Source organism: Stenotrophomonas sp. YJH_SMC_8 (assembly GCF_059371315.1).
Map to the genome: position 1 here is coordinate 57,672 of NZ_JCAFUL010000004.1, position 111,753 is coordinate 169,424.

The 111,753-nt window shown below is 66.7% G+C and carries 103 protein-coding genes (1 of these 103 cut by a window edge); 35 read left to right on the forward strand and 68 right to left on the reverse strand.

The genetic code is table 11. The annotated features are described in order from the left end of the window. The 4 genes from AC5P88_RS05910 to AC5P88_RS05925 form a co-directional block, all read right to left on the reverse strand. Nucleotides 1-760, reverse strand: partial view of a carboxy terminal-processing peptidase gene (locus tag AC5P88_RS05910; protein ID WP_495224573.1) — the beginning only. The gene continues 1,418 nt to the left of window position 1, outside the view; only the first 760 of its 2,178 coding nucleotides appear in the window; its start codon is at nt 758-760; the stop codon falls past the left edge of the window. 273 nt (nt 761-1,033) lie between these two features. Then, nucleotides 1,034-2,044 (reverse strand): lipoyl synthase, encoded by a 1,011-nt coding sequence (lipA, locus tag AC5P88_RS05915; RefSeq protein ID WP_106550175.1) that lies wholly within the window; start codon nt 2,042-2,044, stop codon nt 1,034-1,036. A gap of 18 nt (nt 2,045-2,062) precedes the next feature. Next, a complete protein-coding gene (lipB, locus tag AC5P88_RS05920) occupies nt 2,063-2,773 on the reverse strand; it encodes a lipoyl(octanoyl) transferase LipB (RefSeq protein WP_099551096.1) in 711 nt (236 codons plus the stop codon). Then, nucleotides 2,761-3,039, reverse strand: a complete 279-nt coding sequence (locus AC5P88_RS05925) for a YbeD family protein (RefSeq protein ID WP_005411067.1) — start codon at nt 3,037-3,039, stop codon at nt 2,761-2,763. Before AC5P88_RS05925 ends, lipB begins: the two co-directional genes overlap by 13 nt. A 302-nt stretch (nt 3,040-3,341) precedes the next feature. On the opposite strand from AC5P88_RS05925, the gene AC5P88_RS05930 reads away from it, so the two are divergent. Beyond that, nucleotides 3,342-4,415 carry a lipid A deacylase LpxR family protein gene (locus AC5P88_RS05930; RefSeq protein WP_495224574.1) on the forward strand — a complete coding sequence of 358 codons (1,074 nt, stop codon included), beginning with the start codon at nt 3,342-3,344 and terminating at the stop codon, nt 4,413-4,415. Nucleotides 4,416-4,586: 171 nt separating this feature from the next. Next, nucleotides 4,587-5,819: a trypsin-like serine peptidase gene (locus tag AC5P88_RS05935; protein WP_495224575.1), complete on the forward strand. Its 1,233-nt coding sequence runs from the start codon at nt 4,587-4,589 to the stop codon at nt 5,817-5,819. Nucleotides 5,820-5,918: 99 nt separating this feature from the next. On the opposite strand, the gene AC5P88_RS05940 is transcribed toward AC5P88_RS05935, so the two are convergent. The 9 genes from AC5P88_RS05940 to AC5P88_RS05980 form a co-directional block, all read right to left on the reverse strand. Further along, the gene (locus tag AC5P88_RS05940) at nt 5,919-7,136 is read right to left on the reverse strand and encodes a D-alanyl-D-alanine carboxypeptidase family protein (RefSeq protein ID WP_495224576.1); all 1,218 of its coding nucleotides are present in this window, start codon (nt 7,134-7,136) and stop codon (nt 5,919-5,921) included. A 100-nt stretch (nt 7,137-7,236) separates the two neighbouring features. After that, a complete protein-coding gene (locus tag AC5P88_RS05945) occupies nt 7,237-8,505 on the reverse strand; it encodes a septal ring lytic transglycosylase RlpA family protein (protein WP_495224577.1) in 1,269 nt (422 codons plus the stop codon). Next, a complete protein-coding gene (gene mltB / locus AC5P88_RS05950; RefSeq protein ID WP_495224578.1) occupies nt 8,502-9,647 on the reverse strand; it encodes a lytic murein transglycosylase B in 1,146 nt (381 codons plus the stop codon). The genes AC5P88_RS05945 and mltB overlap by 4 nt, the downstream gene beginning before the upstream one ends. Before the next feature lie 551 nt (nt 9,648-10,198). Then, nucleotides 10,199-11,293: a rod shape-determining protein RodA gene (gene rodA, locus AC5P88_RS05955; protein WP_495224579.1), complete on the reverse strand. Its 1,095-nt coding sequence runs from the start codon at nt 11,291-11,293 to the stop codon at nt 10,199-10,201. Nucleotides 11,294-11,449: 156 nt separating this feature from the next. Then, complete coding sequence (gene rodA, locus AC5P88_RS05960; protein ID WP_495224580.1) at nt 11,450-12,562, reverse strand: rod shape-determining protein RodA; 1,113 nt, start codon at nt 12,560-12,562, stop codon at nt 11,450-11,452. Further along, on the reverse strand, nt 12,559-14,634 hold the full coding sequence (mrdA, locus tag AC5P88_RS05965) for a penicillin-binding protein 2 (RefSeq protein ID WP_495224581.1): 2,076 nt from the start codon (nt 14,632-14,634) through the stop codon (nt 12,559-12,561). Before mrdA ends, rodA (AC5P88_RS05960) begins: the two co-directional genes overlap by 4 nt. A gap of 3 nt (nt 14,635-14,637) precedes the next feature. Continuing rightward, complete coding sequence (gene mreD / locus AC5P88_RS05970; protein WP_005411075.1) at nt 14,638-15,123, reverse strand: rod shape-determining protein MreD; 486 nt, start codon at nt 15,121-15,123, stop codon at nt 14,638-14,640. After that, nucleotides 15,120-16,235: a rod shape-determining protein MreC gene (gene mreC, locus AC5P88_RS05975; RefSeq protein WP_099473944.1), complete on the reverse strand. Its 1,116-nt coding sequence runs from the start codon at nt 16,233-16,235 to the stop codon at nt 15,120-15,122. The genes mreD and mreC overlap by 4 nt, the downstream gene beginning before the upstream one ends. 121 nt (nt 16,236-16,356) lie before the next feature. Then, the gene (locus tag AC5P88_RS05980) at nt 16,357-17,403 is read right to left on the reverse strand and encodes a rod shape-determining protein (protein WP_005411077.1); all 1,047 of its coding nucleotides are present in this window, start codon (nt 17,401-17,403) and stop codon (nt 16,357-16,359) included. Nucleotides 17,404-17,686: 283 nt separating this feature from the next. Here AC5P88_RS05980 and AC5P88_RS05985 point away from each other — a divergent pair, with 283 nt between their 5' ends. Next, nucleotides 17,687-18,625, forward strand: a complete 939-nt coding sequence (locus tag AC5P88_RS05985; RefSeq protein ID WP_019660686.1) for a carbohydrate kinase family protein — start codon at nt 17,687-17,689, stop codon at nt 18,623-18,625. A gap of 187 nt (nt 18,626-18,812) precedes the next feature. Here AC5P88_RS05985 and AC5P88_RS05990 read toward each other — a convergent pair whose 3' ends face one another. The 7 genes from AC5P88_RS05990 to ubiE all read right to left on the reverse strand — a co-directional run bounded on the left by AC5P88_RS05990 (nt 18,813) and on the right by ubiE (nt 25,763). Then, nucleotides 18,813-19,409 (reverse strand): HAD family hydrolase, encoded by a 597-nt coding sequence (locus AC5P88_RS05990; protein ID WP_258179548.1) that lies wholly within the window; start codon nt 19,407-19,409, stop codon nt 18,813-18,815. A gap of 2 nt (nt 19,410-19,411) precedes the next feature. Beyond that, nucleotides 19,412-20,080 carry a hypothetical protein gene (locus tag AC5P88_RS05995; protein WP_495224583.1) on the reverse strand — a complete coding sequence of 223 codons (669 nt, stop codon included), beginning with the start codon at nt 20,078-20,080 and terminating at the stop codon, nt 19,412-19,414. Beyond that, nucleotides 20,080-20,811, reverse strand: coding sequence for a hypothetical protein (locus tag AC5P88_RS06000; protein WP_106550471.1), 732 nt, complete (start codon nt 20,809-20,811; stop codon nt 20,080-20,082). The genes AC5P88_RS05995 and AC5P88_RS06000 overlap by 1 nt, the downstream gene beginning before the upstream one ends. 86 nt (nt 20,812-20,897) lie before the next feature. After that, nucleotides 20,898-21,611 (reverse strand): hypothetical protein, encoded by a 714-nt coding sequence (locus AC5P88_RS06005; protein ID WP_495224584.1) that lies wholly within the window; start codon nt 21,609-21,611, stop codon nt 20,898-20,900. 41 nt (nt 21,612-21,652) lie between these two features. Further along, nucleotides 21,653-22,525, reverse strand: coding sequence for a hypothetical protein (locus tag AC5P88_RS06010; protein ID WP_495224585.1), 873 nt, complete (start codon nt 22,523-22,525; stop codon nt 21,653-21,655). Nucleotides 22,526-22,800: 275 nt separating this feature from the next. Next, nucleotides 22,801-24,729 (reverse strand): M1 family metallopeptidase, encoded by a 1,929-nt coding sequence (locus tag AC5P88_RS06015; RefSeq protein WP_106550472.1) that lies wholly within the window; start codon nt 24,727-24,729, stop codon nt 22,801-22,803. Between the two features lie 272 nt (nt 24,730-25,001). Further along, complete coding sequence (gene ubiE / locus AC5P88_RS06020) at nt 25,002-25,763, reverse strand: bifunctional demethylmenaquinone methyltransferase/2-methoxy-6-polyprenyl-1,4-benzoquinol methylase UbiE (protein ID WP_006471026.1); 762 nt, start codon at nt 25,761-25,763, stop codon at nt 25,002-25,004. 80 nt (nt 25,764-25,843) lie between these two features. Between ubiE and AC5P88_RS06025 the strand changes: the two genes are divergently transcribed. The 5 genes from AC5P88_RS06025 to AC5P88_RS06045 all read left to right on the forward strand — a co-directional run bounded on the left by AC5P88_RS06025 (nt 25,844) and on the right by AC5P88_RS06045 (nt 28,216). Next, nucleotides 25,844-26,296 (forward strand): nucleoside deaminase, encoded by a 453-nt coding sequence (locus tag AC5P88_RS06025; protein WP_049399252.1) that lies wholly within the window; start codon nt 25,844-25,846, stop codon nt 26,294-26,296. 198 nt (nt 26,297-26,494) lie between these two features. Continuing rightward, nucleotides 26,495-26,755, forward strand: coding sequence for a hypothetical protein (locus AC5P88_RS06030; RefSeq protein ID WP_478446354.1), 261 nt, complete (start codon nt 26,495-26,497; stop codon nt 26,753-26,755). Nucleotides 26,756-26,830: 75 nt separating this feature from the next. Next, the gene (locus AC5P88_RS06035) at nt 26,831-27,166 is read left to right on the forward strand and encodes a hypothetical protein (RefSeq protein WP_106550474.1); all 336 of its coding nucleotides are present in this window, start codon (nt 26,831-26,833) and stop codon (nt 27,164-27,166) included. Between the two features lie 67 nt (nt 27,167-27,233). Then, entirely contained in the window at nt 27,234-27,656 is a 423-nt protein-coding gene (locus AC5P88_RS06040; protein ID WP_495224587.1) for a low affinity iron permease family protein, read from the forward strand. Nucleotides 27,657-27,763: 107 nt separating this feature from the next. Next, the gene (locus AC5P88_RS06045; RefSeq protein WP_080354734.1) at nt 27,764-28,216 is read left to right on the forward strand and encodes an REP-associated tyrosine transposase; all 453 of its coding nucleotides are present in this window, start codon (nt 27,764-27,766) and stop codon (nt 28,214-28,216) included. Nucleotides 28,217-28,325: 109 nt separating this feature from the next. Here the strand turns inward: AC5P88_RS06045 and smeF are convergent, their stop codons facing one another. The 3 genes from smeF to smeD all read right to left on the reverse strand — a co-directional run bounded on the left by smeF (nt 28,326) and on the right by smeD (nt 34,128). Beyond that, on the reverse strand, nt 28,326-29,711 hold the full coding sequence (gene smeF, locus AC5P88_RS06050; protein WP_495224588.1) for a multidrug efflux RND transporter outer membrane subunit SmeF: 1,386 nt from the start codon (nt 29,709-29,711) through the stop codon (nt 28,326-28,328). A 97-nt stretch (nt 29,712-29,808) separates the two neighbouring features. Next, nucleotides 29,809-32,931 carry a multidrug efflux RND transporter permease subunit SmeE gene (gene smeE, locus AC5P88_RS06055; protein WP_495224589.1) on the reverse strand — a complete coding sequence of 1,041 codons (3,123 nt, stop codon included), beginning with the start codon at nt 32,929-32,931 and terminating at the stop codon, nt 29,809-29,811. A gap of 12 nt (nt 32,932-32,943) precedes the next feature. Then, nucleotides 32,944-34,128: a multidrug efflux RND transporter periplasmic adaptor subunit SmeD gene (smeD, locus tag AC5P88_RS06060; protein ID WP_495224590.1), complete on the reverse strand. Its 1,185-nt coding sequence runs from the start codon at nt 34,126-34,128 to the stop codon at nt 32,944-32,946. Between the two features lie 224 nt (nt 34,129-34,352). Here smeD and smeT point away from each other — a divergent pair, with 224 nt between their 5' ends. Both smeT and AC5P88_RS06070 read left to right on the forward strand, forming a co-directional pair. After that, a complete protein-coding gene (gene smeT / locus AC5P88_RS06065) occupies nt 34,353-35,012 on the forward strand; it encodes an efflux transporter SmeDEF transcriptional repressor SmeT (RefSeq protein ID WP_286074218.1) in 660 nt (219 codons plus the stop codon). A 60-nt stretch (nt 35,013-35,072) separates the two neighbouring features. After that, entirely contained in the window at nt 35,073-36,059 is a 987-nt protein-coding gene (locus AC5P88_RS06070; protein WP_495224700.1) for a Gfo/Idh/MocA family protein, read from the forward strand. A gap of 126 nt (nt 36,060-36,185) precedes the next feature. Here AC5P88_RS06070 and hslU read toward each other — a convergent pair whose 3' ends face one another. The 8 genes from hslU to AC5P88_RS06110 all read right to left on the reverse strand — a co-directional run bounded on the left by hslU (nt 36,186) and on the right by AC5P88_RS06110 (nt 43,781). Continuing rightward, nucleotides 36,186-37,559, reverse strand: coding sequence for an ATP-dependent protease ATPase subunit HslU (gene hslU / locus AC5P88_RS06075; RefSeq protein ID WP_087924230.1), 1,374 nt, complete (start codon nt 37,557-37,559; stop codon nt 36,186-36,188). Nucleotides 37,560-37,619: 60 nt separating this feature from the next. Further along, nucleotides 37,620-38,171: an ATP-dependent protease subunit HslV gene (gene hslV / locus AC5P88_RS06080; RefSeq protein WP_005411093.1), complete on the reverse strand. Its 552-nt coding sequence runs from the start codon at nt 38,169-38,171 to the stop codon at nt 37,620-37,622. 182 nt (nt 38,172-38,353) lie between these two features. Next, on the reverse strand, nt 38,354-39,226 hold the full coding sequence (gene xerC, locus AC5P88_RS06085) for a tyrosine recombinase XerC (RefSeq protein ID WP_106550481.1): 873 nt from the start codon (nt 39,224-39,226) through the stop codon (nt 38,354-38,356). Nucleotides 39,227-39,242: 16 nt separating this feature from the next. Then, nucleotides 39,243-39,917 carry a DUF484 family protein gene (locus AC5P88_RS06090; protein ID WP_106550482.1) on the reverse strand — a complete coding sequence of 225 codons (675 nt, stop codon included), beginning with the start codon at nt 39,915-39,917 and terminating at the stop codon, nt 39,243-39,245. Further along, a complete protein-coding gene (gene dapF / locus AC5P88_RS06095) occupies nt 39,914-40,765 on the reverse strand; it encodes a diaminopimelate epimerase (protein ID WP_106550483.1) in 852 nt (283 codons plus the stop codon). The genes AC5P88_RS06090 and dapF overlap by 4 nt, the downstream gene beginning before the upstream one ends. Beyond that, nucleotides 40,758-41,030: an LPS translocon maturation chaperone LptM gene (gene lptM / locus AC5P88_RS06100; RefSeq protein ID WP_106550484.1), complete on the reverse strand. Its 273-nt coding sequence runs from the start codon at nt 41,028-41,030 to the stop codon at nt 40,758-40,760. The genes dapF and lptM overlap by 8 nt, the downstream gene beginning before the upstream one ends. A gap of 159 nt (nt 41,031-41,189) precedes the next feature. Further along, on the reverse strand, nt 41,190-41,615 hold the full coding sequence (locus AC5P88_RS06105) for a YbaN family protein (RefSeq protein ID WP_106550485.1): 426 nt from the start codon (nt 41,613-41,615) through the stop codon (nt 41,190-41,192). A gap of 54 nt (nt 41,616-41,669) precedes the next feature. Then, nucleotides 41,670-43,781 (reverse strand): S9 family peptidase, encoded by a 2,112-nt coding sequence (locus AC5P88_RS06110; RefSeq protein WP_495224592.1) that lies wholly within the window; start codon nt 43,779-43,781, stop codon nt 41,670-41,672. A 191-nt stretch (nt 43,782-43,972) separates the two neighbouring features. Between AC5P88_RS06110 and AC5P88_RS06115 the strand changes: the two genes are divergently transcribed. Beyond that, on the forward strand, nt 43,973-45,157 hold the full coding sequence (locus AC5P88_RS06115) for a pyridoxal phosphate-dependent aminotransferase (protein WP_495224593.1): 1,185 nt from the start codon (nt 43,973-43,975) through the stop codon (nt 45,155-45,157). 108 nt (nt 45,158-45,265) lie between these two features. On the opposite strand, the gene AC5P88_RS06120 is transcribed toward AC5P88_RS06115, so the two are convergent. Together AC5P88_RS06120 and AC5P88_RS06125 are read right to left on the reverse strand one after the other, a co-directional pair. Continuing rightward, nucleotides 45,266-47,362: a prolyl oligopeptidase family serine peptidase gene (locus AC5P88_RS06120; RefSeq protein WP_111111646.1), complete on the reverse strand. Its 2,097-nt coding sequence runs from the start codon at nt 47,360-47,362 to the stop codon at nt 45,266-45,268. Nucleotides 47,363-47,431: 69 nt separating this feature from the next. Then, nucleotides 47,432-47,761: a hypothetical protein gene (locus AC5P88_RS06125; RefSeq protein WP_111193861.1), complete on the reverse strand. Its 330-nt coding sequence runs from the start codon at nt 47,759-47,761 to the stop codon at nt 47,432-47,434. A 127-nt stretch (nt 47,762-47,888) separates the two neighbouring features. Here AC5P88_RS06125 and AC5P88_RS06130 point away from each other — a divergent pair, with 127 nt between their 5' ends. Further along, a complete protein-coding gene (locus tag AC5P88_RS06130) occupies nt 47,889-48,491 on the forward strand; it encodes a lipocalin family protein (RefSeq protein ID WP_049411005.1) in 603 nt (200 codons plus the stop codon). A gap of 85 nt (nt 48,492-48,576) precedes the next feature. On the opposite strand, the gene AC5P88_RS06135 is transcribed toward AC5P88_RS06130, so the two are convergent. The 3 genes from AC5P88_RS06135 to AC5P88_RS06145 all read right to left on the reverse strand — a co-directional run bounded on the left by AC5P88_RS06135 (nt 48,577) and on the right by AC5P88_RS06145 (nt 51,377). Next, complete coding sequence (locus AC5P88_RS06135) at nt 48,577-49,266, reverse strand: methionine ABC transporter permease (protein ID WP_010481370.1); 690 nt, start codon at nt 49,264-49,266, stop codon at nt 48,577-48,579. Next, on the reverse strand, nt 49,263-50,270 hold the full coding sequence (locus tag AC5P88_RS06140) for a methionine ABC transporter ATP-binding protein (RefSeq protein ID WP_106550490.1): 1,008 nt from the start codon (nt 50,268-50,270) through the stop codon (nt 49,263-49,265). The genes AC5P88_RS06135 and AC5P88_RS06140 overlap by 4 nt, the downstream gene beginning before the upstream one ends. Nucleotides 50,271-50,480: 210 nt before the next feature. Further along, the gene (locus AC5P88_RS06145; RefSeq protein WP_008268196.1) at nt 50,481-51,377 is read right to left on the reverse strand and encodes a DMT family transporter; all 897 of its coding nucleotides are present in this window, start codon (nt 51,375-51,377) and stop codon (nt 50,481-50,483) included. A gap of 155 nt (nt 51,378-51,532) precedes the next feature. Between AC5P88_RS06145 and AC5P88_RS06150 the strand changes: the two genes are divergently transcribed. Beyond that, complete coding sequence (locus AC5P88_RS06150) at nt 51,533-52,015, forward strand: YajQ family cyclic di-GMP-binding protein (protein WP_006471121.1); 483 nt, start codon at nt 51,533-51,535, stop codon at nt 52,013-52,015. Between the two features lie 75 nt (nt 52,016-52,090). On the opposite strand, the gene AC5P88_RS06155 is transcribed toward AC5P88_RS06150, so the two are convergent. The 3 genes from AC5P88_RS06155 to AC5P88_RS06165 all read right to left on the reverse strand — a co-directional run bounded on the left by AC5P88_RS06155 (nt 52,091) and on the right by AC5P88_RS06165 (nt 55,963). Beyond that, nucleotides 52,091-53,188, reverse strand: a complete 1,098-nt coding sequence (locus AC5P88_RS06155; protein WP_111193859.1) for a helix-turn-helix domain-containing protein — start codon at nt 53,186-53,188, stop codon at nt 52,091-52,093. A 164-nt stretch (nt 53,189-53,352) separates the two neighbouring features. Continuing rightward, nucleotides 53,353-54,480 (reverse strand): NAD(P)-dependent alcohol dehydrogenase, encoded by a 1,128-nt coding sequence (locus AC5P88_RS06160; RefSeq protein WP_111193858.1) that lies wholly within the window; start codon nt 54,478-54,480, stop codon nt 53,353-53,355. Between the two features lie 16 nt (nt 54,481-54,496). Further along, on the reverse strand, nt 54,497-55,963 hold the full coding sequence (locus tag AC5P88_RS06165) for a benzaldehyde dehydrogenase (RefSeq protein WP_111193857.1): 1,467 nt from the start codon (nt 55,961-55,963) through the stop codon (nt 54,497-54,499). A 193-nt stretch (nt 55,964-56,156) separates the two neighbouring features. Between AC5P88_RS06165 and AC5P88_RS06170 the strand changes: the two genes are divergently transcribed. Both AC5P88_RS06170 and AC5P88_RS06175 read left to right on the forward strand, forming a co-directional pair. Next, nucleotides 56,157-56,723, forward strand: a complete 567-nt coding sequence (locus AC5P88_RS06170; RefSeq protein WP_049429265.1) for a DUF1415 domain-containing protein — start codon at nt 56,157-56,159, stop codon at nt 56,721-56,723. Next, nucleotides 56,720-57,523, forward strand: coding sequence for an SDR family oxidoreductase (locus tag AC5P88_RS06175; RefSeq protein ID WP_111193856.1), 804 nt, complete (start codon nt 56,720-56,722; stop codon nt 57,521-57,523). Before AC5P88_RS06170 ends, AC5P88_RS06175 begins: the two co-directional genes overlap by 4 nt. A gap of 157 nt (nt 57,524-57,680) precedes the next feature. Here the strand turns inward: AC5P88_RS06175 and AC5P88_RS06180 are convergent, their stop codons facing one another. Further along, complete coding sequence (locus tag AC5P88_RS06180) at nt 57,681-59,711, reverse strand: M3 family metallopeptidase (protein ID WP_111193855.1); 2,031 nt, start codon at nt 59,709-59,711, stop codon at nt 57,681-57,683. Between the two features lie 170 nt (nt 59,712-59,881). Here AC5P88_RS06180 and AC5P88_RS06185 point away from each other — a divergent pair, with 170 nt between their 5' ends. Continuing rightward, complete coding sequence (locus tag AC5P88_RS06185; protein WP_111193854.1) at nt 59,882-60,286, forward strand: hypothetical protein; 405 nt, start codon at nt 59,882-59,884, stop codon at nt 60,284-60,286. Nucleotides 60,287-60,388: 102 nt separating this feature from the next. Here AC5P88_RS06185 and AC5P88_RS06190 read toward each other — a convergent pair whose 3' ends face one another. After that, a complete protein-coding gene (locus AC5P88_RS06190) occupies nt 60,389-61,501 on the reverse strand; it encodes a PLP-dependent cysteine synthase family protein (protein ID WP_111113592.1) in 1,113 nt (370 codons plus the stop codon). 125 nt (nt 61,502-61,626) lie between these two features. Between AC5P88_RS06190 and gloA the strand changes: the two genes are divergently transcribed. Beyond that, nucleotides 61,627-62,145 carry a lactoylglutathione lyase gene (gene gloA, locus AC5P88_RS06195; RefSeq protein WP_495224595.1) on the forward strand — a complete coding sequence of 173 codons (519 nt, stop codon included), beginning with the start codon at nt 61,627-61,629 and terminating at the stop codon, nt 62,143-62,145. Between the two features lie 124 nt (nt 62,146-62,269). Beyond that, a complete protein-coding gene (locus tag AC5P88_RS06200; protein WP_106550945.1) occupies nt 62,270-62,698 on the forward strand; it encodes a VOC family protein in 429 nt (142 codons plus the stop codon). Nucleotides 62,699-62,765: 67 nt separating this feature from the next. On the opposite strand, the gene AC5P88_RS06205 is transcribed toward AC5P88_RS06200, so the two are convergent. Beyond that, on the reverse strand, nt 62,766-63,197 hold the full coding sequence (locus AC5P88_RS06205; RefSeq protein WP_005411115.1) for a CBS domain-containing protein: 432 nt from the start codon (nt 63,195-63,197) through the stop codon (nt 62,766-62,768). Between the two features lie 447 nt (nt 63,198-63,644). Beyond that, nucleotides 63,645-65,483 (reverse strand): glutamine--fructose-6-phosphate transaminase (isomerizing), encoded by a 1,839-nt coding sequence (gene glmS, locus AC5P88_RS06210; RefSeq protein WP_495224596.1) that lies wholly within the window; start codon nt 65,481-65,483, stop codon nt 63,645-63,647. 203 nt (nt 65,484-65,686) lie between these two features. Between glmS and AC5P88_RS06215 the strand changes: the two genes are divergently transcribed. From AC5P88_RS06215 to AC5P88_RS06245, 7 genes are all read left to right on the forward strand, one after another. Next, entirely contained in the window at nt 65,687-66,964 is a 1,278-nt protein-coding gene (locus AC5P88_RS06215; RefSeq protein WP_099551134.1) for an efflux RND transporter periplasmic adaptor subunit, read from the forward strand. A 35-nt stretch (nt 66,965-66,999) separates the two neighbouring features. Continuing rightward, nucleotides 67,000-67,725: an ABC transporter ATP-binding protein gene (locus AC5P88_RS06220; RefSeq protein WP_111113587.1), complete on the forward strand. Its 726-nt coding sequence runs from the start codon at nt 67,000-67,002 to the stop codon at nt 67,723-67,725. Between the two features lie 10 nt (nt 67,726-67,735). After that, on the forward strand, nt 67,736-69,034 hold the full coding sequence (locus tag AC5P88_RS06225; protein WP_005414537.1) for an ABC transporter permease: 1,299 nt from the start codon (nt 67,736-67,738) through the stop codon (nt 69,032-69,034). A gap of 20 nt (nt 69,035-69,054) precedes the next feature. Continuing rightward, a complete protein-coding gene (locus tag AC5P88_RS06230) occupies nt 69,055-70,272 on the forward strand; it encodes an ABC transporter permease (RefSeq protein ID WP_106550947.1) in 1,218 nt (405 codons plus the stop codon). Between the two features lie 16 nt (nt 70,273-70,288). Beyond that, nucleotides 70,289-70,666 (forward strand): PDZ domain-containing protein, encoded by a 378-nt coding sequence (locus AC5P88_RS06235; RefSeq protein WP_181358241.1) that lies wholly within the window; start codon nt 70,289-70,291, stop codon nt 70,664-70,666. 123 nt (nt 70,667-70,789) lie between these two features. Beyond that, on the forward strand, nt 70,790-72,136 hold the full coding sequence (locus AC5P88_RS06240; RefSeq protein ID WP_106550953.1) for a sigma-54-dependent transcriptional regulator: 1,347 nt from the start codon (nt 70,790-70,792) through the stop codon (nt 72,134-72,136). Beyond that, complete coding sequence (locus tag AC5P88_RS06245) at nt 72,133-73,485, forward strand: sensor histidine kinase (RefSeq protein WP_099554693.1); 1,353 nt, start codon at nt 72,133-72,135, stop codon at nt 73,483-73,485. The genes AC5P88_RS06240 and AC5P88_RS06245 overlap by 4 nt, the downstream gene beginning before the upstream one ends. Before the next feature lie 143 nt (nt 73,486-73,628). Here the strand turns inward: AC5P88_RS06245 and AC5P88_RS06250 are convergent, their stop codons facing one another. Next, the gene (locus tag AC5P88_RS06250; protein ID WP_495224598.1) at nt 73,629-74,162 is read right to left on the reverse strand and encodes a GNAT family N-acetyltransferase; all 534 of its coding nucleotides are present in this window, start codon (nt 74,160-74,162) and stop codon (nt 73,629-73,631) included. Then, entirely contained in the window at nt 74,131-75,498 is a 1,368-nt protein-coding gene (glmU, locus tag AC5P88_RS06255; RefSeq protein WP_495224599.1) for a bifunctional UDP-N-acetylglucosamine diphosphorylase/glucosamine-1-phosphate N-acetyltransferase GlmU, read from the reverse strand. Before glmU ends, AC5P88_RS06250 begins: the two co-directional genes overlap by 32 nt. An 83-nt stretch (nt 75,499-75,581) precedes the next feature. Here glmU and AC5P88_RS06260 point away from each other — a divergent pair, with 83 nt between their 5' ends. Continuing rightward, entirely contained in the window at nt 75,582-75,965 is a 384-nt protein-coding gene (locus AC5P88_RS06260) for a GtrA family protein (RefSeq protein WP_106550951.1), read from the forward strand. A 230-nt stretch (nt 75,966-76,195) separates the two neighbouring features. On the opposite strand, the gene AC5P88_RS06265 is transcribed toward AC5P88_RS06260, so the two are convergent. The 9 genes from AC5P88_RS06265 to AC5P88_RS06305 form a co-directional block, all read right to left on the reverse strand. Further along, complete coding sequence (locus tag AC5P88_RS06265; RefSeq protein WP_005411127.1) at nt 76,196-76,618, reverse strand: F0F1 ATP synthase subunit epsilon; 423 nt, start codon at nt 76,616-76,618, stop codon at nt 76,196-76,198. Between the two features lie 113 nt (nt 76,619-76,731). After that, nucleotides 76,732-78,138, reverse strand: coding sequence for a F0F1 ATP synthase subunit beta (gene atpD / locus AC5P88_RS06270; protein WP_106551344.1), 1,407 nt, complete (start codon nt 78,136-78,138; stop codon nt 76,732-76,734). Between the two features lie 38 nt (nt 78,139-78,176). After that, complete coding sequence (gene atpG, locus AC5P88_RS06275; protein ID WP_006471334.1) at nt 78,177-79,040, reverse strand: F0F1 ATP synthase subunit gamma; 864 nt, start codon at nt 79,038-79,040, stop codon at nt 78,177-78,179. 97 nt (nt 79,041-79,137) lie between these two features. Beyond that, complete coding sequence (gene atpA, locus AC5P88_RS06280; protein ID WP_106551345.1) at nt 79,138-80,685, reverse strand: F0F1 ATP synthase subunit alpha; 1,548 nt, start codon at nt 80,683-80,685, stop codon at nt 79,138-79,140. A 44-nt stretch (nt 80,686-80,729) separates the two neighbouring features. Beyond that, nucleotides 80,730-81,257 carry a F0F1 ATP synthase subunit delta gene (locus AC5P88_RS06285; protein WP_005411131.1) on the reverse strand — a complete coding sequence of 176 codons (528 nt, stop codon included), beginning with the start codon at nt 81,255-81,257 and terminating at the stop codon, nt 80,730-80,732. A 2-nt stretch (nt 81,258-81,259) separates the two neighbouring features. Continuing rightward, nucleotides 81,260-81,730: a F0F1 ATP synthase subunit B gene (locus AC5P88_RS06290; protein ID WP_005419512.1), complete on the reverse strand. Its 471-nt coding sequence runs from the start codon at nt 81,728-81,730 to the stop codon at nt 81,260-81,262. 106 nt (nt 81,731-81,836) lie between these two features. Then, a complete protein-coding gene (atpE, locus tag AC5P88_RS06295; protein ID WP_005411133.1) occupies nt 81,837-82,142 on the reverse strand; it encodes a F0F1 ATP synthase subunit C in 306 nt (101 codons plus the stop codon). Between the two features lie 73 nt (nt 82,143-82,215). Further along, nucleotides 82,216-83,016 (reverse strand): F0F1 ATP synthase subunit A, encoded by an 801-nt coding sequence (atpB, locus tag AC5P88_RS06300; RefSeq protein WP_010481316.1) that lies wholly within the window; start codon nt 83,014-83,016, stop codon nt 82,216-82,218. A gap of 31 nt (nt 83,017-83,047) precedes the next feature. Then, nucleotides 83,048-83,413, reverse strand: coding sequence for a hypothetical protein (locus AC5P88_RS06305; protein ID WP_006394654.1), 366 nt, complete (start codon nt 83,411-83,413; stop codon nt 83,048-83,050). A gap of 459 nt (nt 83,414-83,872) precedes the next feature. On the opposite strand from AC5P88_RS06305, the gene AC5P88_RS06310 reads away from it, so the two are divergent. Continuing rightward, nucleotides 83,873-84,691 (forward strand): hypothetical protein, encoded by an 819-nt coding sequence (locus AC5P88_RS06310; protein WP_106551346.1) that lies wholly within the window; start codon nt 83,873-83,875, stop codon nt 84,689-84,691. A 353-nt stretch (nt 84,692-85,044) separates the two neighbouring features. Here the strand turns inward: AC5P88_RS06310 and lpdA are convergent, their stop codons facing one another. The 3 genes from lpdA to AC5P88_RS06325 form a co-directional block, all read right to left on the reverse strand. Further along, nucleotides 85,045-86,853, reverse strand: a complete 1,809-nt coding sequence (lpdA, locus tag AC5P88_RS06315) for a dihydrolipoyl dehydrogenase (RefSeq protein ID WP_106551395.1) — start codon at nt 86,851-86,853, stop codon at nt 85,045-85,047. Nucleotides 86,854-86,960: 107 nt separating this feature from the next. Beyond that, on the reverse strand, nt 86,961-88,649 hold the full coding sequence (gene aceF, locus AC5P88_RS06320; protein ID WP_495224600.1) for a dihydrolipoyllysine-residue acetyltransferase: 1,689 nt from the start codon (nt 88,647-88,649) through the stop codon (nt 86,961-86,963). 167 nt (nt 88,650-88,816) lie between these two features. Continuing rightward, nucleotides 88,817-89,332, reverse strand: a complete 516-nt coding sequence (locus AC5P88_RS06325) for a DNA-deoxyinosine glycosylase (RefSeq protein WP_106551397.1) — start codon at nt 89,330-89,332, stop codon at nt 88,817-88,819. Between the two features lie 186 nt (nt 89,333-89,518). Here AC5P88_RS06325 and AC5P88_RS06330 point away from each other — a divergent pair, with 186 nt between their 5' ends. The 3 genes from AC5P88_RS06330 to glpK all read left to right on the forward strand — a co-directional run bounded on the left by AC5P88_RS06330 (nt 89,519) and on the right by glpK (nt 93,419). Next, nucleotides 89,519-90,154, forward strand: coding sequence for an OmpW/AlkL family protein (locus tag AC5P88_RS06330; protein WP_005411140.1), 636 nt, complete (start codon nt 89,519-89,521; stop codon nt 90,152-90,154). Nucleotides 90,155-90,344: 190 nt separating this feature from the next. Beyond that, a complete protein-coding gene (gene glpD / locus AC5P88_RS06335) occupies nt 90,345-91,826 on the forward strand; it encodes a glycerol-3-phosphate dehydrogenase (protein WP_495224601.1) in 1,482 nt (493 codons plus the stop codon). A 93-nt stretch (nt 91,827-91,919) separates the two neighbouring features. Continuing rightward, on the forward strand, nt 91,920-93,419 hold the full coding sequence (glpK, locus tag AC5P88_RS06340) for a glycerol kinase GlpK (protein WP_495224602.1): 1,500 nt from the start codon (nt 91,920-91,922) through the stop codon (nt 93,417-93,419). A 189-nt stretch (nt 93,420-93,608) separates the two neighbouring features. Here glpK and AC5P88_RS06345 read toward each other — a convergent pair whose 3' ends face one another. Both AC5P88_RS06345 and AC5P88_RS06350 read right to left on the reverse strand, forming a co-directional pair. Then, nucleotides 93,609-94,403: a MetQ/NlpA family ABC transporter substrate-binding protein gene (locus AC5P88_RS06345; RefSeq protein WP_049429097.1), complete on the reverse strand. Its 795-nt coding sequence runs from the start codon at nt 94,401-94,403 to the stop codon at nt 93,609-93,611. 26 nt (nt 94,404-94,429) lie between these two features. After that, nucleotides 94,430-95,401: a helix-turn-helix transcriptional regulator gene (locus tag AC5P88_RS06350; RefSeq protein ID WP_005411144.1), complete on the reverse strand. Its 972-nt coding sequence runs from the start codon at nt 95,399-95,401 to the stop codon at nt 94,430-94,432. An 81-nt stretch (nt 95,402-95,482) separates the two neighbouring features. Here AC5P88_RS06350 and AC5P88_RS06355 point away from each other — a divergent pair, with 81 nt between their 5' ends. Together AC5P88_RS06355 and AC5P88_RS06360 are read left to right on the forward strand one after the other, a co-directional pair. Further along, nucleotides 95,483-96,085 (forward strand): LolA-like protein, encoded by a 603-nt coding sequence (locus AC5P88_RS06355; protein WP_106551382.1) that lies wholly within the window; start codon nt 95,483-95,485, stop codon nt 96,083-96,085. A gap of 106 nt (nt 96,086-96,191) precedes the next feature. Beyond that, a complete protein-coding gene (locus AC5P88_RS06360) occupies nt 96,192-96,968 on the forward strand; it encodes a DUF481 domain-containing protein (RefSeq protein WP_046987542.1) in 777 nt (258 codons plus the stop codon). Nucleotides 96,969-97,083: 115 nt separating this feature from the next. Here the strand turns inward: AC5P88_RS06360 and hemC are convergent, their stop codons facing one another. From hemC to mdoH, 5 genes are all read right to left on the reverse strand, one after another. Further along, the gene (gene hemC, locus AC5P88_RS06365) at nt 97,084-97,995 is read right to left on the reverse strand and encodes a hydroxymethylbilane synthase (protein WP_495224603.1); all 912 of its coding nucleotides are present in this window, start codon (nt 97,993-97,995) and stop codon (nt 97,084-97,086) included. A 593-nt stretch (nt 97,996-98,588) separates the two neighbouring features. Next, on the reverse strand, nt 98,589-99,320 hold the full coding sequence (locus tag AC5P88_RS06370) for a LytR/AlgR family response regulator transcription factor (RefSeq protein WP_495224604.1): 732 nt from the start codon (nt 99,318-99,320) through the stop codon (nt 98,589-98,591). A 10-nt stretch (nt 99,321-99,330) separates the two neighbouring features. Next, complete coding sequence (locus tag AC5P88_RS06375) at nt 99,331-100,374, reverse strand: sensor histidine kinase (protein ID WP_495224605.1); 1,044 nt, start codon at nt 100,372-100,374, stop codon at nt 99,331-99,333. A 3-nt stretch (nt 100,375-100,377) separates the two neighbouring features. Then, nucleotides 100,378-101,037: an alpha/beta hydrolase gene (locus AC5P88_RS06380; RefSeq protein WP_495224606.1), complete on the reverse strand. Its 660-nt coding sequence runs from the start codon at nt 101,035-101,037 to the stop codon at nt 100,378-100,380. Between the two features lie 50 nt (nt 101,038-101,087). Then, nucleotides 101,088-103,013 carry a glucans biosynthesis glucosyltransferase MdoH gene (gene mdoH, locus AC5P88_RS06385; protein ID WP_495224607.1) on the reverse strand — a complete coding sequence of 642 codons (1,926 nt, stop codon included), beginning with the start codon at nt 103,011-103,013 and terminating at the stop codon, nt 101,088-101,090. A 494-nt stretch (nt 103,014-103,507) separates the two neighbouring features. On the opposite strand from mdoH, the gene AC5P88_RS06390 reads away from it, so the two are divergent. Next, nucleotides 103,508-105,553 carry a TonB-dependent receptor domain-containing protein gene (locus tag AC5P88_RS06390; RefSeq protein ID WP_495224608.1) on the forward strand — a complete coding sequence of 682 codons (2,046 nt, stop codon included), beginning with the start codon at nt 103,508-103,510 and terminating at the stop codon, nt 105,551-105,553. Nucleotides 105,554-105,613: 60 nt separating this feature from the next. On the opposite strand, the gene AC5P88_RS06395 is transcribed toward AC5P88_RS06390, so the two are convergent. Then, on the reverse strand, nt 105,614-105,787 hold the full coding sequence (locus AC5P88_RS06395; RefSeq protein ID WP_005411154.1) for a hypothetical protein: 174 nt from the start codon (nt 105,785-105,787) through the stop codon (nt 105,614-105,616). Nucleotides 105,788-106,003: 216 nt separating this feature from the next. Here AC5P88_RS06395 and AC5P88_RS06400 point away from each other — a divergent pair, with 216 nt between their 5' ends. Further along, nucleotides 106,004-106,390 (forward strand): DUF2628 domain-containing protein, encoded by a 387-nt coding sequence (locus AC5P88_RS06400; protein ID WP_495224609.1) that lies wholly within the window; start codon nt 106,004-106,006, stop codon nt 106,388-106,390. A 96-nt stretch (nt 106,391-106,486) separates the two neighbouring features. On the opposite strand, the gene AC5P88_RS06405 is transcribed toward AC5P88_RS06400, so the two are convergent. The 3 genes from AC5P88_RS06405 to AC5P88_RS06415 form a co-directional block, all read right to left on the reverse strand. Continuing rightward, nucleotides 106,487-109,018, reverse strand: a complete 2,532-nt coding sequence (locus AC5P88_RS06405; RefSeq protein ID WP_495224610.1) for a methyl-accepting chemotaxis protein — start codon at nt 109,016-109,018, stop codon at nt 106,487-106,489. A 209-nt stretch (nt 109,019-109,227) separates the two neighbouring features. Then, nucleotides 109,228-110,121: an NAD-dependent epimerase/dehydratase family protein gene (locus tag AC5P88_RS06410; RefSeq protein ID WP_111113069.1), complete on the reverse strand. Its 894-nt coding sequence runs from the start codon at nt 110,119-110,121 to the stop codon at nt 109,228-109,230. 98 nt (nt 110,122-110,219) lie between these two features. Beyond that, nucleotides 110,220-111,131, reverse strand: coding sequence for a S41 family peptidase (locus AC5P88_RS06415; RefSeq protein ID WP_111204596.1), 912 nt, complete (start codon nt 111,129-111,131; stop codon nt 110,220-110,222). A gap of 49 nt (nt 111,132-111,180) precedes the next feature. Here AC5P88_RS06415 and AC5P88_RS06420 point away from each other — a divergent pair, with 49 nt between their 5' ends. Beyond that, complete coding sequence (locus AC5P88_RS06420; RefSeq protein WP_049429458.1) at nt 111,181-111,645, forward strand: MarR family winged helix-turn-helix transcriptional regulator; 465 nt, start codon at nt 111,181-111,183, stop codon at nt 111,643-111,645. Nucleotides 111,646-111,753: the final 108 nt, after the last annotated feature.

Consider the following 111,753-nt stretch of genomic DNA (forward strand, 5'->3'; position numbering starts at 1 on the left):
CCTGGCGTTGCAGCTGTGCACCAATGCCTTCCAACGACAGCGACATCGCCTGGTTGAAGTTCTCGGCGGTGCGCGGGGTGAAGTAATCGGTGTGCGGATCGACCGCGCTGGTGTACGAATTCATGAAGAACTGGAAGACGTCCTCGCCCTTCAGTTCATTGACCGACTTTTCCAGCGTGGCGTATCGCTTGTCCAGCGTCTTGCGGATGTCATCCGGCTTCTTGCCGGCCAGCTTCAGGCGCAGCCAATCGTTCTTCACCGACTTGCGCCACAGCTCGTCCAGTTCGGCGCTGCTGGCCGCCCACGGCACCTTCTTGCGGTCGTACTCGAAGCGCTCGTCGGTGGTGAAGTCCGGCTCCTGCTTGAGCAGCTTGCGCGCATAGGCCACGCGCTCGCCGACGCGCTGCTTGTAGACGGCGAACACCTGGAACGCCGGCTCCAGCTCGCCGCCACGGATGGCCGAGGAAATGTTGGCCTCGAACGGCGCGAAGCGCGCCAGGTCGGCCTGGGTGAAGTACTGCTTGCCGCCGTCCAGCGTCTCCAGGTAGCGCTTGAACACGTCCTTGGAGGTGGCCTCGTCCAACGCGCGCGGGCGGTAGGCGTAGCGGCTGTCTGACAGCAGGCCGTACACCAGCTTGGAGGTGGTCACCTGATCGGCGGTTGCCGCGGCGGGCAATGCCGGCGAGTCGGCCTTGGCCGCCAACGCCAGCGGCGCGACCAGCGCCAGGGCCATCAGGAATGCGGGGGCTTTGAATTTCATTGACGTGCTCGAAGGCGCCTTGCCAAGGGGGAGACTGCGTGGTGTTCAGACACCACGACAGTGCCGAAAGTTGCCGGGTTTGTCACCCGCCCACATCCGGTGGAAAACCAGCCTAGCGGGGCCGGTGTAGCAAATTGTGAATGCATGTAGAGCCGAGCCCATGCCCGGCTGGCCGGCGGCAAGCAGCGAGGTGTGCGGACCAAGGTTCGCACCCACCGGTAGCGCCGGGCGATGCCCGGCCAAGGTGTGCGGACCAACGGTCCGCACCTACCTTCAGGAAACGCCGGCGCCCTTGGCCTGTACGTCGGCGTGGTACGACGAGCGCACCATCGGGCCGGAGGCCACGTGGCTGAAGCCCAGCTCGTAGCCGTAGTCTTCCAGCGCCTTGTAGTCTTCCGGGGTCCAGTACTTCAGCACCGGGTGGTGGTGCGCGGTCGGCTGCAGGTACTGGCCGATGGTGATCATGTCCACGTCATGCGCTCGCAGGTCGCGCATGGTGGCCTTGATCTGTTCGAAGTCTTCGCCCAGGCCCAGCATGATGCCGCTCTTGGTCGGCACCTCCGGGTGCTGCGCCTTGAAGTTCTTCAGCAGGTTCAGCGACCACTGGTAGTCCGCACCCGGGCGCACGTTGCGGTACAGGTCCGGTACGGTTTCGATGTTGTGGTTGAACACGTCCGGCGGGTTCTGCGCCAGGATCTCCAGCGCGCGCTCCATGCGGCCCTTGCCACGGAAGTCCGGGGTCAGCACCTCGATGCGGGTGCCCGGCGACTTCTCGCGGATGGCGGTGATGCAGTCGACGAAGTGCTGGGCACCACCGTCGCGCAGGTCATCGCGGTCGACGCTGGTCACCACCACGTACTTCAGGCCCATGTCGGCCACGGTCTGGCCGAGGCTGGCCGGTTCGTTGGCATCCGGCGGCTTCGGGCGGCCGTGGGCCACGTCGCAGAACGAGCAGCGGCGGGTGCAGACCTCGCCCAGGATCATGAAGGTGGCGGTGCCGTGGCCGAAGCACTCGTGGATGTTCGGGCAGCTGGCTTCCTCGCACACGGTCACCAGGCGGTTCTCGCGCAGCTTGGCCTTCAGGTTCTGCACGGCATTGCCCGAAGGAATGCGCACGCGGATCCAGGACGGCTTGCGCAGCACCGGCGCGTCGGCGAACTGCACCGGCGAGCGGTTGATCTTGTCACCGCCCAGCTGCTTGACCCCGGCCTGCAACGGCGCGGCGGACGGGGAGTCGCCCTGCACGATCTGCAGGGGAATGGAACGGGCGGTGGTTTCAGTCATGGCAGTTCCGGGGAGCGGTCAGGCGGCCGCAGAAAGATCGGGCAGTTCGGGGGTGTGCTGCAGCAGCAGGCCGAACTGGCGGGCCAGGTGGTCCAGCAGCACCGGCTTGACGGCCTCCATCCCGGAGGGGCCACCCAAGTCTACCACCGAGGTCACCTGCAACCCCTGGTAGCCACAGGGATTGATGCGGTGGAAGGGTTCCAGGTCCATGGCCACGTTGAAGGCCAGGCCATGGAAGGTGCAGCCGCGACGCACGCGGATGCCAAGTGCAGCGATCTTGGCGCCACCGACATAGACGCCCGGAGCACCCTCGCGGCGTTCGGCGCCGATGTTCCACTCGCCCAGCGTATCGATGATGGCCTGTTCGATGCGGCACACGTAGTCGCGCACGCCGATGCCCAGCCGCGGCAGGCGCAGCAACGGGTAGACCACGATCTGGCCGGGGCCGTGATAGGTCACCTGGCCGCCCCGGTCCACATGCAGCACCGGGATATCGCCCGGCGCCAGCACATGCTCGTCCTTGCCGGCCTGGCCCAGGGTGAACACCGGGTCGTGCTCGACCACCCAAAGTTCGTCGGCATCGGTGTCGCTGCGCTGGTCGGTGAAGCGCTGCATGGCGCGCCACACCGGCTCGTACGCCTGGCGGCCGAGGTCACGGACCACCGCCGGACGCGGCGCGCGGTCTTCCGGGGCGGCGTCGGCCGGGCAGCTGTCGGCTACAGCGTCCACTTCACTTCCGGGTGGTCGCGCAGCGCCTGGTGCGCCAGGTCGTACTGTTCGCGGCTCTCGGCCTTGAACACGATGCGGACGGACACGTACTTGCCGTTGGAGGAATGCTTCCAGCTGATGCGTTCATTGACGACATCGATGCCGGCAGCCAGCAGCAGGCGGGGGAGCTCATGTTCCAGGCCGCGGTTGGCCGGGCCCATGGCGCTGAGCTCGAACTGGCCGGGGAACTGGAAGCCGTGGTCGGGGTTGTCGGACTTGATTTCCATGGACCCATTATCGGGCCGCAGGGCAACAAACCCAAGAGTATTCATCAAAGTCAAAGGCGGCACGGGCGAGCCGCTGCGTTGCAGGGAGCCGCGGCGCCCCTGATGGCCAAACGCCAGCTGACTGGAACCGGCACGCTGCGGGCCGGATCCGGCCATGGCACCGATCGCACGCATGTAACGAATTGTGTCCGCCGGACAATGTTGTTTTCGGAACAGACAAGTGATCGGAAAGCGCTCGTTCCGTCACGTACTCACGCGTACCGTGTCGTTGCATAAAACGACAGACAACCGCCCCCTTCCCCATGAGCATTCCATCCATGCGTAGCGTCGCAGTCCTCGGGCTGTCCGGCCTGCTGGCCGCCACCCTCCCCCTCGCCGCCCAGGCGGCCGAACAATGTGGCCCGGACGCGATGCGCGACCACCCGCCGCAGATCAACTTCCGCGTCGACAACGACCTCTTCGGTGGTCGTCACCAGGACCAGGGCTATACCAACGGCGCGCAGCTGACCCTGGTCTCGCCCAACCTGGTCGACTACACCGACGACCCCTGCCTGCCGCGCATGGCGCGCTGGGTGAACCAGTACCTGGAAGGCCTGCACCCCGGCAAGTTCGAGCAGCAGAACATGATCTTCAGCATCGGCCAGGGCATCTTCACCCCGACCGACCCGACCCGCCGCGACCTGATCGAGGACGACCGCCCGTATGCCGGCGTGCTGCTGGCCAGCTTCGGTTTCAACGCACGCAGCGGCGACCGCCTGCAGACCACCCAGCTGGCCGTGGGCGTGGTCGGGCCCTGGGCACAGGGCAAGCAGGTGCAGGATGCGGTGCACAACATCCTTAACGACAAGAAGTTCGAAGGTTGGGACAACCAGCTGCACAACGAGCCGGTGTTCATGCTGACCCACGAGCGCATGCGCCGCTGGCCGGCCGATGCCAGCGTCAATGCCGGCGGCTGGGGCTGGGATGCGATCAGCCACTATGGTGGTGCGATCGGCAACCTGGAAACCAAGGCCAACGCCGGTGGCGAAGTGCGCTTCGGCTGGAAGCTGCCCGACGACTTCGGCAGCACGCCGCTGCGCCCGGCCGGCGAGAACACCGCGCCGACCCGTGGCGGCCGCCCCAGCGGCTGGTCCTGGCACCTGTTTGCGACCACCGACGCGGCATGGGTGATCCGCGACATCACCCTGGACGGCAACACCTTCCGCAACAGCCACAGCGTGGACAAGCGCCACGTGGTCGCCCTGGGCGGCTACGGCATCGCGGTGATGCGCGGGCGCTGGAAGTTCGCAGTGGCGCGCTACCACAGCACCCGCGAGTTCAATGGCCAAAGCCAGTCGCCGGTATTCGGAAGCTTCACCATCAGCCGCTCGCTGTAAGCGAGGGGCTGATGGTGAAGCGGGTAGGTGCCGACCGTTGGTCGGCACACCGGTTTGAATCGCTCGCTGTAAGCGAGGGGCTGATGGTGAAGCGGGTAGGTGCCGACCGTTGGTCGGCACGCCGGTTTGCATCGCTCGCTGTAATCGAGGCGCTGATGGTGAAGCGGGTAGGTGCCGACCGTTGGTCGGCACACCGGTTTGCGTCGCTCGCTGCATAAGGCACATCTTCCGCCGGGCATGGCCGGCGGCATTGCCCGGGCAAAGGTCGAAACGAGTGACCTCCAGGCCGCGTTGACCCTCGACTGGGTCCACCCGATCACAGGCCAGCGACGAAGCGGGCTGAAAGTACAACTTCTCTCATGGCACGACCGCTGGCGCCACGCTATCTCTGTCCGCACTCCGAGCAGAGGTTCTGTCATGCACCATCACCCACACGCGTTTCGCATGGCATTGGGCATAGCAATCACCGCATGTGCCACCTTCCCGACCACCACGTCGGCTGGCGATCTGGTTGAACACTGGATGGAGACCTCACAGGAAGAGGTCCTCGCCTACTGGACGAATGAAAGACTCGCTGCCGTACCCGACAAGGGAGAGGCTGCCATCAAGCCACCGGGGCAGGATCCACTGCAGACCGACGGTGACCCATGGCGGGGTACTGGCCCACACCCTGCGGGTGTCGGGCGGCTGTTCCTGACCCGCCCGGATGGCGAGGACGCTTCGTGCACCGCCACCGTGGTCGACAGCCTTGGTGGCGACATCCTGGTGACAGCATGGCATTGCCTTGCGCAGCTGGACGAACACGGTGCCGTCCACTGGAGTCGCCACCTTCTCTTCGCACCGATTTTCGAGAATGGCACTGCGCCGCTGGGAAAGTATCCAGTACGACGGATCGTCGCACCGCAGGCCTCCATTTCCGGCGCACTCGACACCAGTTTCCTGCAGACCCACACCGATGCATCCGGCCAAGGACCCGCGCACCACGCTGGCAACCAGGCCATCCGCTTCGATGAGCGCCCCGCAGCCGGTCCCCGCGTTACGTTCGGCTACCCCGTTTCAGCCAATGGCATCGGCCTCATCCCGCCAACACCCTGGTACGAATTCGGAAATCCCGAATACACCGGCCAGCAACTGGCCTATTGCGCAACTGCACGCGTTGAACTGTCGCCGTGTCGACCCTTGGGTTCGGAGAAGATTCTTCAGTGGGGCCTTGCCTGCGTGCAGGGCCCGGGTTCGAGCGGCGGACCGGTGCTGGAACAGTTTGATTTCGACAGCGGCCATGGAATCGTTGTGGGGGTAAACAGCATGGGCGTGGTCAACGACGGCCGCGCCCACCTGTGTTCGGCCGAGACCGAGGCACTGGCCGAACGTGCCTACTGGTACATCCAGCAGCACACCCCGTGAAACTTCAAGGTTCTCCATTCAAGCCCGCATCGCGTTCCAACAGAGAAACGAAAAGGCCGGCATTCGCCGGCCTTTTCGTTCACCACGCCTGAGCGTGGATCACTCCGATTCCCACCACATCCAGAAGCTGTCCCACAGGCGCTTGAAGAAGCCGGCCTGCTCGACGGCAGCCACGGCCACCAGCGGTGCCTCGGCGATGACCTTGCCATCCAGGGTGACCTTCACGGTGCCGATCTGCTGGCCAGCGGTGAACGGTGCTTCCAGGGTCTTGGGCACATCGATGCTCGGCTTCAGGTCGTTGTAGCGGCCGCGCGGCACGCTGACCAGCATCGGCTGCGCCACGCCCAGCTGCACCTTGTCGGTGGTGCCCTTCCAGACCTTGTGCTCGGCCACGGCCTTGCCCGGCTCGTACAGGCGATGGGTCTCGAAGAAGCGGAAGCCCCAGTTCAGCAGGGCCAGGCTGTCATCGGCACGCTGCTTCTCCGACGCACCGCCCAGCACCACCGCGATCAGGCGCTGGTCGCCACGCTGGGCCGAGCTCATCAGGCAGTAGCCGGCCTCCGAGGTGTGGCCGGTCTTGATGCCGTCCACGCTGCCATCGCGCCACAGCAGCAGGTTGCGGTTCGGCTGCTTGATGTTGCCGACCTGGAATTCCTTGATCTTGTTGTACGCGTAGGTTTCCGGGTAATCGCGCACCATCGCGCGGCCCAGCAGCGCCAGATCGTAGGCGGTGCTGTGGTGGCCCTGCGCGGTCAGGCCATGGGCGTTGACGAAGTGCGAGTCCTTCATGCCGATCTTGGCGGCGTAGCTGTTCATCAGCGAGGCAAAGGCCTCTTCGCTGCCAGCCACATGTTCGGCCAGGGCAATCGCGGCGTCATTGCCGGACTGGATCGCCATGCCCTTTTCCATGTCTTCCAGGCGTGCAGTCTGGTTGACCGGGAAGCCACTGTAGCTGCCGTCGGTACCGGCGCCACCTTCGCGCCAGGCGCGCTCGCTCATCATCACCTGGTCATCTGCACGGACCTTGCCGTTCTTGACCTCGGCGGCGATCACGTAGGACGTCATCACCTTGGTGATGCTGGCCGGGGCCAGCTGCTCATGGGCGTTTTCACCGGCCAGCACCTGGCCGGTGGCGTAATCCATCAGCACCCAGGCCTTGGACACGCTCGGCGCCGGGGCCGGCGGAGTGGCGACGGTAGCCGGGGCGGCAGCGGCGGCGGGCGCCGGCGTGGCCGGAGTCGGCAGCGGCGTCTGGGCGGAAGCCAGGCCCACCACCAGGGTGGCGGCCAGGGCGGTGGCGGCGGAACGGAAATTCATTGGACAGCAGGCTCCAGGGGACGGCCGGGAATGGAGGGTGGAACGTAACGGCCATTGTAAGGCCGGGGGAGCATGGGCCGGCAGCACCGGCCCGGGCGGATCAATCCTTGACGATCTGCGGCGAACCCAGGCCAAGACCGGCGATGCGACCGACAAGTTCCGCAGCACTGGCATGGTCGCTGGCGGGAACGCGCAGGCGGAACAGGGTACGGCCACCGGCGGCGATGTCACTAATGGTCGCGCCGACGATGCCGGCGGCACTGAGCTGGCCCATCGCACGGTTGGCGTTGTCGCGGTTGGAGAAGCTGGCGACCTGCACCATCACCGCGCCCACCATCTGCTGCGACAGGCTGGGCGCCGCCGGGGCGGCACGCACCGGTGCCGGTGCCACCGTGCGCGGGGCCGTGCTGGCGACAACGGCCGGGGCCGGCGCGGGGTTGCGCACCACGGGCGCACTCGGCGGCAGGCTGCTGACCGCCACGTCCGGCGCGGTGCTGGCCACGCCCTGGGTGGTGGCCGGCTGGCCACGCGCCGGGGCGCCATCGGTGGGCAGGCGGTTGACCAGGCGATCGATGTCGCTGTCGGTGGAAGCACGCGGAGCCGGCACCGGGCGCGCACTGGCCACGGCGGTGGCGGCGGCAGCTTCAGCAGCGCGACGCTCGCGGCGCGACGGCTTCTGCGCCATCAGGTTGCTCTCGCCCGGCTGCAGCGCGCGCACCTCGACATTGCCGGTACCGCGCTGGGTGATGCCCAGCCGCACGGCGGCGGCGTAGCTGAGATCGACCACGCGGCCATCATGGAACGGGCCACGATCATTGACACGCACGATCACAGACTCGCCGTTGTCCAGATTGGTCACGCGGGCGAAGCTGGGCAGCGGCAGCGTCTTGTGCGCGGCGGTGAACTGGTACATGTCGTAGACCTCGCGGTTGGAGGTCAGGCGGCCATGGAACTTGGCGCCGTAGTACGACGCGGTGCCACGCTCGACGTAGTTGCGGGTGTCGTCAAGCACGTTGTACGACTTGCCCAGCACCACGTACGGCGTCTTGTTGCCGATCGCCGAGCGCTCCTCGGCGGTCACTTCCGGCTCGGGAATGCAGGCCACGTTGGGAATGTAGGTGGGCGTGCTGTCCTTCACCCCCGGCTTGTACAGCCCACCGGCGGTGTAATTGCCGCGGGTGCTCAGGTCTTCCTTGGCCGCCGCATACGGCGAACCTTCAGGGCAGTGCGCCGGTCGCGAACCACGCCCCTGCACCAGCGTGCCGCCGGACTTGCCACCATGGCCGGCCGTGGCCGGCTTCTTCGGCGCGCTGCTGCAGGCCGCCAGCGCGAGGACGATCAAGCTCGGGACCAGCCATCTGATGTTCATGCCGGGGGCAGCTCCTGTCCGGCGATGGCCTGGGACAGCTGGAACACGGCCATCGCGTACATCTTCGAGAGGTTGTAGCGGGTGATCGCGTAGTAGTTCTGGAAGCCCAGCCAGTACTGCTTGCCGGTGCTGCCTTCAAGCGTGATTGGCGTGGCGGTGGCGCCCGACTGCACCGGCGCGCTGGGCTGGTAGCCGCGCTGTGCCAGGTCGGCCAGCGACCAGGTGGGCATCCATTCGGTCGGGTTGAACTCTTCGCGGCCCGGCGCCAGCGTGGCCGGTACGGCAACCTGGCCACCACGCACCCAGCCGCCCTTCTTCACGAAGTAGTTGGCGATGGACGAGAACACGTCGTCGTAGCTGTTGAACAGGTCGCGACGACCATCGCCGTTGCCGTCCACTGCGTAATCGAGGTAACTGGACGGCATGAACTGGCCCATCCCCATCGCACCGGCATAACTGCCCTTGAGCGTGGTGATGTCCAGCTTTTCTTCGCGGCCCAGCTCGAACAGCTTGGCCAGCTCGTCGCGGAAGAACAGCTCGCGGCGCACTTCGCGTTCCAGCTTGGCCGGATCGCCGCTGCGCGGGTAGTAGAACGCCAGCGTGTACAGCGCATCGAGCACGCGATGGCTGCCGGCATTCTTTCCGTAGCTGGTTTCCACGCCGATGATCGCCACGATCACTTCGGCCGGCACGCCGGTGCGCTGCTGCACGCGATCCAGTTCGGCGCGATGCTCGGCCAGGAACGCGCGGCCGCCATCGATACGTGCCTTGCTGATGAACATCGGCCGGTATTCGTTCCACGGCTTGACCCGCTCGGCCGGGCGCGACATCGCCGCGATGATCGGCTGGCGGACCTGCGCCTGGTCGAGCACGCCGCTGATCTGCTCCGGCTTCAGGCCATAGCGCTTGGCGGTATCGGAAATGAAGCGGGCCCGCGCAACCTCGAACGGCACCGGGGTGAGATCGACCGGCGGCGCGGTAGCCGCAGTGGCTTCGGGTGCAGCCTCGGCCGGCCCATGGGCCTTGGTGACGGGCTGGCGCGGCGTACTGCTGGCCTGGGGCGAAGACGGTGGGGACTTCGGCTGGGTCGCGCAGGCGACCAGGCCGAGGGTGAGCATGCAGGCCAGAGTGCGTCGAATCATCGTCGCAGGTTAGCAGGTCATGGATGAATTAAAACCCCTAACACCATGAATCACAACGATTTGCCCGCGTTCAGCGGGAAATGTGAAGACGTCGTGATCGTGCTTCCCCATTCAGAGAGAGGTGGCCGGTTGCGTCCCCATCCCCGCAGACGCAACCGGCGACCGGATCCGGTCGATACCTGCGCGGCTGCCGCTCCCCAGTGGCAGTGCCCCGCGCTCCTTGTATCCGTTGGATCAGTACTGCTCCCGCCCGACGCCCCCTCGCGCTGCAACGATTGACGGCGCGCCGTGCCGAACGGGCCGCCATTGTGCAGGCCGATTACGACAAGTCCATTGATCAGGATCAACGCGGCGTAAAAATGTGAACCCTTTAACAATTTTTCCGGACTTTGGTCAGTGGGCGGACGTCCTCGCGTTGTTGTGGGAACGCTTCCACAACAGGCGTTGCGCAGGCGGTAGAGTCGACTGTTAGTCGACTGCTCCTGCTTCGGTGGTGAAATCCCGCGCTGCGCGCGATAGTCGACTGACAGTCGACTCTACCTCCCGGCCCACTATCCACCGTGCACGGGCCGGTGCCCCCGCACCGCCATCACCAGCCCGATACCCGCCAGCAGCGACACCGCTGAGGTGCCGCCATAGCTGATCAACGGCATCGGAATGCCCACCACCGGCAGCAGCCCGGAAATCATCCCGCCATTCACCAGTACATAGACGAAGAACGCCAACCCCAGGCTGCCGGCCAGCAACCGCGCGTGCGTGTCGCGCGCATGCACCGCGATCCACAGGCAGCGCCCGACCACGAACAGGTACAGCGCGAACACAGTGGTCACGCCGATCCAGCCGAACTCTTCGGCCAGCACCGAGAACGCAAAGTCCGTGGTGTACTCGGGCAGGAAATCCAGCGTGGCCTGCGTGCCCTGCCCCCAGCCACGCCCGTCCCAGCCACCGGATCCGATCGCGATGCGCGACTGCAGGATGTTCCAGCCGGTGCCGAGTGGATCGGCCGCCGGGTCGAGGAAGGTCAGCACGCGATCCTTTTGGTACTGCCGCAACAGGCCGAACCAGGCCAGCGGCGCGGCCACGGCCAGGCCCGTCGCGCCGGTCGCTACCCAGCCCCAGTGCAGCCCGGCCAACAGCAGCGCGAACACGCCGCTGGCGGTGACCAGCGTGGCGGTGCCGAGGTTGGGCTGCATCAGGATCAACACCGCGGGTACGCCGATCAGCACGGCGGCGGTCAGTACGGTGCGCGGCGACGGTGGCAGCGCTTGCCGGTGCAGGTACCAGGCCATCATCAGCGGCAGGCTGAGCTTGAGCAGCTCGGACGGCTGCAGGTAGAACACGCCGAGATTGAGCCAGCGCTGCCCATACTTGCCGGTGCCGATCACGTACACCGCCATCAGCGGCAGCATCGACAGCGCGTAGATCGCAGGGGTCCACGCGCGCAGTCGCAGCAGCGAAACGCGCGACAGCAGCCACATCGCGGCCAGGCCACCGGCAAAACGCGCCGCCTGCCCGGCCACCGGGCCGGACACGCTGTGCAGCACCGCCAGGCCCGCCGCCATCAGGATCAACAGCGCGGCCAGCAACGGCAGATCGATCGTGCGCACTGCCTCACGGCAGCCGCCAAGCAGTCGTTTCCATTCCACGCGGGCACGGTAGCAACGCGCGCTTGCGTGAAGCTGTCATGGCGCATGTGCATGTGTAGCGCCGGGCCATGCCCGGCGCGGGGCCTGCGTGCACGGTACGAAGGGCAGCCGAGCATGGCTCGGCTCTACAGGAATCAGGAGCAGGAAGCGCGGCGGCTAGCCGTAGCCGCCGTGCACCGGGTTGTGGCTGCGCACCGCCATCACCAGGCCGAAGCCGGCCAGCAGCGATACGGCCGAAGTGCCGCCGTAGCTGATCAGCGGCATCGGCACGCCCACCACCGGCAACAGGCCGGAAATCATCCCGCCGTTCACCAGCACGTAGACGAAGAACGCCAGGCCGGTGGCACCGGCCAGCAGGCGCGAGTACGAATCGCGCGACTGGCTGGCGATCCACAGGCAACGCCCGATCACCAACAGGTACAGGGTCAGCACCAGGGCCACACCCATCCAGCCGAACTCTTCGCTCAGCACCGAGAACGCGAAGTCGGTGGTCTGCTCGGGAATGAAGTTAAGGTGGGACTGCGAGCCCTCGCCCCAGCCCTTGCCATCGAAGCCGCCGGAACCGATCGCGATCTTCGACTGGATGATGTTCCAGCCGGCCCCCAGCGCATCCATCTCCGGGTCCAGGAACATCATGATGCGGTCCTTCTGGTACGGCCGCAGCAGCCAGAACCAGGCCACCGGCGCAACCGCGGCCACGCCGCCCACGCCCAGGCCGACCCACCACCACGGCAGGCCCGCCAGCAGCAGCACGAACACGCCGCTGGCGGCGATCAGCACGCCGGTACCGAAGTCCGGCTGCAGCATCACCAGGCCGGTCGGCACGCCGATGATGATCAAGGCCACCAGCACGGTGTTGAAGCGCGGCGGCAGCGGCATCTTGTGCAGGTACCAGGCCACCATCATCGGCAGGCTGACCTTCAGCAGCTCGGCCGGCTGCAGGTAGAAGAACTTCAGGTCCAGCCACTGCCGGCCGTACTTGCCGGTACCTAGCACGAACACCGCCAGCAGCGGGATCATCGAGATCGCATAGATCATCGGCGTGGCCGAGCGGATGCGCAGGATCGGCACCCGCGAGATACCCCACAGTGCGGCCATGCCCACCGCGAAACGCGCGCCCTGGGCCATCACCAGGCCGTCGCCACCGGCACTCTTCAACGTGGCCAGGCCGATCACCATCAACGCGCCCAGGGCCAGGCACAACACCCAGTCCAGCGTGCTGAAGAAGCGGCGCAGCATGTCGCCGGCCCAGCGCAGGAACACTTTCATCGTGCGGGCTCCGCAACCGTCGGGCGTGGCGTGGCCGGCAGTGCGGCAGCGGCCGGTGTGCTCGGCTGCGGCGCAGGGGCCGGTTCGGGCGTGGGTGCACCCACCTGCACCGGGTGTTCGCCCAGCTGCGCGGCCGCCAGGTCACCGGCCTGGCGCGCGCCGGCGTCTTCGTTGTCGAACGCGGTGGCGCCGATGGCGGTGGTGCCACGCTCGCTGTCCAGCGGCTGCATGCCTTCGGGCATCTTGCCCAGCAGGTAGGCGTCGAACACCTTGCGTGCGATCGGCGCAGCAGCCGAACCACCGTAGCCACCACCTTCCACCGCCACCGCGATCGCGATCACCGGGTTTTCGACCGGCGCGAAGCCGACGAACAGCGCGCGGTGGCGCAGGTGCATCGGCAGGCTCTTCGGGTTCACCGCGGCGGTGCCCTTGCGGCTGATGACCTGCGCGGTACCGGTCTTGCCGGCCATCACGTACGGCGCACCGACCGCCACGCGCCAGCCACTGCCGCCGGGCCGCATGGTCGCCATCATGCCCTCGCGCACCGCCTGCACGTTGTTGGGGTTGGGGCTGACCGGCTTGCTCTCGCCGGGCGGTGTCGCGGTCCAGTCGCTGTCGAAGCCGTCGCGCTGCTGGATCACCAGGTGCGGGGTGCGCAGCTGGCCGTCGGCCAGGCCGCTGACGCCGCGCGCCAGCTGCAGCGGGGTGACCTTCCAGTCGCCCTGGCCGATGCTGATGTTGACCGTATCGCCGGGGTACCAGGCTTCCTTGCGGCTCTTCCGCTTGTAGGCCGGCGACGGCAGGATGCCGCCGATCTCGCCGGTGAGGTCGATGCCGGTCGGCTGGCCGAAGCCGTAGTACTCCATGTAATGGTCGAAGCGTTCGATGCCCAGGTCCAGCGCCAGCTTGTAGTAATAGGTGTTGACCGACTCGGCGATGGACTTGCGCAGGTCGGTCCAGCCGTGGCCGCCACGATGCGCATCACCCCAGCCACGGCTGGTGCCGGGCAGGTAGAACATGCCGGTGGACAACACCTTGTCTTCCGGGCGGCGCACGCCCGAATCCAGGCCGGCCAGGCCGATCAGCGGCTTCAGCGTGGAACCGGGGGCAACGCCACCGAGCACCAGGCGGTTGAACTGTGGCCGCGACGGGTTCTCGTTCAGCGCCTTGAAGTCGGCATGGGAAATGCCGTTGACGAACAGGTTGGGGTCGTAGGACGGCAGGCTGACCATCGCCAGCACCTCGCCGGTACGCGGGTCCATCGCCACTGCCGAGCCTTCCTGGTCACCGAACGCGGCCACCATTGCGCGCTGCAGGTCGGCGTCGATCGACAGCCGAAGGTCGGCGCCGGACTGCGCGGCCACCCGGCCGATGGTGCGGATGGCACGGCCCTGTACGTTGGTTTCGACCTGCTCGTAGCCGACCTTGCCGCGCAGCTGCTGCTCGTAATAGCGCTCCAGGCCGGACTTGCCGATGTGGGTCAGCGCGGCATTGCCTTCGCCGAGGATCTCCAGATCCTTGTCGTCGACACGGCCGACGTAGCCAATGATGTGCGCGAACAGGTCGCCGTACGGATAACGCCGGGTCAGGTAAGGCTCCAGCTCGACGCCGGGGAAGCGCCAACGGTCGACGGCGAAGCGCGCCATCTCCTCGTCGCTCATGCGCAGCTTCAGCGTGACCGGCAGGAACTTGCGGCGCGCCTTGCGCGACTTGTTGAACGCTTCCAGCTCTTCCGGGCTGATGCTGATGATCTTCGCCAGCCCTTCCAGGGTGGCGTCCATGTCCTTGACCTTGTCCGGCGTCACGTCCAGGCGGAACGCCGGCACGTTCTCGGCCAGCAGGCGACCGTTGCGGTCGTAGATCATGCCGCGCCCGGGCACCACCGGCCGCGGCTTGATGCGGTTGGCCTCCGAGCGGGTGGCATAGACGTCGTGGTCCAGCACCTGCAGCTTGAAATACCAGCCGCCCAGGCCCAGCAGGCAGACCAGCACGCCAAGGAAACCCAGCGCCGCACGGCGGCGGAACTGTTCGGCTTCGGCGTGCGGGTTCTTGACCTGGCGGCGCGGGATCATGGCTCAGCGCCCGCGCTTGCCAAAGCGCACCGCATCGAGCAGCACGAACACCAGCGGCCACAGGCCCATGCCCAGCAGCGGCGCCCACCAGTACGACCACGGCAGGGTCGGCTCGCCCACCAGGATATGCACCAGTGCGCTGACGATGCGATCGTTGAACAGCAGGCCGCCAATGGCCAGCATCTGCTGCGACATCGGGAAGAAGCGGATGCGGGCGCGGAAACGCTGCAGGATGAAGGCCAGCATCACCAGCCGCAGCGCCTGTTCGCCGAGCACGCCGCCGTACAGCAGGTCGGCGACCACGCCGCTGGCAAAAGCGATGCCCAGGCCGACGCGCTCGGGCGTCTCGATCACCCAGTACGCCAGCACCAGCGCCAGCCAGTACGGGCGCAGTGGCTGCAGCAGCGCCGGCAGCGGCAACAGGCCCAGCAGCAGGGCCACTACCAGGCTGGCCGGCAATACCCACGGGTTGTCGCGAAGGCGGCTCATCGCTGGGCCTCCGCAGCGGGCGGGGGCGGTTCAGTCGCTTGCGGCACGGTCGACGCGGCTTCGGCTGGCGATGGGGCCGGCGGCGCGGCCTGGCGGCGCGCGTTGGTCGCAGCCGGCGTTGCCGTCGCAGGCGCAGGCGTTGCCGCCACCGGAGCCGGGCCCGCGGCAGGCGAAGTGGCAGGCGGCGCTGTCGGCGCCGGTACAGCGGCCCCGGTGGCCGGGCCACCCGGAGCGGTCTCTTCCAGCTGCAGGCGCAGTTCCGGCGGAATGCGGATCGCTGCACCCGGGCGCAGCAGCAGCACATCGCGGCCGCGGTCCAGCTGGGCGGCCGGCTTCAGTTCGCCAACCAGGAAGGCATGGGTGTCGTCCGGGCGCAGGCCGGTGATGGTGCCGACCGGGAAGCCGGCCGGGAAGCGGCCACCGAGGCCGGAGGTGACGATCTCATCGCCCACTTCCACGCCGGCGCTGAGCGGGATGTCGCGCAGCTCAAGCGTGTCGCCGCGGCCGTAGACGATCAGGCGCACGCCGTTGCGGGCCACGGTGACCGGCACCGCGTGGTCGGGGTCGGTCAGCAGCAGCACGGTGGAGGTACCGCCGGTGACGCTGATCACCTGCCCCATCAGGCCACCGGCATCGATCACTGCCTGGCCGACATGCACGCCTTCGCGGCTGCCGGCGTCGAGCACCAGGCGCTGCTTCACCGGGTCCAGGTCGATGTCCAGGATCGGCGCCAGCTGCACGTCCAGGCCACTGCGCTCGGCCACGTTCAGCAGTTCGCGCAGCTGGGCGTTGTCCAGCGCGGCGGTCTGCAGGCGGGTCAGGCGCGCGTTGGCCAGCAGCAGCTGGTTGCGCAGTTCGCGGTTCTCGGTGACCAGCTGGGTGTGGCTGGCCGCGGAATCCTTGACCTGGTTGCCGAGCTTGCCGGGCAGGCCGGCCAGTGCCCATACCGGCTGCACCAGGCTGTTGGCCTGCTCGCGCAGGCGCGCCAGCCAACCGGCCTGGTCGTCAAGGACGATCAGGGTGATGGCCAATGCAAGGTAGGCCAGCAACCGCAGGGGGCTGGCGGCATCACCGGATCGGGAGGCAACGGGAGGACCGGCGTAGGGCGGCACGGCAACGATTCAACTGGCAGAAGGCGGAAGGGAAACACGCGGACGCCCCGCCGGTGCCGGCCCGCCATCGCGGCGGGCCGCACCCCGGAAGGGCGCGGCGGGCAGGAACGGCCGGGACGGCTTATTCCGGCGCAAAGAACTCGTTGCCGTGCATGTCCACCAGCTCCAGCGCACGACCACCACCACGGGCCACGCAGGTCAGCGGATCGTCGGCCACCTGCACGTGCAGGCCGGTTTCCTCGGAGATCAGGCGGTCCAGGTCGCGCAGCAGGGCGCCGCCGCCGGTCAGCACGATGCCGCGCTCGGCAACGTCGGCACACAGTTCCGGCGGGGTCTGCTCCAGCGCCAGCTTGACCGCGCTGACGATGCCCGACAGCGGTTCATGCAGGGCTTCAAGCACCTCGTTGGAGCTGATCTTGATCATCTTCGGCACGCCCTCGGCGAGGTTGCGGCCGGAGATCTCCAGCTCCTGCACCTCGGCCTGCGGGTAGGCACAGCCCAGCTCGACCTTGATGCGCTCGGCAGTGGCTTCACCGATCAGCATGCCGTGGTTGCGGCGCACGTAGTTGGTGATCGACTCGTCGAAGCGGTCGCCGCCGATGCGGACCGAGGCCGAATAGACGATACCGTTGAGCGAGATCACCGCCACTTCGGTGGTGCCGCCGCCGATGTCGATGACCATCGAGCCACGGGCTTCGGTGACCGGCATGCCGGCGCCGATCGCGGCAGCCATCGGCTCTTCGATCAGGTACACGTCACGGGCACCGGCTTCCTCGGCCGATTCCTTGATCGCGCGGCGCTCGACCTGGGTCGAACCGGCCGGCACGCACACCAGCACGCGCGGGCTCGGGCGCAGCACGCGCGACTTGTGCACCTTCTTGATGAAGTGCTTGAGCATCGCCTCGGTGTAGGTGAAGTCGGCGATGACGCCGTCCTTCATCGGGCGGATGGTGGTGATGTGGCCCGGGGTACGGCCGAGCATCTGCTTGGCCTCGGCGCCAACGGCTGCCACCGAGCGGGTGCCACCGATGGCACGGTCCTGGCGCACGGCCACGACCGACGGCTCGTTCAGCACGATCCCCTGCCCGCGCACGTAGATGAGGGTGTTGGCCGTGCCCAGGTCGATGGACAGGTCGTTGGAGAACATGCCACGGAGTTTCTTGAACATCTGAGGAAGGAGTCCTGAGGGGTGTCGTGCCCGCCGCGGGATGGCGAAAAAATGGGCAGAAATCGAGGCCGACAAGCCTAGCAACCCGCCTGCCGCCGAGCAAGGAAAAAACTAGCTGAACCCGCGTCTTCACAGGCTTTCGGCCTGATCGGGCATCACCCGGTTCTGGCCCTGAGCGGCACCAGCGGGTAACCTTTGCGCCGTCGGGCGCCCAAGGGCGCCGTTTGCTTGCCCGCTGAACCGGGCCGGCCCATCCCAAAATTCACCGCATAGGCTTACATCGATGTCCGCTCTGATCTGTGGTTCTCTTGCCTTCGACACCATCATGGTGTTCCCGGACCAGTTCAAGAATCACATCCTGCCGGACAAGGTGCACATCCTGAACGTGTCGTTCCTGGTCCCCCGCATGCGCCGCGAGTTCGGCGGCTGCGCCGGCAACATCGCCTACAACCTGCACCTGCTGGGCGGCCAGCCGATCCCGATGGGCACCGTGGGTTCGGACTTCGGCCCGTACCGCGAATACTTCGAAGGCCTGGGCATCGACCTGTCGCGCGTGCGCGTGATCGATGAGCTGTTCACCCCGCAGGCGTTCATCACCACCGACCACGACAACAACCAGATCACCGCCTTCCACCCGGGCGCGATGATGCGCTCCTACGAGAACCACGTGCGTGGCGTGCCGGGCGTGACCCTGGGCCTGGTCGGCCCGGACGGCCGCGAGGGCATGATCCAGAACGCGCAGGAATTCCACGAAGACGGTATTCCGTTCATCTTCGACCCGGGCCAGGCCATGCCGCTGTTCAACGGTCCGGAGCTGCGCGCCTTCATCGATCAGGCCGACTACGTGGTGGTCAACGACTACGAGTCGAACCTGCTGCAGGAGCGCACCGGCTGGGACGAGAAGGAGATCGTCAGCCGGGTCAAGGCCTACATCACCACCCGTGGCCCGAAGGGTGCGGTCATCCACACCCCGGAAAAGAGCTACGACATCCCGCCGGCGCACGAGCGCCGCGTGGTCGACCCGACCGGCTGTGGCGACGCCTTCCGCGCCGGCCTGATCTACGGCATCCAGAAGGGCTACGACTGGCTGACCATCGGCCGCATGGGCAACCTGATGGGCGCACTGAAGGTCGAGCACCCGGGCACCCAGAACCAGCGCTTCACCTTTGATGAGTTCAACGAGCAGTTCAAGCAGCAGTTCGGTTACGCGCTGAGCGCGTAAACGAACTGCCCGCGCATTCCACCTTATCCCCGCGCCTTCGGCGCGGGCGCTGCTGGGAATGCTGTTGGTAGGTGTCGACCTTGGTCGACACGCTGTTTGATTCCTGTAGAGCCGAGCCATGCTCGGCTTGCGCGCGCCACCGCGATCTGGCCGCAGAGCAGCCGAGCGTGGGCTCGGCTCTACATCATCAGGCGCCCTGCCAGGCAGCCAACAGCGCGCGGCAATCGGCGAAATGCCAGTCGGCGCGGCCCGGCCACGGGTTCTCCGGCAGGTTGACCAGCACGGTGTGGGTGCCCGCGGCACGGCCGCACTCCAGGTCGTAGGCGTGGTCACCGACCATCACCGCCTCGGCAGGCCCGATGCCCCAACGCCGCAGATGCTGCTGCAGGCCATCCGGTGAGGGCTTGGGCACCGCTTCATCGCGGCCGATGATGTCGGCATCGTCGAACAACGCCCCAACCCCGATCGCCTCCAGCGTCAGCTTCGCCAGCGCGTGGTCGTTGCGGGTCAGGATGCCCAGCCGGCAGCCCGCGGCCGCCAGCGCGCGCAGCAGCGTCACCGCGCCCGGCGCCGGCAGCGCGTCCTCGGCCAGCGCGCGCTCGTGATCCAGCAGCCACGCACGCTTGGCCTGCGCCGGCGCATCCGGCAGCGCCGCGATATGGTCGAGGATGTCTTCCTCGGCGGCGATCTGCAGCGCATGTCGGATCGCCGCGAAGTCATGCACGGCCACGGTCAGCGTGCCGTCCATGTCGAAGACCCAGTGGCGCACCTGCGCCAATGCCATGCTCATTCGCCCCCGGACGCGCAGGCCGGCTGCGATGCGCCCCCGCACAGCGTGCTGGCGGTGATCGCCTGCATGTAGCCGGCCACCTTCGCCGGCGCGATCCGGTACGGCAGATCGCGGCGCTGCTGGGCCGCATCCGCCGGCCGCCAGCCGTACTGGATCTGGTGGATGAAGCCGTTGCCCTGCAGGTAGGCCACCACCGCACCTTCCCCGAACGGCGCAGCCGGGCCGACCTTGTCGCAGAAGCCGCCAGCGACCGCGAATTCGACGCCGTTGAAGCGGTTGCTGCGCGCACTGGTGGGCGTGAACGTGCCCGCACAGAAACCGCGCGCCTTGTCCTGCTGCTGGGAAACCGCCACCTGCACCAGGGTGGCGCCGCTGGCCGCGACCTGCTTCATCACCTCGGCATCGGGCATCGGCAGGCGGTGGATCAGCAGATAGCCGCCACGCCAGCGTTGCAGGTCCTCGCCCGGTGGCAGGTACTCGGCCAGCACCTCGCCGTTGCCGCTGCGGTCGCCGTCCATCCAGGCCAGCGTCCAGCCCGCGGGAACAGCATGCTGCACCTGTTCGCCGTGCACCTTGAAGGCACTGCCCGGCTCACCCGCGGGCGGTGCCGCTGCGATCGCCGGAGCTGCGAGCAGCAACGCCGTCGCTGCGGCAAGGCATCGCATCACTGCCACCACTGCGGCATGCGGCTGGCGTCGACGCCACCGGTTTCGAACACAGCGGTGCGAGTGCCTCCGGCCTTGACCGGGAATTCGATGCTGATCGACTTGCCCTTGCGCGCCAGCTTCCACAGCGCCTTCTGGTCGGTGATGAACATCGCAATGGCCTCATCGGTCTTCGGGCGCCAGGCCGCCATCGACACCGGCTTGCCATCGTCCACGGTCACCTTCACCGTGCACTGCGGGCAGCGGAAATCGCCAGCCTGCAGCACCAGGTAAGCGTGCCGCTTCCACTCCGGGTGATCGCGGAACACCAGCTGCACCGGCTTGGCACCGCTGCCGTCCACGTCCACCCGTTCCTTGCTGTAGATCGACGCCGAGACCTGGCTGCCCTTGCTGCCGACCGGAATCTGGTTGTACTGCCACAGCCCCTGCATGCGGCGCAGGTCGCGCGCGGCATCGCCCTTGGCCTTTACTTCATCGAAACCGGCGGCGATGCGCTCGGCGGCGGCGGTGTCCTTGTACTGGTCCAGCAGCGAGGCACCATGCAGGCGCGCGCGTTCCCAGTCCTGCGCGGCCACAGCCATGTCGTACTGCTTGGCGACGTCCTCGGCCTTGGCTTCCTTCTGCGCCTGCACGGCGGCCGCGGCGGCTTCCTGCGCCTTGCGTTCCTCTTCCGGGTTGCTGCAGGCGGCCAGGGCCAGGGTGCAGACGGTGAGCAGGATCAGTCGTTTCATGGTGTGTTCCGTAAACATCCAACCGGCTTTCGCCCCGAGGACATTACTGTATCGCCTTCAGCAGCCACGCGGGCCCGGAGGAGCGTTCACTGGAACGGCCATACGGGAGAATCCGGCAGGTTCGGACACCCCTTTCCCGCGCGACGTGCTTGACCAACTGTGAAGAACTCTCCGCCCCCCGCACTCCATCCACGCACCGACATGGACGGCGGCAGCGTGTTCAGGCTTCTATCGCCTCGAATGTGCGTTTCACTCCAGACGTACGGCTTCACGCCATCGCTGTCACGCGCGCCGCCCCCATCCAACCGCACAGTTATATCGCCCTCGGGGCTGCGACTGACACGCGCACGGACCGGACCATCTTCCCAGAGTGCATCATCCGCAAGCTCCTGCAGATGTGTCCGTCCCGGCTCTGGCAGGGAAAGTCCAGCCAACTGCAACCCTCCGGCGAGGCTCTGCGCATTGAACAGGCCCAGGGCTATCGACCAAGCGATCTGAGCGGCTGGCATGGACCGCGGTGCTCCGTCCGCTTCGGTGCTGAAGTGGTCGAAATTAGCAAGCAGCAATCCATTGCAGAGCAGCATGGCCGCAGGTCCAATTCCACTACTGGACTCGTGGCGAGTAAACAGCAGCCACTCCCCATGACGGTACTGCCTGAGGCTCGAAGTGGTATCGGTGACGCCGGGAACCGTACCGGCAGAGAAATCGACCCGCGCCGCCCTGCCAATGGCCGTTTCCCAGCTATCTGCAGAACCTTCTGTAGCCAATGCACTGCCCGCCAGCACGGCGCCAACGAGCATGATGGATAACCTGATGCGTCGCAGTGACCGCCGCGCCCAGATCATGCCGGGCACTCCCCTGACACCCGTCGCAGATCGCCGACAGTACCGGCTTCCACGTGTTCCAGCACCGCCCAGTCCAGCAGAGAAACGGAGGCAGGCAGCGCAGGTTCTCGAGGAGATGCGCCGATGATGATCTCCCACCACGCCCCTATTGGAGCAGGCTGCGGTCCTCGCAGCGCGACCTCAAGTTCTGGCATCTCGCGGCCTTCCTTCCCGCTTCCGTCGGATGCACCACGCTTGTTCGCGCCAGTCTTCACAAAAACCAGCTTGAGATCGCCTTGAGGCGTGCGCTGCGCGCTTGCTCGGTAGCGCTCAACATCCGTGGCCCACTGCATGTCCCAGCTAGTCTTCTGATACTGGCCGTCCGAGCGGATGGGCATCGCTGTCTCCGCACTCAGCGACAACAGTGCTGCGTATTCGAACATCCGAGTGTAGAGGCGGGAATAGTCCTTCGTCGGAATGACGGAATCGAGATTTTCCTCGACGTCCCAGTTCACAACGTTGATCCCACACAGAAACATGTGAAACGGGCTTCCCGGTGCCGCACCGGCTGACATGACAATGTCCTGATTCCGGTATTGGGTCATCGTTCCGCGGAGAAGCTCGCTGCGGCCCGTACCATGTGCGACTTCCACCCATCCTGCATGTCGGTAAAGTGCACGCAAGGGTGAAACTGCATCTGAAGATTCCGCGACGTCGTGGGCCACAGCGGTAATGGAAGTCAACAACAGAAGTACTGCCAGGCCGTTTTTGCAGAGGCGGGTAATCCCACCCGAACTGCCGACGATGCTCGCGGGCACAGCCGCAGTCGGCAGGCTGATCGGCCGATCAACCGGTGTCGGGCCTTCAGCCGAGGAAAATGCATGTTGCATACGTCAGGCCTGTCAGGAGGGGGGACCTCTCCGTGCACGGCTTGATGCAGCCCCGCGCCCGTCAGAGCCCAGACGTTACGCCCAATCTTTTTCCGGAGATATGCAATAAATCAGAAAAGGGCAGCGCTGCGTTGGCCTTGTCTGCCGGAGTCTGCGGTCCTGACTCCATGAAAAAAGCGGCGGGTCACCCCGCCGCTCGTCAGATCATGCAAACACCAGTCGAGCATGGCTCGACTCTACAAAAAAAAGCGCCGGGGGATGCCCGGCGCTTTTTCTTACTTGGCTTCAGCCTTGGCCAGCATGTCCTGGACCGAGGCGGTGGTGATCGGGTGGTAGCCCGGCTTGGCCTTTTCGAAGGCCTGCTTGGCCAGCTCCAGACCCTTCGGGGTCTTCACCAGTTCGGCGTAGATCGGCATGATCAGCTTGCGACGGCCGACGCGCTCGATGAATGCAGCCGCGCCTTCATTGGCCTGCTCGTAACCGCTGCGGATCGCCAGCGGGTACCAGCGCATGGCGATCTCGCCATTCGGGGTGCCGGTGAAGTGGAACGCCTTGTCCAGCGTGGCCAGCTTGTCCAGCGGCTGGGTCGCGCCCAGGCCGTCGATGAAGCGCACCCATTCCTGCGTGCTCCAGTCGGCGATGACCTGGCTGCTCGGCACGGTGCCGGCGCTGGCAAACGCGATGCGCGCGGTATCGACGCTGCTGAAGTTGCGCGACTGCGCCTTGGTGGCGAAGGCCGGAATGCCCGGCTCGTCCAGCCACGCCTTCAGCTCGGCCTCGGTCACTGCCGACGGATTCTTCGGCAGCAGGTTCTTCTTCATGTAGTCGACGAACTGGTCGGTGTTCGCGCTCTGGAAGGCATGATCATCGAACCAGCCGCGCAGGAACGGGTCGAAGGTCTCGCGGCCGAAGCGCTGTTCCAGGAACTCCAGGAACCACGAACCCTTGACGTAGGCGACCTGGCTGAGGGCTTCGTCGGGGTCACGCTCGTTCAGCGGCGGCAGCGCCAGCGCCTGGTCGGCCGGGCTCATGTCCTTCACTTCGGCCAGCAGGTCGGTCTGGTCGATCTGCTTCTCCATCTCGGCCATCTCCTTGCCGTACAGGGCTTCGGTGATGCGGCCCTGGACGTAGGTGGTGAAGCCTTCATTGAGCCAGATGTCCTTCCAGCTGGCGTTGGTCACCAGGTTGCCCGACCAGCTGTGCGCCAGTTCGTGGGCGACCAGCGAGACCAGCGACTTGTCGCCGACGATCACGGTCGGGGTGGCGAAGGTCAGGCGCGGGTTTTCCATGCCGCCGAACGGGAACGACGGCGGCAGCACCAGCATGTCGTAGCGGCCCCAGCGGTACTCGCCGTACAGCTTTTCGGCAGCACCGATCATCTTCTCGGTGTCTTCGAATTCCTTGGCGGCCTTGTTGACCATGGTCGGCTCGGCCCAGACACCGGAGCGGCCGGAGATCGGCTCGAACACCAGGTCGCCGGCGGCGATGGCCAGCAGGTAGGACGGAATCGGCTGCGGCATCTTGAAGGTGTAGTCACCATCACGCGCCGCCTTCGGATCGTTGTCGGCGCTCATCAGCACCATCACGTCCGGGCGCGAGACCACGTGCGCGCTGTAGGTGAAGCGCACGCTCGGGGTGTCCTGCAGCGGCACCCACGAACGGGCGTGGATGGCCTGCGACTGGCTGAACATGAAGGGCAGCTTCTTGCCCTCGGTCATCGACGGTGCCAGCCACTGCAGGCCCGAGGCGGTCGGCGCGGTGTGGTAGGTCACTTCCACCTTGGCCGGCTGTTCCGGGGCCTCGATGGTCAGCTTGCTGCCGAACACCTTGTCAGCGGCGGCCAGCTCGAACTTCAGCGGGCTCCGCGCGCCATCGGCGGCGACGGCCTCGACCTTGGACACGGTCAGCTCGCGGGTGTCGAGCACCAGCTGCTTGGCGTCCTTCTGCTTCCATTCCAGGGTGTAGGTGGCGGTGCCGCCGATCTGCTTCTGGTCGAAGTCCAGCTTCAGATCCAGCGCGATGTCCTTGATGGCGACCTTGTCCGGCTCGGCGTACGAGCTTTCGTCGTGGCTGCGGTTCTCGGCGTTCACGGGGGCGGCGGGGGCCTTTTCGGCAGTCGGGGCGGCGGCGGGTGCGGCCGCCTCCTGGGAGCAGCCGGCGGCCAGGGCCACGGCCAGCGGAAGGAGCATCAGCGGATTACGCATGAATCGGGACCGTTACGGGGATCAAACCCCAATGGTACCTCCCCCGGGCCACGCAGGCGTTGCGCGGTGCGGGGTAATGGCCTGCCGGGCGCGAAGGCGCCGCGCCTTGGTGGGTGCCAACCTTGGTTGGCACGGATCCTTCATCGCTCGCGGCAGGCCGGTGCCGACCAAGGTCGGCATCTATAGGTAGGTGCCAACCTTGGTTGGCACGGATCTTTCATCGCTCGCGGCCGGGGCGTGCCAACCAAGGTTGGCACCCACCAGGGCAAGGCTTACAGCTTGTAGCCGGAGTGGATCGAGACGATGCCGCCGGTCAGGTTCTTGTAGTGGCAGCGCTCGAAGCCGGCCTGCCCCATCATCGCCTTCAGCTCATCCTGCGGCGGGTGCTTGCGGATGCTCTCGGCCAGGTACTGGTAGCTGTCCGAATCGTTGGCGAACAGCTTGCCCAGCTTGGGCAGAATCCTGAACGAGTGGAAGTCGTAGATCGGCTTGAACCAGTCCGCGGTGACTTCGGAGAATTCCAGCACGCGGGCCTGGCCGCCCACCTTCAGCACGCGGTACATCTCGCGCAGGCCGGCGTCCTTGTCGGTGACGTTGCGCAGGCCGAAGGCGATGGTGACCAGATCGAAGCTGTTGTCCGGGAACGGCAGGGCTTCGGCATTGCACTGCACGTAGTCCAGGCCGAGCACCAGGCCGCGGTTGGTCAGGCGGTCACGGCCGACCGACAGCATGCCGGCGTTGATGTCGCCCAGCACTACCGAACCCTCGGCGCCGACGCGTTCCTTCAGCAGCGCGGCGATGTCGCCGGTGCCGCCCGCCAGGTCGAGCACGCGGTCGCCCGGCTTCACCTGCGCGGTCGCCACGTAGTAGCGCTTCCACGCCCGGTGCACGCCCAGGCTCATCAGGTCGTTCATCAGGTCGTAGTTGCGCGCGACCGAGGTGAACACCTGGCCGACCAGCTTCTGCTTGTCCTTGGCGGCGACGTCGCGGAACCCGAAATGGGTGGTACCGGCTTTGTAGGGGGATTCGCTCATGGCCCCGATTATCGCACCGCCGGGGGCCAGCGGCACCCCCTGCCCGTATCATGGCGGGCCACGACTTACCGGAGCCCCGCATGATCACCACGCCCGACTACCAGGCCCTGCTGCAGACCGCCATTGCCGAAGCCCGCCAGGGGCTGGCCGAAGGCGGCGTGCCGATCGGCGCGGCGCTGTACCACAACGACGGCCGCCTGCTCGGCTGCGGCCACAACCGCCGCGTGCAGGAAGGCGATCCGTCGGTGCACGGCGAAACCGACGCCTTCCGCAAGGCCGGACGCCAGCGCCGCTACCAGGACACCATCATGGTCACCACGCTGGCGCCGTGCTGGTACTGCTCGGGCCTGGTCCGCCAGTTCAACATCGGCACGGTGGTGGTGGGCGAATCGCGCACCTTCCAGGGCGGCATCGACTGGCTGCGCGAAAACGGTGTCAACGTGATCGACCTGGACAACCAGGAATGCGTGGACCTGCTGGGCGGTTTCATTGCGCAGCATCCAGAGATCTGGAACGAAGACATCGGTGAATGAGCACCGCGCAGTGTCCTGTTGAACCCGCTTAATGAACGCTTCAGTGCCGGCATTCCGTTGTGCCGGCAGCGTTTGCGGCCATTGCCGTGAACCCGTGCACAGTCAGCTGCGCCCTGTGCATACGCTGCGGTAACACCCCACCCGGCCGCCGCGCCTAGGGTGGGGTTACCGGGGTCCCCTACCCCGGCGGAGCCAGCCATGTGCGCGCGCGCCGTACGACCTACGCCCGACCCGATCCTCGACACCATCCGCAGGCGCCTGCTGCATCACTACGCGCTGCACCAGCGCGGCCCCCTTTTCTGGACCGCCTACCAAGGGCTGCAGCTGGAACTGGTGCACGGCCATCCACGTGATCAGGTACGCCTCTGCAACGCGATGGCCGACATGGCCGAACAGATGGGCGCGGTCGAGCATGCACAGCTGATCGGCAATCGCCACACCGGCTCCACATCCCGCTGACGCGGCATGCACCGGCACATACGCCACACTCCGATGAACCCCCACTCCCTTTCCACTCAACCGAACTGGATTGTCATGCACGCTGAAGTCCCCACCATTCCTCCGGTCATCAACGTAGACGCCGAGCTTGATCACTGGCGCCGCCAACATGCCGAGGGCGCACTGCCGCACAACTCGTTCGGCTCCTACGTGCCATGGATCAAGTTCGCCTGTGATTCGCTGATCACCCAGCCGCGCGCCAGCGAGGCCGAACGTGACGAGATGTTCCAGACCCAGTACGCCCTGCAGATCATGCCGCGGTTGAGCGAAGCACAGGCCCGCGAGTTTGTTGATCGTTGCTGGCAGCATGTCTACCAGACCAGCCCGGTGCGCATCCAGGATGCGCCGCGCCTGCAACGCATGCGCGCCTGACTGCCGCTGCACGACGCCTCCACGCGCCACTGCTGATCATCCTCGTCACCTGAGTGGGACGACGACGATGAAAGCACGCAACCTGTTCAATACGATCGCCAAGAAGTCGGCGACCGCCACCGGCTCGCCATGGACCTTCCTGGCGGCAGTGGCCATCGTGATGGTGTGGGGCGTGACCGGCCCGCTGTTCCATTTCAACGACACCTGGCAGCTGGTGATCAACACCGGCACCACCATCATCACCTTCCTGATGGTGTTCCTGATCCAGCACACGCAGAACGCGGATACGGCCGCGATGCAGATCAAGCTGGACGAGCTGATCCGCGCTACGGCGGAGGCCAACAACGAACTGTTGGATCTGGAAGAACTGGACGAGGAACGGCTGGAAGAGATCCGCGCCGAATACGAGCGCATGGCCCGCGAGGCCGGTGACGCGCTGCTGCGCGTGCGCGCCTGCCGCGCGGCCCCGCGCGATGATGAAGCGATCTGACGGTAGCGCCGGGCCATGCCCGGCGAGCGCGATACCCGGAAGAATCCCACACGGGCCATCGCCCTCGGCTGATAACGGCGGACATCCCATCAGTGCAGACTGGCGCCATGTCCAGCCGTCATCTGGAACGTGGCCGCCACTCCCGTATCGGGGGCTACTACGTCCTCACCACGGTCGTACGCCACCGGCGCCCGGTCTTTGAAGATCCACGTTGTGCAACGTGTCTTGTGGATGCATTGAGGTATGTTGAACGCATGGGCCTCAGTCGGTCCTTTGCTTGGGTCGTCATGCCTGACCATCTGCATTGGCTGATGCAGCTGCGCGACGGATCACTGGCGCGCATGATGGGAACGGTGAAATCCCGCAGCAGCCGGTTGCTGGGGCAGCAGTTCGGCATACAGACGCCTTTGTGGCAGCCGAGCTATTTCGATCACGCGGTACGCAGCGAGGAAGCCTTGAGGCGCCATGCGTTGTACATCCTGGGCAACCCCATCCGAGCAGGGTTGACCCTGCATCTCGATGAATATCCGTTTGCATGGTGCCGTTGGCCCATGCGGTAGCGCCTGGCCATGCCCGGCGAGCACGAAGTGCGGTCCGCCCCAGACGTCAGGCATGCAGGAACGAAAAGCCGCCGGGCGTGGCCCGGCGCTACCGGTATCGAATTGCTGCTCAGCTGCGCTCGTGCCAGCCACCGCCCAGCACCTTGTACAGGGTGATGCGGTTGGACTGCTGGGCCAGTTCGGCCTGCAGGCGGGTCTGCTGCGCGGTGTAGGCGGTACGCCGTGCGTCGAGCAGGGTGACGAAGCTGTCCAGGCCGGCGTCGTAGCGCGCCTGCGACAGGCGATTGGCCTGTTCGGCGGCTTCCACCAGGCGCTGCTGCGCGCTCACCTGCTCATCCAGGCTGACATTCAGCGCCAGTGCGTCCGCGGTTTCTCGGAAACCCACCTGGATCGACTTCTCGTACTGCGCCAGCGCGATATCGCGATCCGCATTGACGATAGCGAGGTTCGCGCGCAGCTTGCCGCCCTGGAAGATCGGCAGGGTGATCTTCGGCAGGAAGCTCCACACACGGGTGCCGCTGTCGAACAGGTTGGACAGTTCATTCGAGCCGCTGCCAATGCTGCCGGTCAGCGAGATGCTCGGGAAGAACGCCGCACGCGCCGCACCGATGTTGGCATTGGCCGCCAGCAGCTGGTGTTCGGCAGCCATGATGTCCGGGCGCTGCAGCAGCACGTCGCTGGGCAGGCCGGCTGGCGGCGGCGCCAACGCCAGCAGCTGCGGTTCGATGCTGTCCGGCAGCAGCCCCGGATCCAGCTGGCCTCCGGCCAGCAGCGCCAGCGCGTTGCGGTCCTGGGCCAGCTGGCCACGCAGGCGTGCGGCATCCGTGCGCGCGGTTTCCACCAGCGTACGGGTCTGGGTCAGTTCCAGTGCCGAACTACCGCCGCGCTCGTGGCGGGCTTCGGCCAGGCGCAGCGAATCCTCGTAGGTCTTCAGCGTCGCTTCGGCAATCTTCAGCTGCTGCGCGTCGGCACCATAGGTCAGCCATGCGGTGGCGGTCTCGGCCACCAGGCTCAGCTGCGCGTTGCGGCGGTTGGCGGCCACGGCGAAGTACTGTTGCAGTGCCGCTTCGCTGAGGTTGCGCACGCGGCCGAACAGGTCCAGCTCGAACTCGGCCACGCCGACACCGGCAGTGAACTGCTCGGTGACGCCGGCATCAGTACCGCGACGGTCCATCTGGCCGGTGACGGCCACGCCGGGCACGCGATCGGCGCGCTGCACGCGGTACTGGCCACGCGCGCGCTCGACATTGAGCACGGCTACGCGCAGGTCGCGGTTGTTCTGCAGCGACTGCTCGATCACCTGCTGCAGGCGTGCATCGGTGAAGAAGTCGCGCCAGCCGACGGCGGCGACATCGGCCACCTGGCCCTGTGCAGCCTCGGACGGCCACTGCGCCGGGATGGCGGGCGCAACGGCGGTGTTCTTCGGCGCCAGGGTGGAACAGCCGGCGAGCGCGAGCACGCCGGCCAGGGATACAGCAAGAGAAGAGAATTTCATGGCGACACCTTGGGGGTCACGGTGGTAGCGCCGGGCCATGCCCGGCGGCTACGCGGTGAGGCATCCGCCGGGCATGGCCCGGCGCTACCGGATTTCATCACTCGGCGGTCTTGCGCTTGAACACGCGCTGCACCACCACGAAGAACAGCGGCACGAAGAACACGCCCAGCACGGTGCCGACGATCATGCCGCCGAGCACGCCGGTGCCGATCGCCTGCTTGGCGCCGGAGCCGGCGCCGGTGGAGATCGCCAGCGGTACCACGCCCATGCCGAAGGCCAGCGAGGTCATCACGATCGGGCGCAAGCGGTCGCGCACGGCATGCATGATCGACTCGATCAGGCCTGCACCCTTCTCCAGGTTCTCCTTGGCGAACTCGACGATCAGGATCGCGTTCTTGCTGGTCAGGCCCACCGTGGTCAACATCGCCACCTGGAAGTAGATGTCGCGTTCCAGGCCCTTGAAGGTGTTGGCCAGCACCGCGCCGAGGATGCCCAGCGGCGCCGCCAGCAGCACCGCCGTCGGCACGCTCCAGCTTTCGTACATCGCAGCCAGGCACAGGAACACGATCATCAGCGACAGCGTGTACAGCAGCGGTGTCTGCGAGCCGGCCTGGCGTTCCTGGTAGGACATCGCCGTCCACTCGATACCGAAGCCCGCCGGCAGCTGCTTGGCCAGCTGCTCGATCTCGGCCATGGCGTCACCGGAGGCGACACCCGGGGCCGGTTCGCCCTGGATTTCCATCGCCGACACACCGTTGTAGCGCTCCAGGCGCGGCGAACCGTAATCCCAGTGCTTGGTGGCGAACGCGCTGAACGGCACCATCTCGCCCTTGTCGTTCTTCACGGACCAGAGGTCGAAGTCCTCCGGGACCATGCGGAACGGCTGGTCGGCCTGCACGAACACGCGCTTGACGCGGCCGCGATCGACGAAGTCATCGATGTACGAGCTGCCCCATGCCGCAGCCAGGGTGCCGTTGATCTGGTCGATCGACAGCCCCAGCGAGGTCGCCTTGGCCGCGTCGATGTCGATGCGGAACTGCGGCGTGTCCTCCTGGCCGTTCGGGCGCACGTTGGCCAGCTTCTTGCTGCCCGCAGCGAGGCCCAGCAGCTGGTTGCGTGCGGCCACCAGTGCCTCGTGGCCCTGGCCGCTGTTGTCCTTCAGGAAGAAGGTGTAACCCGAGGCGGTACCCAGTTCCGGAATGGCCGGCGGCGGGAAGGCGAAGATGAAGGCATCCTTGATCTGGCCCAGTGCCGCCATCGCGCGACCGGTGATCGGCATCACGCCATTGTTGGCGTCACGCTCGCTCCAGTCCTTCAGCTTGACGAACGCCATGCCCGCGTTCTGGCCCATGCCGGCGAAGCTGAAGCCCTGCACCGAGAACACCGAGTCCACCGCATCCTTCTCGTTCTGCAGGAAGTGGTTTTCCAGTGCCGCGATCGACTCCAGCGTGCGTTCCTGGGTGGCACCCACCGGCGCCTGCACCAGCGCCATCAGCACGCCCTGGTCTTCGTTGGGCAGGAACGAGCTGGGCAGGCGCACGAACAGCACGCCCATCAGCACGAACAGCGCCGCAACGATGCCCATGAAACGCCACGGACGGTGGATGATGCCGCGCACACCACGCTGGTAGCTTTCGCTGGTGCGGTCGAAGCCGCGGTTGAAGCCGTTGAAGAAACGACCGGCCAGGCCGCGATGGGCAACATTGTGCTCGCCCTTCTTCAGCGGCTTGAGCATGGTCGCGCACAGCGCCGGGGTCAGCACGATCGCGACCAGCACCGACAATGCCATCGCCGAGACGATCGTGGCCGAGAACTGGCGGTAGATCACGCCGGTGGAACCACTCATGAAGGCCATCGGCACGAACACCGCCGACAGCACCAGGCCGATGCCCACCAGCGCGCCGGTGATCTGGCCCATCGACTTGCGGGTCGCTTCCAGTGGCGACAGCCCTTCCTCGGACATGATGCGCTCGACGTTCTCCACCACCACGATGGCGTCGTCCACCAGCAGGCCGATCGCCAGCACCATCGCGAACATGGTCAGCATGTTCACCGAGAAGCCCAGCATCGCCAGCACGCCGAAGGTACCCAGCAGCACCACCGGCACGGCGATGGTCGGGATCAGGGTGGCGCGGAAGTTCTGCAGGAACAGGTACATCACCACGAACACCAGCACGATCGCTTCGATCAGGGTCTGCACCACGCCCTTGATCGACACACGCACGAACGGCGTGGTGTCGTACGGGATCTCGGCCTTCAGCCCGGCCGGGAAGAAGCTCTTCATGTCCTCCAGCGCAGCATTGACGCCGGCGGCGGTATCCAGCGCGTTGGCGCCGGTGGCCAGGGTGACCGCCAGGCCGCTGGCCGGCTGGCCGTTGTAGCGGGTGACGAAGTCGTACGATTCCGCACCCAGCTCGACGCGGGCAACATCGCCCAGGCGCAGTTCGGCACCATCCTGCGCGCCGCGCACGATGATGTTGCGGAACTGTTCCGGGGTCTGCAGGCGCGACTGCGCGTTGATGGTGGCGTTGAGCTGCTGGCCCTTGATCGACGGCGCGCCGCCGAGCTGGCCGATGGCCACCTGGGCGTTCTGTGCCTTGACCGCTGCAGTCACTTCGGCAACCGACAGGCCATAGGTGTGCAGCTTGTTCGGGTCCAGCCAGATGCGCATGGCGTACTTGCCACCGAACACCTGGATGTTGCCCACGCCCGGCACGCGGCTCAGGCGGTCGACGACATTGGAGCCGACGTAGTCGGCGATGTCGTTGGCATCCATGCTGCCGTTCTCGGACACGAACGCGATGACGTTCAGGAAGCCCGAGCTGGACTTGGCCACGTTGATGCCCTGCCGCTGCACTTCCTGCGGCAGCAGCGGCATGGCCAGCTGCAGCTTGTTCTGCACCTGCACCTGGGCGATGTCCGGGTTGGTGCCGCTCTCGAAGGTCAGGGTAATGGTGGCCTGGCCGTTGGACGAGCTGTTGGAGGAGAAGTAGATCAGGCCATCAAGGCCCTTCATGTTCTGCTCGATGATCTGCGTCACCGAGTCCTCGACCACCTTGGCCGATGCACCCGGGTAAGTGGCGCTGATTTCCACCGCCGGCGGTGCGACGTTGGGGTACATCGAGACCGGCAGCTTGAACAGGGCCAGGCCGCCGGCGAGCATGATGATGATGGCGATGACCCATGCAAAGATGGGTCGATCGATGAAAAAGCGTGCCATGGGGTTCTCCGCTTACTTCGCGTCGCCGGCCGGGGCCGCAGGCTGGGCGGCCGCCGCCGGCTTGGCCGGAGCAGCGCCCTTCTCGGTGGCCTTGACCGGCATGCCGGGGCCGATCTTCTGCAGGCCTTCGACGATGACCTTGTCGCCTGCCTTCAGACCGTCCTCGACCAGCCACTTGTCGCCAACCGTGCGGCTGACCTTGACCGGGCGCACTTCGACCTTGTTGTCCTTGTCGACCACCATCGCGGTGGTATCACCCTTCGGATCGCGGGCGATGCCAGCCATCGGCACAAGTACCGCATCGCTGCGCACGCCGCCACCGATCACCGCGCGCACATAGGTGCCCGGCATCAGCAGGCCGTCCGGGTTGTCCACCTTCACGCGCAGGCCGAAGCTGCCGGTAGCAGGATCGACGCTGACTTCGGAGAACTCCAGCGTGCCCTTGTGCTCGAAGGTGCTGCCGTCTTCCATCAGGATGCTGACCGGCAGCGACTGGTTGTCCTGCAGGCGGCCAGCGGCCAGTTCACGACGCAGCTGCAGCAGCTCGGCCGAGGACTGGGTCAGGTCCACATAGATCGGGTCCAGCTGCTGCACGGTGGCCAGGGCATTGGCCTGGCCGGCGCTGACCAGCGCACCCTGGGTGACGCTGGACTTGCCGATGCGGCCGCTGATCGGCGCGACGATGCGGGCATAGCCCAAGGTGACGTTGGCCGCATCCAGCGAGGCCTTGGCGGCACCGACATCAGCCTCGGCCTGCTTCTGCGCGGCCACGGCGTTTTCCAGATCCTGCTGGCTGACCGCATCAACCTTGGCCAGCTCGGTGATGCGCTTGGCGCTCAGGCGCGCAGCATTGGCCGTGGCTTCGGCACGGGCCAGCTGGGCGCGGGCGCTGTTGGCCTGGGCGCGGTAGCTGGCGTCCTCGATCTGGTACAGCGGCTCGCCGGCCTTGACCATGCCGCCTTCGGTGAACAGGCGCTTGGCGACGATGCCGTTGACCTGCGGGCGCACTTCAGCAACCAGGAAGGCATTGGTACGGCCCGGCAGTTCGCGGGTCAGGCCCACGGTCTCGGACTTCAGCGTGACCACGGTGACGTCACCCGGGCCCTGCTCGGGGGCCTGGGGTTGGCCGCCGCAGGCAGCCACGGTCGCGGCGATCGCCAGCGACAGTGCAAAGGGTCGGATTCGGCTCAGCAACATGACGGAAAGGCTCTTGGAGGAAGGAATCTCAGAACACGCTGATACAACGGGCTTCCCCCTGTTCCGGTGAGAACCCCGCAGATCGCGCCCACCCGGGTGGAGTGGGAGCCGGACCGGCCTGCCACGCACACGACGGGAATGATGGGAACGAAATATACATACATGCTTGTTTGTTTGTAAACCGGTACAATTCAGCCACGTTTCACCCGCACTCGTACCCATCCATGGCCCGCAAGACCAAAGAGGACACCCAGGCAACCCGGGAAGGCATCCTTGACGCCGCCGAAGCCTGTTTCCATGAACACGGTGTGGCCCGTACCACGCTGGAGATGATCGGTGCCCGCGCCGGCTACACCCGCGGCGCGGTCTACTGGCACTTCAAGAACAAGAGCGAGGTGCTGGCCGCGATCGTCGAGCGCGTGCACCTGCCTTTCATGCAGGAACTGGAGCGCACCTCCAGCGACCAGCGCGACACGCCGGTGCACGACCTGCGCGCGGTGATGATCCATTCGTTCATCGAACTGTCCGAGGACGAGCGCCTGCGCAAGACCATGGAGATCATGCTGCGCAGCGATGCCTCGGCCGACACCAAGGTGTTGACCGAACTGCAGCAGGCCGGCTTCCGCGACGGACTGGATCGGATGGAGCGCGCCCTGCGCCGGGCCAAGGACCTGGGCCAGCTGCGAGACGGCGCCGACCCGAAGATCGCCGCACGCATGCTGCATGCAACCATCCTCGGCGTGCTGCACGGTGCGATGGTCGAACCGGACCTGATGGATCTCAAGCGCGACGGCATGATCGCCCTGGACATGACCCTGGCCGCCTACGTGAAGGACGGCGTGTTCGTTCCCGGTACGGTGCCCGAGCCGTTGCCGGAAGCCTAGAACACCTTGGCGCAGCGAACGTTGCGCGCCCCTGACCCGATCAACAGCGAGAACGCAGCGATGGTCCTGGACAACGTGGTGTGGGGCTTCATCGGCTGCGGCAGCGTCACCGAGAAAAAGAGTGGCCCGGCCCTGGCCAGCACGCCGGGCTCACGGGTAGCGGCAGTGATGCGCCGCAATGCGGCACTGGCCGAGGACTACGCTCGGCGCCATGCGATTCCCCGCTGGTACTCGGATGCCGATGCGCTCATCGCCGATCCGGAGGTGAACGCGATCTACGTTGCAACGCCGCCCTCCACGCACATGCACTATGCGCTGCAGGCGATTGCCGCGGGCAAGCCGGTCTACATCGAAAAGCCGATGGCCATGGACCATGGCGAGTGCCAGCGCATCATCGCGGCCAGTGCCCGCAGCGGCGTGCCGGTGTTCGTGGCCTATTACCGCCGCGCCCTGCCCCGCTTCGCAAAGGTGAAACAGCTGCTGGACAGCGGCGCGATCGGCACGCCGCGCAGCGTGCGCGCCAGCCTGCACCGGCCACACTCGATGCAGGCAGCGTCACCGGACTTCTGGCGGACCAATCCCGCGATCTCTGGTGGCGGCCTGTTCGTCGATCTTGGCTCGCACACGCTGGACCTGCTCGACCATCTGCTGGGGCCTTTGATCGATGTCCATGGCCTGGCCAGTTCGCTGACCGGTGCCTACGCCGCCGAGGACAGTGTCTCGATGTGCTTCCGTACCGGCAACGGCGCGCACGGCATCGCGCAATGGAGCTTCTGCGCCTTCCGCCGCCAGGATGAGATCGAGATCACCGGCGACCGCGGGCAGCTGCGCTTCGCCACCTTCGAGGATGTTCCGGTGGTGCTGGAGACCGAAGCCGGCGTGCAGACATTCGATATCCCGAATCCACCATCGGTCCAACAACCGTTGATCGCCTCGCTCGTGGACGAGCTGCGCGGCAAGGGACGCTCACCGTCGACCGGCATCAGCGCTGCGCGCACCAGCGCAGTGATCGATCAGGTGCTGCACGCCTACCGCATGACACAGTAGATCCACGCCATGCGTGGATTGGAACCACCCGCGCCCTGCAGAAAGGCCGCCTTCCGGCGGCCTTTCTGCAGGGCGCGGGCTGGGTCAGGGCCCTCGCCACGGCGAGGGATCCGACCCCAACGCGCATTACAGGATGTAGCGGCTCAGGTCCGGATCCTGCACCAGCTCACCCAGGTGCGCATCGACGTAGGCACTGTCGATGGCGAGGGTCTCGCCGTCGCGGTCCGGTGCCTCGTAGCTGAGCGAATCCAGCAGGCGTTCCAGCACGGTGTGCAGGCGACGGGCACCGATGTTCTCCTGGCGCTCGTTCACCTGGAAGGCGATCTCGGCCAGGCGCTCGATGGCGTCGGCGGTGAAGCTGACCTTGACGCCTTCGGTAGCCAGCAGTGCTTCGTACTGCTTGGTCAACGCGGCCTTCGGCTCGGTCAGGATGCGCACGAAGTCGCCCTTGCTCAGCGCGCCCAGCTCGACGCGGATCGGGAAGCGGCCCTGCAGCTCCGGAATCAGATCGCTGGGCTTGGCCAGGTGGAACGCACCGGAGGCGATGAACAGGATGTGGTCGGTCTTGATCGTGCCGTACTTGGTGGACACGTTGGAGCCTTCCACCAGCGGCAGCAGATCGCGCTGCACACCTTCGCGCGACACATCGCCACCACCCACGTTGTCACCACGCTTGGCAACCTTGTCGATCTCGTCGATGAACACGATGCCGTGCTGCTCGCAGGCCTCGATCGCCGCGGTGCGGATGTCGTCCTCGTTGACCAGCTTGCCGGCCTCTTCCTCGATCAGCAGCGGACGCGCGGCCTTGATGGTCAGCGTGCGCTTGTGCGCCTTGGCGCCACCGCCGAGGTTGGCGAACATCGACTTCAGCTGCTGGCCCATTTCCTCCATGCCCGGCGGGGTCATGATGTCCATGCTGACATTGGCAGCTAGGTCGAGTTCGATCTCGCGCTCGTCCAGCTCACCGTTGCGCAGCATCTTGCGGAACTTGATGCGGGTCTCGTTGTCCTGCGCCGACGGTTCGTTGCGGGCGACTTCCGGATCGAAGCCGATGCCACCGCTGCGGCGCGGCAGCAGCGCATCGAGGATGCGGTCTTCGGCACGTTCTTCGGCCTGGGTACGCACGCGCACCTTGGCCTGTTCGCGGTACAGCTTCACTGCGGTATCGGCCAGGTCACGGATGATCTGTTCGACATCCTTGCCGACATAGCCGACTTCGGTGAAGCGGGTCGCTTCGACCTTCACGAACGGCGCGTTGGCCAGCGTGGCCAGGCGACGCGCGATCTCGGTCTTGCCGACGCCGGTGGGGCCGATCATCAGGATGTTCTTCGGCATCACTTCATTGCGCAGCTCCGGCACCAGCTGCATGCGACGCCAGCGGTTGCGCAGGGCAATGGCCACCGCGCGCTTGGCGTCGTGCTGGCCCACGATGTGCCGGTCCAGTTCCTGCACGATCTCGCGCGGGGTCATGGTGGCGGAGGAAACTTCGATCTTCGACATGGATGTGCTCACGGATTCGTTGTCGGTAGCGCCGAGCCATGCCCGGCGGATCGGGAGGCGTTACAGCTCCTCGACCACCACGTTGCGGTTGGTGTAGATGCAGATGTCACCGGCGATGCCGATCGCCTCGCTGGCGATGGTGCGCGCATCCAGCTCGGTGTGTGCCATCAGCGCACGCGCAGCCGAAAGGGCATACGAACCGCCGGAACCGATGGCGATGATGCCGTCCTCCGGCTCGATCACATCGCCGGTGCCGCTGATGATCAGCGAGGTTTCCTTGTCAGCCACGGCCAGCAGGGCTTCGAGCTTGCCCAGGCGGCGCTCGGTGCGCCAATCCTTGGCCAGCTCGACCGCTGCACGCTGCAGCTGGCCGTGCTTTTCCAGCTTGGCCTCGAACAGCTCGAACAGCGTGAAGGCGTCGGCGGCGGCACCGGCAAAGCCGGCCAGCACCTGGCCATCACGGCCAAGGCGGCGCACCTTGCGCGCATTGCCCTTCATCACGGTGTGGCCCAGCGTGACCTGGCCGTCGCCGGCGATGGCCACGTGCTCGCCGCGACGGACGCAGACGATGGTGGTGGCGTGGAAAACATTGGGATTCTGACTGGGGTCCATGCGGCCTCCGATAGCTGTTCACGGGACATGGGGACAGCGCCCGGTGCGATCAAGCCTGCGCGGATGGCTGCCGTTCAGCGCGAAGGCAGCGATACCGCTGCGCTCGCCGGGCATGGCCCGGCGCTACCACGGCGATAGCCCACGAAACCGGTAGCGCCGGGCCATGCCCGGCGGACGGTCGGCTACCGGCGGCGCTTGGCGCGCGGATGCGCGGCGTCGTAGACCTTGGCCAGGTGCTGGAAGTCGAGGTGGGTATAGATCTGCGTGGTGGCGATGTCGGCGTGGCCGAGCAGTTCCTGCACGCCACGCAGGTCACCGGACGATTCCAGGATATGGCTGGCGAAACTGTGCCGCAGCATGTGCGGGTGCACGTGCTTGAACAGGCCCTGGCGCTGCGCCAGCTGGCGGATGCGGATCTGCACCGCGCGTTGGCTGATCGGCCCGTTGCGGCCGGGAAACACCGGCGAGGCCGGGCCGCCACCACTCTCCGTGCGCCACGCCTGCAGGGCTTCGCGCGCCGGCCGGCCGAACGGCACGCGGCGCTGGCGATTGCCCTTGCCCAGCACGTTGACCAACCCGCTGTCGAAATCCAGGTCGCGCCAGGTCAGCGCGCAGACTTCGCTCAGGCGCAGGCCGGAGGAATAGAACAGTTCCAGCAGCGCGCGGTCGCGGCGGCCGAGCTCGCCTTCCGGCTCCAGCTCGACCAGCTGCACGGCTTCGTCGGCGTCGAGGACCTGTGGCAACCGGCGCGGTGCGCGCGGCGCCTTCAGCGTCGCCGCCGGGCTGACCTCGATGCGCCCGTGCTTGAGCAGCCAGGCGTAGAAGCTCCGGCACGCCGACAACCGGCGCTGCAGGCTCTTCGCGGACAGGCCGCGGCGATGCTCATCGGCAACAAACTGGCGCAGCGCGTCGGCATCGAGTGCCTCCACCGCCACGCCACGCGGCTCGGCCCAGACCGAGAGCGCATCCAGGTCGCGGCGGTAGGCATCGAGCGTATGCGCCGACATCCGCCGCTCCACCTGCAGGTGCTGCAGGAAGGCCTGTACCGCGCTCATCGTCGTGGTGTCCTGCTCAGCTCGCGAAGCGCTTCAGGCCGGCGACCAGGGCATCGCCCATCATGCGCAGGAACAGCGTGCCCATGCCCGGATAGAAGCGGTTCGGATCGTGGCTGCCGACCGCGATCAGGCCCACGCCCGGCAGCGGCAGCAGTGCGGTGGTCTGCACCTCCTCGCTGCGCACGCCATACAGCACGGCGTTCTTTTCCGGCTGCAGGCGGCCACAGATCGGCTCGCCGTCCTTCAGGCAGTCGCGGAACGGGCCCAGCTGCGGATCATCGGCGGCGATCACCTGCAGCCAGTCGGCCTGTTCCAGCCCGGGAACAGGCGTGTGCACCACCAGCCGTACCAGATCGCCAGCGAAGTCTTCCTGAAGCGAGGCCGCCATCGCACGCAGGGTGTCGGCGGCGTTGTCCTGCTTCATCAACGCCAGGGTCAGCTGGTGCGTGCGCACCGCCAGGCGTTCGTTGACCTGGGCAGTCGCGCCCAGGTCGGCCAACCGTCGTGCCAGCTCGCGGTTCTTCTCGCGCAGCACTTCCAGCTGGTAGCTGGCCAGCGACGCGGTCGGGCCGTCGTCACGCGGCACCACCAGGGTCAGGGCCAGGTCCGGGAACTGCTTGAGGAAGCCGGGATGACGCCGCAACCAGGCAGCGACTTCATGGGCCCCGAGCTTGTCGACGGTTTCGGTCATGCGATCCACTCCCCTTCGAAGACGAATGCAGTCGGGCCGGCCATCACCACCGGCTGGCCATCGCCCGGCCACTGGATGCGCAGGTCACCACCGGGCAGGCTGATGCGTGCATCACGCTGCAGGCGGCCGCGCTGCATCAGGGTCACCGCGGCGGCGCAGGCGCCGCTGCCGCAGGCCAGGGTTTCGCCGACGCCACGCTCATTCACACGCAGACGCGCATGCGCCGGGCCCATCACCTGGGCGAAGCCCACGTTCACCGAGCGCGGGAACGATGCATGCTGCTGCAGCAGCGCACCGACGCGCTCGACCGGCGCAGCATCGATCAGGCCCACTTCGATCACCGCATGCGGGTTGCCCATCGACACCGCGGCAAATCGCACGCTTTCACCCTGCAACGGCAGCAGGTACTCCTCGCGCGCATGGGCAAAGCCCATCAGCGGCACGTTGGCCGGCTCGAACGCGGGCACGCCCATGGTCACCGCATACTGGCCATCGCCCAGCACTTCCACGTCATGGCTTGCCAACGGACTGTCGATGACGAAACGGTCCCCCTGTGCACTGCCTTCGCGCACCAGCCAGGCCGCGATGCAGCGCGCGCCATTGCCACACTGCTCGGAATTGGAACCGTCGGCATTCCAGATGCGATACGAGGCCACCGAGCCTTCCGCACGCGGCGCCTCGATGGTCAGGATCTGATCGCAGCCGACGCCGGTGTGGCGGTCGGCCAGGCGCGCGGCCAGTTCAGGCGTGGGCGGCGCGGTGCCGTCACGCAGGTCGATCACTACGAAATCATTGCCCGCGCCATGCATCTTGCTGAAGCGCAGCGCCTTGGAACCGGCCTTACTCATTCCCGCCGCCCACCTTCTTCGCAGGCGCAGGCGCCGGTTGGGTGGTCGGTGCAGCCGGGTCCACGGTCGTGGCCGGTGTGCCGCTGCCCTGGGTCTCCGCCGGGGCCGCTTCGGTCGCGGGCTCGGCAACCGGTTCGACGGTTTCTTCCACCGGCACCGGCTTCTGCGGCAGTACCAGCGGGCCCTTGTTGCCGCAGGCGGCGAGGAACAGCAGCGAGGCCGCTGCCAGCGGAATCAGGATGGCGTTTCGATGGGGGATCTTCATGCCCCGAGTATAGCCATTGGCGGCTGAGCGGTAGGTAGAGTCGACTGTCAGTCGACTGCTCTTCGATCAGATAGCGAAAACCCCGCGCTGCGCGCGATAGTCGACCAACAGTCGACTCTACCCCTTACCGCCCCCACGGGCGCCGCTGGCGGGCCATGTTCAGCCCTCCGGCGGCGGCAGCGGCCGGGTCCACAGCCAGATCGCCACCACGGTCATGCTGCCGATCGAGAACCACTTCACCCAGGCGATCGGCACGCACCACAGCATGATGCCGGCACATACCGCCATCGTGATCGTGGCCATCCACTTGCCGTAGCGGCTGACCGCCCCGTGCGCCTGCCAGTTGGCGATGGCCGGACCGAAGCGCGGATGCTGCAGCAGCCAGGTGTGCAGGCGCTCGGAGCCGCGCGAAGCGGCCCAGGCCGAAATCAGGATGAATACGGTGGTCGGCAGGCCCGGCACGAAGATGCCGACGATGCCGGTGCCAAGGCTGACGTAGGCCAGCAGCCACCACGCCCAGCGGAAACGCACCACGCGCGGTGGCGTGGTGGCGTCGCGTGGGGCGGAAGGATCTGGCGCGCTCATGGCCGCAAGGATACCGGTTCAGGGTGCCAGGCAGTGCCCGGCACCCTGTCGCGATCACGGCTGGGCGATGCCCAGCTGCTGCAGCACGAACGCATACGACTCGGACAGCTCGCGGTAACGCTGGAAGCGCCCCGACTTGCCGCCGTGGCCGGCTTCCATGTTGGTGCGGAACAGGATCGGGTAATGGCCGGTGTTGTCGTCACGCAGCTTGGCCACCCACTTGGCCGGTTCCCAGTACTGCACCTGCGAATCCCACAGGCCGGTGCCCACGAACAGCGCCGGATAGGCCTGCTTCTTCACGTTGTCGTAGGGCGAGTAGGACAGCATGTAGTCGTAGTACGGCTTCTGCTCCGGGTTGCCCCACTCGTCGTACTCGTTGGTGGTCAGCGGAATGGTCGGGTCGAGCATGGTGGTGACCACGTCGACGAACGGCACCTGCGCCACCATCACGCGGTAGTCCTGCGGCGCCTGGTTGGCCACCGCGCCCATCAGCAGGCCACCGGCACTGCCTCCAGATGCCGCCACGCGATCCTTCGCCGCCCAGCCCTGCGCCACCAGGCCACGGGTGACGTCGATGAAGTCGTTGAAGGTGTTCTGCTTGTGCAGCAGCTTGCCGTTCTCGTACCAGTCGCGGCCCATTTCCTGGCCACCGCGGATGTGGGCAATGGCATACACCACGCCACGGTCGAGCAGGCTCACCGCGGTCTGGTTGAAGTACGGGTCCATCGACATGCCGTAGCTGCCATAGGCGTACTGGAACAGCGCGCCCTTGCCGTCCTTCTTGTAGCCCTTGCGGTAGACCAGCGACACCGGCACCTTCACGCCATCGCGCGCGGTGATCCAGACGCGATCGGTCTCGTACTTCGAGGCGTCATAGCCGATCACCGGCTGCACCTTCAGCTGGCGACGCTCACCGGTGGCGGTATTCAGTTCGAACACCGTGGTCGGGGTGGTCATCGAGGTGTAGATGTAACGCAGCCACGGCGTGTCGGCTTCGGTATTGTCGCCCAGGCCCATCGAATACGCCGGCTCATCGGCCTTCACGTAGTCGCTGCGGCCGTCCTTGAACAGCAGGCGGATGCGCTCCAGGCCTTCGGAACGTTCGGCGATGGCGGTGTAGCTGTCGAACAGTTCGAAGCCCTCGATGAACACGGCATCGTCATGCGCGATCCAGTCCTTCCACTGCGCGCGCGAGGTGGCATCGGTGGGTGCGGTGACCAGCTTGAAGTTCTTCGCACCGTCGTTGGTGCGGATCACCCAGCGGCCATCGTAGTGGTCGGCGTCGTACTCGACGTCGCGCTGGCGCGGCGCCAGCACGGTGAACGTGGTCGGGTCGCTGGCGGGTGCATAGCGCTCTTCCGAGGACACGGTGCTGTGCACGCCGATGGTGATGAAGCGATCGTCGCGGGTGCGGCCGATGCCCATGTAGAAGCTGTCGTCCCTCTCTTCGTAGACGACAGTATCGGCGCTGGCCGGGGTGCCTAGCACGTGCTTCTTCACCCGCACGGTCAGCAGCGTTTCCGGATCGTTCTCGACGTACAGCACGGTGCGGTTGTCGTCGGCCCAGACCAGATCACCGGAACTGCCGGTGATCACATCGGGCAGCACCTTGCCGGTGGCCAGGTCCTTGAAGCGGATCGTGTACTGGCGGCGGCCGACGTCATCATCGGCCCAGGCCAGCAGCTGGTTGTCCTGGCTCACTTCCATGGAGCCGACGCTGAAGTAGCCCTTGCCGGCAGCCATCGCATTCACGTCCAGCAGGATTTCTTCGGCCGCGTCCATGCTGCCCTTGCGGCGCGCATGGATCGGGTAGTCCTGGCCGGTCTCGAAGCGGCTGTAGTACCAGTAGCCGCGCTCACGCGCCGGCACGCTGGAATCGTCCTGCTTGATGCGGCCGACGATCTCCTTGTACAGGGTGTCTTCCAGCGGCTTCAACGGCGCCAGCAGCTGGTCGGCATAGGCATTCTCGGCCTGCAGGTAGGCCAGCATGTCCTTGTTCTCGCGCTTGTCGTCGCGCAGCCAGTAGTAGTCATCATTGCGGGTCGCGCCGAACGGCGCCTTGACCACATGCGGGTGCTTGGCGGCATCCGGCGGAACAGGCAGGGGGGCGGCGTTGGCAGTGGTGGTCATCAGGCTGGCGAGCAACAGGCAGAGGGTAGGTTTCATGAAATAAGGCTCCAGGCGCATCAATGCAATGGTCTTCGACGGGGTCAGATCCCTTTTCCCGAAAAGGGATCTGACCCCAATCGCGGCGATGCGGCAACCCTGCGGATCGTCATGGTGCGGTTTCTGTTGGGGTCAGAGCCCTTTTGCGCGCAAAAGGGATCCGACCCCGGCGCGCGGCGTACCATGGGCGCATGAGCACCCTGCCCCACACGCCGGGCTACAGCCGGCGCAGCCATGAAATCGCCCCGTTCCACGTGATGTCCCTGCTGGCCCGCGCTCAGGCGCTGGAACAGGCGGGCCACGATGTGATCCACCTGGAGATCGGCGAACCGGACTTCACCACCGCCGAACCGATCGTGCGTGCCGGACAGGCCGCACTGGCCGCCGGCCATACACGCTACACCGCCGCACGTGGCCTGCCGGCCCTGCGCCAGGCGATCAGCGGCTTCTATCGCAGCCACTATGGGCTGGACATCGACCCCGAGCGCATCCTGGTCACCCCCGGCGGCTCCGGCGCGCTGCTGCTGGCCAGCAGCCTGCTGGTCGACCCCGGCCGCCACTGGCTGCTGGCCGACCCCGGCTATCCGTGCAACCGCCACTTCCTGCGCCTGGTGGAAGGCGGCGCGCAGCTGGTGCCGGTCGGGCCAGAGACCGCCTATCAACTCACTCCGTCGCTGGTCGAACAGCACTGGAACGCGGACAGCGTCGGCGCGCTGGTCGCCTCACCGGCCAATCCCACCGGCACCGTGTTGTCCGCCGACGAACTGGCAGCACTGTCGAAGACCCTGCATGCGCGCGGCGGCCACCTGGTGGTGGACGAGATCTATCACGGCCTGACCTACGGCCTGGATGCGCCCAGCGTGCTGCAGGTGGATGACAGCGCGTTCGTGCTGAACAGCTTCTCCAAGTACTTCGGCATGACCGGCTGGCGGCTGGGCTGGCTGGTGGCACCACCGGCGGCGGTGCCGGACCTGGAGAAACTGGCGCAGAACCTGTACATCAGCGCGTCGAGCATCGCCCAGCATGCCGCACTGGCGTGTTTCAGCGAGGAAGCGATGGCGATCTTCGAGCAGCGTCGCGAAGCCTTCCGCCAGCGCCGCGATTTCCTGCTGCCGGCATTGCGTGAACTGGGCTTCCGTATCGAAGTCGAGCCACAGGGTGCGTTCTACCTGTACGCCGATGTCAGCGCATTCACCGATGACGCGCAGGCGTTCTGCGCCCACTTCCTGGAAACCGAGCACGTGGCATTCACGCCGGGGCTGGATTTCGGCTTCCACCGTGCGAACCAGCACGTGCGGTTGGCCTACACGCAGGAAGTGCCGCGGTTGCAGGAGGCGGTGGAGCGGATTGCGCGCGGGTTGAAGCACTTCCGGTAGCGCCGGGCCATGCCCGGCGGCATCCTGCCGCGCTACGCGCGCGCCGGGCATGGCCCGGCGCTACCCAATAACGAAAAACGCCGCCCGAAGGCGGCGTTTTTCATTCCATCACTTACCGCCGAGGCGTTCCCACAGGAAGCTGTAGGCCAGCGCCGACATGTGCGCGGCCTGCGCGTTGTTGGCTGCGCCGCCGTGGCCACCTTCGATGTTCTCGTAGTAGGTCACGTCCTTGCCGGCATCGATCATCTTCGCCGCCATCTTGCGGGCATGGCCCGGGTGCACGCGGTCGTCGCGGGTGGAGGTGGTGAACAGCACCGGCGGGTAGTTCTTCTTCGCGTCGAACAGGTGGTACGGCGAGAAGGTCTTGATGAACTCCCAGTCGCTGGTATCCGGGTTGCCGTACTCGGCCATCCACGACGCACCGGCCAGCAGGTGGCTGTAGCGCTTCATGTCCAGCAGCGGCACCTGCACCACCACCGCACCGAACAGCTCCGGGTACTGGGTCAGCATGTTGCCGGTCAGCAGGCCACCGTTGCTGCCGCCCTGCACGCCCAGGTGCTTGGCGGTGGTGATCTTGCGCTTGACCAGATCGCGTGCCACGGCGGCCATGTCTTCATAGGCCTTGTGGCGGTTCTGCTTCAGCGCAGCCTGGTGCCAGCGCGGGCCGTACTCGCCGCCGCCACGGATGTTGGCAACCACGTACACGCCGCCCTTCTCCAGCCAGGCGCGGCCCATGCCACCGGAGTAGCCCGGGGTCAGCGAGATCTCGAAACCACCGTAGCCATACAGCAGGGTCGGGTTGGAGCCGTCCAGCTTCATCGCCTTGTCGTGCACCACGAAGTACGGCACGCGGGTGCCGTCCTTGCTGGTGGCGAAGTGTTGCTCGATCACCTTGCCCTTGGCATCGAAGAAGGCCGGCATGGTCTTCAGCGTTTCCGGGGCCTGTCCGATCTCGGCCAGCGCCAGGGTGGTCGGGGTCAGGTAGTCGGTGGCGGTCAGCCACACCGCGTCGCTGTCGTTGCTGTCGACCGCGGCCACGCCCAGCGTGCCGAAGGCCGGCGCGCCGACGAAGCGGCTGGTCTGCCAGCCATTGGCGCCCGGGGTCAGCACCGACAGGCGGTTCTTGACGTCATCCAGCACGTTCAGCACCAGATGGCTCTTGGTCCAGGTGGCGCCGGCCAGCGAGGTGGTCGCGGTCGGGGTGAACAGCACGTCGAACTCGCGCTTGCCGGCCAGGAAGTCATCCAGCCTGGTCGCCAGCAGCGAACCGGACGCATAGGTCTTGCCACCCACGGTCCACGGATCACGCAGTTCCAGGGTCAGCCACTGCTTGTGCAGGCCCTTCTCGGCCGAGTTCGGCGCGTCGATCTTGGTCAGCGTGCCATCGTCGCCACGCAGGTAGATCTCGTTGTTGTAGAACGCCAGCGTGCGGCTGACCAGGTTGCGTTCGAAGCCCGGAGTGTCATCGTGCATCGCCGCGATGTACATGTCTTCCGGCTTGCCTTCATACACCACGCTGGCGGAGGCCATCGGCGTACCACGCTTCCACAGCTTGGCCACGCGCGGGTAGCCGGAGGTGGTCATCGAGCCGGCACCGAAGTCGGTGTAGACGAACACGGTGTCGCGATCGATCCAGTTCAGGCCACCCTTCGACTCGGGACGGAAGAAGCCGTCCTTGATCCAGCTCTTGCTGGACAGATCGAATTCGCGGGTGACGTCGGCATCGGCACCACCGCGCGACAGCGCGATCAGGCAGCGGCTGTAGTCCGGGCGCAGGCAGTCGGCGCCGTGCCAGACCCAGTTCTCGCCCTCGGCCTTGTTCAGCGCATCCAGGTCGAGCACGGTTTCCCACTGCGGCGAGGCCTTGCGGTACTCGGCCAGCGTGGTGCGCCGCCACAGGCCGCGCTCGTGCTGCTGGTCCTTCCAGAAGTTGTAGTAGTAGTCGCCGATCTTCTGCACGGCGGGAATCTTGGCGTCGGAGTCGAGCACCTCGCGGATGCTGGTCTCCATCTGCTTGAAGGCCGGGGTCTGCGCCAGGCGCGCTTCGGACTTGGCATTCTGTTCCTTGACCCAGGACAGCGGCTTGTCGCCGGTGACGTCCTCCAGCCAGGCGTAGCGATCGGTGTCTTCAGCGGCCACGGCGGTCCCCACCGAGGCAGCGGTCATCATGCCGGCCAACAGGCAGGCGGAAGCGAGTCGAGACATTGCAGCTCCAGGCAGTCATAAGCCGTGGAACGCTAGCATGGATCGCTGCAGCCGCCCCCGTGTCGAAGGTCAGGCCGCGGCGGTCGAGCCACGGCGGCCACCACGGACCGCGCCACGGCTGCGGCGTCGCGCCTGTCCACCGGTGCGACGGGCCAGCCGCAACCACGACAGGCGCGGCACAGGGAAGCGCAGCAGCGCCCACCAGGCCACCAGCGGCATGCCCACCAGCCACATCGGCAGCCAGCCCAGCCAGGCGTTGCTGCCACGAGCGGCTGGCCAGACCAGTACCAGCGCCAGGCCGGCCAGAGCGACCTGCCGTACGCTGCGCAGCAGGCGCGGGTCGGCGCGTTCAATGATGACGCGTTCAGTTGCAGGGCGACGAACGGAACGAGCGTTCATGGGGCTTCTCCGGTGGACAATGCAACACAGCTTGGGCAAGGCCCTTCTCACAGGTTGCGACACCATTGACGGATCGCGTGCACACAGTCGACCATGCGCGTGCAAGCCCACTGGAGCCCGCTCCCGCATGACTTCGATCCGCCCGCTCTGCGCCGCGCTGCTGGCCCTTTCCCTGGCCGGCCCCGCCGTGGCCGCCAGTGAGCCGCCGTCGCCCCGTACCAGCGCCTCTGGTGCGGCTGCCCTGGACGCGCCGATCGACCTGAAGCGCTTCATGGGCACCTGGTACGTGATCGGCCGCGTGCCGAACTTCATCGAACGTGGCCATGTCGCCAGCGTCAACGAATACGAGCTGCGCGACGCGCACAAGGTCGGCATCACCTACCGCTACCGTGACGGCTTCGGCGAACCCCTGCAGGAAGTGCGTGCCCGCGCCAGCGTCGACCCGGACAGCGGCAACCATGGCTGGCGTACCTGGTTCTACCGCGTCGTGCCGACCCATTCGCGGGTGCTGGAAGTGGCGCCGGATTATTCCTGGGCGCTGATCGGCTACCCCGGCCGTGAGATGGCCTGGATCTTCTCGCGCACCCCGGACATGGACAAAGGCCTCTACAAGGAGCTGGCCGAGCGCCTGCGCGACGAGTACGGGGTGAACACCGACAAGCTCAAGCGCGTGCCGCAGCACCCCGAGCAGGTCGGGAAGCTGGGCTACGAAGTGCCGAACGTGCGTTGAGAGAGCGCTCGCCGGGCATGGCCCGGCGCTACCCTGCCACGGGAACGTTCCGGTAGCGCCGGGCCATGCCCGGCGGACGCACCGATTACTTGCGGCTGTAGTGCGCGACCAGGCGGTCGCCGAGCATCTGCAGCAGCTGCACCAGAATCAGCAGCAGGACCACCGTGACCAAGGCCACGTCGGTGTGCGAGCGCTGGTAGCCATCGCGGAACGCCAGGTCGCCGAGGCCACCGGAACCGATCGCGCCGCCCATCGCGGTGAAACCGATCAGCGCCACGGTGGTGACCGTCGCACCGGCAATCAGGCCCGGGCGCGCTTCCGGCAGCAACACGCGGGTGACCAGCTGCCAGGTGGTGGCGCCCATCGCCTGGGTCGCTTCGATCACGCCGCGGTCAACTTCACGCAGCGCGGTCTCGACCAGGCGCGCATAGAACGGCGCAGCACCGATGACCAGCGGCACGATCGCACCGCGCACGCCCAGCGAGGTTCCCATCAGGAACAGGGTGACCGGGATCAGCACGATCATCAGGATGATGAAAGGCACTGAACGCAGCAGGTTCACCACCAGCGCCAGCACGCCATAGGCAAACGGACGGCGCTTCATCTGCGGTGCGCCGAACAGGTACAGCAGCACGCCCAAGGGCAGGCCGATGGCCAGGGTCAGCGGCAGCGAACCCAGCAGCATCAGCAGGGTGTCGATGGTGGCCTGGCCGATGTCGGCCCACTTGCCCGCATCCAGGTGGCGGAAGAAGCCGCCGGCAGTAGCGATGATCATCGACGCAGTTCCTCAACATGCACGCCGGCGGCCACGAACGCGGCCTGCGCAGCGGACTGGTCGCCGCCCACCAGGGCGACCACCAGCTGGCCATACGGGGTGTCCTTGATCCGGTCGATACGGCCGGACAGGATGTTGTAGTCGACCCCGGTCTCGCGCGCGACGCTGCCGAGCAGGGGTTCGTAGGTGTCGCCACCCAGGAAGGTCAGCCGCACGATGCGGCCACCGACGGCGTCGAAATCGCGGTGCAGCGTGCCCTCGTCCACATGCTCCGATTCGCTGACGAAGCGGCGCGTGGTCGGGTGCTGCGGGTGCAGGAACACCCGGGTGACCGGGCCGGTCTCGACCATCTGGCCGGCGTCGAGCACGGCCACGCGGTCGCAGACACGGCGGATCACATCCATCTCGTGGGTGATCAGCACGATGGTCAGGCCCAGCTCGCGATTGATCTTCGACAGCAGCGACAGCACAGACGCGGTGGTCTGCGGGTCAAGCGCACTGGTCGCCTCGTCGCACAGCAGGATCTGCGGACGGGTCGCCAGCGCACGCGCAATGCCCACGCGCTGCTTCTGACCGCCGGACAGCTGCGCCGGGTACTTCTGCGCGTGCGCTTCCAGGCCAACGGTCTGCAGCAACTCGGCCACACGCGCGTCGATTTCCGCCTTCGGCGTGCCGGCCAGTTCCAGCGGGAAAGCCACGTTGCCAGCCACCGTGCGCGAGGACAGCAGGTTGAAGTGCTGGAAGATCATGCCGATGCGCCGGCGCAGCGCGCGCAGGCCGTCCGCGTCCAGTGCAGTGACATCCTCGCCGCCGATCAGCAGGCGGCCACCGCTGGGCTCTTCCAGCCGGTTGATCATGCGGATCAGCGTCGACTTGCCGGCGCCGGAATGGCCGATGATGCCGAATACCTCACCGGCTTCGATGGTCAGGTCCAGTGGTTGCAGCGCGCTGACTTCGCGGCCGGCAACGGCATAGGATTTGTGCAGGCGCTGGAACTCGATCACGGGCGTGGCTCACCGGCTGGGTGACGGAAGGGGGCGTGCAGCCTACCAGCGCCGGCGCTCGCGCGCCCGCGCCATGGGCCAGAATGTTATTCCTTTTGGTTCTAAGGCGCCCGTGACGGTGATTGAGCCGAGGTCAGAGCCCCTGCGGGGATCCGACCCCGGGGTCGGATCCCCGCAGGGGCTCTGACCCCATTCCCCGGCCGACCCAGCTCAGGGATGATCCAGCGGCTTCGGCGGTTCCTGCCGGTTGACCCGCTCGCGGTGCAGCAGGTACAGCCCCGACGCCACGATGATCGCCGCCCCGACCCAGGTGTAGCCGTCCGGCAGCTGGCCCCAGAAGGCCAGGTCCCAGCCGATCACCCAGACCAGGCCGCTGTACTCCAGCGGCGCGATCATCGAGGCTTCGCCCAGCTGGAAGGCCTTGGTCAGGGCGATCTGGCCCAGTGCCCCGGCCAGGCCCATGCCGGCGATCAGCGGCGCGTGCGCCAGCTGCAGCGGTACCCAGCCGGGAAGGGCCAACAGGCCCGCGCCGATCGCCATGATCACCAGGAACCAGACCACCATCGACTGCGAAGTATCGGTGCGGGTCAGCAGGCTGACCGTGATCGCAGCCACGGCATAGGCGGTGGCCGCGGCCAGCACCATCAGCCCCGGCACCGAGATGAAGCCATCCACGCCCGGCCGCAGCACCACCAGCACGCCGACCAGGCCGATGCCGATGGCTACCCAGCGCCGCGGCCCCACCCGTTCACCGAGCAGCGGCACCGAGAGTGCAGCGATCAACAGCGGAGCAACGAAATAGATGGTGTAGGCGGTGGACAGCGGCAGGTCGCGCAGGGCGAACACGAAGCAGCCGATCATCGCCATGCCCAGCGCGCCGCGCAGCAGGTGCAGGCCCCAGCGCCGCGGCACCAGCGAGCGCGGGCCGGCACTGACCAGCACCCAGACCAGCACGAACGGCAACGACGCCGCGCCGCGCAGGAAGGTCACTTCCAGGGTGGGATAGCTGGCCGACAACTGCTTCATGCCAGCGTCCATCAGCGAGAAACAGGCGACCGCAGCGACCATCCAGGCCACCGCACGCGAAGGGGAGCGTTGCACGTTCATGGCCCATTATCGCCCGGTCGTCGCCTTCTGTAGAGCCGAGCCCACGCTCGGCTGCGTTGTGAAGAGCAGCCGAGCGTGGGCTCGGCTCTACAGAGGGCGGGTAAGCGGGCCCTCGCGATAGAATGGCCGCCACTGAAACCTGCGGAGCACCGCCCATGCCTTCCTTCGACGTCGTGTCCGAAGTCGACACCCACGAGCTGACCAACGCCATCGACCAGGCCAACCGCGAACTGGCCACCCGCTTCGACTTCAAGGGCGTGGACGCAAAGTTCGAGCGCGATGGCGATGTCATCAACCAGACCGCGCCGACCGAGTTCCAGCTCAAGCAGATGAACGACATCCTGCGTGCACGCCTGGCCGCGCGCGGCATCGACGTGCTGAGCCTGGAGTTCGGCGACATCGAGACCAACCTGGCCCAGGCCCGGCAGAAGATCACCGTCAAGCAGGGCATCGAGCAGAAGATCGCCAAGAAGATCGCGGCGGCTCTGAAGGATGCCAAGCTGAAGGTGGAAAGCCAGATCAACGGCGACAAGCTGCGCGTGCAGGGCAAGAAGCGCGATGACCTGCAGGACGCCATCGCCGTGCTCAAGGCCGGCAAGTTCGAGCTGCCGCTGCAGTTCAACAATTTCCGCGATTGATCTGCCCGCCGGGCATGGCCCGGCGCTACGCGGGCCGCAGCGGTAGCGCCGGGCCATGCCCGGCGGACTGCAACGTCAACCGCGCAGCAGCTTGTACAGCGTGGTGCGCGAGATGCCCAGCTGGCGAGCGGCCAGGCTCAGATTGCCGTCCGCCGCCTGCGCCGCACGGCGCGCCGCTTCACGCTGCTGATCACGCAGCAGCGGTGCATCCATCGTCGCCGCTGAAGGCCGTTGCGCGCTGCGGCCAGCGACCCTGCGCGGCGCCTGCAGGTGCTGCAGGTAAACCGCACTGCCCTCGCCCACCCGCACCCGATGCGGCGCCCCGGGTTGCAGCAGGCGCCGCCGCTGCGCGGCACTGGCGCCGGCAAACACGCTTTCCAGGTTCAACAACGGCAACGGTCCCCGACGCGGCAGGCCCAGCAGGCGCCGCGCAACACGGTTGGCCGCGCGCAGCTGGCCGTCCTCCTGCACCGCCAGCAGCCCCTGCAACGGCGACGCCAGCCAGCGCGGATCGTGCTGCAGCGCCAGCAGGTGCACGTCGGCAAGCGTGTGGAACAGCCGGTTCTCGCTGGCCAGCGCGGCCTGCCGGAAATAGCCCTGCAACAACGAGGGATCGCGCTCACCCAGCCCGGTGATGTCGATCACCCCACACACCTGCCCATCGAGATCGTGCAGTGGCTCGCTGAGGCAGAACACCGGGGCGAAGCGCTGCAGGTAGTGTTCATTGCCCCGTACCAGCGCAGGCAGGTCGTCGGCCAGGCTGACCGCCGGTGCCGTGGTGCCGATCTCGCCCTCGCCCAGCCGCCGCCCAACCTGGATCGGACGCAGCAGCGGTGCATCTTCCAGGCCATGGGCCTGCTGCGCGATCACCATGCCCTCACGGTTGGCACAGAACATCGTCCAGCCGCGCCCGCCAAAGGCAGCCCACAGCTGTTCCAGCTCCGGCCGCACGCAGCGCGCGAGCCGACGGTCGCCGGGATCGGAAAGATGCCGGCCATCACCCAGCAGCGGACGGTAGTCCGGCTCCTGCCCGGGCAGCAGGCCCGCCGCGCGCGAACGCAGCCACGACTGCTGCAGCGGCAACGGCAACACGCCCAAGGAACGCGCATCGCCCTCGGCGAAGGCCGCGCGTGCCGCTACCAGCTGCTGTTGCCCGACGGTCGTGGCGATCATGGACGCAGCGTACACCCGCCGGCGGCAACGCCACGTTACGTCTGGGCAACGGAACGTTTCCGCCGGCGGTTCAAACGCGGGGTCGGATCCGTTTTCCTTTGGAAAGCGGATCCGACCCCATCGCATAAGGCTTGCCGGCCAGCGGCCGGCACTACCGATGCCCGTTACGCCGCGATGCGCAGGATCGGCTTCAGGGTGATGCCCTTCGTGCTGTCCTCCGCCGCCTGGTTGATCTGTTCCAGCGGATAGAACTTCACCAGCTTGTCGAACGGGAAGCGGCCCTGCTGGAACAGCGTGACCAGCTGCGGAATGAACACCTGCGGCACGCTGTCACCTTCCACGATGCCGCGGATGCTGCGGCCACCGAGCAGCAGGTTGTTCACATCGAAACTGGCGGTGGTGCCCAGCTTCGGCGCGCCGACCACGCCCATCATGCCCAAGCCGCCCAGCGCTTCGATACCGGCGGAGAGCACCTCCGGGCGACCGGTCGATTCCAGCGCGAAATCCGCACCACCGCCGGTGATCGCGCGCACGGCCTCGATCACGTCGGTCTCGCGGCTGTTGACCACGTGGGTGGCGCCCAGCTCCAACGCCAGTTCCAGCCGCGACGGCACCACGTCGATGGCAATGATGGTGGTGGCACCGGCCACCTTGGCCGCCATCACCGCACTCAGGCCGACCGCGCCGGCACCGTAGCTGGCGAAACTGCTGCCCGAGCGCACCTGCAGCGAATTGAGCACCGCACCGGCACCGGTCTGGATGCCGCAGCCCAGCGGGCCCAGCAGTTCCAGCGGCGCATCGTCGGGCACCTTGATCGCGTTGATCTCGCGCGCAATGGCGAAGGTGGCAAACGAAGACTGCGCGAAGAAATGGTCGTGCAGCGGCTGGCCCTGCGTATCGGTGATCGCGGTATGACCGTGGCCATCATCGCCACCGAAGTTCAGTGCGAAGAAGTCCTTGCAGTAGGCACCATGGCCGCCGCGGCAGGGATTGCAGTGACCACAGGCGCCATAGGTCAGCACCACGTGGTCGCCCACCTTGAGGTCGCGCACGTTGGGGCCGACCGCCTCGACAATCCCGGCGCCTTCGTGGCCGAGTACCGCAGGCAACGGCACCGGGTAGTACTGATCGCGCACGATCAGATCGGTGTGGCACAGGCCGGTCGCCACCACCTTCACCAATACCTCGTCGTCCTGCGGGCCGCGCAGCCGCGCCTGCTCGATGACGAAGGGCTGTTCCTTGCCGCGGACCACGGCGGCAGTGATCTCGCGTGTTGTCGTGTTGCTGCTCATCGCAATGCTCCTTCGATCAGATCGGGTAGGCGGGCGCTTCGCCCTTGACGGTCAACCACTGCCACTGGGTGAACTCTTCCCCGTTGGCGGGGCCGCCGATACTGGTGCCGTTGCCGGATGCACCGACGCCGCCGAAGGGATTGATCACTTCGTCGTTCACGGTCTGGTCGTTGATATGCAGCAGGCCGGTGCGCAGGCGCTCACCGAGCTTCAGCGCGCGCCCGACATTGCTGGACACGATGGCCATCGACAGGCCGTACTCGCTGTCGGTGGCCAGGCGCACGGCCTCGTCGTCATCGTCGAACGGCACCACCACCGCCACCGGCGCGAAGATCTCTTCGTTGAAGGCTGGATTGTCGGCAGAGACGTTGCCAAGCACGGTCGGCGCGAAGAACAGATCGCGGTGCGTACCGCCTGCCTCCAGCGAGGCACCGGCCTGCAGCGCCTGCTCGACCACGCGCGCGGCGTGGTCACGCTGGCCAGCATTGATCAGCGGGCCGATGGCCACCTCTTCGCGTGCCGGATCTCCCACCTTCAACGAATTGGCCTTGGCCACCAGCTTCTGCAGGAACGCATCATGGATCTTCCGATGCACCAGCACGCGGCCGGTCGCCATGCAGATCTGTCCCTGATGCAGGTAGACGCCCCACGCGGTGTTGGCCACGGCCAGGTCGAGGTCGGCATCATCCAGGATGATCAGCGAATTCTTGCCACCCAGCTCCAGCGACACCTTTTTCAGGTGCTTGCCCGCCGCTTCGCCGACCTTGCGCCCGGCCGCGGTGGAGCCGGTGAACTGGATCATCGCCACGTGCGGATCGCTGGTCAGCGCGGCACCGGCCGCGCCATCACCGGGCAGCATGTGCAGCACTCCTGCCGGCAGCCCGGCCTGCTCGAACAAGCGTGCGATCACCGCGCCGCCACACACCGCCGTGCGTGGGTCCGGCTTGAGCACCACCGCGTTGCCCAGCGCGATCGCCGGCGCCACCGCGCGCATGGCCAGGTACAGCGGGAAGTTGAAGGGTGAGATGACGCCGACCACGCCCAGTGGCCGACGCCGCGCAAGGTTCAGCCGGCCCGGCTCGGACGGCAGGATCTCGCCGACGCTGCGCGAAGGCAGCGCCGCGGCTTCGTGCAACGCCTTGATGGTGACCTTGGCCTCAAAGCCGGCCTTCAGGCGAGTGGAGCCGCTTTCGCGCACCAGCCACTCGACCAGGGTGTCGATGTTCTCTTCGGCCAGGCGTGCCGCTTTGCGCATAACCTCAGCGCGCTGCTCGTAAGGCGCTGACGCCCACGCCTGTTGCGCCTGGGCAGCGGCTGCCGCCGAGCGTGCCACCTGCGCCGGGTCGGCCAGGCCGATCTCGCCGAGGGTGTTGCCGGTGGCCGGCTCGATCACCGGCTGCCGTTGCGCAGCCGCCTGCCAGTGGCCATCGAAGAAGGCGCCGGCCCAAAGGGCATCAGGCAGCCACGGGGAAGATGCAGTCATGGGTGTCCTCCTGTGTCGTGCGTCCATTCCACGTCCGCCGTCCGCGGCAGGCAATCGGCCATCCAGCGGTCGCCCGCAAGGGCTTGAATCGGCGGGAATTTCCAGCATGGCAACTGTCCAGTTCCTGCACAGTGAACAGCGCGGCGGCGGCGCACTGCCTACAATGTCCGCCCCGCCAGCCGATGTGCCCGCCATGACCGACACCCACCTGCCCACCGATGACCCGATCGCCGCCACCCGCCTGTGGCTGGAGCGCATCGTCATCGGCCTGAACCTGTGCCCGTTCGCGAAGGCGGTGTACGTGAAGGACCAGGTCCGTTTCGTGCTCAGCGATGCGACCACGCCCGAAGCGCTGGTCGAACAGCTGGCCGAGGAGCTGGTGCTGCTGCGCGATACGCCGGCCGAGCAGATCGATACCACGCTGATCGTGCATCCGCAGGTGCTGACCGACTTCCTCGACTACAACGACTTCCTCGACAACGCCGATGCGGCGATCGAGGCCCTGGACCTGCAGGGCATCCTGCAGGTGGCCAGCTTCCATCCGGATTACCAGTTCGAGGGCGTGGCTGCCGACGACGCCAGCAACTACACCAACCGTGCGCCCTTTCCCACCCTGCACCTGCTGCGCGAGGACAGCGTGGCGCGCGCGGTGGACGTCTATCCGGACCCGGACGTGATCGTCGAGCGCAACATCCAGACCCTGGACCGCATCGGCGTGGACGGCTGGCATCGCCGCCTGCGTGGCGACGACCTGTCATGAGCCGCGTCCCGCCGATTGCCGCATGGCCGGCCGCGCCGCTGTCGGGCAAGGTGGTGCTGATCACCGGGGGGGCCAACGGCATCGGCCGCGGCATCGCCCAGGCCGTGCTCGGTGCCGGTGGCCGCGTGCTGATCGGCGACCTGGACATGGAGGCCGGGCAAGCCTGCCTGGACGAATGGCAGCGCGGCGATGACGCTGCGTTCCAGCGCCTGGACATCACCGACGAAGCCAGCGTGCGCGCGTTCGTCGCCGAGGCGCTGCGTCGCTTCGGCCACATCGACGGACTGGTCAACAATGCCGGCATCGCCGGGCCGCACGGCACGCTGCTGCAGGACATGGACTGGGACGAGTGGCAACGCCGCCTGTCGTCGCTGCATGGTGCGTTCCTGTGCAGCAAGCACGCGCTGCCCGCGCTGTCGGCCAGTAGCGCGGGCGCGATCATCAACATCGCTTCGACCCGCGCCTGGCAGTCGGAGGCGCACAGCGAAGCCTATGCGGCCGCCAAGGGTGGGTTGGTCGCCTTCACCCATGCGCTGGCGATCAGCGCCGGCCCGGCGATGCGGGTGAACAGCATCAGCCCCGGCTGGATCGGTACCACCGCCTGGCAGGCGCCCTCGCGCCGTCACGAGCCTGACTACTCGGCCATCGACCACGCCCAGCACCCGGTCGGCCGGGTCGGCCAGCCCGAGGACATCGGCGCGCTGGCGGTGTACCTGCTGTCCTCGCTGTCCGGCTTCACCACCGGCCAGGACTTCGTCGTCGACGGCGGCATGACCCGGAAGATGATCTACGCCGAATGACCCGCCTCATCCACGCATGGCGTGGATCTACTGAATATCATCGGTAGATCCACGCCATGCGTGGATGGCGGTGATGTGCCAACCAAGGTTGGCACCCACCACAGCGGCCGCACCATTGCCAGAAAGTGCCAGCCAAGGCTGGCACCCACCACAGCGGTCAGGCCATGCCCGAATGGCGCAGCAGCGCGTCGATCTGCGGTGCGCGGCCGCGGAAGGCCTTGAAGTTCTCCGCCGCCGGGCGGCTGCCACCCCGCGACAGGATCTCATCGCGGAAGCGTGCTCCGGTTTCCGCCAGCGCCTGCGGCGCTTCCTCGAACGCGGCGTAGGCATCGGCGCTCAGCACCTCGGCCCACTTGTAGCTGTAATAGCCCGCCGCATAGCCACCGGCGAAGATATGGTTGAACTGGTGCGGGAAGCGGTTCCAGGCCGGCGGATGATTCACCGCCACTTCCGCACGCACCCGATCGAGCAGCGCCAGCACGCTGTCCTGCGCCGGCTCGAACTGGCTGTGCAGCAGCATGTCGAACAGGCCGAACTCCAGCTGGCGCACGGTGGCCATGCCACTGTGGAAGTTGCGCGCGGCCAGCATGCGCTCGTACAGCGCGCGCGGCAACGGTTCGCCGCTGTCCACGTGCGCGGTCATGCCCTGCAGGTGCTCCCATTCCCAGCAGAAGTTCTCCATGAACTGGCTCGGCAGTTCCACCGCATCCCACTCCACGCCATTGATACCGGCCACGCCCAGCTCACCGATGCGGGTCAGCAGCTGGTGCAGGCCATGGCCCATTTCATGGAACAGCGTGGTCACTTCGTTGTGGCTGAAGGTGGCCGGCTTGCCATTGGCACCGCGACCGAAGTTGCACACCAGATAGACCAGCGGCGTCTGTACGCTGCCATCGGCACGCACGCGGCGGTTGCGGCAATCATCCATCCACGCACCACCGCGCTTGCCCTCGCGCGCGTACAGGTCCAGATAGAACTGGCCGACCAGCACGCCCTGCGCGTCGACCAGGCGGAAGAAGCGCACGTCCTCGTGCCACACCGGCGCGCTGTCTTCCTGCACGCGCAGGCCGTACAGCTGCTCGATCACCGAGAACAGGCCGCCCAGCACCTTCGGCTCGGTGAAGTACTGCTTCACTTCCTGCTCGGAATAGCTGTAGCGCGCCTGCTTCAGGCGATCGGCGGCGAAGGCCAGGTCCCAGGCCTGCAGCTGCTCGATGCCCAGCTGCTCGCGCGCGAATTGCTCCAGCTCGGCGCGGTCCTTGGCCGCGAACGGCTTGGCACGTGCAGCCAGATCGCGCAGGAAGCCGAGCACTTCGGCCGGGTCCTGCGCCATCTTGGTCGCCACCGAATAGTCACCATACGAACCGAAACCGAGCAGCGCGGCCAGCTCTGCGCGCAGGGCGAGGATGCGGTCGATGTTGCCGCCGTTGTCCAGCGCGTCGTCGCCGAATTCGGAGGCGCGCTGCGCACTGGCGCGATACAGGATCTCGCGCAGGTCGCGGTCTTCGCCCCAGGTCTGTACCGGCAGGTAGCACGGCATCTGCAGGGTCAGCTTCCAGCCCTTGTTGCCGTCTTTTTCCGCTGCTGCATGCGCGGCCGCCTTCACGTCGTCCGGCACGCCAGCCAGGCGTGCCTCATCCTCGATGATCAACGACCACGCGTCGGTGGCATCCAGCACGTTCTGCGAGAACTTCGCCGACAGCGCCGACAGTTCCTCCTTGATCGCGGCGAAGCGCTGCTGGGCCTCGGGCTCCAGTTCGGCGCCGCCCAGGCGGAAATCGCGCAGGGTGTTGTCCAGCACCTTGCGCTGCGCCTCATCGAAGGTCGCCGCCTCGGGGCTGCCGGCCAGGGCCTGGTACTGGCGATACAGCGCCAGGTTCTGGCCCAGTGCACTGGCAAAGCGGGTCACCCGCGGCAGGTTGCTGTTGTAGGCCTCACGCAGTTCCGGCGTGTTGACCACGCCCTGCAGGTGGCCGACCAGGCCCCAGGCGCGCCACAGGCGCTCGGTGGCATCGTCCAGCGGGGCCACGAAGGTCTGCCAGGTGACCGGCTGCACCTGCTCGGCGGCGCTGACAGCGGCTTCCGCCTCGGCCAGCAGCACATCCAGCGCCGGCGCCACGTGCTCCGGGCGGATCGCCTCGAAACGCGGCAGGCCGGAAAAATCGAGCAGGGGGTTGGCAACGGTCACGGCAGGTCTCCAGGGTACGGGCCCGGCAGGCGGGCAGCCCGTTAGATATGGCGCTGCCAGGCGAGGCTGACAAGGGGGCGCGGCCCGATATTCACGTCGGCCTTACGGTCACGGCTCGAAGCTCTGGCTGCGGGGGAGTCCGCAGCGGTACGTATCGAACGAGGCCCCACATGGAAGGTCTGGCTGCAGTTGCATCCGCCTCACCGGCACGGTCGCTGGCGCTGTCCGCCAGTACGGCCGAACTGACCTGGATCGCCGCGCTGTGCGATGCCGGCGACGACGCCCCGCGCCACCTGCAGCAGTTGCAGACGGTGCTGCAGCAGGGTGGCACGTTCAACGATGCCCAGGAGTGGTACCCGTTCGAAGTGATCGAACGCGGCGCCAGCCAGTTGCGGCTGGGCCATGAGCGCGAGTTCGTGATCTGCGTACTGCTGTGGCTGCAGGCACTGGCCCAGGGCCGCGCCAGTACCCTCGATCCCGGCCTGCACCTGGATGACCGCGCGATGGACATCGAGGCGCTGCCCGAAGCGCTGCGCGACGCAGTGCTGGATGCGTTCACCGCGGCGGGGTATTGATCTGGATGTAGCACACCGCTGCGCTCGCCGGGCACGGCCCGGCGCTACCCGCCCGGCATGATCGGTAGCGCCGGGCCATGCCCGGCGACAACGTTGACCGTCCTACAGTGCTTCCAGGCTGCACCACGGCAATGCCGGCAACCCCTGCCCGGCCACTGCGGCGGCCAGCTGTGCATCGGCGCCGTCGACATCGATGCCCTGGCGCGCGTACCACGACGGGTCGTAATAGCTCTGCGCGTAGCGCTCGCCGCTGTCGCACAGGATGCTGACGATGCTGCCCTGGTGGCCCGCCTCGCGCATCCACTGCGCGGCCTGCAGCACACCGATGAAGTTGGTGCCGGTGGAGCCACCAACGCGGCGCCCCAGCTGGCGGCTGACATGGCGCATCGCGGCCAGGCTCAGTGCATCGGGCACCTTCACCATCGCATCGACACTGGTCGGGATGAAGCTCGGCTCCACCCGCGGCCGGCCGATGCCTTCCACGCGCGAGCCACCGCTGCAGGTCAGGCCGCGCCAATCCTGTTCACCGGCCACGGCTGCTTTGTAGCCATCGAAGAACACCGACACTTCCGGGTCCGCGCACAGGATGCGGGTGTCATGCCGGCGGTAGCTGACATAACGGCCCAGCGTGGCGGCGGTACCGCCGGTGCCGGGGCTGCATACGATCCATTCCGGAACCGGGCTCGGTTCTTCGGCCATCTGCTTGAAGATGGATTCGGCGATGTTGTTGTTGGCGCGCCAGTCGGTCGCGCGTTCGGCGTAGGTGAACTGGTCCATGAAGTGGCCGCCGGTTTCGCGGGCCAGTTTTTCCGAATCGCAGTTGAGATCGCAGGCACGCTCGACCAGATGGCAGCGGCCCCCGTGGAACTCGATCGCCGCGATCTTCTCCGGCGAGGTCGTGGCCGGGATCACCGCAATGAACGGCAGGCCGAGCAGCCGCGCGAAATAGGCTTCGGAGACAGCGGTCGAGCCGCTGGATGCTTCGATCACCGGGCGCCCTTCGCGCAACCAGCCATTGGTCAACGCATACAGGAACAGCGAGCGCGCAAGCCGGTGCTTCAGGCTGCCGGTGGGATGGCTCGATTCATCCTTCAGGTACAGGTCGATGCCCTCGAACCCTGGCAGCGCCAACGGGATCAGGTGGGTATCGGCGGAACGGTTGAAATCGGCTTCGATCTTGCGGATGGCGGCGGCCACCCATTCACGCTGCGACATGGCGGGCAATCGTTGTCAGGACGGAACGGTGCGATCCGGCCATTGTACGTCGCAGTGCCGTCAGGTGCTGGCCGGTAGAATGGCCCCATCCGGCCGGCAACGGCCCTGTCTGAAGGACCTCCCCCATGACCATTCCCGCCCTGCGCGATGTTCCCGGCGTCGCCGCCCAGGCCCCGGCCGAAACCACCGGCTTCGTGTTCAACCACACCATGCTGCGGGTGAAGGACATTACCGCCTCGCTGGACTTCTACACCCGCGTGCTCGGCTACCAGCTGATCGACAAGCGCGACTTCCCGGAGGCCCAGTTCAGCCTGTATTTCCTGGCCTACGTGCCCGCCGGCGTCACGGTGCCGGAAGATGACAACGCCCGCCGCCTGTGGATGGCCGGCCTGCCGGGCGTACTGGAACTGACCCACAACCACGGCACCGAGAACCAGGACGGCGCGGTCTACCACGACGGCAACAGCGACCCGCGCGGCTTCGGCCACATCTGCGTGTCGGTGCCGGACATCGAGGCCGCCTGCCAGCGCTTCGAGAACCTCGGCGTGACCTTCCAGAAGCGCCTGACCGACGGCCGCATGAAGAACCTGGCCTTCATCAAGGACCCGGACGGCTACTGGGTCGAGATCATCGCCAACGCCTGACCCGGAAAGGGGCACAATTCCGGTAGCGCCAGGCCATGCCCGGCGGCCTTGAGCAGGCCGCGCTGAGCGCTCGCCGGGCACGGCCCGGCGCTACCGACTCCGTCCCCTTTTTTGCGAGGTTCGTATGGAAACGATGGAACTTCACCGTGGCCGCCTGATCGACCACATCCAGCTGGTAGTGCGCGACCTGGCGGCCAGCCGCCGCTTCTACCAGGCGGTGTTCGACACCATCGGCATCCCGGTGGCCGGTGAAGGCGATGACTACTTCTGGGCCGACGAGCTGTTCATTTCCAGCGCCAGCAGCGAGGCCGCCGCTGGCCAGCTGACCGGACGCCACCACCTGGCGTTCCAGGCCCGCGACACCGCCACTGTCGATGCCTTCCACAGCGCCGCCATTGCCGCCGGCGGCACCGACAACGGCGCGCCCGGCGAACGCCCCTACCACCCGGGCTATTACGGCGCGTTCGTGCTCGATCCCGATGGCAACAACATTGAAGTGGTCTACCACGGCCCGGCCAACTACAGCGCCGACTCGGTGAAGGTCACTTTCTGATTTCACCGATGCCGTGAACGAAGAAGCCGGGCAATGCCCAGCTTCTCTGCTTCCGACGGTGTGGCCCTCAGTGGGCGGCCATGTAGATGTCCTGCAGCACGGCCTTTTCCAGCTCCAGCTCGCCCAGCAGGTTCTTCACGATGTCGCCCAGGCTGAGGATGCCGACCAGGCGGGTGCCTTCGGTGACCATCAGATGACGGCGCCGCGAGTACGTCATCAACGACATGGCCTGCTTCAGGGTGGCCTCCGGGGCGATGCCTTCCAGGCCGGTGGACGGCAGGCTGGAAATCACCCGGCGGCCGGCCTGCGGGCCGTCGTCGGCCAAGGTGCGCACGATGTCCTTTTCGGAAATGATGCCGACCGGGGCATCGTCCTTCATCACCACCAGCGCAGCGATCCTGTTCGCGCTCATCTTGTGGGCGGCGGCACCGATGGTGTCTTCGGCGTCGATGGTGATGACAGCTTCTTTCTTGGATTGCAGGAGTTCGCGGACGTTCATTCTTGTTTCCTGGTGCAGGTCACTGAAGTCAAAAAAGTGTGCTCTTCCGATACGCCCCCTCCCCGGGAACAGACCTTTCAGCGCACGTCTGGCGCACACGCCGGCCTTGGGAGATGGATCGGCAGGCATCGTGCTGCAACGCGAACGAGGTGGGTTCAACCGCTCACCCTGGACCTCGGTCAACTTGATTCTACGACTGCGACCATCGGTCACTACCGGCATCGATGGGACAGTTCGTCGTGGGAACCAACCGACGATCCAGAGAATGGCACCGCGGCTGAAACCGCCGCTGAATACACGCGATGCCGCGTGTTAAAGATTGATTGATGGCTGCCGACGGCGGACAGAACACCCTGAGGCTGTCCCACTTCGCACGGACTCCGGCACAAACGAAAGGGGGCCACTGGGGCCCCCTTCGCTTGCAGCATCCAACCGAGCCGACGGGTGTTACTCCACTGTCACGCTCTTGGCCAGGTTGCGCGGCTTGTCCACGTCGGTGCCACGCGCCAGCGCGGTGTGGTAGGCCAACAACTGCACCGGAATGGTGTGCACGATCGGGCTGAGCACGCCGGCATGGCGCGGTGTACGAATCACGTGCACGCCTTCGGACTCGTTGAAGTTGCTGTCCTGGTCGGCGAACACGAACAGCTCGCCACCACGGGCGCGCACTTCCTGCATGTTCGACTTCACCTTTTCCAGCAGGCTGTCGTTCGGCGCAATCACCACCACCGGCATGTCCTCGTCCACCAGCGCCAGCGGGCCATGCTTCAGCTCGCCCGCCGGGTAGGCCTCGGCGTGGATGTAGGAGATTTCCTTGAGCTTGAGCGCGCCTTCCAGCGCGATCGGGTAGTGCAGGCCGCGGCCCAGGAACAACGCGCTGCTCTTGCGCGCGAAACGCTCGGCCCACGCAGCGATCTGCGGCTCCATGTTCAACGCGTGCTGCACGCTGCCCGGCAGGAAGCGCAGCTGCTCCAGGTAGTCCGCTTCCTGTGCCGCGTCGATGCGGCCATGCAGCTTGCCCAGCACCACGGTCAGCTGGAACAGTGCCGCCAGCTGGGTGGTGAAGGCCTTGGTCGAAGCGACGCCGATCTCGGCACCGGCACGGGTGTAGCAGACCAGTTCGCTGGCCCGCGGAATCGCACTTTCCGGCACGTTGCAGATCGACAGCGTGTGCTTGTGGCCCAGCGACTTGGCGTACTTCAGCGCTTCCATCGTATCCAGCGTTTCGCCGGACTGGGAAATGGTGACGATCAGGTGCTTCGGGTTGGCATACGCGGCGCGGTAGCGGTACTCGCTGGCGATCTCCACGCTGCACGGCAGGCCGGCGATGGCCTCGACCCAGTAGCGTGCAGTCAGGCCGGCGTAGTAGCTGGTACCGCAGGCGATGATCTGCACGCCCTCGATGCCCGACAACACCGCCTCGGCGTTCTTGCCGAACAGCTCGGCCGGGAAACCACCGGCATCGATCGCCGCCTCGATGGTGTCGCCCAGCGCGCGCGGCTGCTCGTGGATTTCCTTCTGCATGAAGTGGCGGTACGGGCCCAGCTCCAGCGATGCCAGCGACACGTCGGACAGATGCACGTCGCGCTCGACCGGCTGGTCGCGCTCGTCGAAGATGCGCACGCCGTCGCGGCGGATTTCGGCGGTGTCGCCCTCTTCCAGGAAGATCACCTTGCGGGTGGCCGAGATCACCGCCGAGACGTCGGAGGCGACGAAGTTCTCGCCTTCGCCCAGGCCGATCAGCAGCGGGCAGCCCATGCGCGCGCAGACGAAGCGCTCCGGCTCGGCGCGGCTGACCACGGCCAGCGCGTAGGCGCCGGTCAGTTCCTTCACCGTGTGCTGCAGCGCCACCAGCAGGTCGTCGCCATCCTTCAGGTGGTGGTGGATCAGGTGTGCGATGACTTCGGTATCGGTCTGCGACTCGAAGGTGTAGCCCATCGCGCGCAGCTTCTCGCGCTGCTCTTCGTGGTTCTCGATGATGCCGTTGTGCACCAGCGCCACGCCCTGGCTGATATGCGGATGCGCATTGGCCTCGGTGACACCACCGTGGGTGGCCCAGCGGGTATGACCGATGCCGAGCACCGCGTTGAAGCCCTCGGCCTCGGCCGCCGTGGCCATTTCCGACACTCGGCCGGTACGACGCACGCGACGCACCTCCGACCGCTCGGCATGGTCGATCACCGCGATACCCGAGGAATCGTAACCACGGTACTCAAGGCGCTTCAGACCCTCGATCAGCACCGGCACTACGTCGCGATCAGCGATCGCACCCACGATTCCACACATGTCACGCGTTTCCTTGAAGACGATCGTCGCATTCTAGCCTGCGTGTCCGGCTTCCCCCTCCTGTCCGCTTAATGAAAGTGTCCGGAAAGGTGTCCGCGGACACCCGGACACTTCAGGCGCCCACCCAACTCATTGATGGAAAAGGAAATAAAGTTGGCACGCTACGTGCTTGGTACTGGCTACCACCGTCAGGCACGCACCCGATGATCCGCGACACTTCCGCCCAGGACCAGATCGTTTCCTCCGCCCCGGCCAGCGCCCCGCGCGCCAACTGGCTCCGTTACCGTTGGCCGGCGCTGGGCACGATCGCCCTGCTCGCCGGCATCGGCTGGGCCGTGCACGCCTGGTCCAACGCCAGCCGCTCCTTCGACAGCAGCCGCGTGCGCATCGCCGAAGTGAAGCGTGGCGATCTGGTCCGTGACATCGCCGCCGATGGCCGCGTGATCGCCGCCAACAGCCCGATCCTGTATGCCATCTCCGCCGGCACCGTGGACTTGAAGGTGGTCGCCGGCGATGTGGTGAAGAAGGGGCAGGAACTGGCGATCATCGACAGCCCCGAACTGCGCAGCAAGCTGGCCCAGGAACAGGCCACCCTGGCCGGCCTGGAAGCCGAGGCCAGCCGTGCCGCGCTGGACGCCACCCTGGCCCGCGCCAAGTCGCGCAAGGAAACCGACCAGGCCACCATCGAACGGCAGGCCGCCGACCGCGACCTGCAGCGCTATCAGCGCGGCTACGACGGCGGTGCGGTGCCGCAGATCGACCTGGCCAAGGCCAAGGACTCGTTGAAGAAGGCCGACATCACCCTGGCCAACGCCACCACCGATGCACGCCTGCAGAGCCAGGGCGCCGACCTGGATGCCCGCAACAAGCGCCTGCTGGCCGATCGCCAGAAGGCGGTGGTGGCCGAAGTGCAGCGCCAGGTCGACGCGCTGACGCTGCGTGCCCCGTTCGATGGCCAGGTCGGCCAGGTGCAGGCGGTGCAGTCCACCAACCTGGCCGCCAACGCCCCGGTGCTGGGCGTGGTCGACCTGTCCAAGTTCGAAGTCGAGATCAAGGTGCCGGAGAGCTTCGCCCGCGACCTGGCGATCGGCATGCCGGCACAGCTGACCGGTGGCAACGGCCAGCCGTTCCCGGGTGAGATCAGCGCGGTGTCGCCGGAAGTGGTCAACGGCGAGGTCAACGCACGCGTGCGCTTTGCCAGCGCGCAGCCGGAAGGCCTGCGCCAGAGCCAGCGGATGTCGGTGCGCGTGCTGCTCGATACCCGCAGGAACGTGCTGAAGGTCGAGCGCGGCCCGTTCGTCGAACAGGGCAACGGCATGGCCTACGTGATGGATGGCCGCACCGCCGTGCGTCGTCCGGTGGAACTGGGCGTCAGCAGCCTGGGCGAAGTGGAAATCAAGTCGGGTGTGCAACCGGGCGACCGCATCGTGGTCTCCGGCAGCGACCTGTTCAAGGACGCCGAGCGCGTCTCCGTCAACTGATACCTGATACCTGAATCCTGGAGAGAGGACACCCCATGTACATGCTCGAAATGCGCTCGGTCGCCAAGGTCTTCCGCACCGAACAGGTGGAAACCCACGCACTGCGCTCGCTGGAACTGCAGGTCAAGGAAGGCGAGTTCGTCGCCGTCACCGGCCCGTCCGGTTCCGGCAAGACCACCTTCCTCAACATCGCCGGCCTGCTGGAAACCTTCACCAGCGGCACCTACATGCTGGACGGCCAGGACGTGAGCACGCTGGGCGATGATGCGCGCAGCCGCCTGCGCAACCAGAAGATCGGCTTCATCTTCCAGGGCTTCAACCTGATCCCGGACCTCAACCTGTTCGACAACGTCGACGTGCCGCTGCGCTATCGCAGGATGAGCGCCAACGAGCGCCGCGAACGCATCGAGAAGGCGCTGACCCAGGTCGGCCTCGGCTCGCGCATGAAGCACTACCCGAACGAGCTGTCCGGCGGCCAGCAGCAGCGCGCGGCGATCGCACGTGCCCTGGCCGGCAGCCCGCGCCTGCTGCTGGCCGACGAACCGACCGGCAACCTGGATACGCAGATGGCCCGTGGCGTGATGGAACTGCTGGAAGAGATCAATGCCGCCGGCACCACCATCGTGATGGTCACCCACGACCCGGAACTGGCCGCACGCGCGCAGCGCAACGTGCACATCGTCGATGGCCAGGTGACCGACCTGGTGCGTGAGCCGGTGCTGGCTACGCCGGTGCGCCACATCGTCGCCGTCAACGAGTGAGGGCCCGACCATGTTCGCCTACTACGCCCGATTGGCGGCGCGCAGCTTCCGCCGCAACAAGGTCCTGACCGCGCTGATGGTGGTTGCCATCGCGCTCGGCATCGGCGCCTCCATGACCACATTGACCGTGTTCCACGTATTGTCCGGCGACCCGATTCCCGGCAAGAGCGACCGCCTGTTCTACGTGCAGCTCGACGCCGCGACCGGCGCCTATGTCGCCGGCGAAGAGCCGGAAACCCAGCTGACCCGCTTCGACGGTGAAGCGCTGCTGCGCGAAGCCAAGGGTGAACGCCAGGCACTGATGAGCGGCGGCGGCGGCACCATCGAACCGGACAACAGCACCCTCAAGCCCTTCAGCATCGACACCCGCTGGACCTCGGCCGACTTCTTCCCGATGTTCGAGGTGCCCATGCAGTACGGCCGCCCCTGGACGCGCGAGGACGATGAAGGCCGCGCACGCGTGGTGGTCATCTCCAAGGCGCTCAACGACAAGCTGTACCAGGGTGCCAACAGCGTGGGCCGCGACCTGCGCATGGAAGGCCAGAGTTACCGCATCGTCGGCGTGATGAAGGAATGGAGCCCGGAGCCCCACTTCTACGACCTGACCACCGGCAGCTACGGCAAGAACGAAGACCTGCTGCTGCCGATCTCCACCTCGTTCGACCTGAAGCTCGGCAACAACGGCAACATGAACTGCTTCGGCGAAAACCCCGACGGCAACAGCTACTCGCTCAATGCACCGTGCGCGTGGTTGCAGTACTGGGTGGAAATGGACCCGGCCAAGGCCGGCGACTACCGCCGCTACCTGGAGAACTATTCGACCCAGCAGCGCGAGGCCGGCCGCTTCAAGCATCCGCCGAACGTGCGCCTGCGCACCGTGATGGAATGGCTGGACTTCAATGGTGCCGTCCCCAGCGACGTGCGCCTGCAGCTGTGGCTGGCGCTGGGCTTCCTCGGTGTCTGCCTGGTCAACACGGTAGGCCTGCTGCTGGCCAAGTTCCTGCGCCGCAGCGGTGAGATCGGCGTGCGCCGTGCGCTCGGTGCCAGCCGCGGCCAGATCTTCCTGCAGTGCCTGGTGGAAGCCGGCGCGGTCGGCGTGGTCGGTGGCGTGCTCGGCATCGGCCTGGCCCTGCTCGGCCTGTTCGCGGTGCGCCAGCAACCGGTGGAGTACGCCAAGCTGGCCCACCTGGACGGCAACATGCTGCTGCTCGCACTGGGCCTGACCCTGTTCGCCAGCCTCGCCGCCGGTTTCCTGCCCGCCTGGCGCGCCATGCAGGTCACCCCGGCCATCCAGCTCAAGTCGCAGTAAGCACCCGAACGAGGACTCCCATGGACATCCGCCCCATCCTCAGCACGCTGCGCCGGCACAAGACCGCTGCCGCCCTGATCGTGCTGGAAGTCGCACTGACCTGCGCCATCGTCTGCAACGCGCTGTTCCTGGTCAGCCAGCGCGTGGAAAAGATCAGCATGCCCAGCGGCATCGCCGAGAGCGAACTGGCAATGCTGCGCGTCAGCGGCATCGGCAAGCAGACCGACGCCATGGCCCGCACCCGCGAGGACCTGGCATCGCTGCGCGCGATCCCCGGCGTCAGCAACGTCACCATCATCAACCAGATCCCCTTCCGCAACGGCTCCTCCAGCAGCAGCATCTCGCGCGTGATCGACCAGGAACGGCCGACCACCAACGCCTCGATGTACACCCTGTCGGAGAACGGGCTGGCCACGATGGGCATCAACCTGATCGCCGGCCGCGATTTCCTGCCTGACGAGTACCAGAACTTCGAAGACGTCAGCAAGGGCGGCGCCAAGGAAAAGGCCATCCCGGTCATCCTCACCCAGGCCACCGCCGCCAAGATGGAGCCCAACGGCAGCGCCCTGGGCAAGACCTACTACATGGGCAAGCAGTCGCTGCACGTGGTCGGCATCGTCGATGTCCTCAGCACACCCAATGGCTGGAGTGACAACTGGACCAACTCGATGCTGCTGCCGATCCGCCGCACCTTCGACGACGGTGGCACCTACATCCTGCGCACCTCGCCCGAACGCCGCCAGGAAGTGCTCGACGCCGGTGCCGCCGCGCTGGAACGCAACGACCCGAACCGGCTGATGCGCGACAAGCTGACCTATGAAGACCAGCGCAAGGACTTCTTCAAGAACGACCGCGCGATGGTCGGCCTGCTGATCACCGTCAGCATCTCGCTGCTGGTGGTCACCGCGCTGGGCATCATCGGCCTGGCCAGCTTCTGGGTGCAGCAGCGCAGCAAGCAGATCGGCATCCGCCGTGCGCTGGGCGCGACCCGCGGGCAGATCCTGCGCTACTTCCAGACCGAGAACTTCCTGCTGGCCACGCTGGGCATCGTGCTGGGCATGCTGGCTGCCTACGCGATCAACCTGGCCCTGATGAACCTGTACGAGCTGCCGCGCATGCCGCTGTACTACCTGCCCCTGGGCGCACTGCTGCTGTGGGTGCTGGGCCAGATCGCGGTGTTCGGTCCGGCACGGCGTGCGGCGGCGGTACCGCCTGCGGTCGCCACGCGGGGCGCGTGAGATGCGTGCCTGCGCGATGTGCCTGATGCTGCTCCTGCCACTGCCGGCGCTGGCCGGTGGTGGCAGCGCACAGACGCTGGAATGGCGCCAGGATGGAGCGCGGCTGTCGCTGCGCTCGACCGAAGGCCAGGTGCATGTGGAGGCCGCCAGCCCGGAAGCACGCTTCGGCGTACGCAGCGGGGATCGCATCCTCCGCGTGGACGACACGGCGGTGCGCCGGGTCGAGCACCTTGCCGTGGCCTTGCGCCATTCCAGCACAGCCACTGCCTATCTGTTGCTGCGCCGCGACAGACGCGAACTGACGGTGGCGGTCAACGCCGCCGCATGGCGACAGGCACTGGATGTCCCGCCACCACCCGCGCCACCACCTCCGCCGGCCCCACCCGGGCGCTGAGCATCATCCGCTCCTGCACGGCCACAGGTTTGGCTATGCTTGATGGGTGGCGCCGGGCTCTCCCGGTGCGTGGACACGAACGGCTCCATCGGCGCCGCCCATCCCTTTCTGCAGAACCGCTTGATGCCTGCGATCCTGATCATCGACGACAACGCCAGCGTGGGTACCGCGCTGGACGTGCTGTTCTCCCTGCATGACATCGATACCCTGCAGGCGCAGACGCCCGCCGACGGGCTGGCGCTGCTCGAATCACAGCCGGTCGACCTGGTCATCCAGGACATGAATTTCAGCGAGGACACCACCTCCGGTGAAGAGGGCGAGGCGCTGTTCGCGCAGATCCGCGCGCGCCATCCGGACCTGCCGGTGATCCTGCTCACGGCGTGGACCCATCTGAGCAGCGCCGTGGACCTGGTCAAGGCCGGTGCCGCCGACTACCTGGCCAAGCCGTGGGACGATCGCAAGCTGCTGACCACGGTCAACAACCTGCTGGAACTGTCCGAGGCGCGCCGCGAGCTGGACCGCCGGCGCACGCGTGAACTGCGCCAGCGCAATGCGCTGGAAGCGAAGTACGACCTGTGCGGTGCGGTAGTCGCCGATCCGGCCAGCGAGCGTGTGGTCACCCTGGCCTGCCAGGTCGCACGCTCGGAACTGCCGGTGCTGATCACCGGCCCCAACGGCGCCGGCAAGGAAAAGATCGCGCAGATCATCCAGGCCAATTCGCTGGTGGCCAAGGGTCCGTTCGTGGCGGTCAACTGCGGCGCGCTGCCCTCGGAACTGATCGAAGCCGAGCTGTTCGGTGCCGAGGCCGGTGCGTATACCGGCGCCAACAAGGCACGCGAAGGCAAGTTCGAAGCCGCCGATGGTGGCACCCTCTTCCTGGATGAGATCGGCAACCTGTCGCTGGGCGGGCAGATGAAGCTGCTGCGCGTGCTGGAAACCGGCCGCTTCGAGCGCCTGGGCTCCAACCGCGAACGCCAGGTCAAGGTCCGCGTGGTCAGCGCGACCAATGCCGACCTGCCGGCGATGATCCGCGACGGTACCTTCCGCGAAGACCTCTACTACCGCCTCAATACGGTGGAACTGGTGCTGCCGCCGCTGGCCGAACGACCGGGCGACATCGTGCCGCTGGCCGAACGATTCCTGGCCGCCGGCAAGCCGCTGTCCAGCGCCGCCACCGCAGCACTGCAGCGGCACCCGTGGCCCGGCAACGTGCGCGAACTGCGCAACGTGATCCAGCGTGCCGAACTGCTGGCCACCGGCAACCGCATCGAAGTGGCCGATCTCAACCTGCCACGCGCAGCCGTCGCACCGCGACCGGCACCCAGCGCAGGCAATGATCCCGACCGCGCACGCATCGAGGAGGTACTGGCGCGCAACCATGGCGTCATCGCCCAGGCTGCCGCCGAGCTCGGCCTGAGCCGCCAGGCGCTGTACCGGCGCATGGACCGCCACGGCATTCCACGCGAATGAAGCGGCGCTCCTTCACTTTCCGCCTGTTCCTGCGCCTGCTGCCGGTGCTGGCACTGGCTGCGGCACTGCCGTGGCTGCTGGCCTACTGGATGGACCATGGTTGGGTGGTGACCACGGTATCGGCGCTGATCCTGCTGTCGCTGATGTGGTGGACCCTGCGCCGTGCGACGGCGCCGGTACGCTCGCTGATGCGTGCCCTGGCCGGTACCACCAGCAGTTACCGCGACGGCGAATACAACTTCGGTGTGCACTGGCCGGGGAACGACGAGCTGGGCGACCTGGTGCAGGCCCACCGCGAACTGGGCGACGTGCTGCGCGCGCAGCGACAGGGACTGGTGCAACGTGAGCTGCTGCTGGACACCATGGTGCAGAACACGCCGGTGGCGATGCTGCTGATCGCCTCCGGCGGTGATGGCGTGGCTCGCGTGGTGTTCTCCAACCTGGCGGCGCGCAAGCTGCTGCACGGCGGCTGGAAGCTGGAAGGCCAGCGCCTGGAAGACGTGCTGGAACAGGTGCCGGTGGAACTGCGCGATGCCATCGCCCGTGGCGGTGACAGCTTGTTCGCGGTACATGCCGATGGCGAAGACGGCGACGAGGACGATGAGCAGGTCTACCACCTCTCGCGCCGCGCGTTCCAGCTCAACGGCCGCCCGCACGACCTGCTGCTGGTGCGGCTGCTGACCGCCGAACTGCGCCGCCAGGAAGTGCAGACCTGGAAGAAGGTGATCCGGGTGATCAGCCACGAGCTCAACAACTCGCTGGCGCCGATCGCTTCGCTCGCCCATTCCGGCGGCGTGCTGGTGCAGCGCGAGCGCTTCGACCGGCTGCCGGAGATCTTCACCACCATCGAAGACCGCGCACGCCACCTGGAAGGCTTCATCCGCGGCTACGCGCGCTTTGCCAAGCTGCCACAGCCACAGCTGCAGACCGTGCACTGGGCACCGTTCCTGTCCAGCCTGCGCCAGCAGATTCCGTTCGGCATGGAACGTGAACCGGACGAGGAGCTGAGCAGTCGCATCGACATCGCGCAGTTCGGGCAGGCGTTGTTGAACCTGCTGAAGAACGCGCACGAAGCCTGCGCCGAAGCCGAGCCGCCCAACGATGACGTGCAGGTACAGCTGACGCGGCTGCCGCAGTGGCTGCGCCTGGACGTGCTTGATCGCGGCAAGGGCATGAACGAGCAGGTGCTGCAGAACGCACTGATGCCGTTCTATTCGACCAAGCGCAACGGCACCGGGCTGGGGCTGGCGCTGACGCGCGAGATCGTGGAAGCGCACGGCGGACGCGTGTCACTGCAGAATCGCGGCGATGGCGGGTTGTGCGTGTCGATCCTGCTGCCGGTGGGTTGAGCGGGCCGATCGGGGCTACCGGTAGTCGCCACCCATGGTCGGCCAGTCAGTAGATCCACGCCATGCGTGGATATGCCGACCAAGGTCGGCAACTACCAGAAGCACGCACCGCCATGCGCGGATGTGCCGACGAAGGTCGGCATCTACCAGATCTTCCGCATCGCCACGCGCAGATGCATCGGAAACCCGAGCGCAGCCTCTTCGGCCATCACCGACTGCAGTCCGGCACCCCACTCCGCCTCCGGCACGGTGACGAACCCTTCGCTGGCATAGAAGGCCGCATTCCACGGCACGTCGGACAACGTGGTCAGCACAGCCGAGCGATAGCCTTCCGCCCGGGCCTGTACCAATGCATGGCGCAACAACGCGCGCCCATGACCCTGCCGCGCGTGCGCAGGATCTACATCCATCTGCAGAACGTGGAACTCACCCGCCAGTTCGCCGGCAAGCAGATACCCGGCGATGCCACCGTCAGCCGCATCCACCACCCACAGCTGCCGGCGCTCAAGGCCGTTCTGCAGTGTCGGCAGGTCCAGGCCATGCCCGGCGAACACCGGATAGGCCTCATGGCCCTTCAACACCTCGCCGGCGCGCTGCTCGATGCCGGGCAGCACACCGAGTTCATCGGCGCGAGGAAGGCGGGGCTCAGGACTTCTTGAGCGGGCGCTTCCAGCCATCGATGGTTTCCTGTCGTGCACGTGCCAGTGTCAGCTTGCCGTCCGGCGCGTTGCGGGTGATGACCGAACCGGCGGCAATGGTCGCGCCGTCGCCAATGGTCACCGGCGCTACCAGCGAACTGTTGGAGCCGATGAACGCGTTGTCGCCGATGGTGGTGGTCGACTTGTTCACGCCATCGTAGTTGCAGGTGATGGTGCCGGCGCCGATGTTCACCTTGCTGCCGATCACCGCATCGCCCAGGTAGGTGAGGTGATTGGCCTTGCTGCCCACACCCAGCATGACCTTCTTGGTCTCGACGAAGTTGCCGACGTGCACGCCATCGGCCAGCACGGTGCCCGGGCGCAGGCGGGCGAACGGGCCGATCTGCGCAGCGCCTTCGGTGACCACGCCTTCCAGATCGCAATGCGCGCGCACTTCGGTGCCCGGCCCGAGGTTGACGTCCTTCAGGCGGTTGAACGGACCGACGGTGACCCCGTCACCGAGCACGATGTTGCCTTCCAGCACCACGTCGACATCGATCAGCACGTCGCTGCCAACGGTGACGGTGCCGCGGATGTCCAGCCGTGCCGGGTCGCGCACGCGCGCGCCCTGCGCGCACAGCGCACGCACTGCGCGACGCTGCCAGGCACGCTCCAGCTGCGACAGCTGCCACGGATCGTTCGCCCCTTCGGCTTCCTGCGCGTCGGCCACCAGCGCCATCTCGGCCGGGGTGTACTCGTGCGCGGCGAACGCGAACACGTCGGTCAGGTAGTACTCGCCCTGTGCGTTGCTGTTCGACAGCTGCGACAGCCAGCGGCGCAGCGCAGTCGATTCCGCGGCGATGATGCCGGTGTTGATGATGCGCACGCGCAACTGCTCGTCGCTGGCATCCTTCTGCTCGACGATCGCACCCACCTTGCCCTCGGCATCGCGCAGCACGCGGCCATAGCCGGTCGGGTCATCCACCTCGGCCACCAGCACCGCCAGCCGACCCGGCTGCGCGAGCAGCTCACGCAGGGTCTGCGCACGGATCAGCGGTACGTCGCCGTACAGCACCAGTACCTGTGCAGCATCGGGCACCTGCGGCATCGCCTGCGCGACGGCGTGGCCGGTGCCGAGCTGCTGTGCCTGTTCAGCCCATTGCAGGTCCTGCTGGCCGGCGAAGTACTGGCGCACGGCTTCGCCGCCGTGGCCATGGACCACATGGATCGCCGCCGGCTGGAGCTCACGGGCCGCATCGATCACGTGCGCCAGCATCGGCTGGCCCGCGATCGGCTGCAGCACCTTCGGCAGCACCGACTTCATGCGCTTGCCAGCGCCAGCGGCGAGGATGATGACGTGCAGGGGTTGGGTCATGGGAACGGCAGTCCGTGGTTCGTTGCCGGTGATTCTAGAGCGTGCGCCGTTAACATGGGCATCCCTCCCCCTTCGCCATGCCGATGAGCCTCATCCGCCAGGGAAGCGCCTACCTCGTCATCGGGCTCGTGCAGCTGTTGCTCGACTGGCTCGTGTTCGTGGTCACCACCGCGCTGGGCATGCCAGTGGCGCCGGCCAACGTCGCCGGGCGCCTGGCCGGCATGCTGCTGGGCTTCTGGCTCAACGGCCGCTACACCTTTGCCGAGGCGGGCGCACAGAGACTGGGCTGGAAGCGCTTTGCACGCTTCTTCGGACTATGGCTGCTGCTCACCGTGGCGAGCACGTTGCTGGTGAGCCTGGTGGACCACGCGCTGGGCCTGCAGTACACCTGGCTGGCCAAGCCACTGGTGGAAGGCGGGCTGGCCTGCGTCTCGTTCCTGTTGATGCGGTATGTGGTGTATCGCTGATACAGCGCCAGGATCGGGATCGGAAACGGGATCGGAAACGGGATCGGGATTTGTAGAGTCGACTGTTAGTCGACTGCTCTTCCGTAAGGTCGCGAAAATCCCGCGCTGCGCGCGGTAGTCGACTAACAGTCGACTCTACCCGGTCGACTCTACCCGGTCGACTCTACACAGCCACCCAAACAAAAACGCCGGCACAGGGCCGGCGTTTTCGTGGATGCAGCGCGTGAACCTCAGTGCTTGAGGGTCTTGCGCAGGCGTTCCAGGGCCTGCAGCTGGACAACGGCTTCGGCCAGCTTCTGCTGGGCTTCGGCCACTTCCATCGCTTCACCGCGGTTGGCCAGGATGCGCTCGGCTTCTTCCTTGGCCTTGCGGACCGAGGCTTCGTCGATGTCCTGCGCGCGGATCGCGGTGTCGGCCAGCACGGTCACCACCTGCGGCTGCACTTCCAGGATGCCGCCGGAAATGGCGAAATCCAGCTGCTCGCCGTTCGGCGTGGTCACCACCACCTTGCCCGGCTTCAGGCGGGTGATCAGCGGCGCGTGCTTGGGCGCGATGCCCAGTTCGCCCAGCTCACCGGTGGCCACGACCAGGGTCGCTTCGCCACGGAAGATTTCCTGCTCGGCGCTGACGATGTCGCAACGGATCGTGCTCATGCAAATCTCTTCGCTGTTCGCGGCGGCGCAATGCCACCGTGGGAGTCCACCGGCGCGGGCGGTTGCCCGGCGCCGGCGTCAGGTCGGGCAGGATCGCTCCCGCCCGTCCCGGATCAGGCCTTCTCGGCCATCTTCTTGGCCTTCTCGACCGCTTCTTCGATGCCGCCGACCATGTAGAACGCCTGCTCCGGCAGGTGGTCGTACTCGCCATCGACGATGGCCTTGAAGCCACGGATGGTGTCCTTCAGCGGCACGTACTTGCCCGGCGAACCGGTGAACACTTCGGCCACGTGGAACGGCTGGCTGAAGAAGCGCTCGATCTTACGGGCGCGCGACACGGCCTGCTTGTCCTCTTCGGACAGTTCGTCCATGCCCAGGATCGCGATGATGTCCTTCAGTTCCTTGTACTTCTGCAGGGTCTGCTGGACGCGCTGGGCGGTGTCGTAGTGCTCGTGGCCGATGACCAGCGGGTCCATCTGGCGGCTGGTGGAGTCCAGCGGATCGACGGCCGGGTAGATACCCAGCGAGGCGATCGAACGCGACAGGGTGACGGTCGAGTCCAGGTGGGCGAAGGTGGTCGCCGGCGACGGGTCGGTCAGGTCGTCCGCGGGAACGTAGACGGCCTGGATCGAGGTGATCGAGCCATTCTTGGTCGAGGTGATGCGCTCCTGCAGGACGCCCATTTCCTCGGCCAGGGTCGGCTGGTAACCCACGGCGGACGGCATACGGCCCAGCAGTGCCGACACTTCGGTACCGGCCAGGGTGTAGCGGTAGATGTTGTCGACGAACAGCAGGACGTCCTTACCCTTGCCGTTTTCGTCCTTCTCGTCGCGGAAGTACTCGGCCATGGTCAGGCCGGTCAGGGCGACGCGCAGACGGTTGCCCGGCGGCTCGTTCATCTGGCCGTACACCATCGCCACCTTGTCGAGGACGTTGGAGTCCTTCATTTCGTGGTAGAAGTCGTTGCCCTCACGGGTACGCTCACCCACGCCGGCGAACACGGACAGACCGCTGTGCGCCTTGGCGATGTTGTTGATCAGTTCCATCATGTTGACGGTCTTGCCGACGCCGGCGCCGCCGAACAGGCCGACCTTGCCGCCCTTGGCGAACGGGCACATCAGGTCGATGACCTTGATGCCGGTTTCCAGCAGTTCGGTGGCCGGGGACTGGTCTTCATACGACGGGGCCGCGCGGTGGATTTCCCAGCTGTCGCTGGCGGCCACCGGGCCGGCTTCGTCGATCGGACGGCCGAGCACGTCCATGATGCGGCCCAGGGTGCCAGCGCCAACCGGCACGGAGATGCCGCGGCCGGTGTTGGTGGCGACCAGGTTGCGCTTCAGGCCGTCGGTGGAACCGAGGGCGATGGTACGCACCACGCCGTCGCCCAGCTGCTGCTGGACTTCAAGGGTGATTTCGGTGTTGTCGACCTTCAGTGCGTCGTACACCTTCGGCACCGACTCACGCGGGAATTCGACGTCGACGACCGCGCCGATGATCTGAACGATCTTGCCCTGACTCATTGCTGCATCCTCTAAATGTGTGCTTTGAACGAACGCGGTCAGACTGCTGCCGCGCCGCCGACGATTTCGGAGATTTCCTGGGTGATCGCTGCCTGGCGCGCCTTGTTGTAGACGAGCTGCAGGGTGCCGATCAGCTTGTTGGCGTTGTCGCTCGCCGCCTTCATCGCAACCATGCGTGCTGCATGCTCGGAGGCGACGTTTTCCAGCAGTGCCTGGTACACCAGCGACTCGATGTAACGCGTCATCACGTGCTCCAGCACGGTCGCGGCATCGGGTTCGTACAGGTAATCCCAGTCGTGGTGAGCGACCTGCTTTTCAGCCGGCGGCAGCGGCAGCAGCTGATCGAAGCTGGCCTTCTGCGTCATGGTGTTCACGAAGCGGTTGTAGACCAGGTACACGCGGTCGACCTTGCCTTCGGTGAAGGCGTCGAGCATGACCTTGATCACACCGATCAGCGATTCCAGCTTCGGCACGTCGCCGATGTGGGTCACGCTGCCGACCATGTTGACCTTCACGCGGCGGAAGAAGGTCGATGCCTTCTGGCCGATGGTCACCAGGTCCACTTCGGCACCCTTGTCCTGCCATGCCTTGGCTTCGCCCAGCATCTTGCGGAACAGGTTGTTGTTCAGGCCGCCGGCCAGGCCGCGATCGGAGGAGATCACGATGAAACCGACCCGCTTGACCTGCTCACGCTCGACCAGGAACGGATGCTGGTAGTCGGTGCTGGCCTGGGCCAGATGACCGATCACCTGCTTCATCGCCTGCGCGTACGGACGCGAGGTCTTCATCCGATCCTGCGCCTTGCGGATCTTGGAGGCCGAGACCATTTCCAGGGCGCGCGTCACCTTGCGGGTGTTCTGCACGCTCTTGATCTTGGTTTTGATTTCGCGTCCGCTTGCCATCTCTTGTTTCCCGTGGCGCGGGGCTGATGCCCCGCGTTGTTCAACCGTTTGTCATCTGGTCCAGCGGAGCCAGCGGCTCCGCTCTACAGGACCGCGATTACCAGCTGCCGGTGGTCTTGAACTCGGCGATGCCCTTCTTGAAGGCACCTTCGATGTCGTTGTCCCAACCGCCGGTGGCGTTGACCTTGCTGACCAGTTCGCCCTGGGTGTTGGCGAAGTGGGCGTGCAGGCCTTCTTCGAACGCCAGCAGCTTGTTGACCGGCACGTCGTCGAGGTAACCCTCGTTGACGGCGTAGATCGACAGCGCCTGGTTGGCGATCGACATCGGCGCGTACTGCTTCTGCTTCATCAACTCGGTGACGCGCTGGCCACGCTCCAGCTGCTTGCGGGTCGCTTCGTCCAGGTCCGAGGCGAACTGCGCGAACGCAGCCAGCTCACGGTACTGGGCCAGCGAGATACGGATGCCGCCCGACAGCTTCTTGATGATCTTGGTCTGGGCCGAGCCACCGACGCGCGACACCGAGATACCGGCGTTCACGGCCGGGCGGATGCCGGCGTTGAACAGGTCGGTTTCCAGGAAGATCTGGCCGTCGGTGATCGAGATCACGTTGGTCGGAACGAAGGCGGACACATCGCCGGCCTGGGTTTCGATGATCGGCAGCGCGGTCAGCGAACCGGTCTTGCCGGTGACCTTGCCTTCGGTGAACTTCTCGACGTATTCCTCGGACACGCGGGCAGCGCGCTCGAGCAGACGGGAGTGCAGGTAGAACACGTCACCCGGGTAGGCTTCACGGCCCGGCGGGCGCTTCAGCAGCAGCGAGATCTGGCGGTAGGCGACAGCCTGCTTGGACAGATCGTCGTACACGATCAGCGCGTCTTCGCCGCGGTCCATGAAGTACTCACCCATGGTGCAGCCCGAGTAGGCGCTGATGTACTGCATGGCAGCCGATTCGGAAGCGGTCGCGGCCACCACGATGGTGTGGGCCAGCGCGCCGTTCTCTTCCAGCTTGCGCACGATGTTGGCGATGGTCGAAGCCTTCTGGCCGATCGCAACGTACACGCACTTGATGCCGGTGCCCTTTTGGTTGATCACCGCATCGATCGCCATCGCGGTCTTGCCGGTCTGGCGGTCGCCGATGATCAGCTCGCGCTGGCCACGGCCGATCGGGATCATCGCGTCGACCGACTTGTAACCGGTCTGCACCGGCTGGTCGACCGACTTGCGCCAGATCACGCCCGGAGCAACACGCTCCACCGGAGCGGTCAGGTCGGTGCCCAGCGGGCCCTTGCCGTCGATCGGCTCGCCCAGCGCGTTCACGACGCGGCCCAGCAGTTCCGGACCGACCGGCACTTCCAGGATGCGGCCGGTGGTCTTGGCGACGTCGCCTTCGCGCAGGTTCTCGTAGTCACCCAGCACCACGGCGCCGACCGAGTCGCGCTCCAGGTTCAGGGCCAGTGCGAAGGTGTTGTTCGGCAGTTCGATCATTTCGCCCTGCATCACGTCGGCCAGACCGAAGATGCGCACGATGCCGTCGGACACGCTGGTCACGGTGCCTTCGTTGCGCGATTCCGCGGCCAGCTTGACCTTCTCGATGCGGTTCTTGATCAGTTCGCTGATTTCGGAGGGGTTGAGCGTGGTTGCCATCGTCAAGTCCTAGTGCCGGCAGCGGGGCCGGACGTTAAATGAATTCAGTTAGCGAGCGCGGTCTGCAGACGGGCCAGCTTGCCCTTCAGCGAACCATCGATGACCACGTCGCCGGCGTCGATCACGGCGCCGCCGATCAGCGAGGCATCGACCGCGGTGGTCACATCGACCTCGCGGTTGAAGCGCTTGCGCAGCGCGACCTTGATCGCGTCCAGCTCACCGGCCGACAGTTCGGCGGCCGAGGTGACGGTGGCCTTGACCACGTGCTCGGCTTCGGCGCGCAGGGCGTCGAACATGCCGGAGATTTCCGGCAGCAGCGGCAGACGATGCGATTCGGCCAGGATGGCCAGGAAGCGCGAGTAGGTCTCGCCGTGCGACACCGGCGCCAGCAGGGCGACGGCGTCGTCACGACCCAGCTCCGGGTTGGCGAGCAGGGCCGCCACGCGCGGGTCGGCGGCGACGTGGGCGGAGAACGCCAGGGCGTCCGACCACGGCGCGAACGCGCCTTCGTCGCGCGCGGTCGCGAACGCGGCGCGGGCGTACGGGCGGGCAAGCGTGAGGGCCTGGCTCATCCTTAGATCTCCGAGGCCAGCTCGTCGAGCAGCGCCTTGTGGGCGTTGGCGTCGATTTCGCGCTTGAGCAGCTTTTCGGCACCGGTCACGGCCAGCGCGGACACCTGCTTGCGCAGATCTTCACGGGCACGGTTGGCGGCGGCGTCGATTTCAGCCTGGGCCAGTTCTTTCTGACGGGTGGCTTCGGTGATCGCTTCGTTACGGGCAGCATCAACGATCTGGTTGGCACGTGCGTGGGCCTGATCGATGATCTCGTTGGCCTTGGTGCGTGCTTCCTTCAGCGCTTCGTTGACCTTCTCCTGCGCCTGGGCCAGATCTTTCTGGCTGCGGTCGGCAGCAGCGAGGCCTTCAGCAATCTTCTGCTGGCGCTCTTCGATCGCGTTCATCAGCGGCGGCCAGATCTTGGTCGCGATGATCCAGATCAGACCAGCGAAGGCCAGCGCCTGCGCAAGAAGGGTGAAATTGATATTCATGGTTAGCTCGATCGCTGGTTTCGGGGTGGACGCGCCGCCGTAGCGGCGCATCCGGCCTTCATCCGAAACCGGGTGCATCAGCACCCGGTCGTCTCAAACCGCTGTATCAGCCGGCCAGAGCCTTGGTGACGGCGCCAGCGAAGGCAGCCGACAGCGGGTTGGCGAAGGCCAGCAGCAGGCCGACGGCGACCGAGATGATGAACGCGGCGTCGATCAGGCCGGCGGTGATGAACATGCGGACCTGCAGGACCGGGATCAGTTCCGGCTGGCGGGCGGCCGACTCCAGGAACTTACCAGCCATGATGGCCAGACCCAGACCGGCGCCCAGCGCGGCCAGGCCGATCATGATGCCGACGGCAAGGGCGGTGGAGCTCTGAATCTGCGCGAAGTTGGTCAGGACGGCGAAGTACATGGTTATCTCCAGGAACTTAAGTTGCTAAGGGTGATGAAACGGATGAAGGTTGAAACGCGTTGAAGCTTGAAACTCAGTGAGCGTCTTCCGACAGGCTCAGGTACACGATCGACAGCATCATGAAGATGAAGGCCTGCAGCGGGATCACCAGCAGGTGGAACAGCATCCAGCCGAGGCCGAACACACCACCGGCAATGGCACCGAAGAAACCGGCACCACCCAGCACCCAGATCAGCAGGAACACGATTTCGCCGCCGAACATGTTGCCGAACAGTCGCATCGCCAGCGAGATCGGCTTGCTCAGCCACTCGACGATGTTGAGGATCAGGTTGAACGGCATCATCCACTTGCCGAACGGCGCCGTCAGGAATTCCTTGATGAAGCCGCCCAGGCCCTTCGACTTCAGTGCGAAGAACAGCATCAGGAAGAACACGCTGATGGCCATGCCCAGGGTGGCATTGACGTCAGCGGTCGGGACCGGCTTCCAGTAGTGCACGCCCACCCATTCCAGCGGCTTGGCGATGAAATCGGCCGGGATCATCTTCAGCAGATTCATCAGCAGAATCCAGAAGAAGATGGTGATGGCGATCGGCGTGACCAGCTTGCTCTTGCCGTGGTAGGTGTCCTTGGCCTGGCGGTCGACGAACTCCAGGCAGATTTCCACGAAGGCCTGCCACTTGCCCGGCACGCCGGCGGTGGCCTTGCGGGTGCCCAGCCAGAACGCGACAACGATCACCAGGCCCATCAGGACCGCGGTGAGGAAGGTATCGACGTGGATATGCCAGAACATACCCTCACCCTTGCCGACCGGCGCGGTCAGGTTGTGCAGGTGATGCTGGATGTAGCTGGTAGGGGTTAGAGCCTCGCCCGCCATGTGTCCGGAACCTTCAGTTAATTGAATTCTGTCAACGCCTGGCCATGGCCAGGACCTGGAACATCAAGCCGACGGCGATACCGGCCAACAGCGCCAACGCAGGCAGCTTGAAGACCAGGAACCCCACCAGCAGGACGCCGAAAACCACGACCCACTTGGCCACGATCGCAATGATCAGGCGAGCCATCGCCGATCCTGCGGCCAGTGCCCCGCCGCCCAGTGCCATCCGTGCCGCCACCCAGCCACCGGCCGAAATGGCCACACCGGACGCCAGCGCGCCGAGGGCGTATTTCGGACCCACCAGCAGGAAGGCCAGGGCCAGGACAGCGACCGCGGCCAGCGGGTAGACCGCGGCGCGCAGCATCAGTCGCCGACCCGCATCAACGGAGTTCAGCACAGGACGTCCCGCGTGGTTGCAAGTGGAGGGCTGAGGCGGCTACAGCAGGGGGGCCTCATCGAGCCGCCAAATTATAGCAATGGGACAATTTGCGAGACAACCGCTGCCTGTTCATCCCGGGAAGCCGCAAGTTGCGGTAACGGTTACATTTTTGCGTGCCACCCGGGGGACAATGACGTCCGTATGATGCTGCGGCGCAATATTGAACTTTGGTCGCATCCGGCGGAACTTTCGCCCAAGGCACCGGTCCGATCTTTCGACCTGCCTGCAGCAACCTCGTCGACGCTCCGCCCCGCAGGTCCCACGATGGCCCCGAAGCCCGGCTCCGGGGCCATCTTTTTGCATCGTGGCGACAGCACTGAACCGTGCACATCGCGTGGACCATACGTTCACGGATGGTGGACGGCGATGTCCGGCACAGTGGCTTTCATTCTGATGAACCACTGCAAGGACTCTTCGATGCGCTCCGTTCCCACCCTGCTCGCCCTCTCCCTGCTCGCCGCCGGCGCCTCGTTCGCCAATGCCGCCCACGCCGCCGAAGGCGACGACCGCTTCGCCATCCGCCTCGGTGCGATGAACATCGACTCGGACAACACGATCCGCGGCAAGACCAATGTGGCAGGCCAGGACATCGCGCTGGACCAGGACTTCAAGCTGGGCGGCAAGGAATGGGAGCCGCGCATCGACGGCATGTTCCGCATCAGCAACCGCCAGCGCCTGCTGTTCAACTACTTCAAGTATGACAAGGACCGCCGCGAGACCCTGGACCAGGGCATTTCCTTCGGTGGTGAGAACGTGCCGGCCGGCAGCTTCGTGAAGGGCGAACTGAAGTACCAGGTGGCCAGCCTGGTCTACGACTACTCGGTCGTTGATACCGACACCTTCGACCTCGGCCTGCAGATCGGTGGCGAGTACGCCAAGGTCAGCACCAAGGGCTACGCCGATCTGGGCACCGTCTACGAAGGCCAGTTCCTCAACGAGAAGGCCGACGGCATCGCACCGGTGGTGGGTGCGCGCATGACCTTCACCCCGGGCGAGCGCTGGATGATCACGCTGCAGGGCCAGTACCTGAACACGCGTTGGGGCAGCTTCGATGACTACAAGGGCGACCTGAGCCGCGCCAATGCCATCGTCGATTACCGCTTCACCAAGAACTTCGGCGTATTCGCTGGCTACGACTGGTTCAAGCTGGACGTGGACAAGAAGGGCAGCGACGGCACCGTCGGCCTGAAGCAGGAATTCAAGGGCCCGGTGGCCGGCGTCAGCTTCGTGTTCTGATCCCCCGCTCCTTCCACACGCTCTCTCCTGGCGCGGCCTCCGGAAAATCGGGGCCGCGTTTTTTGTTTGCGACGCGGAGCTCTGGGTAGAGTCTGCTGGGTAGAGTCGACTGTTAGTCGACTATCGCGCGCAGCGCGGGGTTTTCGCGATCTGAAGGGAGAGCAGTCGACTGACAGTCGACTCTACCCAGCCGACTATCGCGCGCAGCGCGGGGTTGTCGCGACCTGAAGGGAGAGCAGTCGACTGACAGTCGACTCTACCCCGTCGGCTCTACCCAGTTGACTCTATCCCGCCGAGACCACGCACAAAAAACCCGGCTTTCGCCGGGTTTTTGTTTACAGCGCGCGAGCGCCTTACTTCTTCTTCGGCATGTACAGATCAGTGATCGTGCCGTCGTAGATTTCCGAGGCCATCGCCACCGATTCGCTCAGCGTCGGGTGCGCGTGGATGGTGTGGCCAATGTCTTCGGCTTCCGCACCCATCTCGATCGCCAGGCCGATCTCGGCCAGCAGGTCACCCGCGTGCACGCCGACGATGGCACCACCGATGATGCGGTGGGTCTCTTCGTCGAAGATCAGCTTGGTGAAGCCCTCGGTACGGCCAATGCCGATCGCGCGGCCGCTCGCCGCCCACGGGAACTTGGCCACGCCGACCTTCAGGCCCTTGGCCTTGGCTTCGGTCTCGGTGACGCCCACCCAGGCGATTTCCGGGTTGGTATAGGCCACCGACGGAATCACCCGCGCCACCCACTCCTTCTTGTGGCCAGCTGCCACTTCAGCCGCCAGCTTGCCCTCGTGCGTGGCCTTGTGCGCCAGCATCGGGTTGCCGACGATGTCGCCGATGGCAAAGATGTGCGGCACGTTGGTGCGCATTTGGCGATCGACCGGGATGAAGCCACGGTCGGTGACCTGCACGCCGGCCTTCTCGGCATCGATCTTCTTGCCGTTCGGCGAGCGGCCCACGGCCACCAGCACGCGGTCGAAGGTGCCCTGGGCCAGCGCAGGCGCCTGGCCTTCCTCGGCGGCTTCGAAGGTGACGGTGATGCCCTTGGCATCGGCGGTGACGCCGGACGCCTTGGTCTTCAGGTGCACTTCAATGCCCTGCTTCTTCAGGCGGTCGGCCAGCGGCTTGACCAGGTCCTTGTCGGCGCCCGGCATCAGCTGGTCCATGAACTCGACCACGGTGACCTTGCTGCCCAGCGCGCCATACACGGTGGCCATTTCCAGGCCGATGATGCCGCCGCCGACGACCAGCAGCGAAGCCGGCACTTCGGCCAGCTCCAGCGCATCGGTGGAATCCATCACGCGCTTGTCGTCCCACGGGAAGTTCGGCAGCTTCACCGCCTGCGAACCGGCGGCGATGATGCACTTCTGGAAGCGCAGCAGCTGGGTGCTGCCGTCAGCAGCAGTGATTTCCAGCTCGTTGGCCGAAACAAACCTGCCGACACCCTGCACGTTGCGGACCTTGCGCTGCTTGGCCATGCCGGCCAGGCCCTTGGTCAGCTGGTTGACGACCTTTTCCTTGTACTGGCGCAGCTTGTCCAGGGTGATGGTCGGCTTGCCGAACTCGACGCCGAAATCACCGGCGTGGGCGACTTCGTCGATCACCGCCGCGGCATGCAGCAGCGCCTTGGACGGGATGCAGCCGACGTTAAGGCAGACGCCGCCGAGGCTGGCGTAACGCTCGACCAGCACCGTATCCAGCCCGACGTCGGCGGCGCGGAAGGCGGCCGTGTAGCCGCCCGGGCCCGAGCCCAGCACGACCATTTCGCATTCGATGTCGGCCGGCTTGCCGCTGGACAGTGCCGGCTTCGGTGCCGCCGGCTCGGCCGGGGCGCGGTGCGACGGGGTCACCGGCGGCTTGCTGGCCGGGGCGGCAGCTGCCGGGGCCGGCGCGGCGGCCTTGGCCGGGGCTTCGGCGGCGCCTTCAGCGTCCAGCAGCACGACCACGGCACCCTCGGACAGGGTGTCGCCCAGCTTGACCTTGATTTCCTTGACCACACCGGCGGCCGAGGACGGCACCTCCAGGGTGGCCTTGTCCGACTCCAGGGTCACCAGGCCCTGGTCCTTCTTCACCGTGTCGCCGACGGCGACCAACACTTCAATCACCGGCACATCGCTGTAATCGCCGATGTCGGGAACCTTGACTTCAATCGTGGCCATGGTGGGTTTTCCTCGTGCCCGGCCGGCATGGCCGGCGGGCTGTCACTGCATCTGTTCACGCGGCCGCGCCAGGGGCAGCGGCCGCACGGTGGGGGCGAAGCGGTGCCTTACAGCAGCACGCGGCGCATGTCGGCCAGTACCTGCGACAGGTACGTGGTGAAGCGTGCGGCCAGGGCGCCATCGATGACGCGGTGGTCGTAGCTCAGCGACAGCGGCAGCATCAGCTTCGGCGCGAATTCCTTGCCATTCCAGACCGGCTGGATGGAGGACTTGGACACGCCCAGGATGGCCACTTCCGGTGCATTGACGATCGGGGTGAACGCGGTGCCGCCGATGCCGCCCAGCGAGCTGATCGAGAAGCAGCCGCCGCTCATGTCGGCCGGGCCCAGCTTGCCGTCGCGGGCCTTCTTGGCCAGTTCGCCGGTTTCCTGCGCGATCTGGACCACGCCCTTCTTGTCCACGTCGCGGATGACCGGCACGACCAGGCCGTTCGGCGTATCGGCGGCAAAGCCGATGTGGAAGTACTTCTTCAGGGTCAGGTTTTCACCGCTGGCATCGAGCGAAGCGTTGAATTCCGGGAACTTCTTCAGTGCCGCGGCGCTGGCCTTGATCAGGAAGGCAAGCATGGTCAGCTTGATGCCGGCCTTCTCGTTCTCCTTGTTCAGCGCCACGCGCAGGCCTTCCAGGTCGGTGATGTCGGCCTGTTCGAACTGGGTGACGTGCGGGATCATCGCCCAGTTGCGGGCCAGGTTGGCACCCGAGATCTTCTTGATGCGCGACAGCGGCTGCACTTCGGTCTCGCCGAACTTGCTGAAGTCGACCTTCGGCCACGGCAGCAGGTTCAGGCCACCGCCAGCAGCAACGGCGGCACCGCCGGCAGCCGGCACGCCACCGCTGAGCGCGGCCTTGACGAACTTCTGCACGTCACCCTTGGTGATGCGGCCGCCCTTCTCGGTGCCGCTGATCTGCAGCAGGTCCACGCCCAGTTCGCGGGCGAACACGCGCACGGCCGGGGTGGCGTACGGCACCTTGGCCGGCAGCACGCCATCGGCGTTGAACTGCACCGGCGGGCTGGACGGAGCGCCGGCCGACGGCGCGGCGGCGACCGGAGCAGCTGCGGCAACCGGCGCGGCAGCCTGCGGAGCGGCCGGTGCAACCGCCGGGGCCGGAGCGGCCGCCTTGGCCGGTGCCGGCGCTGCAGCGCCTTCGGCTTCGATGATGGCGACCACATTGCCCTGCGACAGATTGTCGCCAACCTTGACCTTGATCTCCTTGACCACACCGGCCACCGAAGACGGCACTTCCATGGTGGCCTTGTCGCTTTCCAGCGTGACCAGACCCTGGTCCTTCTTGACCGTGTCGCCCACGGCGACCAGCACTTCGATGACCGGGATACCGGAGTAATCGCCGATATCCGGCACCAGCGCTTCCACCGCACCGCCGCTGGCGGCAGGGGCAGCCGGAGCGGCCGGGGCAGCGGCGGCCGGGGCCGGTGCGCTCTGGGTGGCGGCAGCCGGGGCAGCGGCCTTGGCCGGTGCGGGAGCGGCCTCGCCTTCGGCCACTTCGATCAGCGCCACCACCTTGCCCTCGGACAGGCTGTCGCCAACCTTGACCTTCAGTTCCTTGACCACACCGGCAACCGAGGACGGCACTTCCATCGTGGCCTTGTCGCTTTCCAGCGTCACCAGGCCCTGGTCCTTCTTGACCGTGTCGCCGACGGCGACAAGCACCTCGATTACCGGGATATCGCTGTAGTCACCGATATCGGGGACAAGTGCTTCCTTGATTTCGGCCATGGGGATAACTCCGGCAATCTGGTGTAGGGAAACGTCTATTGTGCGGCCAGCGGGGGCCAGCGCCAACCGTTACAGGTGTTTTCAGTACGCACGCAGCCGGGACAGGCTGTTGCCCATGGGGTGCGGCCGCGACCAGTCGGTAGCGTATTGTCCGGACGATGTCCGCTTCATGTCGCCAGTGCGTCGGCCACCGGCTGCCAGGCCACACGCAGGCGCGGCAACGACCAGGCCGCATTGGCCGGGCTGGTGGAAGGCAGCGCCAGCACCCGGGGTGGGGCCTCCAGCCGTGGCAGCACCCAGCGCTGGAACGCCAGCATCGATGCACCGCCGTTGCAACCGATCAGCTCCAGCTCAGGAAGGGAGGCGATCAATGCCGGCAGCGCATTGGGCACTTCCGTGCCGCGCACGATGTGCGCATCCAGGCTGCCGCGACGTTCGCATTGGCCGATGACATCCCACAGGCCGACACCTGCCGCCTGCACTGCCTGCAACCGCTGTGCATACGGCAGGCCCGCATCAAACCCGCAGATATCAGCCATCAGCGACCAGAAACGATTGCGTGGATGGGCGTAGTAGCGCTGCTCCTGCAATGACGCCGCGCCCGGCATCGAGCCCAGCAACAGCACCCGGCACTCCACGTTCACCTGCGCTTGCAGGCCGATGCACAACGTTGCTTCGCTCACATCTTCTCCAACTGCATGAATGTCGGCGCGCGCGGAAAACCCCAAGGAAACAGGCTTTTCGCACTGATCGCTGAACAAGGAAAACTATTTTTTAACGCGCGTCGGATTCGATTCATGTTGAGGCGACTACGGTGTGCTCGCCCCGCAACCGGGGGCCCAAAACAAGAAACACTAGGAGATACCCCCATGCGCTCCATCCGTATCCTGAGTCTCGCCCTGCTGACCTCCGCCGCGTTCGCGCCGGCCGCTTTCGCCCAGGACAGCAGCTCCACCGATACCGCTTCGGGCAAGCATTTTGCCGTGGTTGGCGGCGTCGCGCTGCTGCAGCCGAAGAATGATCCGATCGACGGCATCAAGAAGGTCGATGGCGGCCCGGCACCGACCGTCAGCTTCAGCTACTACATCAACGACAACTGGGCCGTTGAACTGTGGGGCGCCGCCGACAAGTTCGACCACAAGGTGAAGGGCCCGAACAATGCCCGCCTGGGCAACGTCGAGCAGCAGCCGGTCGCGCTGAGCGGCCAGTACCACTTCGGCCAGGCTGACAACGTGTTCCGTCCGTTCGTGGGCGTGGGCTACTACCAGTCCAGCTTCAGCAATGAAACGCTGGCTGACGGCAGCAGCTCCGACATCCGCCTCAAGGATGCCAAGGGCGTGATCGGCACCGTCGGCGTGGACATGAACATCAACTCCACCTGGTTCGCCCGTGCCGATGCCCGCTACATGCGTTCGCGTCCGGACGTGAAGGTCGGCGGCGAGAAGATCGGCGAAGCGAAGATGGATCCGTGGACCGTCGGCTTCGGCATCGGCGCCCGCTTCTGATCCAGGCAGTACCTGCTTCATTGATGTAACGCGACGGGCCCTTCGGGGCCCGTCGTCGTTTCCGTCACCTGCTGTCTGTAGAGTCGACTGCCAGTCGACTGCTCTTCCAGAAGTCGAGCATGGCTCGACTCTACAAAAGGCAGTCGACTGACAGTCGACTCTACGCACACACACAGGACACGGAGGCACGATGCACGAAGTCGACCTGCTGGTGATCGGTGGCGGCATCAACGGCGCCGGCATCGCCCGTGATGCGGCCGGCCGCGGCCTGCGGGTGCTGTTGTGCGAGCAGGATGACCTGGCCGCGCACACCTCCAGCGCCAGCAGCAAGCTGATCCACGGCGGCCTGCGCTACCTGGAACAGGGCGAGTTCGGACTGGTGCGCAAGGCACTGGGCGAACGCGAAGTGGTACGCCGGCAGGCACCCCATCTGGTCCGTCCGTTGCGCTTCGTACTGCCATGGGAACCCCACTTGCGACCGCGCTGGATGCTGCGCGCGGGCCTGTGGCTGTACGACCATCTCGGCCGGCGCAGCCCGACGTTCCCCGCCTCGCGCGCACTGGACCTGCAACGCGACCCGCTCGGCCCCTGGCTCTCCCCGGATCTGCGGCAGGCCTTCAGCTACGCCGATGCGCAGGTCGATGACGCGCGGCTGGTGCTGCTCAATGCGTTGGACGCCGCCCAGCGTGGCGCACGGGTGCATGTGCGCAGCCGCTGCATCGAACTGCGCCCTGTGCAGGGCCGTTGGCAGGCCACGCTGGAAGCCACCGACGGCCGGCAGCAAACGGTGATCGCCCACGCCGTTGCCAATGCGGCCGGCCCCTGGGCAGGAGGCGTGCTGGAACGGATGCAGGCGCGCGATGGCGGCCCCGCCCTGCGCCTGGTACAGGGCAGCCACATCGTGCTGCGCCGGCCCTGGCCCGACGACAGTGCCTGCCTGCTTCAGCAGCCCGATGGCCGTGTGGTGTTCCTGTTGCCCTTCGCCCACGACCACCTGCTGGTCGGCACCACCGACACCGACTACCGCGGCGACCCGGCCCGGTGCAGCGTGCTGCCTGCCGAAGTGCGCTACCTGTGCGACGCAGCCAATCGCTACCTGCGCGAAGCCATCACCCCGGAAGACGTGGTCTGGCAGTTCGCGGGGGTTCGCCCGTTGCTGGCCGATCCGGACCCGCGCGCAGCCAAGCTGAGCCGCGACTACCGCCTGCAGCTGCAGTCCGGCCCGGCGCCAGCGCTGCATGTGCTGGGCGGAAAGCTGACCACCTACCGGGTACTGGCCGAAGAAGCGCTGGAGCTGCTGCGCCCTGCCCTGCCACAGATGGGCCCGGCGTGGACGGCAAGCGGAGACCCGCTGCCGGGCAGCGATTGGGGGGACGCCGCACAGGCGCATTCCCGCCTGCAGGCGCTGGCACCATGGTTGCCCGCAGGTATCGCGCGACGCTGGGCCGGGGCCTATGGCAGTCGCAGTGAGGAGTTGCTGCAGGGTGTTCAGGGCATGGGCGATCTTGGCGAGGACTTTGGCGGCGGCCTGCATGCCCGCGAAGTGGACTTCCTGCGCGACCACGAATGGGCCTGGGACGCCGAGGACGTGCTGTGGCGGCGGAGCAAGCTGGGGTTGCGGCTGGACGCTGCCCAGGTGGCTCGGCTGCAGGCGTGGATGGAGCAACGGTAGCGCCGGGCCATGCCCGGCGGTTCGCGGTGACGCCGGGCATGGCCCGGCCCTACCGATGCTTTAGGATTTCCCCATCGCTACCGGAGACGCTGCATGACGCCCCGCTACGTGCTGGCCATCGACCAGGGCACCACCAGTTCGCGCGCGATCCTGTTCGACCGTGCTGGCGACATCGTCGGCAGTGCGCAGCGCGAGTTCGCGCAGATCTTCCCGCAACCGGGCTGGGTCGAGCATGACCCACGCGAGATCCTCACCAGTGTCTATGCCACGCTGACCGAACTGCTCAGCCGCGAACAGATCGACCCGCGCCATATCGCCGCGCTGGGCATCACCAACCAGCGCGAGACCACCGTGGTCTGGGACCGCGCCACCGGCCAGCCGATCCACAATGCCATCGTCTGGCAGTCGCGGCAGAGCCACGCCATCTGCGAGCGGCTGAAGTCCGACGGGCATGAAGCACTGGTCCGTGAACGCACCGGCCTGCTGATCGACGCCTATTTCTCCGCCACCAAGGTGCGCTGGATCCTCGACCACGTGGAAGGTGCGCAGCAGCGCGCCGAGCGTGGCGAGCTGCTGTTCGGCACCATCGACAGCTGGCTGGTGTGGAACCTCAGTGGCGGCCAGGCGCACGTGACCGACTACAGCAACGCCGCGCGCACCCTGCTGTTCAACATCCACACGCTGAACTGGGATGACGACCTGCTGGCGCTGCTGGACATACCCCGAGCGATGCTGCCGCAGGTGCGCGATTCCAGCGCGGTGTATGCGCACACCCGGCCGCAGTTCTTCTTCGACCACCCGATCCCGATCGCCGGCATCGCCGGAGACCAGCAGGCGGCGCTGTTCGGCCAGGCCTGCTTCCAGCCGGGCATGGTCAAGAACACCTATGGCACCGGCTGCTTCATGCTGATGCACACCGGCACGCAGGCGGTACGATCCCGTAACGGCCTGCTGACCACCATTGCCTGGGGCCTGGATGGCCGCGTGGAATATGCGCTGGAAGGCTCGATCTTCATCGCCGGCTCGGTGGTGCAGTGGCTGCGCGACGGCCTGCGCATGATCGAGCGTGCCAGTGACAGCCAAGCGCTGGCCGCGCAGGTGCCCGACAGTGGTGGCGCCTACCTGGTGCCGGCGTTCGTCGGCCTGGGCGCCCCCTATTGGCGCAGCGATGTGCGCGGCGCGATGTTCGGCCTGACCCGCGGCACCCGCAAGGAGCACTTCGTGCGTGCGGCACTGGAGGCGATGGCCTACCAGACCCGCGACGTGCTCGACGCGATGCAGTCCGATGCGGGCATCGCGCTGACCGAACTGCGTGCCGACGGCGGTGCAATCGGTAATGACTTCCTGGCCGGCTTCCAGGCCGACATCCTCGGCGTGCCGCTGCTGCGGCCTCGGCTGACCGAGACCACCGCGCTGGGCGCGGCCTACCTGGCCGGCCTGGCAGTGGGGTTCTGGTCCAGCCGCGAGCAGATCGCCGCGCAGTGGGGCCTGGACCGGCGCTTCGAGCCACAGATGGACGTGGCCCGGCGCGAGAAGCTGTATGCCGGGTGGCAGCAGGCCGTGGCGGCCACCCTCGCCTTCCACGTCGATTGAAACTGCAATGTCGCGCCGTGCCGTGCCCGGCTACGGTACGTGGGTTACCCCTGTAGAGCCGAGCCATGCTCGGCTGCCGTTGGTGGGGCGCCGCAAAAAAGCAGAGCCGAGCATGGGCTCGGCTCTGCAGGGAAGGCAGTGTCGACCAAGGTCGACACCCACCATTTCAAATCAACAGGTCAGCCGCAATCAGAACGCCGGCAGCACCGCGCCCTTGTACTTGGTCTCGATGAAGGCCTTCACCTGCGGGCTGGTCAGCGCCTTGGCCAGCTTCTGCACGCGGGCGTCGTCCTTGTTGTCCGGCCGCGCGACCAGGAAGTTCACGTACGGCGAATCCTTGCTCTCGATCGCCAATGCGTCCTGGGTCGGGTTGAGGCCGGCGTCCAGCGCGTAGTTGGTGTTGATCAGGGCCAGGTCGACCTGGTCCAGCACGCGCGGCAGCATCGCCGAGTCCAGCTCGCGGAACTTCAGGTTCTTCGGGTTGGCGATGATGTCGCGCTGGGTCGACAGGGCGTTGGTCGGGTCCTTCAGCGCGATCACGCCGGCCTTGTGCAGCAGGATCAGCGCGCGGCTGTTGTTGCTCGGGTCGTTCGGGATCACCACGTCGGCGCCTTCGCGCAGCTCGGCCAGCGACTTGATCTTGCGCGAGTACGCACCGAACGGTTCGATGTGCACGCCGATCACCTTCACCAGGTCGGTCTTGCGGTCGCGGTTGTAGGCATCCAGGTACGGCTCGGTCTGGAAGTAGTTGGCGTCCACCTGCTTCTGCACCAGCTGGTCGTTGGGCTGCACGTAGTCGTTGAACACGCGCACGTCCAGGTCCACGCCTTCCTGCTTGAGGATCGGCTTGACCACCTCGAGGATCTCGGCGTGCGGCACGGCCGTGGCAGCCACCACCAGCTTCTGCGAGGGTTCGCCGGACTTGCCACAGGCGGTCAGGGCCAGCGCAGCGGCAAGCAGGGGCAGCAACAGGGTCTTCTTCATGGGCGGTGGGGTTCTCGGGGGGAGTGTCAGGATTTTTCGTAGTTGCTCAGGGCCAGCTCGAGCAGCGCCTTGGCCTGCTCGCGCAGCATCACCGGCTCGACGATCTCGGCATCCGAGCCGTAGTGCAGCACGTCCATCAGCAGCTCGCGGGAGACGCTGTACGGCACCTTCAGTTCATAGCGGCCATCCGCCAGGAAGCGGCCCTGCTGCTTGGAGTGCCAGTGCTCGTCGGCCACCCAGCGCGCGGCCTTGGCACTGAACAGGATGGTCGCCCAGCCCTTCGGCGCACCGGAGAAGATGCCGTAGCTGGCACCCAGCTGCTCGTCCAGCTCGCTGTCGGCAACGTCGCGGGCAGTGCTGTCGACGACCCGCGCCTTGTGGATGCGGTCCACGGCGAAGCTGCGCAGGGCTTCGCGGTCATGGTCCCAGGCATCCAGGTACCAGTTGTCGCGGTAGTGGGTCAGGCGCTGCGGCGAGACGGTGCGCTTGGTCGGCTCGTCGGTGGAACGTGCACGGTACTCGAACGCCAGCTGGCGGCGCTCCAGCACCGCCGAGGCCACGCTGCGGAAGCTGCCTTCATCGAACTTGCGTCCGCGGTGCGGGATTACCCGCACACGGTCCACCGGCCAGTTGGAGACACCGGCCTGGGCTGCCAGCAGGCTCTCGATACGCTGCTGCAGCGGCGCCAGCACCGAGGACAGCACGCCGCCGCCGGTCCGCGCCAGCAGGTGCTGCGAGGCCAGCAGGGCATGCAGCTCCTCCGAGCTGAGCCACAGGCCGGGCAGCTCGAAGCGGTCGCTCTCGTCGGCCTGGTAGCGGAAGCCGGCCTCGCCGTCGCCCTCGATCGGTGCCATCAGCGCATCGCGCAGGAAGGCCAGGTCGCGGTAGACGGTGGCACGGGAACAACCGAGCTTGTCCTGCAGGGTCGCCACCGTCACCGGATAGCGCGCGGACTTGAGCAGACGATGCAGGGCGGTGATGCGTTCGTATCGGTCCATACCCCCGATTATGTCCGAGTCGCGGGTCTTGTGTGGGACGTTTGGGCTATCGTGGTCGCCCCCACCCCCATGGAACGCCCGATGCGCCGGTTGCCTGCCCTGTCCCTGCTGGCCTGCCTGCTGCTGGCTGCCTGCGATCGCGCACCGGCGCCGGCCAGCACCGAAGCCCCCGTGCCCGCCGCAGATCCGGCGCAGGCCGTACTGGGCGCCAGCCAACGCTTTGCGGCCCTGAGCAGTTTCCATGCCGAGCTGGAGGTGCTGGGCGCGCCGCAGCCGGTGCGCAGCGCCATGGACTTCGTCGCGCCCGACCGCTTCCGCGTGCAGACCCCGGGCGGGCCGCAGACGATCATCGGCGACACCATGTTCCTGCAGGCCGACGGCGCGATCCGCCAGGTTCCCACCCCGCCGGGCCTGCTGGAGCAGTGGCGCAATCCATTGCCGGCCGACGCCCTGCCTGCCGACCTGCAGGCCGAGGATCTGGGCAGCCAATCGCTGGATGGGGTCGAGACCCGTCACTACCGCCTGCGTGGTGCGCAGGCCGGCGAACGTCTGGAGTACTGGGTGGACGCCCAGGGCCTGCCAAGGCAGATCGTGCGCAGCGGCAGCAGCAATGGCCGCAGTTTCCAGCTGCGCCTGCGCTATTCGCGCTTCAACGACCCGGCATTGCGTATCGATCTGCCCTGAATAGGCGTTCGCGGCAACGTCTGCTGAAGCGCGCCTTGGATCGATTCGGACCGCCATCACGCTTCCAGTATCATCACCGGCTGTCAACCGCTTCGGAGAAGCCCCGATGTCCCTGCGCGTGTCCCTGCTGATCCCCCTGCTGCTGTGCGCGCCGCTCGCGTATGCACAGGATGCCTCCGAACTGGCGGCGATGTCTTCGCCGTGGAGCGGCAGTGGCGGCGAGCTCGGCTTCGCCTCGGCACGCGGCAACAGCAGCACCGAGAGCTTCAACGGCCGCCTGCGCCTGCGCTACACCGACGGCGACTGGGTGCACAGCATGGACCTGTTCGGCCTGCGCTCCAGCTCCAAGGTGACCGAGACCAACGACGACGGCACCACCACCCGCCGCAACAACACCACCGCCAACCGCTACACCGGCAGCGCCGGCAGCGCGCTGCAGCTGGGCGAGCACCGCCAGCTGACCGCCACGGTACGTACCGAGCGCGACGATTTCGCCACCTACGACCGCCAGAGCTCGTTCGGTCTGGGTTACGGTACCCGCCTGTGGAACACCGAGCGCTTCTCGTTCGACGCGCAGATCGGCCCCGGTGTGCGCCGCACCCACAGCACCGAGGACGACCGCACCCGTACCGGCATGATCGGTCGTGGCCTGTTCGACCTGAAGTACTCGCTGACCGACAACACCGACCTGGTGAACACCCTGCTGGTCGAATCCGGTTCGTACAACACCTTCGGCCAGAACGACTTCGGCGTGTCGGTGAGCATGAACGAGCACCTGGCGCTGAAGGCCGGCTGGCAGGCGCGTTACAACAGTGACGTGGCCGAGGACAAGCGCAAGACCGATACGCTGACCACGATGAACGTGGTCTACAAGTTCAAGTAAGCAGAACGGGCGCCCAGGCGCCCGTTCTTCTTTCGGTAGTGCCGGCCCCTGGCCGGCAACCGCATCCAATCGGGATCATGAGGTTGCCGGCCAGCGGCCGGCACTACCTGATGGCTCAGACGTCGAGAAGTTCGCCGGCGCCATCATCCAGCAGCAGCTTCGCCACGCGCTGGCCCAGGCCTTCCGGGTCACTGGCAGGGCCCAAGGCCTCGGCACGCACCGCACGGCCATCGCTGGCACTGCCGACCAGCCCCTGCAGGTGCAGGTCGTCCCCCTGCCACTGCGCGATCGCCGCCACCGGCACGTGGCAGCTGCCATGCAACGCGCGGTTCATCGCCCGCTCGGCTTCCACGCAGGCGCGCGTAGCTGCATCATCCAGGCCGGCGAACAGCGCCATCAGGCGCGTATTGCCGCCATCACACTCCACCGCCACCGCCCCCTGTGCCGGTGCCGGCAACCACTGCGGCGGCTGCAGTCGCGCGACGATGCGCTCGCCCAGGCCGAGCCGTTCCAGCCCGGCCACCGCCAGCACGATGGCGTCGTAGCCACCGTTGTCGAGCTTGGCCAGGCGGGTGTTGACGTTGCCGCGCAGGTCCAGCAGTTCCAGGTCCGGTCGCAGCGCGCGCAGCTGGGCCTGGCGGCGCAGTGACGACGTGCCGACCCGCGCACCGATCGGCAACGCGTCCAGCGAGGCATACAGGTTGGAAACAAAGCCATCGGCCGGATCGTGGCGGGTCAGCATCGCCGGCAGCGCGAATGGCGCGTCCAGTTCCATCGGCACATCCTTGAGCGAATGCACGGCGCAGTCGGCGTCACCGCGCAGCATCGCCAGCTCCAGTTCCTTCAGGAACAGGCCCTTGCCGCCGATGGCGGCCAGCGAACGGTCCAGCACCTCGTCGCCGCGGGTGCTCATCGGCACCAGTTCCACATGCAGGCCGGGGTGGGCCTGGCGCAGGCGGTCGGCGACGTGTTCGCTCTGCCAGAGGGCGAGCGGGCTCTTGCGGGTGGCGATGCGGACGGTTTCCATCCGGTCATTATCGCGCCTTCGGCGCGGATACGGCCAACGGCGGAGCCCCTCGTGGCTGGGGCGAACTGTTGGATCATTGCGCTTGGCCGGGCGGGGTGGGTTCGCGGGGGACGCCGTGAATCCGTCCGTGGAGGCTTGGCCGCGGCATCCATGCCGCGGACACCCCCGCGAACCCACCCCGCCCGACCTCTGACAGTTTCCGTGCGCGCCAGCCACGGAAGATCAAAAGAAAAGAGCAGAAACAAAGGCAACAGCCGGCGGCTTCCGGGGTCAGATCCCTTTTCCGCAGGAAAAGGGATCTGACCCCTCTTTCCAAGCCGATAACACCAATGCTCTTGCCGTCCGTCACCGGGAAATTCGCGAGGGTGAGGCGGGATGGGCGGGCGGGACCGTTGGCGCCATGGATGGCGCCATCGAGCCCCCATGGATGGGTTTACGGCGTGTCCCGCCCGCCCATCCCGCCTCGCCCAGCACGCAACAACACAGAGCCGACCATCCGGCTGTTGCTGTTGCTGTTGCTGTTGCTGTTGCTGTTACTGTTGCTGTTACTGTTGATTTCGAAGCAGTCGCGGCCGCAGGCCGCGCGGGACCACTCACAGATGCCGCAGTTCCTGCTTCAGCGTCGCCACGCAGCGGCGGCTGACTTCCAGCGGCTGCTTGCCATGCCGCAGCATCGCCTGCACCTGCCCGCCCGTTCCCCGACGCAGTTCGACCAGCTCGTGGCGCGCCACCAGGCAGTTGCGATGGATGCGGATGAAACGGCTGGCGAACTCCTCCTCCAGCGATTTCAGCGACTCCTCGATCAGGTCTTCGCCGCGCGCATGGTGCACCACCACGTACTTCTCTTCGGCCTGCAGGTAGTGGATGTCGTCCAGCGGAATCAGCCGCAGGCTGCCACGCAGGCGTGCGCACAGCATGCTGCGGGCCTGCTGCCCGCCGCTGTCCTGCGGCTGGCCATCGCGGCCGGCCAGGAACGTGCGTGCACGTGCGATCGCGGCGGCCAGGCGCTCGGCGCGGACCGGCTTCATCAGGTAATCGATCGCCGCCGCTTCAAAGGCCGACAGGGCGTGCGCGTCGTAAGCGGTGCAGAACACCACCGCCGGCCGCGGCTCGAAGCTGGCCAGATGGCGCGCCGCCTCCAGGCCGTCCAGCCCGGGCATCGCGATGTCCAGCAGGACCAGGTCCGGCTGCAGCTCCGCGCACGCATGCAGGGCCTGCTCGCCGTTGCCGGCCTCGGCCACCACATCCACGCCGTCCTGCGCCGCCAGCAGGCTGCGCAGGCGCTCGCGCGCCAGCGGTTCGTCATCGGCGATGACTACCCTCACGATCGTCCCCTCACTGGATCGGCACTGTCACCTGGCAGGCATAGTAGCCCTCGCTCCAGCCAGCCGTCATCCGCGCGGCGCTGCCGAAGCGCCAGGCCAGCCGGTGACCGATGCTGTGCTGGGCATGGCCGGCACCACGCGCCAGCGCCAGGCCCGGTGCCTGCGGATCGGGCGCGGGATTGCGCACGCGGATCTGCAGCTCACTGCCTTCGCGCACCAGCTGCAATTCGATGGTGCCGCCCTCGGGCAGTCGTGAAATGCCATGCAGCACGGCGTTTTCCACCAGCGGCTGCAGTACCAGCCTCGGCAATGGCAGGTCCCACGGCAGCGGCTCGTCGCGTTGCCAGCGCACCTGTAGGCGTTCGCCCAGGCGCAGCGATTCGATCGACAGATAGCGCTCGGCCAGTTCGCATTCGTCGCGCAACGTAGAATCGCCCTCGCCCGCCCCCAGGGCAGCACGGAACAGATCGGACAGATCCAGCACCGCGCGCTCGGCCACGGCCGGGTCGCGATGCAGCAGGCTGGCGATCAGGTTCATGCTGTTGAACAGGAAATGCGGGCGGATGCGCGCCTGCAGCGCGTCAGCCTGGGCACGCGCGTTGGCTTGCACCTGCGCGGCCCAGCGATCGCTCACATAGAAGTAGCGCAGGGCCAGCGCGGCGATCAGTGCCGTGGTTGCCGCACTGCCGAGGGTGAAGCGCCAGAAGCTGATGCCGCGGGCGAAGTTGTCGCCCAGTACCGCGTACAGCGCGTGCACGATGCCGGCACAGATCACCGCGATCAGGGTCGCCAGCACGATCGCTGCGACAGCGCCCAGCACCTGCGGCAGCCTCGACAGTGCCTGCCGCAGCAGGCACAGGCTGGCGGTCACCGCCAGCGCCAGCCACAGCGCGAAGCCGCTGGCCGACAGCAGCTCGCCAAAGGTCCAGTGACGGCTGCCATCGGGCGCCAGCGCCAGCACCACCACTACCAGCTCGGCCAGGCCGAGCATCGCCGCCAGCCGCGGCAGGCGGCACAGTTCCGGCATCCACGGCGGTGTGCTGGCCGGCGACATGGATCAGGCGGCGCCCAGCCGTTCCTGCAGCCAGTCACCCAGCGCATCGATTTCTTCGGCGCAGACCTGATGGGCCATCGGGTAGCTGTGCCATTCCACGTCCAGGCCCAGCGCCTGCAGGGCCTGCGCGCTGTGTACGGCCACCGCCTGCGGAATCACCGGGTCGCTGCTGCCGTGGGCCATGAACACCGGCACCTGCACCGCACCGTCAACGCGCTTGGCGCTCTCGGCTTCCGGCAGGTACGTGGACAGTGCGATCAGGCCGGCCAGCGGCGCGGTGCGCGACAGTGCAGCGGTGAGGATGATTGCCCCGCCCTGCGAGAAGCCGGCCAGGAAGATCTTCTCCGGCGCAATGCCGCGCTCGATCTCGCGTGCGATCAGCGCGTCCAGCTGCTGCACCGATTCCTGTACGCCGGCCATGTCGGCACGCGAGCGGAAGTCCATGCCGACGATGTCGTACCAGCCGCGCATCGGCACGCCGTTGTTGATCGTGATCGGCCGCACCGGTGCGTGCGGGAACACAAAGCGCAGCGCCGGCCAGTGCGGGCGCACCAGTTCCGGCACGATCGGCGCGAAGTCGTGGCCGTCGGCGCCAAGCCCGTGCAGCCAGATCACCGACCACTGCGGCGACGCGCCGGTCTCCTGTTCCACCGTTTGCAGCATGATGCGGCTCCTTCAAGTTCGAGCCGCATTATGCCGCTGGCGCAGGGCCATCAGTACAGCGGCGGTTGCTCGGCTGCTTCCCGGCGCAGCTGCGCGGCACGTACCAGCACCGGCGGCGGAATGTTCTCTTCGGGAATGTCGAGCAGGCCGAGACGATGCAGGAAGGTGCCCGGGCCACGCGAGGACGTCAGTGCGACTACCGGCACCGCCAGCACCATGCCGATCACCACCGGCGCCATCCACGCCGCCAGCGAGGGCGATACCGCCCAGGCCAGCAGGCCCATGAAGGCACCGAACACGCCCAGCCCGCCGTAGCCGCGGATCAGGGCCATCCACGAGATGCCACCATCGTCACGCTGCTGCGCGTCCCAGCCGGAATCGCGGCCGGACAGCACTTCGGCCACGCCGCGCGACTGCACGTACATCACCACTGGCGCCATCAGCGCGGCCAGCACGGTCTCCACCAGCATCGACACGAACGCACGGATCGCGCCGCCGCAGCCGCGGCGGTCGACCGGGTCCAGCAGCATCGCCAGGTAGCCCAGCACCTTGGGCAGCAGCAGCACCGCCATGGTGGCGGCGAACAGGCGTACCACCTGTTCCTCATCCTGGGCACGCCAGTACACGCTGGGCGACAGGTGCAGCAGGGCGTTGAAGTCGATGCCTTCCTGGAACAGCGGAATGGCGATGCCGATCAGCATCAGCATCGCCCACATCGGCGCGGTGAAATAGTGGCCGATGCCGATCAGCATGTGCGTGCGGCTGATCCAGTGCAGGCCGCGGCTGCCGACCACCTTGCCATGCTGCAGGTTGCCCTGGCACCAGCGGCGGTCGCGCACCAGCAGGTCGGTCAGCGTCGGCGGGCCTTCTTCATAGCTGCCGCCCAGGTACGGCACCATGTGCGCTGCCCAACCGCCACGCCGCATCAGCGCCGCTTCGACGAAATCGTGGCTGAGCACGTGGCCGCCGAACGGCTTGCGCCCCGGCAGCGCCGGCAGGCCGGCGTGGTCGGCGAAGGCACGGGTGCGGATGATCGCGTTGTGGCCCCAGTAGTTGCTCTCGGCGCCATGCCACCAGGCCACCCCACGGGCAATCACCGGGCCGTACACGCGACCGCCGAACTGCTGCATGCGGGCGAACAGGGTGCGGCCACCGATCACCGATGGCAGGGTCTGGATCAGGCCGACATCGGCGTTGTGTTCCATGCCGGCCACCAGGCGCACGATGCTGTCGCCGGTCATCAGGCTGTCGGCGTCCAGGATCAGCATCTGCGGGTAGGCGCCACCGAAGCGACGCACCCAGTCGGCGATGTTGCCGGCCTTGCGCCCGCTGTTGTCGCCGCGGCGGCGGTAGAACAGCCGCGTCCGGCCGTCCGGCACGCGGTCGCGCAGTTCGGCGAATACCTGCTCCTCGGCGCGTGCGATGTCCTCGCGCCGGGTATCGCTGAGCACGAAGAAGTCGAAGCGTTCGAGCTGGCCGGTGGCGGCCACCGACTCGTAGATCGCCTGCAGGCCCGCCAGCAGCCGGCGCGGATCCTCGTTGTAGGTCGGCATCAGCAGCGCGGTGCGGCTGTGCACGGTCGGCAGCGGTTTGTCCGGGTCGATGCCGAGGCGGTAGCCGCGGTCGAACACGGCGGTCAGGAAGCCGGCCACGGCGCTGGCAAAGGACAGCGCGATCCAGGCGAACAGGCCGACGAACAGCACCAGCAGGCAGGCTTCCAGCACGCTGATGCCATTGGCCGACAGCACCCGCCACATCATGCGGGTGGCGATGGCGGTCATGGCCAGGGTGCCGCCGAAGATGTAGAACCGGCGCAGGCCGATCAGGCGTGGCGAGGTACGGTGCCGACGGACCTTCAGCGCGCCTTCGCGCAGGGTCTGTTCGGGCATCGACAGCGGTGATTCGGCGGGCAGCAGCGCCCAGCCGGCGTCGAGCCGGGGCGTATCCGCTTCCGCGTGGATGGTTTGACCCCCCATCACCGCTTACTCCCCACGGTCGGCATGGCCGGCCGTCCCGGCCGGGCTGCATGCGCGAAGGTTCCCGGCGCGCCTTCCCGGCGCCCGCACTTGTCCTGGCTGTGCCGGCCCTTGGCCGCACAGTCGCTGTCTGTCACTACCGGAACCCACACGATCTCCAACGGGGCGGAATCGAAAATGCGGCCCAGTCTAGGGCGCCGGATGTAAGCCGAGTGCGAAGGCCTACGCCGGGATTTATCCCCATTCAGCAAACAGCAGGCGATGGCGCGCCGAGCAGTGGGATGTCACTTCGTGACACTGGGTACTGGATCGTAACAAACGCGAACGGTTATCATTTCATTAACCAGGCAGGTCACCGTCTTCCGAACGGCCGAGACCCACCCAGCTGCGCCGGCCCGAACCGTGCGCCCTACGACCCATGGAAGGGGGCCTGCCTGCTTGTCTGCGTGCGCCCGTTGCTTCCATCCGGTCCCCCTCATCCGATGGAAGCCGTCATGTCCCAGCTGTTCCGTTCCCGTTCCGCGCGCCTGCCGCGTACCCGCCTGGCCAGTGCCCTGGCCACCGCCTGCCTGCTGGCCCTGCCCGGCCTTGCCACCGCAGAGGCCAGCGCCGATGCCTCCACCAAGGATCTGGATACCGTGGTGGTCACCGCCTCGGGCAACCAGCAATGGATCAAGGATGCCCCGGCCAGCATCAGCGTGATCAGCCGCGAGGACATTGCGCGCCAGCCGGTGCACGACCTGGCCACCCTGCTCAGCCGCGTGCCCGGCGTGACCGGCGGCCTCAGCGCTGTCGGCGAGCAATCCAAGATCAAGCTGCGCGGCATGCCGTCCAACTACACGCTGGTGCTGGTGGACGGCAAGCGCATGGGCAGCTCGGCATCGACCAACTACCGGCCGGACCTGGGCCGCCAGGATCTGAACTGGATTTCGCCCGACCAGATCGAGCGCATAGAAGTGGTGCGCGGACCGATGTCGTCGCTGTACGGCTCCGACGCCATGGGCGGCGTGATCAACATCATCACCCGGCGCATCGGCGATGAATGGAACGGCAGCGCAACGCACAGCTATACCCGCCCCGGCGACGGCAAGCGCGGTGATACCCAGCAGATCGGCGCCACCTTCTCCGGCCCGCTCGGCGAACGCTTCGGCCTGCGTATCGGTGCCAACAGCATGCGCCGCGACTCGGACCAGTCCAACGGTGGTGTCTACGGCAACGCCTACGCCGGCGAGAAGGACCGTAATGTCGACGCACTGCTGCAATGGAAGCTCAGCGACGCACAGGAGCTGTCGCTGGAAGCCGGCCATGGCGTGCAGCAGGCCTTCATCGACGCCTCGCTGGAAAAGCAGGACGAAGGCGCCTGGGGTGCCAGCGAACTCAAGCGCAGCTCGCTGGCGCTCAACCACGATGGCAAGTGGAGCTTCGGTAATTCGAAGATCAGTGCGTACTGGACCGAGTACAAGAACGACATCGGTCCTACCGGCCGTTCCGAAGCGACCGATACGATCATCGAGGGCAGCCTGACCACGCCGTTCACCCTCGGCGTTGAACACCAGTTCGCCGTGGGCGGCCAGTGGAAGCGCCAGGAGCTGACCAACACCGACACCATCGGCCGCGCGCCGATCGACTATGCCGGCAATGCCGTCAGCGGCTCCGATCTGGAAGTGGATACCTGGGCCCTGTTCGTCGAAGACGAACTGAAGCTGCACCGCACCCTGGCGCTGACCCTGGGCGCGCGCCTGGACCACCATGAGAAGTTTGGTGGCCACGTCAGCCCGCGCGCCTACCTGGTCTGGCATCCGGCCGAGCAATGGACCATCCGCGGTGGCGTTTCCAAGGGCTTCCGCGCCCCCAGCCTGACCGAGAACTCCGCCAGCGCCGCCACCCAGTCCGGTGGCCGTGGCTGCACCTCGCTGATCCCGCTGGGCTATACCCGCGGCGGCTGCTACATGGCCGGCAACCCCGACCTGGACCCGGAAACCAGCACCAACCGCGAGATCGGCATCAGCTTCGACAACGACCTGGTCGATGCCGGCCTGACCTACTTCCATACCGACTTCAGGAACAAGATCGAGTACGCACCGCTGGGCAGGTTCAACGGCATCTGGTGGACGCGGATGAGCAACGTGCAGCGCGCACGCACCAGCGGCATGGAAGGCAACCTCAATTTCCGCTTCGGCGAGCACTGGCGCTGGCGCACCTCGGCCACCTGGATGAAGGAAGCCAAGAACCTGACCACCGGCCGCAACCTGATCGATACCCCGGAATTCTCTGGCTATTCGTCGCTGGACTGGACGCCCAACACGGTGTTTTCCAGCAGTCTGTCGGCGCAGTACACCGGCAAGCAGGCCGGCACGGCGACGACCTTCCTCAAGGCCTACACGTTGTATGACCTGACCGCGGCCTGGAACGTCAACGAGGTCCTGACCCTGCGTGGCGGTGTCAGCAACCTGGCGGACAAGAAGCTGTATGCGGAAGGCTCCACCGACTACTTCGTGGCCGGCCGCAGCTACTTCCTCAGCATGACCGCGCGGTTCTGACCAACGGCATCCTCCGCGATCGCGCTGGCGAAGGGCCAGCGCGATCGGCGGTGTTGCGGATTACTCGCTTTCCAGTGCGGCGGCGGGCGCCGCGCTCTGCGTAGCCGCCGTGCGTGCACGGTCCATCGCTACCGCCAGTTGCTGGCGTGCGAGCAGCTGTTGCGCCTGCACCACTTCAGGTGTCGGCAGGAGCACCGGTCCCGGTGCGTTTTCCGGTGTAGCAGGTGTGGTCATGCAACCTCCATGGACATCCCGCCACCGCACGGATTCAGCGGGTGCGGCAGCGGAACTGCGCACCCTATCCTAAAAACAAGGCGGATGGGTGACGGCGCGGCGCTTGGCCTCAGCAGCCGGAACCAGGCAGGCGTCACATTTTTGACGGTGGCGCTTGGATCCTGAATAGGACTTGTCCTATCATGAAAACGTTTTCTCACAGGGATGTTTCCCCCAATGAATACCACTGACCTGTCCCGCTTCAGCCCGAAGTGGCAGTTCCGCTTCAACTTCTTCCAGCAACATGGCGCGCCCAAGGAACCAGGCTTCAAGCAGGCCTGGAAGGCGCTGTCCTTCGGCGACCGCCTGAAGGTCAACATCAACTTCTTCGCCTTCTTCTTCGGCGCCATCTACCTGTTCATCCTGGGCATGTGGCGCAAGGCGCTGGTGGTGATCGGCATCAACATCGCGCTGGCCGTCGTGACCCTGTTCCTGCCCGACATCGTGGCCCGTGCCGTGTTCATCGCCATGAACTTCCTGGTCGCCTCCAGCACCAACTACAGCTACTACCTGGAGCAGGTGAAGGGCCGCGCCAGCTGGAACCCCTTCGAAGGCATGTTCTAAAGCCGCGGCAGCGGCCGGCCCCGACCGGCACAGCGACGAGCAGAAACGACGACGCCCGGCCTTGGCCGGGCGTCTTCATGTGCACTCCGGCCAGCGTCAGGCCGCGCGGCGTGCCGCGGCCACCGGCTCGGCCTGCAGGCGGAAGCGCGAGACCGCCACCGCCAGCTGCTCGGCCTGCTCCTCCATCGCCCGCGCCGCGGCGCTGGCTTCCTCCACCAGTGCGGCATTCTGCTGGGTGGTCTCGTCCATCTGCACGACGGTCTGGTTGACCTGCTCGATGCCGGCCGACTGTTCGCGCGAGGCGGCCGAGATCTCGGCCATGATCTCGTTGACCCGTCCCACCTGGCCGACGATGGCCTGCATGGTGCGGCCCGCACCGTGCACCAGCTGCGCACCGGCACCGACCTGCGCCACCGATGCGTCGATCAGCTCCTTGATCTCCTTCGCAGCGCCCGCCGAGCGCTGCGCCAGCGCGCGTACTTCGCTGGCGACCACGGCGAAGCCGCGGCCCTGCTCACCGGCACGCGCCGCTTCCACCGCCGCATTCAACGCCAGGATGTTGGTCTGGAAAGCGATGCCATCGATCACCGAAATGATCTCGGCGATGCGCTGCGACGATGCCTCGATCTGCTCCATGGTCTGCACCACCTGGTTGACCACTTCCCCGCCCTCGCTGGCAACGCCAGCGGCGGAACCCGCCAGGGTATTGGCCTGCAGCGCGTGGTCGGCGTTCTGGCGCACGGTGGAGGTCAGCTCCTCCATCGAGGCGGCGGTCTCTTCCAGGTTGGCGGCCTGCTGCTCGGTACGACGCGAGAGATCGCTGTTGCCCGCAGCGATCTCACCCGCCGCCAGGCGGATGCTGGCGGCCGACTGCTGGATCTGCCCGACGATCTGGGTCAACTGCTGCACGGTGCTGTTGGCATCGTCGCGCATCACCGCGAACACACCATGGAAATCACCACGCATGCGTGCGCTGAGGTCGCCGGCGGCAATCGCGCGAAGCAGCGTCGACAGCTCAGCCAGGTTGTGATCGCTGACCTGCATCATGATGTTGAGGGTCTCCACCATGCGGCGGAAATCGTGATCGAAGCGCTGGGCGTCGCCGCGTACAGCGAAGTCGCCGGCCGCCGCCGCGGCAGCCAGCTGCTGGATCTGCTCGTTGATCGCGGCCAGGTTGCTCTTGGTGGTGGCCATTGCAGCGGTGAACACCGCCTTCTCGCCCGGCAGCGCTTCCATGTCCACGCTGAGGTCACCCACCGCGTAACGCTGCATCACCTCGACCAGGCGCTGGGTGACCGCATTGCTGGAGGCCACCAGCTGGTTGCTGTCGGCCACCATGCGGCCGTACTCGCCGGGGAAGGCAGTGGCGTCCATGCGGTAGCTCAGCTCGCCGGCATCGTGGCGGCGCGCCATTTCCGCCTGTGCGGCCATCACTGCCTGCAGCTGTCCGCGCATGCCCTGCATCGCCTCCAGCAGGCGGCCCACTTCATCGTTGCTGCGCGCCGGCAAGGCGCTGTCGAGCTTGCCGGCGGCAACGTCACCCGCCACCCGCACCGCTTCGGCCAACGGGCGGATCGCCAGGCGGCGCAGCAGCACGTAGACACCTGCGCTGAGGGTCAGCGCGGCCACCACGCCAACCAGCAACGTCAGCCACAGCAGCTGGCGCGCCTCGGCGACGATCACCGCATGCGGCATCACCACGCCCAGTGCGAAGCGCTGCGGGGCATTGCCCACGCGCAGCGGCACGTACACGCGCACATTGCCGGCCGCGTCCGGGGTGAAGGCCTCAAACCTGCGGTCGGCGGCGATGTCGGCCAGCATGCTGCGGGTCAATGCGTCGCTGCGCGGCTTGCCGATCTCGGCAGCGTTCGCCGACGCCAGCACCACGCCCTTGGGCGAAAGCAGCTCGACGCGACCTGCACCCATCGGCGTCAGCGTCGCCAGGTGCTTCTGCAGCGCCGCCAGCGAGAAGTCGACGGTGAACACGCCGAGGAAGGTACCGTTCTCGACGATCGGCGAGCTCAGCGTGCTCATCAGCACCTGCTGGCCGGCGATGTCATAGGCATAGGGTTCACTGACCTTGGGCAGCTTGTCGCGGCTGGGCACCACGTACCAGTCGGCCGAACCGTCGGCGGCTTCGGTGTAGTCGGTCATGGTCGACTGCTGCGGCTTGCCGTCATGCCAGGCCCAGTAGCTCATGTAGCGGCCGCTGGCATCATGCATCTCGGTATTGGCGAACTCGGCATCCTTGCCATCGAAGGCGTCGGCCTCCCACATGGTGCTCTTGCCCAGCCATTCCGGGTGGGTACGCAGCTGCTCACCGAGCACGGCCGCCAGGCTGGCGCGATCAGGCACGTCACCCCGCGCACGCTGGGCGAGCACGGCTTCGACCATGGCATCGTTGCTGGCGAACGCCGTGCCCAGGTCGGCAGCGACCTGGCGCGCTTCGGCGTTGGCCTCGCTGGTCATGGTCTGGCGCGAGGCATCGATCAGGCTGGCACTGGCCTGGCGATAGATCAGGAACGCCGTCAGGCCGAAGCACAGCAGCGCGATGACAGCGGTGCCCAGCATCAGCTTGTGGGCGATGCTGCCCGGACGGCGGGCAGCGGCGGAACGGGAAGAAGGCATGGAGGGGTCCGCAAGGCAGTTCAGGACGACCGGCACCGCGAGGGCACCGCGCAGGCGCGCGATCCGTCGCGCAGGCCACCGGCCGCCGGGACCCGCCCGGCGCAGGAAGCGCACCGGGTTAGCGGCCGCCTGCCAACGAGGTTGAGGCGACCGCCCTACACATTCCTGAATGCACTCAGGGACGGGACAGGAACCCGCCCCGGCGTCCCCTATTCGGCCACCCGATCCTTGATCCACTCCGCGCGTGGCAACACCTCGATGCTGCCTGCGGCGTACTGCTGCAGCACGGCGTCCGGCCCGAAACGCGGCTGCCACCCCAGCTCCCTGCGGATGCGGGCGCTGTCGTAGACGCGGTCGACGCTCAGCGGCAACGGCCAGCCGCGGCGCTCGAACTCGGCCAGCAGCTGCGGCACGCGCCGGGCCAGTACGTTGCGCGGCTGGGTGGCAAGTTCCAGGCAATCCTCGCGCCGGAACGGGGTCGCTGCGCAGGCGATGTAGCGGGCGAAGGCCGGCCCCTCATCCAGCAGCAGCGCGGCATGGGCACTGGCCACGTCACGGGCGTCGATCCCACGATGCAACCGGAACATCGCCATCCGTTCCGGCGGTTCCGGGAAGCAGCGCCCCATCCGCAGCACGCGCACGCCGAAGTCCGGTCCGGCCGCAGCTTCAGCCAGGGCCTCGGCCTGCAGCTTGCTGCGGTGGTAGATCGTTCGCGGCAACGGCTCGGTATCCTCATCGATCCAGCGGCATCCTCCTGCCACCACCGCGTGGCCGTACAGCGCGGTGGTACTGGTCAGCACGAACCGCCGCGCACCTGCCTCGCGCGCCGCCTGCAGCAGGTGCGCAGTGGCGTCCACATTGATCTGCTGGAACACCGCGTCCGGTACCAGGCCGACGTGCGGCGCATGCAGGGCCGCGGTATGGATGACCGCGTCGACGCCCTGCACCGCGCGCACGACGGCTTGATGATCGGTGACATCGGCAATGATGCGCGTGGTGGCGAACGGGCTGCGGTCCAGGCCCACCACTTCATGGGCAGCCGCCAGCGCGCCGAAGATCGCGCGCCCGATCCGCCCGGAACTGCCGGTCAACAGAATCTTCATTGAGTCCATTCACTCGAAGCGCCCGGGAACTACCGGGATGCCTCGATTCTAGGCATGCAACGGCGCGTCTGCGATAGGACAACCGCGCAACTGTACGTTCATCTTGACGACTTCGGCGGAGCCAGCAGTTGGCGCGCGATGAACAGCGGGTCGTCGCCGCCTGCCACGTCAGGCGCGACACCGTTCCGTTCCCAGTTGCCACCGGTGCGCAGATTGATCGGTTGCCGGTCCGGAATGCTGATCTGATAGCCATCGGGCAGCAGCACAGGATCATCGAACATATGTGCGGCACCGCCACTGCGGCCGCCGACGATTCGCGCACGCCCCAGCGCCTGCAGCGAATACGCGACGAACTCGGCCGCCGAGCCGGTGCGGCGGTCGATCAGTATCACCAGCGGCTTCAGGTACAGCGGAAGGCTTGCTGGCGGCAGCGGCACCGGGGTACGCCGGCCACGTTGCTCCAGCGCCTGCACTGCGGTGACACCCGGCTCCAGCAGGGTCCGCACCAGCAGGTCGGCGCTGCCATCATCACCGCCTCCGTTCTGGCGCAGATCCAGCACCAGGCCCTCGGTGTCGGCCAGCAGGGTGAACGCTGCCGCGAGCCTGGGCCGTGCCAGATCGAGCGGATAGAAGGTGCTCAGCCGCAGGTAACCGATGTTGCCTTCCAGCACCCGCACCTCGCGCACACCCGCACCATTGCTGCGTGCATCCGCACGCCAGGCCATCAGCCAATCGTCCTGGCCGGCGCCGGCATCCACCCGTTCCACATGGAAGTGGCCGTCGAACACGTCCAGATCCTGGTTCAGGCGCGCACTGAAGCCCTTCGGGTCCGTACAGCTGTCCACATAGCGCTGCTGGGTGGACCAGCCACGCACCGCGTCGGCGATGCGTGCGCCTTCGGCCACGTCCAGGTAGTGCGTCTCTATTGCCGCAGCCGCCGCCTGCAGCACTGTGTCCTGGGCCGGGCAGGACGCCGCCAGCAGCGTGCCCAGCATCCACGAAACCGCCATGACCCCACCCCGCATTGATGATATGTAAGTGCTTATATATCATCCCGGCATGGATCTCCAACATGCCTCTCTGGGAACATTGCTGCGCGCCCTGCTGGACCAGCTCGATCCGGCGGTCGAGCAGGCCTATCGCGACCTGCAGCTGGACTACCGGCCGCGCTACACCCCGGTGCTGCGCACGCTGATGGCGCAGGGCCCCTGCCGCATCAAGGATCTGGCGCTGGCCTGCGGACTCAGCCATTCGGCACTCAGCCAGACGGTGGCCGCGATGGTGCGCGACGGCTGGCTGCACGCCGTCATCGGCGAAGACAGCCGCGAGCGCATCCTGCAGCTGAGCCCGCACGCACTGCAGGCACTGCCGGCGCTGCAGGCGCAATGGCAGGCCACCGCACGCGCCGCGCGCAGCCTCGATGCGGATCTCGGCCAGTCGCTGGAACAGGTGCTGCGCGAGGCACTGCAGGTTCTGGAGCAGCGGCCATTCGCGCAACGCCTGCGCGACGCCCGCCGGCGCTGACACTGCGCCGTCACCGATGCCTCGCCTCTTCGTGGACGGCGGCCCCCGCTGCATTCGCCTGAATGGCCATGCCATCAACCGCGTGCGCACGTGGCGTGAAGGACATGG

What these genes read in the sequence shown, in the direction of transcription:
- lipA (WP_106550175.1), bottom strand. Translation starts at nt 2,044, where the DNA reads ATGACTGAAACCACCGCCCGTTCCATTCCCCTGCAGATCGTGCAGGGC.
- AC5P88_RS05925 (WP_005411067.1), bottom strand. Translation starts at nt 3,039, where the DNA reads ATGGAAATCAAGTCCGACAACCCCGACCACGGCTTCCAGTTCCCCGGC.
- AC5P88_RS05930 (WP_495224574.1), top strand. Translation starts at nt 3,342, where the DNA reads ATGAGCATTCCATCCATGCGTAGCGTCGCAGTCCTCGGGCTGTCCGGC.
- AC5P88_RS05940 (WP_495224576.1), bottom strand. Translation starts at nt 7,136, where the DNA reads ATGAATTTCCGTTCCGCCGCCACCGCCCTGGCCGCCACCCTGGTGGTG.
- AC5P88_RS05945 (WP_495224577.1), bottom strand. Translation starts at nt 8,505, where the DNA reads ATGAACATCAGATGGCTGGTCCCGAGCTTGATCGTCCTCGCGCTGGCG.
- mltB (WP_495224578.1), bottom strand. Translation starts at nt 9,647, where the DNA reads ATGATTCGACGCACTCTGGCCTGCATGCTCACCCTCGGCCTGGTCGCC.
- rodA (WP_495224580.1), bottom strand. Translation starts at nt 12,562, where the DNA reads ATGAAAGTGTTCCTGCGCTGGGCCGGCGACATGCTGCGCCGCTTCTTC.
- mrdA (WP_495224581.1), bottom strand. Translation starts at nt 14,634, where the DNA reads ATGATCCCGCGCCGCCAGGTCAAGAACCCGCACGCCGAAGCCGAACAG.
- mreD (WP_005411075.1), bottom strand. Translation starts at nt 15,123, where the DNA reads ATGAGCCGCCTTCGCGACAACCCGTGGGTATTGCCGGCCAGCCTGGTA.
- AC5P88_RS05980 (WP_005411077.1), bottom strand. Translation starts at nt 17,403, where the DNA reads ATGTTCAAGAAACTCCGTGGCATGTTCTCCAACGACCTGTCCATCGAC.
- AC5P88_RS05985 (WP_019660686.1), top strand. Translation starts at nt 17,687, where the DNA reads ATGTCCGCTCTGATCTGTGGTTCTCTTGCCTTCGACACCATCATGGTG.
- AC5P88_RS05990 (WP_258179548.1), bottom strand. Translation starts at nt 19,409, where the DNA reads ATGGCATTGGCGCAGGTGCGCCACTGGGTCTTCGACATGGACGGCACG.
- AC5P88_RS05995 (WP_495224583.1), bottom strand. Translation starts at nt 20,080, where the DNA reads ATGCGATGCCTTGCCGCAGCGACGGCGTTGCTGCTCGCAGCTCCGGCG.
- AC5P88_RS06000 (WP_106550471.1), bottom strand. Translation starts at nt 20,811, where the DNA reads ATGAAACGACTGATCCTGCTCACCGTCTGCACCCTGGCCCTGGCCGCC.
- AC5P88_RS06005 (WP_495224584.1), bottom strand. Translation starts at nt 21,611, where the DNA reads ATGCTCGTTGGCGCCGTGCTGGCGGGCAGTGCATTGGCTACAGAAGGT.
- AC5P88_RS06010 (WP_495224585.1), bottom strand. Translation starts at nt 22,525, where the DNA reads ATGCAACATGCATTTTCCTCGGCTGAAGGCCCGACACCGGTTGATCGG.
- AC5P88_RS06015 (WP_106550472.1), bottom strand. Translation starts at nt 24,729, where the DNA reads ATGCGTAATCCGCTGATGCTCCTTCCGCTGGCCGTGGCCCTGGCCGCC.
- ubiE (WP_006471026.1), bottom strand. Translation starts at nt 25,763, where the DNA reads ATGAGCGAATCCCCCTACAAAGCCGGTACCACCCATTTCGGGTTCCGC.
- AC5P88_RS06025 (WP_049399252.1), top strand. Translation starts at nt 25,844, where the DNA reads ATGATCACCACGCCCGACTACCAGGCCCTGCTGCAGACCGCCATTGCC.
- AC5P88_RS06030 (WP_478446354.1), top strand. Translation starts at nt 26,495, where the DNA reads ATGTGCGCGCGCGCCGTACGACCTACGCCCGACCCGATCCTCGACACC.
- AC5P88_RS06035 (WP_106550474.1), top strand. Translation starts at nt 26,831, where the DNA reads ATGCACGCTGAAGTCCCCACCATTCCTCCGGTCATCAACGTAGACGCC.
- AC5P88_RS06040 (WP_495224587.1), top strand. Translation starts at nt 27,234, where the DNA reads ATGAAAGCACGCAACCTGTTCAATACGATCGCCAAGAAGTCGGCGACC.
- AC5P88_RS06045 (WP_080354734.1), top strand. Translation starts at nt 27,764, where the DNA reads ATGTCCAGCCGTCATCTGGAACGTGGCCGCCACTCCCGTATCGGGGGC.
- smeF (WP_495224588.1), bottom strand. Translation starts at nt 29,711, where the DNA reads ATGAAATTCTCTTCTCTTGCTGTATCCCTGGCCGGCGTGCTCGCGCTC.
- smeE (WP_495224589.1), bottom strand. Translation starts at nt 32,931, where the DNA reads ATGGCACGCTTTTTCATCGATCGACCCATCTTTGCATGGGTCATCGCC.
- smeD (WP_495224590.1), bottom strand. Translation starts at nt 34,128, where the DNA reads ATGTTGCTGAGCCGAATCCGACCCTTTGCACTGTCGCTGGCGATCGCC.
- smeT (WP_286074218.1), top strand. Translation starts at nt 34,353, where the DNA reads ATGGCCCGCAAGACCAAAGAGGACACCCAGGCAACCCGGGAAGGCATC.
- AC5P88_RS06070 (WP_495224700.1), top strand. Translation starts at nt 35,073, where the DNA reads ATGGTCCTGGACAACGTGGTGTGGGGCTTCATCGGCTGCGGCAGCGTC.
- hslU (WP_087924230.1), bottom strand. Translation starts at nt 37,559, where the DNA reads ATGTCGAAGATCGAAGTTTCCTCCGCCACCATGACCCCGCGCGAGATC.
- hslV (WP_005411093.1), bottom strand. Translation starts at nt 38,171, where the DNA reads ATGGACCCCAGTCAGAATCCCAATGTTTTCCACGCCACCACCATCGTC.
- xerC (WP_106550481.1), bottom strand. Translation starts at nt 39,226, where the DNA reads ATGAGCGCGGTACAGGCCTTCCTGCAGCACCTGCAGGTGGAGCGGCGG.
- AC5P88_RS06090 (WP_106550482.1), bottom strand. Translation starts at nt 39,917, where the DNA reads ATGACCGAAACCGTCGACAAGCTCGGGGCCCATGAAGTCGCTGCCTGG.
- dapF (WP_106550483.1), bottom strand. Translation starts at nt 40,765, where the DNA reads ATGAGTAAGGCCGGTTCCAAGGCGCTGCGCTTCAGCAAGATGCATGGC.
- lptM (WP_106550484.1), bottom strand. Translation starts at nt 41,030, where the DNA reads ATGAAGATCCCCCATCGAAACGCCATCCTGATTCCGCTGGCAGCGGCC.
- AC5P88_RS06105 (WP_106550485.1), bottom strand. Translation starts at nt 41,615, where the DNA reads ATGAGCGCGCCAGATCCTTCCGCCCCACGCGACGCCACCACGCCACCG.
- AC5P88_RS06110 (WP_495224592.1), bottom strand. Translation starts at nt 43,781, where the DNA reads ATGAAACCTACCCTCTGCCTGTTGCTCGCCAGCCTGATGACCACCACT.
- AC5P88_RS06115 (WP_495224593.1), top strand. Translation starts at nt 43,973, where the DNA reads ATGAGCACCCTGCCCCACACGCCGGGCTACAGCCGGCGCAGCCATGAA.
- AC5P88_RS06120 (WP_111111646.1), bottom strand. Translation starts at nt 47,362, where the DNA reads ATGTCTCGACTCGCTTCCGCCTGCCTGTTGGCCGGCATGATGACCGCT.
- AC5P88_RS06125 (WP_111193861.1), bottom strand. Translation starts at nt 47,761, where the DNA reads ATGAACGCTCGTTCCGTTCGTCGCCCTGCAACTGAACGCGTCATCATT.
- AC5P88_RS06130 (WP_049411005.1), top strand. Translation starts at nt 47,889, where the DNA reads ATGACTTCGATCCGCCCGCTCTGCGCCGCGCTGCTGGCCCTTTCCCTG.
- AC5P88_RS06135 (WP_010481370.1), bottom strand. Translation starts at nt 49,266, where the DNA reads ATGATCATCGCTACTGCCGGCGGCTTCTTCCGCCACCTGGATGCGGGC.
- AC5P88_RS06145 (WP_008268196.1), bottom strand. Translation starts at nt 51,377, where the DNA reads ATGAACGTGCAACGCTCCCCTTCGCGTGCGGTGGCCTGGATGGTCGCT.
- AC5P88_RS06150 (WP_006471121.1), top strand. Translation starts at nt 51,533, where the DNA reads ATGCCTTCCTTCGACGTCGTGTCCGAAGTCGACACCCACGAGCTGACC.
- AC5P88_RS06155 (WP_111193859.1), bottom strand. Translation starts at nt 53,188, where the DNA reads ATGATCGCCACGACCGTCGGGCAACAGCAGCTGGTAGCGGCACGCGCG.
- AC5P88_RS06160 (WP_111193858.1), bottom strand. Translation starts at nt 54,480, where the DNA reads ATGAGCAGCAACACGACAACACGCGAGATCACTGCCGCCGTGGTCCGC.
- AC5P88_RS06165 (WP_111193857.1), bottom strand. Translation starts at nt 55,963, where the DNA reads ATGACTGCATCTTCCCCGTGGCTGCCTGATGCCCTTTGGGCCGGCGCC.
- AC5P88_RS06170 (WP_049429265.1), top strand. Translation starts at nt 56,157, where the DNA reads ATGACCGACACCCACCTGCCCACCGATGACCCGATCGCCGCCACCCGC.
- AC5P88_RS06175 (WP_111193856.1), top strand. Translation starts at nt 56,720, where the DNA reads ATGAGCCGCGTCCCGCCGATTGCCGCATGGCCGGCCGCGCCGCTGTCG.
- AC5P88_RS06185 (WP_111193854.1), top strand. Translation starts at nt 59,882, where the DNA reads ATGGAAGGTCTGGCTGCAGTTGCATCCGCCTCACCGGCACGGTCGCTG.
- AC5P88_RS06190 (WP_111113592.1), bottom strand. Translation starts at nt 61,501, where the DNA reads ATGTCGCAGCGTGAATGGGTGGCCGCCGCCATCCGCAAGATCGAAGCC.
- gloA (WP_495224595.1), top strand. Translation starts at nt 61,627, where the DNA reads ATGACCATTCCCGCCCTGCGCGATGTTCCCGGCGTCGCCGCCCAGGCC.
- AC5P88_RS06200 (WP_106550945.1), top strand. Translation starts at nt 62,270, where the DNA reads ATGGAAACGATGGAACTTCACCGTGGCCGCCTGATCGACCACATCCAG.
- AC5P88_RS06205 (WP_005411115.1), bottom strand. Translation starts at nt 63,197, where the DNA reads ATGAACGTCCGCGAACTCCTGCAATCCAAGAAAGAAGCTGTCATCACC.
- glmS (WP_495224596.1), bottom strand. Translation starts at nt 65,483, where the DNA reads ATGTGTGGAATCGTGGGTGCGATCGCTGATCGCGACGTAGTGCCGGTG.
- AC5P88_RS06215 (WP_099551134.1), top strand. Translation starts at nt 65,687, where the DNA reads ATGATCCGCGACACTTCCGCCCAGGACCAGATCGTTTCCTCCGCCCCG.
- AC5P88_RS06220 (WP_111113587.1), top strand. Translation starts at nt 67,000, where the DNA reads ATGTACATGCTCGAAATGCGCTCGGTCGCCAAGGTCTTCCGCACCGAA.
- AC5P88_RS06225 (WP_005414537.1), top strand. Translation starts at nt 67,736, where the DNA reads ATGTTCGCCTACTACGCCCGATTGGCGGCGCGCAGCTTCCGCCGCAAC.
- AC5P88_RS06230 (WP_106550947.1), top strand. Translation starts at nt 69,055, where the DNA reads ATGGACATCCGCCCCATCCTCAGCACGCTGCGCCGGCACAAGACCGCT.
- AC5P88_RS06235 (WP_181358241.1), top strand. Translation starts at nt 70,289, where the DNA reads ATGTGCCTGATGCTGCTCCTGCCACTGCCGGCGCTGGCCGGTGGTGGC.
- AC5P88_RS06240 (WP_106550953.1), top strand. Translation starts at nt 70,790, where the DNA reads ATGCCTGCGATCCTGATCATCGACGACAACGCCAGCGTGGGTACCGCG.
- AC5P88_RS06245 (WP_099554693.1), top strand. Translation starts at nt 72,133, where the DNA reads ATGAAGCGGCGCTCCTTCACTTTCCGCCTGTTCCTGCGCCTGCTGCCG.
- AC5P88_RS06250 (WP_495224598.1), bottom strand. Translation starts at nt 74,162, where the DNA reads ATGGCTGGAAGCGCCCGCTCAAGAAGTCCTGAGCCCCGCCTTCCTCGC.
- glmU (WP_495224599.1), bottom strand. Translation starts at nt 75,498, where the DNA reads ATGACCCAACCCCTGCACGTCATCATCCTCGCCGCTGGCGCTGGCAAG.
- AC5P88_RS06260 (WP_106550951.1), top strand. Translation starts at nt 75,582, where the DNA reads ATGAGCCTCATCCGCCAGGGAAGCGCCTACCTCGTCATCGGGCTCGTG.
- AC5P88_RS06265 (WP_005411127.1), bottom strand. Translation starts at nt 76,618, where the DNA reads ATGAGCACGATCCGTTGCGACATCGTCAGCGCCGAGCAGGAAATCTTC.
- atpD (WP_106551344.1), bottom strand. Translation starts at nt 78,138, where the DNA reads ATGAGTCAGGGCAAGATCGTTCAGATCATCGGCGCGGTCGTCGACGTC.
- atpG (WP_006471334.1), bottom strand. Translation starts at nt 79,040, where the DNA reads ATGGCAAGCGGACGCGAAATCAAAACCAAGATCAAGAGCGTGCAGAAC.
- atpA (WP_106551345.1), bottom strand. Translation starts at nt 80,685, where the DNA reads ATGGCAACCACGCTCAACCCCTCCGAAATCAGCGAACTGATCAAGAAC.
- AC5P88_RS06285 (WP_005411131.1), bottom strand. Translation starts at nt 81,257, where the DNA reads ATGAGCCAGGCCCTCACGCTTGCCCGCCCGTACGCCCGCGCCGCGTTC.
- AC5P88_RS06290 (WP_005419512.1), bottom strand. Translation starts at nt 81,730, where the DNA reads ATGAATATCAATTTCACCCTTCTTGCGCAGGCGCTGGCCTTCGCTGGT.
- atpE (WP_005411133.1), bottom strand. Translation starts at nt 82,142, where the DNA reads ATGTACTTCGCCGTCCTGACCAACTTCGCGCAGATTCAGAGCTCCACC.
- atpB (WP_010481316.1), bottom strand. Translation starts at nt 83,016, where the DNA reads ATGGCGGGCGAGGCTCTAACCCCTACCAGCTACATCCAGCATCACCTG.
- AC5P88_RS06310 (WP_106551346.1), top strand. Translation starts at nt 83,873, where the DNA reads ATGCGCTCCGTTCCCACCCTGCTCGCCCTCTCCCTGCTCGCCGCCGGC.
- lpdA (WP_106551395.1), bottom strand. Translation starts at nt 86,853, where the DNA reads ATGGCCACGATTGAAGTCAAGGTTCCCGACATCGGCGATTACAGCGAT.
- aceF (WP_495224600.1), bottom strand. Translation starts at nt 88,649, where the DNA reads ATGGCCGAAATCAAGGAAGCACTTGTCCCCGATATCGGTGACTACAGC.
- AC5P88_RS06330 (WP_005411140.1), top strand. Translation starts at nt 89,519, where the DNA reads ATGCGCTCCATCCGTATCCTGAGTCTCGCCCTGCTGACCTCCGCCGCG.
- glpD (WP_495224601.1), top strand. Translation starts at nt 90,345, where the DNA reads ATGCACGAAGTCGACCTGCTGGTGATCGGTGGCGGCATCAACGGCGCC.
- glpK (WP_495224602.1), top strand. Translation starts at nt 91,920, where the DNA reads ATGACGCCCCGCTACGTGCTGGCCATCGACCAGGGCACCACCAGTTCG.
- AC5P88_RS06345 (WP_049429097.1), bottom strand. Translation starts at nt 94,403, where the DNA reads ATGAAGAAGACCCTGTTGCTGCCCCTGCTTGCCGCTGCGCTGGCCCTG.
- AC5P88_RS06350 (WP_005411144.1), bottom strand. Translation starts at nt 95,401, where the DNA reads ATGGACCGATACGAACGCATCACCGCCCTGCATCGTCTGCTCAAGTCC.
- AC5P88_RS06355 (WP_106551382.1), top strand. Translation starts at nt 95,483, where the DNA reads ATGCGCCGGTTGCCTGCCCTGTCCCTGCTGGCCTGCCTGCTGCTGGCT.
- AC5P88_RS06360 (WP_046987542.1), top strand. Translation starts at nt 96,192, where the DNA reads ATGTCCCTGCGCGTGTCCCTGCTGATCCCCCTGCTGCTGTGCGCGCCG.
- hemC (WP_495224603.1), bottom strand. Translation starts at nt 97,995, where the DNA reads ATGGAAACCGTCCGCATCGCCACCCGCAAGAGCCCGCTCGCCCTCTGG.
- AC5P88_RS06375 (WP_495224605.1), bottom strand. Translation starts at nt 100,374, where the DNA reads ATGTCGCCGGCCAGCACACCGCCGTGGATGCCGGAACTGTGCCGCCTG.
- AC5P88_RS06380 (WP_495224606.1), bottom strand. Translation starts at nt 101,037, where the DNA reads ATGCTGCAAACGGTGGAACAGGAGACCGGCGCGTCGCCGCAGTGGTCG.
- mdoH (WP_495224607.1), bottom strand. Translation starts at nt 103,013, where the DNA reads ATGGGGGGTCAAACCATCCACGCGGAAGCGGATACGCCCCGGCTCGAC.
- AC5P88_RS06390 (WP_495224608.1), top strand. Translation starts at nt 103,508, where the DNA reads ATGTCCCAGCTGTTCCGTTCCCGTTCCGCGCGCCTGCCGCGTACCCGC.
- AC5P88_RS06395 (WP_005411154.1), bottom strand. Translation starts at nt 105,787, where the DNA reads ATGACCACACCTGCTACACCGGAAAACGCACCGGGACCGGTGCTCCTG.
- AC5P88_RS06400 (WP_495224609.1), top strand. Translation starts at nt 106,004, where the DNA reads ATGAATACCACTGACCTGTCCCGCTTCAGCCCGAAGTGGCAGTTCCGC.
- AC5P88_RS06405 (WP_495224610.1), bottom strand. Translation starts at nt 109,018, where the DNA reads ATGCCTTCTTCCCGTTCCGCCGCTGCCCGCCGTCCGGGCAGCATCGCC.
- AC5P88_RS06410 (WP_111113069.1), bottom strand. Translation starts at nt 110,121, where the DNA reads ATGAAGATTCTGTTGACCGGCAGTTCCGGGCGGATCGGGCGCGCGATC.
- AC5P88_RS06415 (WP_111204596.1), bottom strand. Translation starts at nt 111,131, where the DNA reads ATGGCGGTTTCGTGGATGCTGGGCACGCTGCTGGCGGCGTCCTGCCCG.
- AC5P88_RS06420 (WP_049429458.1), top strand. Translation starts at nt 111,181, where the DNA reads ATGGATCTCCAACATGCCTCTCTGGGAACATTGCTGCGCGCCCTGCTG.